The following is a 103015-nucleotide window of genomic DNA, read 5'->3' on the forward strand; positions in this document are numbered from 1 at the left end:
AACGCCACGACCGCATGGATCTGCGGTTCGCCATCGGCGTGCTCATGGGCAACCGCGACCTCCTCCGACGCCTCGCCGCCGAGGCCGGCGTGCCCGCGAACGGCTGAGACGGCGCTTCCGCGGGAACGCCGCACAGGAACCCCGCAGGGGTGGCGAGCCGCACCGTTTGGCGGCGTCGGACCGAGGGCAGCCAGACACGGTGCCAGCACGCCGACCCGCGCCCGACGACGACAACCCCGCCGGCGCGACGGCTTCCGTGCGCACCCGCCGCATCCGGGAGGTCGCCCGCGACGTCCTCGGCTTCGACGCGTTCCGGCCAGGCCAGGAGGCGGCGATGCAGTCCGTCGTCGCGGGCCGCGACACTCTCGCCGTCCTGCCCTCCGGTGCCGGCAAGACGGCGATCTACCAGGTCGCCGGCCAGCTCCTGGACGGTCCGGTCGTCGTCGTCTCCCCGCTGATCGCCCTGCAGCGGGACCAGGTCGAGCGGCTGGCCGAGATCGAGGACCGCGCCGGACGCCCCGTCCAGCTCAACTCCACGCTCTCGGCGGGCGACCAACGCGAGGTCCTCGAGGCACTCCAGGACGGAACGGTCCGCTTCGTCTTCCTCGCCCCCGAGCAGCTGACCAAGCCCGAGGTGGTCGACGCCGTCCGCGACGCGCACCCGGCGCTGTTCGTCGTCGACGAGGCGCACTGCGTCTCCGCCTGGGGCCACGACTTCCGGCCCGACTACCTGCGGCTCGGCAGCATGATCGAGCAGCTCGGCCGCCCGACGGTGCTGGCGCTGACCGCCACGGCGGCTCCCCCGGTCCGCGCCGAGATCGTCGAGCGGCTGGAGATGCGCGACCCGGAGGTCGTCGTCGCCGGCTTCGACCGGCCGGAGATCCGCCTGGAGGTCGACCACTACGCCGACGCCCACGGCAAGGAGCAGGGCGTGCTCGACCGGGTCCTGTCCGAGGTCGGCGAGGGGCGGGGGCCGGGCATCGTCTACAGCGCCACCCGGAAGGGCACGGAGGAGATCGCCGCGGCGCTCGCCGACCGGGGCCTGCGCGCCCGGCACTACCACGCTGGGCTCAACAAGGCCGACCGTGAGGACACCCAGCGGGCCTGGATGGACGACGAGCTGGACGTCGTCGTCGCGACCACGGCATTCGGCATGGGGATCGACAAGCCGGGCACCCGCTTCGTGATCCACGCCGAGCCGGCCGACTCCGTGGACAGCTACTACCAGGAGATCGGCCGGGCCGGCCGGGACGGGCTGCCCGCACTGGCCGTGCTCGTCTACCGACAGGAGGACCTGGGCATCCGGCGCTTCTTCGCGGCCGGGACGCCGGCGGAGGAGGAGCTCCAGCAGGTGGCCGGGCTGGTCGCCGCAGCGGCCGCCGCCGGGATCGAGGACGGCGTCGACGTCAAGGACCTGCGGGAGGAGACCGGCCGGGCCGCCACGCCGCTGACCCGCGACCTGAACCTCCTGGAGGAGGTGTCGGCCGTCGTCCTGGACGACGACGGCGCCGCGCACCCGGCGGCGAACGCGCCGTCCCCCGGCGAGGCGGCCGCGGCCGCGCGGCAACTGGCCGAGCACCGCGAGCGGGTCGACCAGAGCCGGGTGGAGATGATGCGGGGATACGCCGAGACGACCCGCTGCCGGCGCCAGTTCCTGCTCGGCTACTTCGGCGAGCAACTCGACGAACCCTGCGGCAACTGCGACACCTGCTCCGACGGCACGGCCGCCCAGATGGAGGGCGGGGCGGACGACGTCCCGTTCACCGCCGAGACCCCGGTCGAGCACAGCGAGTGGGGCGCGGGCGTGGTGATGCGGGTCGACGAGGACCGCCTCGTCGTGCTGTTCGACGAGGTCGGATACAAGACGCTGGGCATCGCCGCGGTCATGGAGAACGAGCTGCTCCGGCCGCGAACTCCCGCCTGATCGTCCTGCTGGCGGCGGCGCACGCGGCCCTTTTTCCACAGACTGATGCGGTTCACAATGAATCTGCCCGCCCGCGAACCGGGCGGAGGACGCGATCCGAACACCGATGGGAGCACCCGCTCCCCCGGCGGGAGGCCGTCCGATCGGTTTGGTTGTGCGCCACCCGATCGGGCGAAAGCCGGTTCGGCTATACCGGGCCGGGTACCCCTCCAGCCGGACCGCCGCGCCCTGGCGGAAAACGCACGTGTAGGAGGAACACCATGTCCGCAGCTGGACACAGCGCCACCGGCGACCGCACCCTGCCGCAGACGATCGCCCTCGCCTTCGGTGCGATCTACCTGCTGGTCGGCATCGTCGGCTTCTTCATCACCGGATTCGACGACTTCTTCGGGCACGACCCGGACAAGACGTTGATCGTCTTCGACATCAACGGGATGCACAACGTCGTCCACATCCTCATCGGTGTGGCCGGTCTCCTGCTCGCCCGCACGCTCGAGGGCGCCCGCACCTACGGCTGGCTGCTCGCGGCCGGCTACGGCGCGGCCTTCCTCTACGGGCTGTTCGCCGTGGGTCAGGACTGGGACTTCCTCAACCTGAACTGGGCGGACAACATCCTGCACCTGGCCACCGCGATCGTCGGTGTGGTCATCGCCAAGATGCCCGCCCGCAGCGGCACCCGGGTCTGAGCTCGGGCCGGCCGCACGCCGGCCGGTGAGCCCCGGAAGCCCGGGTCCGTCGTCCTCCGTGGACGGCGGGCCCGGGCTTCTTCCGGTTCCGGCGATGACCCCGGTGCGACGGGGGTCACGCCCGCCGCTACGTTGCGGGCATGGACTTCGCCCTCTCCGCCAAAGCCGAGGACGTCTGCGGCCGGATGTGGGACTTCATGCGCGAGCATGTCTTCCCGGCCGAGCCGGTGTACGAGGAGTACCGCGCGTCCCGCGGGTACGACGACCACAGCACTCCGCCTGTGCTCGAGGAGCTGAAGGCCGAGGCGCGCAAGCGGGGCCTCTGGAACCTGTTCCACCACGAGCTCGGCGGGCTGTCCAACCTCGAGTACGCCTCCGTCGCCGAGATCACCGGCTGGTCACCGGTCATCGCACCCGAGGCGATCAACACCGGTGCGCCCGACACCGGCAACATGGAGACTCTGATGCTGTTCGGGACGCCCGAGCAGAAGGAGCGGTGGCTGAACCCCCTCCTGGAGGGCGAGATCCGGTCGGCGTTCGCGATGACCGAGCCGGACGTCGCCAGCTCCGACGCCCGCAACGTCCAGACGTCGATCGTCCGGGACGGCGACGACTACGTGATCAACGGCCGCAAGTGGTGGATCTCCGGGACCGCCGACCCGCGCTGCCAGATCTTCATCGTCATGGGCAAGACGGATCCCGAGGGCGCCCCGCACCGGCAGCAGTCCATGGTCCTCGTGCCGCGGGACACCCCGGGCTTCGAGATCGTCCGGCACCTGCCGGTCTTCGGCTACCAGGACCAGCACGGGCACTCCGAGCTGCGGTTCACCGACGTCCGGGTGCCGGCGTCGAACCTCCTCGCGAGCGAGGGCGACGGCTTCATGATCGCGCAGGCCCGCCTGGGCCCCGGCCGCATCCACCACTGCATGCGCGCCATCGGCATGGCCGAGCGGGCGCTGGCCCTGATGGTCGAGCGGGCCAAGGCGCGGGTCGCCTTCGGCCGCCCGCTGGCCGAGCAGGGGACCGTGCGGGAGTCGATCGCCCTCTCCCGGATCGAGATCGACCAGGCCCGGCTCTACGTGCTGAAGGCGGCCGACCTGATCGACAAGTACGGGGCGAAGGGCGCCCGCACCGAGATCTCCGCGATCAAGGTGGCCGCCCCGAAGGTGGCCCTCGACGTCATCGACCGGGCGATCCAGCTGCACGGCGGCGCGGGCGTCAGCGACGACACCCCGCTGGCCGGCTTCTGGGCGCACGCCCGGACGCTGCGCATCGTCGACGGCCCCGACGCCGTGCACCTCCGCGGAGTGGCCAAGGAGGAGCTGGACCGGGAGCGCCCCTACAGCGCCTGAGCCTCAGGGGCCGGGCCTCAGGGGCCGGGCCTCAGGGGCCGGATCTCAGGGCCGAACCTCAGGGGCTGAGCGTCGTCCCGAACGAGCCACCGGCCAGCTTCGCCATGAGCTGGGTGCGGTCGAGCCCCAGTGCGTCCAGCGCGTCGCCGTCCCGGTCGGTGTCGATCTCGCCGGGCAGAGTGTTCTCCACCTTGTCGGCGGTGTCGTTGTCGCCCTCGGTGCGGAGCAACTTCACGAGTTCCTGCTTGTCGAGCTTCACGGCGTCTCCGTCCTCGTGCGCCCTGGTCGGCGTCGTCCGGAGTGTGCTGCGGGCTCGGGCCGTCCGCAACGGCGGCCGACGGGACCTGCCAGGTCAGGATCCGATTGCGTCCCCGTGCGACCGGTTCACCGACGGGACGCGCGGCGGTACAGGAAGGCGCCGATCCCGGCCATCGCCAGGCCGAGCACCACCTGGCCGACGCCGACACCGGTCTGCCCCGTGCCGAACCAGGTTGCCGACGACAGCAGCAGGACGGCGGCGACGCCCAGCGCGAGGAGCGCGACCAGCCGCTCGCGACGGGCGTTCCGCGAGGGGTGGGTGCCGGGGTCGGGGAGGGCCATGACCGACACCCTGCCAGGAGAGCCCGGATCGCCGGTCAGAGGCGGCACACCAGCAGGATCTCGTCGCGGTCGTCGCCGGGGCCGACCCGGACCGCGCCGGGCAGCCGGCCGACCTCCCGGTAGCCGAGCCGCCGGTAGAAGGCGTCGGCGCCGGTGCCCGCCCGGGCGCCGAGGTGCAGGAACTCGAGGCCTTCGTCGCGGGCGATGGCGTGCACGCCGGCCATCAGCACCCGGCCCAGTCCGGTGCCCTGCCGGGACGGGTGGACCTGGACGCGGAACACGGTCGCCCAGTGCTGGCGCAGGGGGCTGGCCGCACGGGCGAGCACGGCGAAGCCCGTCGTGGCGCCGTCCACCGTCAGGAGGGCCAGCAGCGCCCGGCCCTCGCGCACGCGACGCACCAGCTCGTCGAGGGCGGGCGCGACGTCGTCCTCCGTGACCGGGGGGACGAAGCCGACTGCGCCGCCGGCGTTGCTCACGTCGGTCCAGCAGGTCAGCAGCTCGCGCCGGAGCGCCTCGTCGACGGCGGCGACGGCCTGGACCTCGGCTGCGGACACGGGCACATCGTGCCGCCTGGGCAGAGTGGCGGTGACAGGCCGTCCCGGACCCGACCCCCGGAACCCCTTGTCAGGCAAGTGGATACTTGCCTATTGTGGCGTCGTGGGCGATGTGTTCAAGGCCCTCGCCGATCCGACCAGACGGGCGATCCTCGACGAGCTCCAGGAACGGAGCGGCCAGACGCTGTTCGAGCTGTGCACCCGGCTGATCTCCCGGCACGGGCTCGGCTCCTCCCGTCAGGCCGTCTCGCAGCACCTGGACGTGCTCGAGGAGGCCGGCCTGGTGCGGACCCGGCGGGAGGGCCGCTACAAGTTCCACGATCTGGACACCTCGCCGCTCCGGACCATCGCCGAACGATGGCGCATCGACAGCTAGAGGAGCACGGCATGCGGATCAACATGGCCAGCGTCCTGGTCGACGACCAGGACAAGGCCCTGCGCTTCTACACCGAGGTGCTCGGCTTCGTGAAGAAGACCGAGTTCCCGGCGGGCGAGCACCGGTGGCTCACCGTGGTCTCCCCCGAGGACCCGGACGGCGTCGAGCTCGCGCTCGAACCCGACGAGCACCCGGTGGCCAAGCCGTTCAAGCAGGGACTGGTGGCCGACGGCATCCCCTTCACCTCCTTCGCCGTCGACGACGTGCACAAGGAGTACGAGCGCCTCACCGGGCTCGGGGTCACCTTCACCCAGGAGCCGCTGACCATGGGCCCCATGACGACGGCGATCCTCGACGACACCTGCGGCAACCTCATCATGATCGCCAGCATGTGAGCCGGTCCGCTCAACCGCGGCGGGTCGGGGGCTTCCCGGCGGCGAGTGCCGCCTCGGCCTGCGCGCGGTCGTAGGCGCAGGCGTCCGTGACGTCCGCGGCCGGGTCCTCCGCCGGCGCCGGCTCGGTGGGCGCCGGCGGCGCGCTCGACCCGGCGGCGTCGTCCGGGGGTGGGTCGAGGGCGTCCTCGACGATCTGCCGCATCGCGTCGTAGTCCGGATAGGCGGGGTCGATCAGGTTCTCGTCGAAGACGACGCTGCGCAGCTCCGTGTCCTTGACGAGGAACGCCAGGTCGACGAAGTCGTCGAGGGCGGAGCGGGGGATGTCGGTGCTGACGATGTCCTTCGTTGTCGCCGCGAGCTCCTGGTAGCTGCGGAGCAGGGTCACCGGATCGGCCGCGTCGACGATCGCGTCGATGGTGCACCGCTGACGGGCCATGCGGTCGTAGTCGGTCAGCCCGAACCGTCCCCGGGCGAAGTCGAGCGCCCGTGCGCCGTCGAGGAGCTGGTCGGGGCCGGGCTCGATGTAGTCGTCGGGCAGCGTGCGGCTGTCCGGGATGCCGCCGATCGGCACGTAGTAGTTCACGTTCACCGTGATGCCGCCGAGGGCGTCGACCAGGCGGCTGAACCCGTCGAGGTTGACCAGGACGTAGTAGTCGAGGTCCAGTCCGAGCGCTTCACCGACGCCGAGCTTGAGGAAGTCCGCCCCGGGGTTGTCGGTGCGTCCGAGCACGTCCGGGTACTCCGCCGGGCCGTTGCGGTACACGGCGTTGAGCAGGCTCTCGCTCTCCGAGCCGGCGTCGAAGCCGTCGGGGTAGATCTCGGCCAGCGGACTGTCGGCCGGGAACGGCAGGTCCTCGAGGTTGCGCGGCAGGCTGAAGAGAGTCGCCTCGCCGGTCTCGGTGGCGATGCTGGCGACGATGACGGTGTCGGTCCGGACGCCGTCCCGGCCCTCGCCGCCGTCCCCACCGAGCAGGAGGACGTTCACCCGCTCCTTGTCGCCGAACGGGTCCGGGACCTCCTCCACGGTCGCCGACTCGCCGTCCTCGGCGAAGAGCCCGTCGACGAGGCCCCGCTGCGCCAGGGCGACGCGCCCGACCAGGACGGCGGGCAGCGCCACGGCGGCCACGAGCACGGCGACGACGAGAAAGCCGAGGAGGTGCCGCCAGCGGCCCATGCCCGGAGCGGCCAGCATCCGGTAGCCGGCGACGATCACGAGCACCCACAGCACGGTGACGAGCCCGACCGCCGCGACGATCCACAGCAGGGACCGGGTGTCGATGGCGAGCCCGACGGCGGTGCGCCGTCCCGCCGTCGCCAGCCAGACGACGGCCACCGCCAGGAGCGCGAACAGGAGGAGGGTGAACGCCCCGAGCCTGCGGCGACCGGCCGCGAGGAACGCCGTCCCCGGGAGGACGGCGCCCAGCAGCGTCCAGCCCAGCGTGGCGCCGAATCCGCGGGGGGCCCGGCGCCGCCTCCGGACGGCACCCGCCTGGACGAACGGCTCGCTGGCGTCCTGACCTGCGGTCACGCGCCGTCCGTCGCTCGGGGATGCCGGGTCACGGAGGCCATGATCGCACTGATCGGGGGGCGGGCGCCGGTCACGCCACGCGCAGGCACCGGTCGGGTGAACGACCGGCGGAACGAGGGGTAAGCAGCCCGCCGCCGGGGAACCACCCGTCGTACGCCGACCGAAGGTTTCGGGAGCGTAGGTTCGGCCACGCATAGCTCGAGGCGACCCGGAGGTCCCGATGCCCCAGACATCCCCCCATGCAGCGATCCTGACCGAGCTCGAGCCGGTGGTCGCGCAGAACCTCGACCGGCACGACCGCCTCGCCAAGGAATGGCACCCGCACGACTACGTCCCGTGGGACGAGGGTCGCAACTTCGCCTTCCTGGGCGGCGAGGACTGGTCCCCGGAGCAGTCGCGGCTGGACGACACGGCGAAGGCCGCCATGTTCGTCAACCTGCTGACCGAGGACAACCTGCCGAGCTACCACCGGGAGATCGCCACCCGGTTCGGGCGCGACGGGGCCTGGGGCACCTGGGTCGGCCGCTGGACGGCGGAGGAGAACCGGCACGGCGTCGCGCTGCGGGACTACCTCGTCGTCACCCGCGGCGTCGACCCGGTCGAGCTCGAGCGGGCCCGCATGGCCTACATGACCCTCGGCTACGACTCGGGCGACAAGACGCCGCTCGAGGCGGTCGCCTACGTCTCCTTCCAGGAGCTCGCGACGCGGGTGTCCCACCGCAACACCGGCCGGGCCTGCATGGACCCGATCGCCGACCAGCTGCTCGCCCGCATCGCGACGGACGAGAACCTGCACATGGTCTTCTACCGCAACCTCGTCCAGGCGGCCTTCGACATCAACCCCGACGAGATGATGCGCGCCGTCGCCAACGAGGTGATCAACTTCGAGATGCCCGGCGCCAACATGGCCAACTTCCGGAAGAACTCGACGATCATCGCCAAGGCCGGCATCTACGACCTGCGGCTGCACCACGACGAGGTCGTCTCCCCGATCCTGCGCTTCTGGAAGGTGTTCGACCGCACCGACTTCGGCCCCGTCGGCGAGCAGGCCCGCGAGGAGCTGGCGCAGTTCCTGGTCGGCCTCGACGCGCAGGCGACGAAGTTCGTGGAGAGCCGCGAGCGCATGCGCGCCCGGGTCGCCGCCCGCGGCCAGGTGCCGATCCAGGTCTGAGAGAGGTACTGGCTCGGTCGCGCCGAGTGGGGGCCACAACACTGCGGTCCTCCGGACCGCACCGCGGCTCACTGCCGTCCCCCTGATGCGGTGAGCCGCTTCGTCGCGCCTGCCCGGAGACCCTCCGGGCCCCCACTCGGCACGACAAGACACCATGGCCTCATGCGGTTAGCCACCTGGAACGTCAACTCCATCCGCAGCCGTGCCGACCGGGTGGCGGCCTTCCTGCAGCGCAGTGACGTCGACGTGCTGGCCTTGCAGGAGACCAAGTGCCGGGACGACCAGTTCCCGGAGATGATGTTCAACGCGCTCGGCTACGAGGTCGCCCACGTCGGCTACTCGCAGTGGAACGGCGTCGCGATCCTGTCCCGGGTCGGTATCGAGGACGTCGAGATCGGCTTCCCCGGGCAGCCGTGCTGGTCGGCTGGGGGTGGCGGGGCGGGCGAGGTCGCCGACACGGAGACCGAGGCCCGGGCGCTGGGCGCGACCTGCGGCGGCCTGCGGGTGTGGAGCCTGTACGTGCCCAACGGCCGCACGCTCGCCGACCCGCACTACCTCTACAAGCTCGACTGGCTGGCGGCGCTGCGGAACGCCGGCGCCGACTGGCTGGCGAAGGACCCCGACGCGCAGGTGGCCCTGGTCGGCGACTGGAACATCGCCCCCCAGGACGACGACGTCTGGGACATGACGGTGTTCACGCACTCCACCCACGTCTCCGAACCGGAGCGGGCCGCGTTCGGCGCGATCGTCGAGGCCGGGTACGCCGACGTCGTCCGGCCGTACGCGCCGGGGCCGGGCGTCTACACGTACTGGGACTACGTGCGGCTGCGCTTCCCCCGGCGCGAGGGCATGCGGATCGACTTCGTCCTCGGCTCACCCGCGCTCGCGGCCCGCACGACGGGCGCACTGATCGACCGCGAGGAGCGCAAGGGCAAGGGCGCCAGCGACCACGCCCCGGTGATCGTCGACCTGGCCGACTGACCGCTCCGCACCGTCGCGCGTCCTGTTCCACCATTGCGGACGCTGCAGCACCGGCAACGGTGGAACGACACCCGCAATGCGGGTCGACCGTCGATCGGGCGACGGCACGTAACCTGGCCTCCCGTGCTCGTCCTGCTGCCCCCGTCGGAGACCAAGCACCCCGGCGGGGACGGCGCGCCGCTCGACCTGACCGCGCTCTCCGCGCCCGAGCTGACCCCGGTCCGCACCGAACTGGCCGAGACCCTGGTGAAGCTGGCCGCCGATGCGCCCGCCTCACGCACCGCCCTCGGGCTCTCCGCGACGCAGGACGACGAGATCGCGCGCAACGCCGCGTTGTGGACCAGCCCCACGATGCCGGCGCTGGCCCGGTACACCGGCGTCCTCTATGACGCCCTCGACCTGCCGTCGCTGACGCGCGCTCAGCGTGCCCGGGCCGGCCGCCGGCTGGCGGTCGGGTCGGCGCTCTTCGGGCTGGTGGGCGCAGAGGACCGCATCCCGGCCTACCGGCTGTCCGCCGGCTCGTCCCTCCCGGGCCTGCCGACCCTGCGGTCGCTCTGGCGGCCGGCCCTCTCCCCCGTGCTCGCCGGGCTCGACGGGCTCGTCGTCGACCTGCGCAGCGGCTCCTACGCAGCGCTCGCCCCGGTGCCCGGCGCGATCACGGTGCAGGTGCTCAGCGAGCGACCCGACGGCACCCGCGCGGTGGTCAGCCACTTCAACAAGGCGCACAAGGGCCGGCTGGCCCGGCTGCTGGCCACGACCACGGCCGAACCGGACGGCGTCGTGCGGCTGCGGAGCCTGCTCCGGCGCGCGGGGTTGCACGTGGAACACGACGGCGGCACCGCGCTCACGCTCGTCGTCCCGGCGCCGTGAGATCCGCGGACTGTGAAACTGCCCCCGCTTGGTTGCGCCCAACCGACATGCCGTGACATAACTGCCTGCGAGGTCGCGACGCGAGCAGCGTGGTCGCGCGCCCGTGCATCCCTGGCGGCATGCCGGGCAGAAGGGCATTCGTGAACGACTCCGCAGACGGCACGACCGTCGGCGACCCCTCGGTCGGCCATGGCTCGGCCGAGTTGCTGCGCCGCGACGCAGAGCGGACGGACGACGCCCGGCGGATGACGCCCCGCGAGAGCGGCCCCCAGGGCCTGGAGCGGCTGGCCGAGTTCGCCGCCCGCCTGCTCGGTACGGCGGCGAGCCAGATCTCGCTGCTCGCCGACCAGCAGGTCATCGCCGCAGGGTTCGGTCTGGCCCCCGGGTCGGTCGGCGCGGTGACCCCGCTCGAGGAGTCGCTCTGCACGGTGACGGCCGCGGCGGACGGGCCCCTGGTCGTGCCCGACGCCCCGCACGACGGGCGCGTCCAGGATCTCCCGCCCGTCACGTCCGGCCAGGTGGGCTCCTACCTGGGCGCGCACCTGACCGACAAGAACGACCGGGTGATCGGCACCTTGTGCGTGTTCGGTCCCGACACGCGCCAGTGGTCGGACAGCGACGTCGCCACGCTGCGCCGGCTGGCCGACTCCGTCGTCACCGAACTCGAGCTCTCGGCGCTGGTGCGCGAGTACGAGAGCGACCGGCTGCGCTGGGGCCTCGCGGTGGACGCCGCCGGCATCGGCACCTTCGACTGGGACCTCACCACCGGGCAGCTGACGTGGGACGACCAGCTGATCGCCATGTTCGGCTACGACGCCGACGGCTTCGACGAGAGCATCGAGGCGTTCAACGCCCGGCTGCACCCCGACGACCTGGCGCGCGTCACCGAGGCGCTGCAGGGATGCATCGACAGCTGTGGCGAGTACGAGTCGGAGTACCGCGTCGTCCTGCCGGACGGCGAGACCCGCTGGGTGCACGCCCGCGGCCGCGCGCTCTGCGGCACGGACGGCACCGCCGAACGGCTCCTGGGTGCCGCCTTCGACACGACCGGCGAGCGAGCGGGCGCCGCCCGCGTGACCCGGGTGCTGGAGGCGATGCCGGCCGGCTTCTACAGCCTGGACCGGGAGTGGCGCTTCACCCACGTCAACGCCGAGGCCGAGCGGCTGCTCGGCCGCACCCGCGAGGATCTGCTCGGCCAGGTGCTCTGGGAAGCCTTCCCGGCTGCGCTGAACAGCATCTTCGACGAGAGCTACCGCAGCGCCGTCCGCACCGGGCAGCCCGTCTCCTTCGACGCCTACTACCCCGCACCGCTCGACGGCTGGTACGAGCTGCGCGCGTGGCCCAGTCCCGACGGGTTGTCGGTCTACTTCCTCGAGGTGACCGAGCGCCGGCGCGTGCAGGACCGGGCGGAGCGCTCGGCCCACCGCCTGGCGATCCTGGCCCAGGTCAGCGCCGAGCTCGCCGGCACCCTGGACGCCCAGTCGGCCGTCGCCCACCTGCCCCGACTGGTCGTCCCGGCGCTGGCCGACTTCTGCATCGTCACCGTGGTCGACCCGGACGGCCGTCCCCGGGACGTCGGGTCATGGCACTCGGACCCCGCGGGCCGCTCGCTGCTGGCGCGCTACGCCGCCGTCCGGCTGGGATCGATGTCCGCGGTCTCCCCCCTGGCTCGTGCCCTGGTCAGCGGCGAGATGATCCGTGAACCGATCTCCGCCGTCCTCGACGTGCTCTGGTCCGACGAGGCACGTGAGCTCCTCCAGGTGCTCGCGCCCGAGACCGCCACCGTGTTCCCCCTACGGGGCCGCGGGCGCACCATGGGCGTCCTGACCATGTACCACCGGCGCGGTTCAGAGGTCACCGACGAGGACCTCTCCACCGCGCAGGACGTCGCCGACCGGGCCGGGCTGGCCATGGACAACGCCCGGCTCTACGGCGCGCAGCAGCAGCTCGCCGAGGGGCTGCAGCGCAGCCTGCTCACCGAACCCCCGGAGCCGGACCACGCCGAGATCGCGGTGCGGTACCTGCCCGCGGCCGAGGCCGCCCGGGTCGGCGGGGACTGGTACGACGCGTTCCTGCAGCCCGGCGGCACCACGATGCTGGTGATCGGTGACGTCGTCGGCCACGACACCGAGGCGGCGGCCGCCATGGGCCAGCTGCGCGGACTCCTGCGTGGCATCGCGACCTATAGCGACGCCGGCCCGGTCGAGGTCCTCCGCGGCCTCGACGCGTCGATGACGACGCTGCAGACGAGGACCCTGGCCACCGCCGCCGTCGCCCGGTTCGAGCAGACCCCCGACGAGCTGGCCCGGGGCGTGACCCGCATGCGGTGGGCCAACGCCGGGCACCTGCCGCCGCTGATCATCAACCCCGACGGGAGCCTCGCCGAGCTGGCCACCTGGAAGGGCGACCTGCTGCTCGGCGTCGACCCGGACACCTGCCGCCGCGAGTCGGTGGTCACCCTCGATCGCGGCTCGACCGTCCTGCTCTACACCGACGGGCTCATCGAGCGCCGGGACGCCGACCTCGACGCGGGGCTGGTGCGGCTGCGCGACACCCTCCTCGAGCTGGCGGACCGCCCGCTGGAGGAGATGCTCGACGAGGTGATCGAGCGGCTCGTGCACGGCCGCCCGGAGGACGACGTCGCCATCGTCGCCGTCCGGCTGCACCGCCAGGACCTCCCCCGGCCGGCCGAGGCGGGGCCCAACTCGGTGCCCCCGGACGTTCCTCCGCCGCTCGCCCTCGCCTGAGCTCAGGTGCGGTCGCGCCGCACCGTGGCCTTCCGGCCCTTGATCATCGTGGCCTTGAGCGCCCGGACGACCTCGTCCGCGGCCGACTCGGGCACCTCGACCAGGGCGAACCGCTGGTGGATCTCGATGGATCCGACGTCCTTGCCGGTGAGGCCGGTCTCGCCGGTGATGGCGCCGACCAGGTCGCCGGGGCGGATCCCGGCCTCGCGGCCGGCGCCGATGAACAGCCGCGCCCCCGGCCCCGAGGGCCGCGGTCCCCGGGGACCTGAGCGGTCGGCTCGGCCGGAGTCGGGCCGCCGTCCGGAGTCCTTGTCGGGCCGGAAGGAGACGACGGGGATCTCCTCGTCGTCGTCGGCCCCGCCCCCGGCCGCCTCGTGGGCCAGCTTGACCGCCGCCAGGGCGACCTCGATGACGTCGAACTCGTCCGTGAGGGCCTCGACGACCGCCCGGAAGCGCTCCAGGTCGTCGGTGAGCAGGCTCTCGCGGAGCGCGGCGCGGGTCAGCTCCAGGCGGCGGTTGCGCAGGTCGGCGACCGTCGGCACCTTCTCGACGACGATGGCCGCGCCGACGACCCGCTCGATGGTCTTGAGCTGCCGGTGCTCGCGCGGCTCGGCCAGCGTGATGGCCACGCCCTCGCGTCCGGCCCGGCCCACCCGGCCGATGCGGTGGACGTAGGACTCCGGCGCCGACGGGACGTCGTAGTTCACGACGTGGGTCAGGGTGTCGATGTCCAGGCCGCGGGCGGCGACGTCGGTGGCCACGAGCAGGTCCGCCGTCCCCCCGCGGAGCCGCCCCATCACCCGGTCCCGCTGTTCCTGGCTCATGCCGCCGTGCAGCGCCTCGGCGCGGTACCCGCGGCCGTTGAGCGTCTCGGTGAGCGAGTCGACCTCCTCGCGGGTGCGGCAGAAGACGATCGCGGCGGCCGGCGCCTCGACGTCCAGGATGCGGCCGAGGGCGGCCGGCTTGGCGGCCCGCGGGACGACGTAGGCGGTCTGCCGGACCCGCGGCGCCTCCCCCGGCGCGGCCTTCTCGCGGCCGAGGGTGATCCGGACGGGCTCGCGCAGGTGCCGGCGGGCCAGGGAGTCCAGCCGGCGCGGCATGGTCGCGGAGAACAGCACCGTCTGCCGCTCCGCCGGGGTCTCGCCGAGGATCGCCTCGAGATCCTCGGCGAAGCCCATGTCGAGCATCTCGTCGGCCTCGTCCAGGACGACGGTGAGCACCTCCCCCAGGTGCAGGCTCCCCCGCTGGAGCAGGTCGAGGGCCCGCCCCGGCGTCGCGACGACGACGTCGACGCCGGACTCCAGGGCCCGGAGCTGGCGGACGATCGGGGCGCCGCCGTAGACGGGCAGCACGCGGGCGCCGAGGTCCTTGCCGTAGCGGTGCAGCGCCTCCGACACCTGGACTGCCAGCTCACGCGTGGGCACCAGGACCAGCCCGACGGGCGCCCGGCCGGAGCGGTGCGCCGGGAGCAGTTGGAGGATGGGGAGGGCGAACGCGGCGGTCTTGCCGGTCCCGGTGGCGGCCTGGCCGAGCAGGTCGCGGCCTGCCACCAACGGCGGGATGGCCTCCTGCTGGATCGGCGTCGGCTCCTCGTAGCCGAGGGCGGCCAGCGCGCCCAGCAGCTCCGGCCGCAGCCCCAGGTCCTCGAAGGTTCCGCCGTCGTCGGCGGTGTCCGTGCTCGTCGCTCGTTCCTCGTCCATCGGGGCTCATGGTCCCCCGGCGCTCCGCCGGACTGCATGCCGGTGCCCCGTACGTGACAGGCTCGGGCCGTGACCGCCGCGAACGACGACCTCTGCACCCGGCCGGCGACCGAGCTCGCCGCGCTGCTGCGCGCCCGGGACATCTCCGCCCGTGAGCTGCTCGAGGCGCACCTGGACCGGATCGAGAAGCTGAATCCGGACACCAACGCCATCGTCACGCTGGACGCCGAGGGCGCGCGGACCGCTGCCGACGCCGCCGACGCCGCCCTGGCCTCCGGGCGTCCGGTCGGCCCGCTGCACGGGCTGCCGGTCGCGCACAAGGACACCCACGCCACGGGCGGCATGCGGACGACGTGGGGCTCACCGCTGCACGCGAACACGGTGCCGGCCCACGACGAGCTGGTGGTCGCCCGGCTGAAGGACGCCGGCGCCATCCGGATCGGCAAGACGAACGTCCCGGAGTTCGCGGCGGGCTCGCACACCTTCAACCCGGTCTTCGGGGTGACGCACAACCCCTACCGGCACGGGCTGTCGGCGGGCGGGTCCTCCGGCGGTGCGGCGGCGGCACTGGCCGCCGGATTCGTGCCGCTGGCCGAGGGCAGCGACATGGGCGGCTCGCTGCGCAACCCGGCCGCGTTCTGCAACGTGGTCGGCCTGCGCCCGACACCGGGCCGGGTGCCCACCTGGCCGGCCGCGATGGGCTGGTCGCAGATCTCGGTCCAGGGCCCGATGGGGCGGACCGTCGCCGACGTGGCGCTGCAGCTGTCGGTGCTGGCCGGGCCCGATCCGCGGGTGCCCATCTCGCTGGACGACGACCCGGCGTCGTTCACCGCTCCCCTGCCGACCTCGCTGGACGGGCTCCGCGTCGCGTGGGCGCCCGACCTCGGTGGCCGGGTGCCGGTCGCGCCGGCGATCACCGCGGTGCTGTCGGCGTCCATCGGGGTGTTCGAGCGGCTGGGCGCCAGCGTGTCGAAGGACTGCCCCGACCTGTCCGGCGCGGACGAGGTGTTCGGCACCTTGCGGGCCTGGCTGTTCGACGCCTCCTTCGGCGAGCTCGTGCGGAAGAACCCGGACAAGGTGAAGGAGACGATCCGCTGGAACGCCGAGGCGGGCGCCAAGCTGACCGGCTCCGACGTCGGCCGGGCGGAGATCGCGCACACGAAGCTGTTCGAGGAGGTGGTCGCGTTCTTCGAGCGCTACGACGTCCTCCTGGCGCCGACCACCCAGGTGCTGCCGTTCCCGGTCGAGGTCGAGTACCCGACCGAGGTCGCCGGGGTGGCCCTGGGCACCTACCTCGAGTGGATGCGCTCCTGCACGCTGATCTCGGCCACCGGCTGCCCGGCGCTGTCGGTGCCGGGCGGCTTCACGCCGGACGGGCTGCCGGTGGGCCTGCAGATCATCGGTGCACCCCGGGCCGACCGTCGCGTGCTGGAGGTCGGTCACGCATTCGAGCAGGCCACGAAGTTCGGCGAGCGCCGCCCCGCTCTCTGACGCACTCTGCCGCTCTCTAGCATCTCTGACTAGAGAACCCGAGATTCGCCGAGATCCGCTCCCGGCCGGTATCCGAGGCCCCGGGCACCGGCCTGAGCCGGATCTCGACGTCACCGCAGCCGCGTGATCCGGTCGGCCGTCATGCCCGCATGATCACCCGCGCCGCCACCTCGCCGCACGCAGATTCCGCCGTCGAGAGCTGCGAAGTGGTGGCCATCAGCGGCTGATGACCACCACTTCGTGCGGCTCGATGACCGGGCCGGGGTCAGGCCGTAGGGGCCGGGCGGGGCTGGCGGCGGGCGGTGCGGCGGCGGCGCAGCCCGCGCAGCGTGCGGACGGCGACCAGCAGCTCGGCCAGCTCGTGGCGGTCACCTGTGGCGATGTCGGCCAGCTGCGCGGCGGCGCGCGCCTGCGTGCCGTCCCAGCCCGTCACCCACGCCTCGACCAGCTTCCCGGGCGCCTCGTCGTCGGACGTCCGCATGCTGAGCACGTCCTCGGTCAGCGACGCCTGCTCCATCGAGAGGTCGTCGCGCAGCGAGGCGCGGGCCATCGACGGCCAGCGGCGGTCCCGCGGCAGCGCGAGCACCATCTCCCGGAGCGGCACCAGCCCCAGCCGCTCGGCCAGGCTCTGCATCACCTGGCCGGCCATGGCCACCGGCGCTCCGGTGCGCTCGGCGACCACGGCGAGGTCGAGGGCGGCGGGGAGAAGCGGGGCGGCGGCGACCTCGGCGGCCAGCTCCGCGGGAACCCCGGCCTGCTGCAGCCGTGCCGCGCGCTCCGCGAAGCCCTTCGCCTCGCTGCCGAGCAGCCAGCCGGGCAGCCCCGCCCGGACCTCGCGCACCGGTGCGACGAACCGATCCTCCACCTCGGCCAGCAGCGGCGCGGTCTCCGCGGCCAGCTCCGGCTGGCGCAGCAGCCAGCGCGCGGCCCGCTCGGCGAGCCGGGTCGCCTCCGTGCGGAGCTCGACCTGCGTGGTGGCGGCGACCTGGTTGTCCAGCGGCCGGACGGCGTCCCACAGCCGGTCGACGTCGAAGACCGCCCGCGCGACCGCGTGCGCCAGCACCACCCGGGCCAGCGGCACCCCGGTCTCCTGGACCAGCCGGAACAGCCCGGTGACCCCGGCGACGTTGACGGCGCGGTTGGTCAGCGCGGTCGCCACGATCTCCCGCCGCAGCGCGTGCGTGGCGATCGCCTGGGGGAAGCGCTCGCGGATCTGCGCGGGGAAGTAGCCGGTCAGCAGGTCCTCGAGCGCCGGGTCGTCGGGCAGCCCCGACCTCAGGACGACGTCCCCGGTCTCGAGCTTGGCGTAGGCGAGCAGCACCGACAGCTCGGGGCTGGTGAGCGCCTGCCCGTCGCGGCGGCGCTCGACCAGCGCACGCTCGTCGGGCAGCGCCTCGACGCTGCGCACCAGGCGTCCCGACCGCTCCAGGGAGCGGAGCAGCCGCTCGTGCGCGTCGAGCAGGCTGCGGGCGGACGTGACCTCCACGGCCAGGGTCGCGTTCTGCGCGTGGTTGTCGCTCAGCACCTGGACCGCGACCTCGTCGGTCATCTCGCCCAGCAGGCGGGCGCGCCCCGCGGCGTCGAGCTGCCCGTCGTCCACCACGCGGTTCAGCGCGATCTTGATGTTGACCTCGTGGTCGGAGGTGTCGACACCGGCGGAGTTGTCGATGGCGTCGGTGTTCACCCGCCCGCCGGCGAGCGCGTACTCGATCCGGCCCCGCTGGGTGAGCCCGAGGTTCCCGCCCTCGCCGACCACCCGGGCCCGCAGGTCCCGGCCGTCCACGCGGACGGCGTCGTTCGCCTTGTCCCCCGCGTCCAGGGTGCTCTCCGTCGACGCCTTGACGTAGGTGCCGATCCCGCCGTTGAACAGCAGGTCGACCGGTGCGAGCAGCGCGGCCCGGATCAGCTCCACCGGCGGCAGGCTCTCCACACCGTCGGGCAGGCCCAGCGCCGCGCGCATCGGCGCCGAGACCGGGATCGACTTCGCCGTCCTCGGCCACACCCCGCCGCCGGCACTGATCCGGGAGCGGTTGTAGTCGGCCCACGAGGATCGCTGGAGGCCGAAGAGCCGCTTCCGCTCGGCGAAGGAGGCGGCCGCGTCCGGGGTGGGGTCGACGAACACGTGCCGGTGGTCGAACGCGGCGACCAGCCGGATGTGCTCGGACAGCAGCATCCCGTTGCCGAAGACGTCGCCGGACATGTCGCCGATGCCGACGACGGTGAAGTCCTGCTTCGCGACGTCGAGATCGAGCTCGCGGAAGTGACGGGTCACCGACTCCCAGGCGCCGCGGGCGGTGATGCCCATGGCCTTGTGGTCGTAGCCCACCGACCCGCCCGAGGCGAAGGCGTCGCCGAGCCAGAAGCCCCGCTCGATCGCGACCGAGTTGGCGAGGTCGGAGAAGGTCGCCGTCCCCTTGTCGGCGGCGACGACGAGGTACGGGTCGTCGCCGTCGTGGCGCACGACCTTCTCGGGATGGACGACCTTGCCGTCGACCAGGTTGTCGGTGAGGGCGAGCAGGGCGCCGATGAACAGCCGGTAGCAGGCCTGCCCCTCGGCCAGGACGGCGTCGCGCGAGGCCGGGTGCGCCGGGTCGGACACGGCCGGCGGGTTCTTGACGACGAAGCCGCCCTTCGCCCCGGTCGGCACGATGACGGTGTTCTTCACCATCTGGGCCTTGACCAGGCCGAGCACCTCGGTGCGGAGGTCCTCGCGGCGGTCGGACCATCGCAGCCCACCGCGGGCCACCTTGCCGAAGCGCAGGTGGATGCCCATGACGCGCGGGGAACTGACCCACACCTCGTGCGCCGGACGGGGCTCGGGCAGGTCGGGGACAGCGGCGGGGTCGAGCTTGAGCGCCAGGGGGCCGCCCGCGTAGTAGGTGGTGCGCTGGGTGGCGACGACGGCCGCCAGCAGCGAGGTGAGCACGCGGTCCGCGTCGAGGGAGGCGACCTCGCCGATCGCGCGGCGCAGCGACTCGGTCAGGTCGGCCTGCCGCTCGGTCCTGCTGCCGTTGCGTCCCGGGGAGAAGCGGGTCTCGAACAGCGCCACCAGCCGGGCGACGACGTCGGGATGGGCCGCCAGCGTCGACTCCACGTACCGCTGGCCGAAGGGCAGGCCGGCCTGCCGCAGCCACTGGACGTAGGCCCGCACGACCGTGACCTGTCGCCAGTTGAGACCGGCCAGCATGACCAGGGCGCCCAGTCCGTCGTCCTCGGCCTCGCCGCGCCAGACCGCGCCGACCGCCTCGGTGAACCGCTCGGGCAGGGAGCGCAGCAGGGGCAGTTCGACCGCGGGGACGGTGACGCCGAAGTCGTAGATCCAGGCCGGGGGTGCGCCGATGCGGTCTATCTCGTAGGGCCGCTCGTCGACGACGTCGACCCCCATGTGCTGCAGCACCGGCAGCACCTCCGACAGCAGCAGCCGCTCCCCCACCCGGTAGACGGTCAGCCGCCGCTCGCCGGGCGCCGCCCGCCGCGGGGTCCAGAGCCGCAGGGCCAGCTGCCCCTCGGACAGGCCGTCGAGGCGGGCGAGGTCGTCGACGGCCTGCTCGGCGGAGAAGTCCTCCTGGTAGACGGCCGGGAAGGCGTCGGCCACCCGCGACAGCAGCCGCTCGGCCTCGTCGCCGTGCCGGGCGCCGAGCGCGTCGGCGAGGTCGTCGGTCCAGCTCCGCGCCGCGGCCGCGAGCGCGGCCTGCAACGCCTCGACGTCGACCTTCATCGGCTTGGGCGTGCCGCGCGTGCCCACCGGCACGCGCACCACGAAGTGCAGCCGGGTCAGCACCGACTCGGTGGACCGCGCCGTGTACTCGACGCTCGTGCCGCCCAGGCGCTCGAGCAGCAGCTGCTGCATCGCCAGCCGCACCTCGGTCGTGTACCGGTCCCGGGGGAGATAGACCAGCGCCGACCAGAACCGGCCGGTGGGGTCCTGCCGCAGGAACAGCCGGGTCTGCCGGCGTTCCTGCAGGTGCAGCACGGCCAGTGCCACCGGCAGCAGCTCGTCGGCGCCCACCTGCAGGAGCTCGTCGCGCGGATAGGTCTCGAGGACGTCGAGCAGTTCCTTGCCCGTGTGGCTGTCCACCGGCACGCCGGACCGGGCGATCACCTCGGTCACCCGCCGCCGCACCAGGGGCACGTCGAGCACGCCGCTCGTGTACGCGGCCGACGGGAACAGGCCGACGAAGCGGAACTGGCGGGCTGCTCCGGAGCCGTCGGGGAGGCTGACCGCGATCAGGTCCAGCCAGGCCCGGCGATGCACCGGCGAGCGGGCGTCGGCCTTGGTGACGGCGATCAGGTGCTGGAGCGGGGCATGGGCGGCCTCGGGCAGCACCACCGCGCTCATGTCGGTGTCGCTGCGCAGCACCCCCAGGCCGGTCCCGGGGACGGCGCGGGCGCTGGGCTTCCCCCGGGCGGTGACGAGGTCGACGTCCCGCGCCCCGAGGAAGACGAAATTGCCGTCGGCCAGCCAGCGGAGCAGGGCCGCAGCCTCCGCCGGGTCGTCGGCCGGGTCCGCCTCGGGCGCGGGGGCGGCGCTGCGGCCGGCCAGCTCGTCCAGGCGCCCGGCCAGCTCCAGCACCCGGGCGCGCAGCCGTTCGGCGTCCTCGTCGACGGCGCGCACGTCGTCGAGGACGGTGCGCAGGCCGGCCACCAGGTCGGCGGCCGCCTCGTCGTCCACCGGCCCGTCGAGGACGACGGCCATCCACGACTCGGCCAGCGCGTCGGAGCCGCAACCCTCCGGGGAGGAGCTGTCGCAGAAGGCCTTCAGCCGGCCGGTCAGGTCGCGCCGGACGACGACGACCGGATGGACGACGTGGGCCAGCTCGACGCCCTGCCGCACGACCTCCGCGGTGACCGAGTCGACGAGGAAGGGCATGTCGTCGGTGACCAGCCGGACCACGGCTCTGGTGCCACCCACCCCGCCGCCCTCGGCCGCGGCCGGCCGGTGGACGTCGACCGTCGCCGAGCCGGGGGGCCGGACCTCCGCGAGCCGCAGGTGCCCGAGCGCCAGTCCGGCCAGCTCGGCGGGGTCGTGCCCGAGGACCTCCGCGGCGGGCTCGCTCCAGTAGTAGCGCTGCAGGAGGGCGGGCAGGTCGTCGGCCGTGCAACCGGCCGGGAAGCTCGCCTTCGTGCCCAGCCGCGTGGCGGCTGTCTCCGCGGCCTGCGCGAGCAGCTGCCGCTTCTCGTCGCGGGCGGCCTCGAGTGCGGCGAGCTCGGTCAGGGAGCCGCCGGACGTGCCGCTTTCCTGTCCGCGCGCCGGGGTCGCCGGCGCAACGGTGGTGCTGGCCATGTCAGGCCACGCTACTGCGAACGGCAGGAGCCGTCACGACGACTCGGCGGCCGTTACCGGCCCGTGGCCGAGGGGGCTCAGCGGTCCAGGATCTGGTCGGCGACCCACCCGGCGACGGCGAGGATGAGCCCGCCGAGAACGGCGGTCCCGATGCCGTCGATCGCCAGGCGGTCGGTCAGCCCGGCGGTGAGGGCGAGCAGGACGGCGTTGATCACCAGCAGGAACAGACCGAGGGTGAGGACGACGAAGGGCAGCGCCAGCAGCCGCAGGATCGGGCCCACGATCGCGTTGACCAGGCCGAAGATCAGCCCGATCCACAGGTAGGTGCCCGTCGCCCCCAGCGGCCCTTCGGGGTCCGGCAGCACGTCGAGGCCGGGCAGCACGTCGAACCGGGTGAGGCCGTAGAAGACCAGCGCCAGGAGCACGACCTTGAGCGCGAACTTGATCACGCGGGGGACGGTAGTGGCGGCGGTCCCCCGAATGGGGGACATCGGCCGGTATGGCCCTGTCCAGCGTCCCCGCCAGAGGGCGACAGATCGCCCTCGACGACCGCAGAATCCCCCGGTGACCAGCACCGACGCGCAGCTCGAGCTCCGCCCGCCGCGATGGTCGCGGGTCTGGGTCGTGGTGTTCCCGGTCGTCTTCGTGAGCACCATCGTGTCCGGCGTCGTCCCCCTGCGCGGCGACCCGGGCAGGGCGGCGAGTCTGCTCATCTGCGTCTTCGCCGCCGCTCTGGGCTGGCGGCTGTTCCGGCTGGCGGCGCTCGGCACCGCCGACGGGCGGCTGGTCCTGCGCAACCACTGGCGCGACCGGACGCTGCACCGCGACGACGTCACCGAGGTGACCGTCGAGCGGGTCGGGCGCGGGGGCAACCGGTCGGTGCACCTCCGGCTGCGCGACGGATCGACGGTCGGGTTGGACGTCACCGAGGTGCCGTTCCTCGGGCGCTCGCGGCTGGAGAGGCAGGCCGACGAGGTCCGGGCCTGGTTGTCGGCGCGGCCGGGGCCGTTCCTCTGAACCGCGACACGCGCTAGGCCGTTCTATCGATCTCTACGGTCGGCGCTAGAGAACGCCATACGGTGCTCGACATGGATCCCGTGCGGAACCCCTACGCCCCGGGGGCAGGCCAGCGCCCGCCCGAGCTGGCCGGCCGCGACACCGAGCTCTCGGCCTTCGACGTCGTCCTCGAGCGCATCGCGCACGGCCGCCCGGAACGCTCCCTCGTGCTCACCGGCCTGCGCGGGGTGGGCAAGACGGTGCTGCTCAACCAGCTGCGCTCGGCCGCGATCACGCGCGGCTGGGGAACGGGCAAGATCGAAGCAAGGCCGGAGCAGTCGCTGCGCCGGCCGGTCTCCTCCGCGCTGCACATGGCGCTGCGCGAGCTGGGACCCCGGCACCGCGACCAGGAGTCGATGGAGGAGGTCCTCGGCGTCGTCAAGGCCTTCGCCCAGCGCGTGACGCCGGCCGATGCCAAGGTCCGCGATCGCTGGCAGCCGGGCATCGACGTCCCTGCGGCGACCGGCCGGGCCGACTCCGGCGACATGGAGATCGACCTGGTCGAGCTGCTCAGCGACGCCGCGGGGGTGGCCGCGGACATCGGCAGCGGCATCGCGCTGTTCATCGACGAGATGCAGGACGTGCAGCCCGACGACGTCTCGGCCATCTGCGCCGCCTGCCACGAGCTCTCCCAGCAGGGTGCGCCGCTGATCGTCGTCGGCGCGGGCCTCCCCCACCTGCCCGCGGTGCTCAGCGCGTCCAAGAGCTACTCGGAGCGGCTGTTCCGCTACCTGCGCATCGACCGGCTCGACCGCGAGGCCGCCGACCGCGCGCTGCTCGCCCCGGCGGCGCGGGAGGACGTCGAGTTCGACCCCGCCGCCCTCGACGCGCTGTACGAGGCGGCCGACGGCTACCCCTACTTCGTGCAGGCCTACGGCAAGGTCACGTGGGACCTCGCGGCCTCCTCCCCCATCACCGCGGACGACGTCGCGATGGCGGCGCCCGTCGCCGAGGCCGAGCTGGCCGTGGGCTTCTTCGGCTCCCGCTACGACCGGGCCACCCCGGCCGAGCGGGAGTACATGCACGCGATGGCCGAGCTCGGCGGGGAGGCCGGGGCGGCGGTGTCCACCTCGGAGGTCGCCGTCTCCCTGGGCCGCAAGCCCGCGTCGCTCTCCCCTGCCCGCGACAGCCTCATCAAGAAGGGCCTCGTCTACTCGGCCGAGCGGGGGCAGATCGCCTTCACGGTGCCGCACTTCGGCCGCTACCTGCTCCGCCATCCCGACTGAGCTCGCCAGTCCGGCCACGATGGCCATTTCGGCCGCTGGAAGGGCCGAGGTCAGGCCGGGTGGGGAAGGGCGGCCGGCAGGAGCTCCGGTCCCGCCTCCGCCGGCCGTTCGGCGTCCACCGGGTGGGCCCGGACGGCGAGGACCGCCACGTCGTCCTCCACGCCGTCCCCGAGCAGCTCCTCGAGCAGCCGGTCGCACAGCACCGGGAGCGGCAGGTCGGCACAGCGCCGCACGATCTCCCGCACCTGCGCCCGCCCCTCGTCCAGCGGCACACCCCGGCGCTCGAACAGCCCGTCGGTGAACAGCAGCAGCGTGCTGCCTTCCGGCATGGGGACCAGCCCGTCCACGCGTGGGCCGAGCCAGCCGATGCCCAGCGGGGGACCGACCGGGACGGCGAGGTCGACGACCGTGCCGTCGGCGCCGAGGAGCATCGGGTCCGGATGGCCGGCCGAGGACCAGCGCAGCCGGCGCAACCCGGCCGCCCGGTCCTCCCGATTCTGCTCGATGCGGCAGACGAGCGCGGTCGCCAGGGTGGGGATGGCGAGCCCGACGAGCGCGAGGTCGACGCGCCGCAGCACCCCTGCGGGCTCTTCCAGCCGGTCGTAGGCGATCCCCCGCACGAGGGTCTTCACCTGTCCCATGGCGGCGGCTGCCTCGATGTCGTGACCCATCACGTCGCCGATGACCAGCACCGTGTCCCCGTCGGGCTGGAGGAAGGCGTCGTACCAGTCCCCGCCGATCGACACGCCCTGGGTCGCCGGCCGGTAGCGGACGGCGAGCTCCAGGTGGTCGGGCTGCACGGGAGGCGAGAGCAGGCTCAACTGGAGGCGCTCGGCCACCTGGTTGTTCGCGGCGGCGAGCCGGGCGTTGTCCAGTGCGAGAGCCGCGCGGCGGGAGGCGATCTCCGCCGTCCGCAGCTCCACCTCGGTGTGCGGTCCACGCTCGGGCTCGTTGATCAGGGTGAAGCCGCCGATGACCTCGCCGCGGGCCAGGAGCGGGAAGCCCGCGGCTGCGGCCGGCCGCAGCGGGGCCAGCGCCTGCCGGGCCTGCTCGTCGGGGACCATGGACAGGACGATCTCCTCCGTCAGCACCGGGAAGACCACCGGCCGGGGGTCGCGGAGCATGCGGGGAACGGGCGCGGTCACGTTGTTGGTCTGCACGCGCAGGTCGGCGTAGCGGTTCATCGCGTCGACCAGTGCGGGGTCCTTGTGCGCTCGCCCGACGTCCCGGCGCCTCCCGTCGGGGTCGATGACGCTCACCACGCACCAGTCGGCGAGCAGCGGCACGACCAGCTCCGCGAAGCGCTGGACCGCCTCGTCGGTGTCCAGTGTCGAGGTCATGGCCAGGTTGATGTCCCCGAGCAGCATCAGGTGCCGTCCGGACAACTCGGCCTCGGCAGCAGCCCGTTCCGCGGCCTCGACCGCCACCTCGCGCGCGGCGATGGCTGCGGCGCGCTCCTCGTCGGCGCGGCGCCGAGCCGTGACGTCGTCGTAAGTGACGACGAGCCCGCCGTCGGTGTGGAAGGCGTCGACCTGGAACCAGCTCTGCAGCGGCTCGTACCAGGCCTCGAAGCTGGCCGGCTGCCCCGTGGCCGCGACCCGGCGGTAGTGCTCCTCGAAGGGGCTGTCCACCGTCCCGGGGTACTTCTCCCAGATGACGCGGCCGACGATCCCGTCGACCCGCTCGCCCAGCAGCGTCGCGCCGGCGGGGTTCATGTAGCTGAACCGCCAGTCGTCGTCCAGGACGAACAGCGGACGCTCCATGCCCTCGACGGCCTGGAGCAGCAGGTCGCCGGGTGGCGGCACCGCCTCGTCCCGCGTCATGGCGACCACTCTGCCTCATCCGGCGCCCGCTGCCGGTGTTCGGCCGGAAGCCAGGGACGGCGTCCACCCGATCGGGACGGCCGGCGGCGTTCAGGACCTCCTTGGCAGCGGGAGGTGCGGGCGGCCAGAATCACGTGCCTGGCTCCAGCAGGGGCCCTGCAGAGCCGCAGGCTGGGGGAGGCCGTGGACGTCATCCGGGCCGACGCCTGCACCCGGCTGCCGGCCGATACCGGCGGGGCGTGGGCGGGCGGCACGGGCCCGGACGGCGTGGACCTGGTCCGCATGCTGGACGCGATGCCTGCCGGCTTCTGCCTCCTGGACCCCGAGTGGCGGTTCCGCTACGTCAACGGCGAGGCGGAGCGGCTGATGCGGCACCGCAGCGAGGAGGTCGTCGGCCGGACGGTGGCCGACATGTATCCGGAGACCGTCGGCAGCGTCTTCGAGGCGGCGTTCCGCACCGCGATGTGCTCCGGGGAGCCGGTGAGCTTCGAGGCGCCCTACCCGGGTCCGACGGCCGAGGGGTGGCTGGAGGTGCGCGCCTGGCCGGAGCCGGGCGGTCTCGCCGTCTACTTCCTCGACGTCACCGACCGCGTGCGGGCCGAGGAGGCCGCCCGCCGGGCGACCGGGCGGGCGGCGCTGCTCGCCTCGGTCACGGCGGAGCTGTCCGGCGCCCTGGACGGCGAGTCCGCGCTCGGGCGGCTGGCGCAGCTCGTCGTCCCCACGCTCGCCGATGGCTGCATCGTGACCGTCGTCGACCGCGAGGGGCGCGCCCGGGACGTCGGGTCCTGGCACGCGGATCCGCGCCGCCGGGCCATGCTGGAGCGGTACACCGAGATCCGCCTGGACACGCTCCCGATGACCTCCCCCGTGGCCCTGGCGCTGCACGCGGGCACCGCCGTGACGGAGTCGGTCACGTCCGTGCTCGACCTCATGCCGCCGGGGCCGGCGCGCGGGCTCCTGCAGGCGCTCGGCCCGGAGTCCGCTGTGGTCCTCCCCCTGCCCGCGGAGGAGCGGACGGTCGGCGTCCTCACGCTCTACCAGGATCCGGGACGCGATCTGGGGGACGACGACCTCGAGACCCTCGGGCAGGTGGCCGTCCAGGCGGGCCGGGCGATCGAGCGCGTGCACCGGCAGAGCCAGCAGGCCCAGCTGGCCGAGGCCCTCCAGCGCAGCCTGCTCACCGACCCGCCCGAGATCGACGACGCCGCGGTCGTCGTCCGGTACGTGCCGGCCGCCGAAGCCGCCCGCGTGGGCGGCGACTGGTACGACGCCTTCCTCCAGCGGGACGGCGCGGCCGTGGTCGTGATCGGCGACGTCGTCGGGCACGACACCGCGGCGGCAGCCGCGATGGGGCAGCTCCGCGGGCTGCTGCGGGGCATCGCCCACTACAGCGGGGCCGGCCCGGCCGAGGTGCTCCGCGGCCTGGACGAGGCCATCTGGGACATGCACACCGACACGCTCGCCACGGCGGCCGTCGCCCGCCTCGAGCGCGCCGACGGGAACGGCTGGACCCGTCTCCGGTGGGCCAACGCCGGGCATCCGCCGCCGTTGCTGCTGAGCCCCGACGGGGACGTGACCGTGCTCGGCGAGCCCGTCGGCGACCTCATGCTGGGCGTCGACCCCGCCGCCGAACGCGTCGAGACGGTCGTCCCACTGCAGCCCGGGACCGTCGTGCTCCTGTACAGCGACGGGCTGGTCGAGCGTCGCGGCAGCACCATCGACGCGGGCAGCGACCGACTGGTCGAGCACCTCCGCGAGCTGGCCGGCCGGCCGCTGGACGACCTCTGCGACGCCCTGCTGCGACGGATGCTGCTCGGCACTCCGGAGGACGACGTCGCCCTCCTCGCGGTGCGCATCGACCCCCGGGGCGCGGCCTCCTCCTGAGGGATCTCACCCCTCGGGGCCCAGAACTCCGCACCTCGGGGGTTGGGTGGTCGCCCGTCTGGGCATCCCGACCGTGTCCCACACACCGTGATCCTGAGGGGGGGAGGGCATGGGTCGACACACCTGGCCGCTACGACCGCTGCCGGACGGCCGCGGGGACGTCTGGCGGTGGAACCTGGCCGAGCTCGCCGAGCTGCCGGCGGCGCGAGCCGGTCTGCGCGGCAGACTCGGCGACGTCGGCTTCCCTGCGGACCACGACTCCGAGGATCCGGCGGCGGAACGACTGGTCCTCGCCTTCGACGAGCTGGCGTCCAACGCGCTGCGTCACGGGCAGGTGCCGGTCGTCGCGACGGTCGTCGCCGGCAGCGGCGGCTGGCTGATCGACGTCAGCGACCGCGCACCCGAGTCGATGCCCGCCCCCGCGGTCGACCGCGACCCGGCGCTCGGCGGGATGGGCCTGCACCTCGTGGCCCGGCTGTCGGTGGCGCACGGCTGGTACGTGGACGGCGGCGCCAAGCACGTCTGGGCCTGCCTGCCGTCGATCATCCGGGACCGCGAGCCCGCCCTGGCCTGAGGTGCTGACACTGCGGTCCTCCGGACCGCACCGCGGCCACGTGCCGTCCCCGTGTCCGTTGAGCCGTTTCGTCGCCCTGCGCGGAGCCCTCCGGCCCCACTCGGCGCGACACTGCACACCGCTCGGCACGGCTGTTCCACGTGCAACAACTGCCCCGGACATGCGTCGACCCCCGCGGCCGTCGGCAGCGGGGGTCGACGCGGTGCGGTCCGGAGGACCGCAATGTCACAGGCGTCACGGCACGACGAGGGAGAGCCCGCCCTTGCCGTACCCCTGGACCTCGACCACGAGGTCGATGCGGTTGAAGGCGGCCAGCATGCCCGCGATGTCGCCCGGGAGGTCGTCCCCCGGCGCGTACAGCTTGTGCAGCTTCGAGTGCGGCGCGCCCGGGGTGTTGAACAGCGCCGAGACGATGTTCACGACCTCGTGCAGGGCCTCGACCATCATGCCGCTGAGCTCGCCGTCCTCCTCGACCGCGTCCTGGCAGCCGCCGGCAGGCAGCAGGGCAAGGCCACCGGCGGTGTAGGCCGACGCCGCGAGGTCCATCAGGCAGAGCGCGTTGACCGACATGTCGGGCGCGACGTAGACCGCGACGGAGACCGGGCGGTCCGGCGCCGGGGTGACGGGTGCGCCGGGCGAGACCACCACGGTGCGGCCGACCAGGCCCTCGAGCATCTCGCGGACGTCCTTGGGGGCGGGAAGCGTCACGGTGCTCACGCGATCACGCCGTCCAGGTGCTCGTTGAAGGTGTCGGCGGTGAACGGCTTGGCGATGAGGAAGAGGGCGCCGGCGTTGGCCGCCTTCTCCCGCATCTCCGGGGAGCCCTCCGAGGTGACGAAGCCGAACGGCACGGCCGAACCGGAGGCACGCATGGCCTGGAGGCACTCGATGCCGGTCATGTTCGGCATGTTCCAGTCGGAGAGGACGAGGTCCGGCTTCTCCGAGGTGACCTTGGCCAGCGCGTCGGCGCCGTCCTCGGCCTCGACGATGTCGTGGTCGTCGTAGCCGGCCTGCCGCAGGGTGCGGATGACGATCTGCCGCATGACGCGGCTGTCGTCGGCGACAAGGATCTTCACAGTGACACTCCGTTCTCGGTGCTGCGCGGTTCTGGGGAATGGGTCAGTTCTGGGGGGCGCCGGGGAGCGCGGGAAGCGCGCCCTGGACGGAGATCGACAGCGGCTCGCCGCGCCACAGGACGTCGAGGCGGCACACGTCGGCCGGGTTGCGGACCGCCGGGGCGTCGCCGACGTCGGGGAGGCTCAGCGCGGACGGGCCGGGCAGGGCCGCCTTGACGTTGCCGCCGACCACGTTGGCGATCTCGCCGAAGGCATCGGCGATGTCCTCGTCCTCGAGTTCGTCGGGCGCGTGGTCCCCGAGCAGCGCCCGGGTCAGCCCGGCAGCCGTCTCGCGTCCCGTGGTGAGGACGACGGTGCCGGTCCACGGGCCGACGACGTCGACCCAGCTGGACACGATGTCGCCGGTGAGCTCGCCCGGGATCGGCAGGAGGATCTCGTCCTCGCCGACCAGAGCGGTCCAGGCGTCCTCGGCGATCGACTGGACGGTGGCCTCGTCGATCAGCTCGGTGATGACCGGGCGGGTCTCGCCGCTCCGGCGGCGCTCGCCGGTGTCCACGTCGTTCACAGCGCGACCTCCTGGGGGAGCAGGCCGAGCAGCGCGAGCTTGTCGCGGAAGGCGTCGGCGGTGAAGGGCTTGATCATGTACTCGTGGGCGCCGGCCGCCAGGGCCCGCACGATCTGGGTGTGCTCGCTCTCCGACGTGACCATCATGATGGTCAGCTGCCGATAGGCGGGGTTGGCGCGGACGGCCGAGACGAACTGCAGTCCGTCCATGACCGGCATGTTCCAGTCCACGCAGACCAGCTCGGGCAGCCAGCCACCGTCGAGGACGTCGAGGCCCTCGCGGCCGTGACCGGCCTGCTGGGTTTCGTAGCCGAGACCCTCGAGGATCCCGGAGACGATCCGGCGCATCGCGCGGGAGTCGTCGATCACAAGTGCACGCACGTCAGTTCCCCTTCAGCGGGCGGTAGGCGGAGCTGCGGCCGACGACGACCCGCTCCCAGGAGTCGTCCACCCCGAGCGTCGTCTCCGCCGCACCGAGGAACAGCCATCCGTCGGGGCGCATGAGTTCGCGCACGCGGCGGAGGATCGCCTGCTTGGTGGGCAGGTCGAAGTAGATGAGCACGTTGCGCAGGTAGACCACGTCGAACGGGCCCATCCGCGGCAGCGGCGCTGCGAGGTTGCACTCGCTGGCGGTGACCATGCGCCGCAGCTGCGGCGCGACCTCCCACTCGCTGCCGGCCCGCGTGAAGTGGCGGACGAGCATCGGGGCCGGCAGGCCACGGTTGACCTCGAGCTGGCTGAACCGGCCGGCCTTCGTCCGCTCGACCATCTCCCGTGACAGGTCCGTCGCGGTGATCGAGACCCGGCTGGCCGCGTTCGGGATCGCATCCTCGAGGAGCATGGCGATCGTGTACGGCTCCTGGCCGCTGGAGCAGGCCGCGGACCAGATCTGCAGCCGCTCGTTCGGGCCGCGGGCCGCGAGGAGGGCGGGCATCACGGTCGAGGTCAGCGCGGTGAACGGATCGCCGTCGCGGAACCACGACGTCTCGTTCGTGGTCAGCGCCTCGACGATCTGCCGGGTGCTGTCGGGGCTGGGCCGGCTGCGGACGGACTCGACGTAGGTCGAGACGTCGGGAATCCCCATCTGCCGGGCGATGGGCAGCAGCCGCGCCTCGACGAGGTACTCCTTGCCCGGCTGGAGGACGATCGCGCTCTCCTTGTGGACGAGCGCGCGCACCCAGTCGAAGCTGGTGGCGGTCAGGGTCATCGGGGTCCCCCGGTCAGCGTGGCGGCGGTACGAGCGGTGCCCACCCCGGCGAGATGCCGGGCGATGGCCTCGGGCATGCGTTCCAGCGGCAGGACCTCGTCCGCGAGGCCGGCCTGGCTGATGGCGCCGGGCATGCCCCACACGACGGAGGTGGCCTGGTCCTGGACCACGACCGTGCCGCCGGCGGCGCGGACCTCGGCGGCGCCGTTGCGCCCGTCGGAGCCCATCCCGGTCAGCACGACCGCCAGGACGGCACCCTCGTAGACGGCGACGACCGAGCGGAACAGCGGGTCCACCGCCGGGCGGCAGAAGTTCTCCGGCGGGCCCTGGTTGAGCGAGGTGTGCGGGCCGCGTGCGCCCCCGCGGACCACCAGGTGGTGGTCGCCGGGCGCGAGGTGGACGGTGCCGGGCAGCAGCGGCGTGCCGTCGACCGCCTCGACGACGCGGAGCGGGCTGAGGCGGTCGAGCCGCTGCGCGAACTGGCGGGTGAAGACCGGGGGCATGTGCTGGACGATGAGCACCGGCACGGTCAGGGCCGCCGGCAGCTGAGGCAGCACCCGGGCCAGGGCCTCGGGGCCGCCGGTCGAGGACCCGATGACGAGGACCGCGGGCTTCTTGCTCGGGCCGGTCCGAGGCGCCGCGGGACGGGGCGGGGCCACGGCTGCGGCGGCGCGGGCCGGGCCGCCGGTCACCGGGCGTCCGGTGAGCGCCTTGATCTTCGGGATGAGCTGCTCGCGCACGCTCTCCATCGACTGGCCGACGCTGCCCACGTTCGCGGGCTTGGTCACGTACTCGTTCGCGCCCGCCGACAGTGCGTCGAGGGTCGCGGAGGCGCCGCGCTCGGTCAGCGTGCTGAACATGATGATCGGGACGCGGCTGCGCGTGGCGCGGATCGCGCGTACCGCGTCGATGCCGTTCATCTCCGGCATCTCGATGTCCATCGTGATGAGGTCGGGCTTCAGGGCCTCGAGCTTGGCGAGGGCCACCTTGCCGTTGACGGCAGTACCCACGACCTCGATGTCGGGATCCGCGGACAGCACGTCGGTCACGATCTTCCGGACGACGACCGAGTCGTCGACGACCATCACCCTGATCGGGTTCACGCGTGATCCTCCTGCTTCCCTGCTGGGGTTCAGCCCCGCAGGCTGCCGTTCTCTTTATCGGCAGCCGGCCGGAAGGCTTGAGCGCATCGCAGCGGCAAAAGCCGGGAACGGCGCGGGTCCGGGGGGCCGGACCGCCTCCACGACGATTTCGGCCGTGCGCAACCGAACTTCACGCGAACGGACCGATCCGGTCCGGAAGGGGCACGAGCGACGGATCGACCGGCCGGTCGCCGTGCGCCACGCGTGCCGGTCCTCAGCGGGCCACGCGGGCGCGTCTGTGCGGAAACCGGGGACTGGATCGCCGTTCGGCCCCGATTTCTGCACAGTCGCGCGCACGGAGCGGCCCGAGCGCCGACCGGGCCGGGGGAACTACCCCAGGTTCGGGGCGAGCGGGTCCGCCGAGGCGGACGGATCGGGCCGGGAGGTGCGGTCAGCGGCCGCCGGTCACCCGGGCCCACGGAGCACGGAGCACCGCGAGGGAGACCTCGTCGAGCAGGTCGCCCATGTACAGGCCCTGCACGCACCCGGCGACGGCGTTCCAGGCTCCGGACGCGCCGTCCCGGCCGTCGAAGCCGCCGTCCAGGAACGCCTGCACGGCGTGCAGTTGGACGGCGGCGAGATCCCGCGTCCGGCCGGAGACATGCGCGGCCCACGAGGCCTCGTGCATCGCGCCGGCCCACGGGCGGTGCTCGGCCCGCCCCTCGTCGACGGCGGCGCGCCACCGGTCGCGACCGGCGTCGTCGAGGTCCCGGACGGCCGCGAGGAAGGTCTGCAGCTCGTCCCCGAGGTCGACGGCGAACCCGGCGGAGAACGGTCCCCCGTCGGTCACGCGGTCGAGGGCGGAGGTGAGCTCGCGGCGCACCAGCGGCGGCAGCACGCCGGCCGCCCAGAAGCCGACGGCGGCGTCGGCCAGCACCTCGGCGGCCTCGTCCCGCAGCTCGGGGTCCAGGCCGGCCACGGCCGGGTGCTCGGAGCCCAGGACGTCGTCCCGGAGCAGTCGCTCGAGGGTGGGGGCGTCGCCGATCGTGCCCTGTTCCAGCTGCGCGACGAGGACGGCGGCGCGGTCGCGTGCGTCGCCGGCGGCGGCGTCGCGCACGTGCGGGACGGAGGCGGCCATCTCGCGGGCACGGCGGGAGCGGACGGCACGGACGCCGCGCTGCTCGCGCTCGAGCCCCCGGGCGGGATGGGCGGCGGCGACGCGGGTGAGATCGGTGGCGTCGGCGGCGAGACCGATCAGGAGGACTTCGGCGACCGCCCGGCCGGCGGGCAGCCGCACCAGGTCGAAGCCGAGCGTCGCGGCACTGACCAGGGAGTAGGGCATGGCTCGCCTCCAGGGGTGGGTCTGACCATGCTGGTCGACCCACCCGGTCGGGCGCCATCCGACGACACCCGGTCATCACCCCATGGCAGGAGAGCGAGGGGTGACGGCCGCGTGTTCTCTCCGCCTCTGTTACTGAAGATGACTCTCAGTAGCCGATCGGGAGGCCGTCGTCCGCAGCTCGCCAGAGCCTCCTCCGGGCCGACCGGCCGCATCCACCCCTACAGGCGAACCCACCTTCACGTCGTGCTGGACGGGGACGCACGACAGACCGGCCCGGGCCTGCGGGCGCAGGTCCGGGCCGGTGTCGGGCGTCGGGAGAGCGGCTCAGGCGCCGACGGCCTTGTGGACGTCGAGCGCCAGCAGCAGCTTGCCGTCCAGCTTGTAGGCACCGCGGATGAGGTCGCGGGCCGAGCCCTCGAGCGTGTCCGGCGGAGCCTCGAAGTCACTGGCGTCCACGTCCACGACGTCGGCGATCGAGTCGACGAGCAGGCTGACCGCCTCCCCGCGCAGACGCACGACGATGACGACGGCGTCGGTGCCCTCGGGGCGGGGGGGCCGGCCGAGACGCTCACGCAGCTCGATCGCGGTGACCACCTGACCGCGCAGGTTGATCAGCCCGGCCACCGCGGACGGCGCCAGGGGAACGCGCGTCAGCTGCTGGCTGCGCAGCACCTCCTGCACGTGCTCCACCTCCACGCCGTAGAGGTCGCCGTCCAGCCGGAAGGTGGCCAGCTGCCCGCTGGCGGCGGGCGCCTTGTTCTCGATCGCGGCAGTCACGTCAGACCTCCAGCAGAGAGGTGGTGGTGCCCTCGGGCACCGTGGGAAGGGGGGTGAGGGCGGTGGGGTGGGTGGAATAGAACGCCGGGTCGGCCGCCAGGATCGCCGCGCGCACGTCCAGGAGCTCGGTCACCCGGTCGCCGAGGACGGCGGAACCGAGCAGGCCCAGGTCGTCGATGTCGCTGCGCACGGCCGCCTCGCCGTCGACGATGTCGAGGATCTCCTCGACGACGATCGCGACGCTGCGCCCGTGGTCGGCGTACACGATGACCTCGAGGACCTCGCGCTCGCTGTCGTTGTAAGCGCCCAGGTGCCGGTCGAGGCGGACGATCGGCAGGATCGCGCCGCGGTACTGCACGACCTCCCGGTTGCCGACCTTCTCCACCGCGTCGGTGCGCACCAGCTCGAGGCGGGTGACCGTGTCGAGCGGGATGGCGACGCGGCGTCCGCCGCCGATCGCGGCCAGCAGCATCCGCTGCCGCTCGGTCTCGACGGTCGCCGCAGCGGCGGCCGCGCGGGACTCCTGGCGGTCCACGGTCTCGGTGCGCAGCGCGCGCCGGGCGAGGGCCTGCACGTCGAGGATCAGCGCGACGGTGCCGTCGCCGAGCACCGTGGCGCCCGAGTACAGGCCGATCGCCTTGAGCTGGCCACCGACCGCCTTGACGACGATCTCCTCGGTGTTGATGACGCGGTCGACGACGAGGCCGAAGCGGCGTCCCTCCGACCGGAGGACGGCGATGACGACGTGGCCGTCGTGCCGCTCGGAGGTGAGTCCGAGGACGTCGGTGAGGCGGACCAGGGGAAGCAGCTCGCCGCGCAGCCGGTACACCTGCGCGCCGCCCACCTCCTCGACGGCGTTCGCGGCCTTCTCGGCGTCGAGGGAGACGAGCTCCTGCAGGCTGATCTGCGGGATGGCGTAGCGGTCGGAGGCGCACTCGACGGTGAGCGCGGGCACGATCGCCAGCGTCAGCGGGATGCGCAGCCGGCAGACGGTCCCCACACCGGCCTCGGACTCGACCTCGATCGTGCCGCCGATGGCCTCGATGTTGGTCTTGACCACGTCCATGCCGACGCCGCGGCCGGAGACGTTGGTGACCGCCGCGGCCGTGGAGAAGCCGGGCAGGAAGATCAGCTGGAGGATGTCGGCCGGGCTCATCCGGTTGAGCGCGTCGACGGTGATCAGGCCGCGCTCCACCGCCTTCGCGCCGAGCTTGGCCGGGTCGATGCCCGCGCCGTCGTCGGCGACCTCGACCACGACCTGGCCGCTCTCGTGCTTGGCGCGCAGCGTCAGGACGCCCTCGGCGGGCTTGCCCGCGGCCTTGCGGGCGTCGGGCTTCTCGACGCCGTGGTCGACGGAGTTGCGGACCAGGTGGGTCAACGGGTCCTTGACGGCCTCGAGCAGCGTCTTGTCGAGCTCGGTGTCCTTGCCCTCCATCTCCAGGCGCACCGACTTGCCGCACTGGATGCCGAGGTCGCGGACGACGCGGGGCAGCTTGGACCAGATGTGGTCGATCGGCTGCATGCGCGTCTTCATGACGCCCTCCTGCAGCTCGCTGGCGATGAGGTTCAGCCGCTGCGAGGAGCGGATGAGGTCCGTGTCGGTCTGCTTCGCGACGTTCTGGACGATCTGGTTGCGGGTCAGCACCAGCTCACCCACGAGCAGCATGAGCTCGTCGAGCAGGTCGACGTCGACGCGGATGGTGCTGTCGGCGACCGCCCGGCGTCCCTGGCCGCCCGCGCCGTCGGTGTCGGGGTGGTCGACGGACTCCGGCGCGACCGGCTCCTCGACGATGCGCTCGGCCATGACTACGGGGGCTCCCTGGAGCAGGTCGTCGACGAGAACGGCCGGCAGCTCCGGAGCTGCGGGCACGGGGGCCGGCTTCTTCGCCGCGGGGGCGGCCTTCGCGCGCGGGGCCGCCGCCTTGCGGGCGGGGGCCTTCCTCGCGGCCGGTGCCTTCCTCGCGGCGGGGGCCTTCGCGGGCGCCTTGGCGGGGGCCTTGGCGACCGGCGCAGGTGCGGGGGCCGGGGCCGGCTCGGCGGGGGCGTCCTCCATCGCGGCGCTGATCGCGGCGACGACGGCGGAGACGTCGACCGCACCCTCGCCGCCGGTCGCCTCGATCGAGGCCAGGAGCGCGCGGACGGTGTCGACCATCTGCAGCAGCACGCTGGTCCGGGTGGGGGTCAGCTCGAGCGCGCCGTCGCGCAGCCGGGACAGCATGTTCTCGCCGCCGTGCGTGACCTCCTCCAGCCGGTTGAAGGCCAGGAAGCCGCTCGTGCCCTTGATCGTGTGGATCGTCCGGAAGATGCTGGACAGCCGGTCGCGGGAGTTGGGCTCCTGCTCGAGGGCGACCAGGTCAGAGTCCAGCTGGTCGAGGTTCTCGTGGCTCTCCACCAGGAACTCTTCGACGATGTCGTCCAGACCGTCCACGGTTACTGCCTTCTCTCTCACGTCGCGGACGGGCTCGTGGGCCGCGTCCGGTTGGGTCATCGGCCTGCCGCCGGCGGAGTCAAGGTGAATCCGTCCGGCGACAGCCGTCTCTCTCGTTATCGGCAGCCGCGCCCGCCCCCCGCACGCACCGGCGGGCGGGGGGGCGGCTGCGCCTCAGTAGGTGAAGCGGCTGACGTTGGTGCGCAGGTCCGCGGCCATCCGGGACAGCTCGTCCACCGCGGTGCGGGTCTGGGTGAGCGCCTGGGTGGTGGACTCGGCGGCAGCCGAGACGCCGGTGATGTTGCCGGCGATCTCGGTGGAGCCCGTGGCGGCCTCCTGGACCGAGCGGCTCATCTCGTTGGTCGTGGCGGTCTGCTCCTCGACGGCGCTGGCGATGGTGGTCTGCCGGTCGGAGATCTGCGCGACGATGCTCGAGATCTCCTCGATCGCGTTCACCGCCGCGGTGGTGTCGCCCTGGATGGCCAGGACCCGGCGGGCGATGTCCTCGGTCGCCTTCGCCGTCTCCTGCGCCAGCTCCTTCACCTCGTTGGCGACGACGGCGAAGCCCTTGCCGGCCTCCCCCGCCCGGGCGGCCTCGATCGTGGCGTTCAGTGCCAGCAGGTTCGTCTGCTCGGCGATGCTCGTGATGACCTTGACGACGTTGCCGATCTCCGCGGAGCTCTCACCGAGCTTCGCGACCGTGGCGGTCGTGGTGGCGGCGGCGGTGACGGCCTTGGCCGCGACCTCGCTGGCCTCCGCGGCGTTGGTGGCGATCTCCCGGATCGACGCGCCCATCTCCTCGGCGCCCGCGGCGACCGTGGCCACGTTGCGGGAGACCTCCTCCGCGGCGCTGGACACGACACCCGACTGGGCCGAGGTCTCCTCCGCCGAGGCCGAGATCTGAGCCGAGGACGCCGACAGCTCCTCCGACGACGCCGCCACCGCATCGGCCGAACCGACGACGGACGCCATCAGGTCACGCAGGCCGGCGACTGCCGTGTCCAGTGCTGCGCCCATGCGGCCCAGCTCGTCCTTCGTGGTCAGGCCGCTGCTCTTGGTCAGGTCGCCGGCGGCCAGGGCCTCGGCGACCTCCTGGACCCTGCCGACGCCGCGGGCCATGCCGCGAGCGACGACGAGACCGATGCCCAGCGCCAGGGAGATCCCGACCAGCAGGACGACGATGGACAGCGTCCGCTGCGTCTCGTAGTCGGCCTGCGCATTCTTGGCGGCCTGGGCTGCGGCGTCGGCCTCGCTCGCACTCAGCTCGCGTACCGCCGTCTCGGTCGCGGAACCGAACTCGGAGACCCGCTCCTTGTTGGTCGAGTACCAACCGGCGTAGTCGTTCGCCATGGCCAGGGGAATCAGCTCGGTCCGGACGGCGGTCGCGTACGTGTCGAAGCTGGTGGTGGCCTCCTCGAGGACGGCACGCTGCTCGTCGTCGGGATCGGCGGCGAGATAGTCCTCGGCAGCGGCCTGGAAGGCCGCCTCCACCTCGGCGAGCTCCGCGACGACCTCCTCGGTCAGCTCCGGGGTCGGGGCGAGGATGGCGTTCCGCGAGGCAAGCCGCGCGGCGGCAACCCCGTCCACCATCGACTCAGCGGCCTGGATCCCCTTGATGTTGCCCTCGTACAGCGCCGTGGTCGCATCGGCGGTGGTGCCGAGCGCGGAGATGCCCATGACACCGACACCGAGGGCGACGGCGGCGGTGACGCCGACGGCGGCGAGGGTCTTGGTCCGGACGCCGCGGTCACCCCACCAGGCGGTGGATGCGGCCGGTACGGCCGGGGCCTCGGCCGAGCCGGCGGACGTGGAGTGGGACATGACGGTGCTCCTCGATTGTGCCGCGACGCGCGACTGGGAATGGCTGCTCCTGCCACGGGTCCTCGATGACCGGCGGCGCATCCGGGGATGCGCCTCGACGGTTCGAGGGGCGCTGCCGGACATGCAGAAGATTAGGGGCCGAAACCTTGCGCCGGGCGATTTCCACGAGCCCCCGAGCACCTTTTTGCGCCGGCCGGCAAGACCGGTCGATGACCTTTCTCGAATGTCGATCTGGCGACTCGACACGGTCATTGCGTCGACGACGAGCTGAGAGCGAATGACCTGCTGACGACGTTGCGGGACTGCGCGGCCGCACCGGAACGGCTGGCCGGACGCCAATGCTGGGGTGATTCCATCGAGGCCGCCGGCCCGGCTGTCGACACGACGTGCGGCGTGTCCGGCGTGTCGTGGATCGCCCGCGCAGCCCGCGACTCGGTCATCGCTCCGGCCACCGGATCGGGGGCTGCCTCGTCCGGACCGTCGGGGACGGCACGATGATCCTGACGACCGAAGCACGGAGGGGGTGGCGAACCGGGTCTCCGGCTCGCCACCCCCTCCGGGTGTCCTTCGTGGACGTCAGTAGGTGAACCTCCCGACGGTGGTGCGCAGGTCGGACGCCATCCGGGACAGCTCGTCCACCGCGGTCCGCGTCTGGCCGAGCGCCTGCGTCGTGGCGTCCGCCGCCGTCGACACACCGGTGATGTTCGTGGCGATCTCCGTCGTGCCCGAGGCGGCCTCCTGCACCGACCGGGACATCTCGTTGGTGGTCGCCGTCTGCTCCTCGACGGCGCTGGCGATGGTGGTCTGCCGGTCGGAGATCTGCGCCACGATGCTCGAGATCTCCTCGATCGCGGTGACCGCCGCGGTGGTGTCGCCCTGGATGGCCAGCACCCGGCGGGCGATGTCCTCGGTCGCCTTCGCCGTCTCCTGCGCCAGCTCCTTGACCTCGTTGGCGACGACGGCGAAGCCCTTGCCGGCCTCACCGGCCCGCGCGGCCTCGATGGTGGCGTTCAGGGCCAGCAGGTTCGTCTGCTCCGCGATGGAAGTGATCACCTTCACGACGTTGCCGATCTCCGCCGAGGACTCCCCCAGCTTGGCGACCGTGGCCGTCGTGGTGGCGGCCGCGGTGACGGCCTTGGCTGCGACCTCGCTCGCCTCCGCCGCGTTCGAGGCGATCTCCCGGATCGACGCACCCATCTGCTCCGCACCGGCGGCGACGGTCTGCACGTTGCGCGAGACCTCCTCCGCGGCACCGGCCACGACGCCGGACTGCGCCGAGGTCTCCCCCGCCGACGCCGAGATCTGCGCCGACGACGCCGACAGCTCCTCCGACGACGCCGCCACCGCGTCCGCCGAGGCGGCGATCTCGCCGACCGTCGTCGCCATCGTGCCTGCGGCGCTGTTCAGCGCAGCCGCCATCTGGCCGAGCTCGTCCCGGCCCCGCACGGGGAGGCGCACGGACAGGTCGCCGTCGGCCACCCGCTCGAGTCCGCCCTTGACCTCCTTGACCCCGCGGACGATGCCGCGGGAGACGACCAGGGCGACGGCGAGACCCAGTGCCAGGCTCAGCGCGGTGACCAGGCCGGCGATCAGCGCGGTGGTGTCGTCGGCGTCCTGCGCCTGCCCGCGCAACGAGGCCGCCCGGGCGTCCACGGACGTCACGAGCTCGGTCATCGCCTGGTCCAGCACGTAGAAGACGTCCCACTTCTCGCCGGTGGACATGGCGTCGCCCTCGTCGAGGCGGCCCGCGGCCCACAGGGCGAAGATCTGGTCGTTGAAGTCGCTCATGGCGCGCCAGTTGGTCTCGATCGCGGCCAGGCTCTCGCGGCCCTGCTCGTCGAGAAGGGTCTGGTCGATCGCGAAGAGCCGCTCGAAGCCCTCGGCGCCGTCGGTGTAGAACGCGACGTTGTCGCCGTCGGCCGCCGCCGCGGTGGCACCGCCGTCGACGCGGGAGCGCCAGGCGGTGATGTTCTGCCAGTTCGCCGCCCAGAGCAGGTCGTAACGGGCCGTCTCGACCTGCTGCTGCACGCGCACCGCGGCATCCGCCTGGGCCTGCAGGTCGCTGGCCCGGTTGCCGTTGACCACGCCGGAGACCAGCGAGGCGATCAGCCCGAGCAGGAGGACGCCGGTCAGCCCGAGGATCCGGGTGCGGATGGACAGGTCCCGATACCAGTGGGATCGGTTTTCGGTGGGGTTGGTGGACTTCACGGTGGTGCTTCTCCTCGGGATCTTCGTTCCTGCGCGACCGGGGCTTCGGTGGCAGTGGTGCCGTGCGGTGTGGTCGCCTGCGCAATGGCGTCGGCCCCTCGGGGCTCTGGAGTCACAGACGTCGCAGGAAGAAGTTAAGCGCTGAGGGATCGCAGTACCGCGCCATTCTGCGCGTGTTCCAACAGCGCCCAGGAATAGCTCGGGCACCGCTTTCCGGGTGTCGACAAAGCGCCCGGGCACCCTTGTCCGGCACAGCCGGGAATGCGACGAGGGTGGCAACCGGAATTCCGGTCGCCACCCTCGTCGGGAGGAGCTGGGGAGGTCAGTAGGTGAACCTCCCGACGGTGGTGCGCAGGTCGGACGCCATCCGGGACAGCTCGTCCACGGCGGTGCGGGTCTGCCCGAGCGCCTGCGTGGTGGAGTCCGCGGCCGCGGAGACCCCGGTGATGTTCGTGGCGATCTCGGTGGTGCCCGAGGCCGCCTCCTGGACCGAGCGGGACATCTCGTTCGTCGTGGCGGTCTGCTCCTCCACCGCGGAGGCGATGGTGGTCTGCCGGTCGGAGATCTGCGCGACGATCGTGGAGATCTCCTCGATCGCGTTCACCGCGGCGGTGGTGTCGCCCTGGATGGCCAGGACCCGGCGGGCGATGTCCTCGGTCGCCTTCGCCGTCTCCTGCGCCAGCTCCTTCACCTCGTTGGCGACGACGGCGAAGCCCTTGCCGGCCTCGCCGGCCCGGGCGGCCTCGATGGTGGCGTTCAGCGCGAGCAGGTTGGTCTGCTCGGCGATGCTCGTGATCACCTTGACGACGTTGCCGATCTCGGCCGAGGACGCCCCCAGCTTGGCGACCGTGGCCGTCGTGGTCTCCGCGGCGACGACGGCCTTGGCCGCCACCTCGCTGGCCTCCGCGGCGTTCGACGCGATCTCGCGGATGGACGCGCCCATCTGCTCCGCACCGGCGGCGACGGTCTGCACGTTGCGGCTGACCTCCTCCGCGGCGGAGGCGACGACACCGGACTGCGCCGAGGTCTCACCGGCCGACGCCGAGATCTGCTGGGACGAGGCCGACAGCTCCTCGGACGACGCGGCGACCGCGTCGGCCGAGCCGACGACCGACGAGAGGACGTCGCGCAGGTTCTGCTGCGCCGACTCGAGGGCGGCTGCCATCTGACCGAGCTCGTCCTTCGACGTGACGCCGCTGCTGACGGTGAGGTCGCCGGCCGCCATGGCCTCCGCGGAGCGCTGCACCGAGCGCACCGTGCGAGTGATGCGCCGGACGACGACGACGGTCAGGGCGACGGCCACGGCGACCGCACCCGTGGAGGTGGCCAGGAGCAGCGTGACGGCCGAATCGGCCTCGTCGGAAGCGGCTGCGTTGCGCGCGGCGGCCTGCGCGGACTGCGCGACACCCTCGGCCTCCATGTCGTCGGCGATGATCTGCAGCAGCGGCTGGAGCTGCTCCGACTGGATCTGGGCGAAGGCCTCGAAGTCGCCGCGGTCGGCCGCCGGGAACAGCTCGGTGGCCACCAGCTCGAGGTACTGCTCCCGGGTCTCCATCATCCGGGTCATCTCCTCCGGCGCCACGATGAACGGCTCGTAGGCGTCGTAGCCGGCCTGGAGGTCGGCGGCCTTCTCCTCCATCTGCCCGACCAGCTCGAGGCGGCGCTCGGGGGAGGACACCGCGTACTCGAGGGTGCGGACGCGGTACGCGGCGTGCGCCCGCTGCACCTCGGCCAGAGCGTTCAACGGCAGGAGGTTCTCGTCGTAGATGGCCTCCTGGCCGGCGCGCATCTCCTGGATGCGGTCGACGGCCAGCCAGTTCGTGCCGAGGACGACGACGGCGAGCAGCGCGACGACGGCGCCGATCCGGACGCCGACCGGCTTGTCTGCGAACCAGCCACCGGGGCCCCTCTTCGGAACGGAGCGAGCAGGGACGGACATGTCGGTACTCCTGGAGGTGAGGGCAGCTGCGTGCGCGCGGTTCGGGTGCTGAATGTGTGAGCGGCGGCGACTCCCAGCCGCTCGGGTGACTCGGAGCAATGATGGGACATTTCGATCGATGGAGTGCCGCAAATGAGTGAGAAATCGGACGTGTCCCGAGAAAGTGCGGCGACCGTCGTTCGCCCGGTGATTTGTCGACAGGCGCCGTCCGCACGGTCGGGAACAGAAAGGAGCGCATGGCCGGAATGGCCATGCGCTCCTTCTGCCGGCGTCAACGCCGGGCGTCGTTTCGCGATCAGTAGGTGAACCTCCCGACCGTCGTGCGCAGGTCGCTAGCCATGCGGGACAGCTCATCGACGGCGGTACGGGTCTGGGTCAGCGCCTGCGTGGTCGAGTCGGCGGCGCCCGAGACACCCGTGATGTTGGTGGCGATCTGGCCGGCGCCGTCGGCGGCTTCCTGCACCGAGCGGGACATCTCGTTCGTGGTCGCGGTCTGCTCCTCCACCGCCGAGGCGATGGTGGTCTGCCGGTCGGAGATCTGGGCGACGATGCTCGAGATCTCCTCGATCGCCGCGACGGCGGCGGTGGTGTCGCCCTGGATGGCCAGCACGCGCTTGGCGATGTCCTCGGTCGCCTTCGCGGTCTCCTGCGCCAGCTCCTTGACCTCGTTGGCCACGACGGCGAAGCCCTTGCCCGCCTCGCCGGCCCGCGCCGCCTCGATGGTGGCGTTCAGCGCCAGCAGGTTGGTCTGCTCGGCGATCGAGGTGATGACCTTGACGACGTTGCCGATCTCGGCCGAGCTCGCACCGAGCTTGGCCACCGTCGCGGTGGTGGTCTCCGCGGCGACGACGGCCTTGGCAGCGACCTCGCTGGCCTCGGCCGCGTTGGACGCGATCTCCCGGATCGACGCACCCATCTCCTCGGCACCCGCGGCGACCGTGGCCACGTTGCGCGAGACCTCCTCCGCGGCACCCGCCACGACACCGGACTGGACGCTGGTCTCCTGAGCCGAGGCCGAGATCTGCTGGGAGGACGCGGACAGCTCCTCCGACGACGCCGCGACCGCATCGGCCGAGCCGGCCATCGCCGACAGGACCTCTCGCAGAGCCGCCTGCGCGGTGTCCAGAGAGGCAGCCATCTGGCCGAGCTCGTCGTTCGAGTTGACGCCGGTCGCGACCGTCAGATCACCGGTGGCCAGTGCATCGAGGGACGCCTTCACGGCGCGGACCGGCCGAGTGATGGACCGGACCGTCACGACACTGAGCCCGGCGACCACGGCGAGGCCGATCGCCAACGCGATGAGCGTGTTCGTCTGCGCGTCACCGATCGCGTCGTTCAGCACGGTCTGCGCCTCGGCGTTGGCCGCCGCGAGGGCGTCCTTCGCCGCGCCGACGGCGCCGTCGGTCAGGTCGTTGGCGGCCTGGATCTCCTCCCACCGGACCTGCATCGCCTCCTGATCGGCGACCGCGCCGTCCACGAAGGCGGTGATGGCATCGGTGTAGGCACCGTAGCTCTCCTGCAGGTCAGCGACCGCGGCGGCCGACGGCGGGCTGTCCGCCAGGTGGATGGTGTCGAGCTCGGCGAGCAGCTCCTGCGGGGTGGCGATGTCGTCGGCCAGTTCGGCGAGCTGGTCGCTCGGGTTCTCGCGGACGAGCGCCTTGAAGCCGTCGACCTTCAGCTCACTGGCCCGGGTGTCGAGCTGGAGGACCACCTTCTCCGCGTGGTTCAGGTGGGCGAGCTCCTCGTCGGCCACGAGCACGGCCGCGTTGCCGGTGAGGACCGAGACGAGCACGCCACCGAAGGCGAAGATGACGACGCCGACGAGGATGCCGAACTTCACGGCGAGGGAGCGATTGGCGAACCAGCCGGCACGCTTCGGGCCGGCCTGGGGGAGGGGAGGGGTACTCACGAGAAACCGTCCAGAAGGGGAGTGAATGGTGCCGGCACCGGGGCTGGGTGACACGGTGATTGTTGTGATTCCAACACTTCCCGACGGCCTTGAGACCCTATGGTCAGAGCAATCGTTATGCATGGCCGTGGTCGCCGGTCCGGCACTGAGATTTGTCGACAGCCCCGTCCGGGTCACCGATTCCGAATGCGTGGATGCGTGAGCGAATACGCTGGTCGCCGTCCAGGCCGGGCGGATTGTCGACATTCCGCGGACGCTCGCCGGAGGGCGGACGTGCGGTCATTCCGGCGGCGGCGCCGACACGCCGGATGCGGCGGGTCGTCAGGCCAGCAGATCGGCCAGCCGGTTCAGCACGGCAACTGCCGCGACAGTATCCGATACCCGGTGCCGGGCCTCGGTGGGCCCCTCCCCGATCTTGACGGTGACGTCGTGGTCCCCGGCGAGGGCACGGAAGCCGTCCTCGTCGGTGACGTCGTCCCCGAGGTAGACCGAAGCGGCGACGCCGAGCTCGTCGGCCAGCCGCCGGAGGGCGCCCCCCTTGTCGGCGTCGGTGACCGCGATCTCGAGGACGTCCTTGCCCGGCTTCAACGTCAGTGACGAATCCACCGTCGCACGTGCTTCGTCCAGCAGGAGAGCGGCCGCGGCGCGGTCCTCGACCGGGCGGACGTGCACGGCGACGCTCGCCGGCTTGACCTCGAGCCAGGCACCGTCGACGGTCGCCACGAGGGGCTCCAGTTGCTCGGCCAGCCGGTCGCGCCGGTCGGCGAGCTCGCCCGTCAGCGGGCCGTCGAACTCGGCCCCGTGACTGCCCACCCACCGGAAGTCGCCGGACCAGCCGCTCGTCGCCTGGAGGTCCGCCACGCCCCGCCCGCTGACGAGGGTGACGATGACGCCGTCCACCCGGGACAGCCGTGCGAGCGCCTCGCCGGCACCCGCCTCGGGGACGGCCGCCGCCGGGTCGTCGCGCAGCGGGGCGAGCACCCCGTCGTAGTCGCTGGCCACGAGCAGCGGCCGCCGCTCCGCGAGGTCCACCAGCGCCGCGTCCAGGGCCGGTGGCAGCGCGACCGGTCCGGTGCTCATCCCTGCGCTCCCGGCTGTCCCCGTCGCGCGCTCCGTTCCGCGTCGCGGTCGGCCTTCCGGTCCGCACCCCCGCCGTGCGCGCCACTGCGCAGCGCGTCGATGAACGAGGTGGCCCAGTGGTCCAGGTCGTTGCGGAAGAGGTGCCGGCGCATCGCCCGCATCCGCTTCGCCGCCTCCGCGGGCTCCACCCGAAGGGCACGGACCAGCTGGCTCTTCACCCCCGCGACGTCGTGCGGATTGACCATGAACGCCTGCTTGAGCTCGGCGGCCGCCCCGGCGAACTCCGACAGGACGAGGGCTCCGCCCAGGTCACCGCGCGCGGCCACGTACTCCTTGGCCACCAGGTTCATGCCGTCCCGGTACGGCGTCACCAGCATCACGTCGGCGGCCCGGTACAGCGCGGCCAGCTCCTCGCGCGGCATCGACTGGTTGAAGTAGTGCACCGCCGGGCCGGCCATCGACCCGAAGACCCCGTTGATGTGGCCGACCTTCTGCTCGATGGTCTCCCGCATGTGCACGTAGTGCTCGACCCGCTCGCGGCTCGGCGTCGCGACCTGCACCAGGACCGTGTCCGGGGCCTCCACCACGCCGTCCTCGAGCAGCTCCTCGAACGCGGCCAGCCGCACCCCGATGCCCTTGGTGTAGTCCAGCCGGTCGACGCCGAGGATGATCTTCTTCGGGTTGCCCAGCTCCTTGCGGATCTGCTCGGCCCGGGCCAGCACCTCCGGCGAGCGCGCCAGCTCGTCGAACGAGGCGACGTCGATGGAGATGGGGAAGGCCCGGGCGACGACCGTCCGCCCGTCGTACTCGACCGTCGGCCCGCGGGCCGGCAGGTCGTGCAGCCTCCGGGCGAGCTGGACGAAGTTCGACGCCGCGGCCGGCCGCTGGAAGCCGACCAGGTCGGCGCCGAGCAGACCCTCGACGATCGCCGAGCGCCAGGGGAGCTGGGTGAACAGCTCGTACGGCGGGAACGGGATGTGCAGGAAGAACCCGATCGTCAGGTCGGGGCGGCTCTGGCGGAGCAGCGCGGGGACCAGTTGCAGCTGGTAGTCGTGCACCCACACGATGGCGTTCTCGGCGGCGACGGCCGCGGCCCGCTCGGCGAACCGCTTGTTGACCTGGACGTAGGTGTCCCACCAGGTCCGGTGGTACTCCGGCTTCTCGACGACGTCGTGGTAGAGCGGCCACAGCGAGGCGTTCGACATGCCCTCGTAGTAGCGGTCCACCTCCTCCTCGGAGAGCGGGACCGGGACCAGCGACATCCCCCCGGACTCGAACGGCTCCGGGCCGTCGCCGGCGGAGCCCGACCAGCCGACCCACGCGCCACCCTGACCGGCGACGAACGGCTCCAGCGCGGTCACCAGGCCGCCCGGGCTGCGCTGCCAGCGCGTTCCGCCGTCGGGGTCGGTCACCTGGTCGACCGGGAGGCGGTTGGCCACGACGACCACGGGGCTGTCCGCCCCGGTCTGCGTGCTCGATGTCTCCCCCATACCGCCCCCGACCCTACTGAGGTGCCGGGGCCGATGCTCACGGAAGGGCCCGTCCGATGCTCCGGACGGGCCCTCCCATGCGCGTCTGCCCAGGTCAGACGCGGAACTGCCTCGTCACGTCCTGGAGCCGGCTGGACACGTCCGCCAGCTGGACGGCGGCCTGCTGCGACTCCGCCACGGACTCGCTCGTCGAGCGGGCGGCGGCGGCCACCCCGGCGATGGTGGTGGCGATGTTCCCGGACCCGGTGGACGCCTCGGTCACGTTGCGGTCCATCTCCGCCGTCGTCGCCGTCTGCTCCTCCACCGCGGAGGCGATGGTCGTCTGGTAGTCGTTGATCCGGCCGATGACGCTCGAGACCTCCTCGATGGCGCTGACGGCGTTCGCGGTGTCGGCCTGGATGGCCTCGACCCGCCGCGCGATGTCCTCGGTCGCCCGCGCGGTCTCCTGCGCCAGCTCCTTGACCTCGTTGGCCACGACCGCGAAGCCCTTGCCGACCTCGCCCGCCCGGGCCGCCTCGATCGTGGCGTTCAGAGCCAGCAGGTTCGTCTGCTCGGCGATGCTGGAGATCACCTTCACCACGTCGCCGATCTCCCGGGACGAGGCGCCGAGCCGGCTCACGGTGACGTTCGTCGTCTCCGCCGCCGCGACCGCGCGGTTGGCCACCTGAGCGGCCTCGCTGGCGCTCTGCGCGATCTCGCGGATGGAGACCCCCATCTCCTCCGAGCCGGCGGCGACCGTCTGCACGCTGCGCGAGACCTCCTCGGCAGCGGCGGCGACGACGTTGGCCTGCGCCGAGGACTCCTGCGCGTTCCCCGCGATGCGGTACGAGGCCTCTCCGACGCGGTCACTGGTGGCGGCGAGCTCGGCGGCGCTGCGGGACACCGCGGCCATCGCCTCACCCATGCGCGCCAGCGCCTTGTTGGCGTACTGCCCCATCTCGCCGAGGCCGTCCTTCGCGGCGACGTCGAGCCGCTGGCTGAGGTCGCCGTCGGCGACGGCCGCGAAGACCGTGACGGCGTCGGCCATGGGGGCGGTGATGCTGCGGGCGATGCGCCATGCCACGACCAGGGCGATCGCGGCGGCCAGGCCGCACAGGACGACCATGACCACCAGGAAGCCGTCGGCGATCTCCCGGGCCTCGGCGCCCTCGGCCTGGTTCTTGGCCTCCTCGAGGTCGATGAGCACGTTGATCGAGGCGAGCCAGTCGGAGAACAGCGGCGCCACCTCCGTCATCAGCAGGTTGATCGCGGCGGCGTCCTGCCCGGCCTCGCGCAGGGCGATCACGTCGTCGACGAGCGGAAGCGTCTGCGCCTCGATGCTCTGGATGGCCTCGTAGGCCGCCACCTCGTCCTGGCTGACCAGGCTGTCGTCGGCGAAGAACGTGTCCAGCTGCTCCGCGGACGCGGCATAGTCCCCGGCCAGCCGCTCGATGTCCGCGACGTGCTTCTCGACGTCGGCCGGGCCCCACGCCAGGACGACGTCCCGGAGGCTGATGGCGCGGTCGTGGACGCTGCCGCGGAAGTTGATCGCGTAGCGCTGCTTCACGCTGTTGAGCTCGTTGATGACGCTGAGCCGGTCACTGACCTGGGCTACCCTGCTCACCCCCAGGGCGGTGACGACCACCATGCCCAGCACGACGAGGAGGAAGCCGGCAACCAGGCGGTGGCCGACGCTGAGGCGGTGCAGTCCCACGGGGGAGCTCCTGACACGGACGATGGCCCCCGGGCCACGTCGGCCGGGGGTCTCCCCTCTACATCGGCCGTCGCCATCGGATCGGGAACGCCCGGTGGTGCACAACTAAAGGGCCCCGGCCCCCAGGTAGGCCGCCGCCGCGGCGGCCAGGCCGAGCACCAGCGTCGCCGCGAGGTAACCCACGGCCCGGCCGAGCGCCCGCTCCTCGACGAGACGGACGACGTCGGCCCCGAGGGTCGAGAACGTGGTGAGCGTGCCGCAGAAGCCGGTGCCGACGAGCGCCACGACCCACCCCGGTGCTCCGCTCACACCCAGGACCGCGCCGAGCAGTGCAGCGCCCACGACGTTGACGACGAGGGTGCCCACTGCGGGGTCCCGCCCGCTCCGCGCCGCCGTCCGGATCACCAGCAGCCGGAGCGGGGCGCCGGCCAGCGCGCCGGCCACCACGAGCAGCGGCGTCACGCGCGTCGGCCCAGGGCACCGTGGGCGGCGAGTGTTCCCGCTGCCACAGCCGCCACGCCACCGACGACCGAGACGACGACGTAGGCACCGGCGGCGACCACCGCTCCCGTCTCGGCCAGACGGACGACCTCCACGGCGAACGCCGAGTACGTCGTGTACCCGCCGAGCACACCGACGGCGAGGAACGGCCGCGGCCACGACGCCTCGGGGGCGCGAGCCGCGAGGACGGCGAGGAGGACGCCCAGCAGCAGGCAGCCGGTGAGGTTGACCAGCAGGGTCGCCCACGGCCAGCCGGCGGGGGAGGAGGGCAGGGCTCCGGCGACCGCCCAGCGGGCCAGCGCTCCCAGCGCGCCGCCGAGCGCCGCCAGCACGTAGGCCATCTCCTGCTCGACCCTCCGGTCTCTGTGCGGCCCGCGTCCGGCAGCATGCCCGGGGAAGGGTCGCACGCGGGCGGTCCAGGGCAGGGGAGGAGCCGCCATGGGACCGCTGGAGGGCGTGCGCGTCGTCGAATTCGCCGGGCTGGGACCGGGACCGTTCTGCGGCATGCTGCTCGCCGACCTCGGCGCCGACGTCGTCCGCATCGACCGGCGGGGAGACCGTGGCGGGCTCATGGGCACACTGGGCGCGACGTCGCTGCTGGACCGGGGCAAGCGCTCGATCGCCCTCGATCTCAAGGACCCGGCCGACCTCGACGTCGTCCGGGCGCTGGTCGCGCGGGCCGACGTCCTCCTCGAGGGCTTCCGGCCCGGGGTGATGGAACGGCTGGGCCTGGGGCCCGACGAGGCGCTGGCAGGCAACCCGGCGCTCGTCTACGGGCGGATGACCGGCTGGGGGCAGACCGGTCCGCTGTCGGCCAGCGCCGGCCACGACATCGGCTACATCGCCCTCACCGGTGCGCTCGGCGCCACCGGCCGCCCGGACGAGCGGCCCGCGCCACCGATGAACCTGCTGGGCGACTTCGGCGGTGGGGGAGTGTTCCTCGCGCTGGGTGCCCTGGCCGCGCTGATCTCGGCCCGCGGCACCGGTCGGGGCCAGGTGGTGGACGCCGCGATCGTCGACGGCACCGCCGTCCTGACGACGATGATCCACGGCATGCTGGACGGCGGTTCCTGGGTGGACCACCGCGGGGTGAACCTGCTGGACACCGGGGCGCCGTTCTACGACGTCTACCGCTGCGCCGACGGGCGGTTCGTCGCCGTCGGCGCGCTCGAGGAGCAGTTCTACGCGGCGCTGGTCCGCGGTCTGGGCCTGGACGGCGAGGCGTTGCCGCCCCGGGAGGACCCGCGGCAGTGGCCGGCGCTGCGGGACCGATTCACGCAAGCGTTCGCCTCGCGGACCCGTGCCGAGTGGTGGGCGGTCTTCGCGGGAACCGACGCCTGCGTCGCGCCGGTGCTGTCCCTGGTGGAGGCGACCGCCGACCCGCACAACGTCGATCGCGGGGTGTTCGTGGAGGTGGACGGCGTCGTGCAGCCCGCCGTCGCCCCCCGGTTCTCGGCCACGCCGGGCTCGGTGGGCCGGGTGCCCGCGGTGGGGGAGCACGACCAGGAGATCCGCGCCGAGCTCGGCCTCTGACCCGCTTTCGGTACCGAAAGCGGGGCTGCGCCCGGCGGCTTTCGGTACCGAAAGCGGGAACTAGCGGCGGCGGGTCTCGGGGAAGAGCAGGTCGACGAACCGCTCGGCGACCGGCTGCGGCTCGTGGTTGGCCAGGCCCGGCCGCTCGTTGGCCTCGATGAAGACGTAGTCGGGGCCGCCGACGTCCGGCACCAGGAAGTCCAGCCCCGTGACGGGGATGCCGAGCTCGGTCGCGGCGCGGACCGACGCCTGGGCGATCTCCGGGTGCAACCGCTCGGTGACGTCCTCGATGGTGCCGCCGGTGTGCAGGTTCGCCGTCCGCCGGACCTGGATCCGCTCGCCGTTCGGCGGGACGTCGTCCATGGTCCAGCCCGCCTCGGCGACCACTTCGGCCGTGATGTCGTCCAGCGGGATGCGGGACTCACCGTCGGTGGCCCGCTCCCGGCGCCGGCTGGTCGCGCGGACCAGCTGCGCCACCGGGCTGCGCCCGTCCCCGACCACCTCGGCGGGACGGCGGACGGCGGCGGCGACCACCTGCCGGTCGATCACGATGACCCGCAGGTCGTCCCCCTCCACGAGCTCCTCGACGAGCACGTCCGGGCAGAACTGCAGGGCATGGTCGACGGCGCGGGCGAGGCCGGCGTCGTCCGTCACGCCGACGGTGATGCCGCGCCCCTGTTCACCGCGGGCCGGCTTGACCACGACCGCGCCGACCTCCCGCATCAGCGCGGCCGCGGCGGCCAGGTCGCCCTCGGCGGCGACCGCCCCGCGGGCCACCCGCACCCCGGCGCGCTCCATGATCCGGCGGGTCACCCGCTTGTCGTCGCACCGGCTCAGCGCCACGGCGGAGGTGAACTCCGACAGCGACTCGAGCGTGAGCACGGACCGGCCGCCGACCGACAGCCGCATCTCGCCCCACTCGGGATCGGTCACCTCGACCCGGATCCCGCGCCGGAGCGCCTCGTCGGCGATGATCCGCGCGTACGGGTTCAGCTGCTCGAGCCCCGGCGGGCGGGCGGCGAACAGCGGGGTGTTGATCGGGTTCTTCCGCTTGACGCAGACGGCGGCGACCCGCGTGAAGCCGAGCTTGCGGTACAGCAGGATCGCGCCGGCGTTGTCGTGCATGACCGAGAGATCCAGGTACGCCCGGCCGCGGCCGACGTAGCGCTCGGCGAGGACGCGGACCAGGGCCTCCCCGGTGCCGGGCGGGGCGTCCTGGGCGTGGACGGCGAGGCACCACAGGCTGGTGCCGCCCTCCGGGTCGCCGAAGGCGAGCTGGTGGTCGACGCCGGTGACGGTGCCGACGATCGTCCCGGTCCGCCGGTCCTCCGCGACCAGGTAGGTGAAGGGCCGGGTCCGATGGTTGGCCCACATGACGCCGGCATCGCCGGTCACCATGCCGTTGACGGCGTAGATCGCGTTGATCCGGTCCATGTCCGCCTGGGACGTCACCGTCCGCACGAACACGCCACGGATGAGTTCGGAGCGTGGCCGGTAGCGGTGCAGGTCGAGGCGGTAGGTGTAGGAGGGGTCGATGAACAGCTCGTCCGGTGCGAGCCCCACCAGCACGTGGGGGTCGCGCGGGTAGATGCAGATGTCCCGCTCGCCGGTCTCCTCCGCGCGCAGCGCGTCGACCAGGTCCCGCAGGTCGGGGAACGTCTGGCCGAAGATCAGCCGCCCCCAGCCCAGGTCCAGGACGACGTCGGTCTGCATCCCCTGGAGCTGATGCTCGGAGGGCTGCTTCCAGGAGCGGCTGGTGATCGCCGGCGCGGAGGCCACCGGCGTGCGCCGGCGATGGCCGGCGACCCGTGGGGTTCCGGACACCGGATCAGACCTCGTGGGTCTGCAGCCAGAGCTCGAGCAGGCCCAGCTGCCAGAGCTTGTTCCCCTTGAGCGGGGTGAGCTCCCCGTTGGGGTCGGCGAGGAGCTCACGCACGTACTCGGGCCGGAACAGCCCCCGCTCGCGGGCGGGCTCGCTCGCCAGCGCGTCCCGGACGAGGTCGAGCACCTTGCCCTCGAGGTGGGTGATCGCCGGCACCGGGAAGTAGCCCTTCGGACGGTCGATCACCTCCGGCGGGATGATCCGCCGGCCGATCGCCTTGAGGACGCCCTTGCCGCCGTCCGCGAGCTTCAGCTCGGGTGGGCACATCGCGGCCAGCTCGACCAGGTCGTGGTCGAGGAACGGCACACGGGCCTCCAGACCCCACGCCATGGACATGTTGTCGACCCGCTTGACCGGGTCGTCGACCAGCATGATCTCGCTGTCCAGGCGCAGCCCGGCGTCCACGGAGGTCTCGGCCCCCGGGCGGGTCATGTGCGCCCGGACGAACGCCAGGCTGGGGTCCTCGTCGAGGGCGTACCGGTCGGCGACGATCCGGCTCATCTGTGCGTGGTCGCGGTCGTGGAACCGCTTCGCGTACTCCGCGATCGCCGCCTCTCGGTCCAGCCCGGCCAGCGGCGGGTACCAGTGGTAGCCCGCGAACACCTCGTCGGCGCCCTGGCCCGACTGCACGACGCGGATGGACTGCGAGACGCGCTCGCTGAGCAGGTCGAAGGCGACGACGTCGTGGCTGACCATCGGCTCGGCCATGGCACCGATCGCGTGCCCGAGGGCACCGGCGAGCTCGTCGGAGCTGACCCGGATGCGGTGGTGGTCGGTGGAGAAGTGCTCGGCGATCACGTCGGAGTAGGCGAACTCGTCGCCCTCCTGCCCGCCGACGGTCTCGAACCCGATCGAGTACGTCGCCAGCCCCGTCTGCCCCTCCTGGGCCAGCAGCCCGACGATCAGGCTCGAGTCCAGGCCGCCGGAGAGCAGGACGCCCACCGGGATGTCGGCGACGAGGCGGCGGCGGACGGCGACCCGCAGGGCCTCCTCGACGGCGTCCTCCCAGTCGCGGGCGGTCCACTTCGCGTGCTCGGGACGGCGCTCGTAGCGCGGCTCCCAGTAGCGGTGCTCGCGGCTCGTGCCGTCGGGCTCGATCACCCGCACCGTCGCCGGGGGCAGCTTGCGGACGCCGCTCAGCAGCGTCCGCGGAGCCGGGACGACGGCGTGCCAGGACATGTAGTGGTGCAGCGCGACCGGGTCGACGGAGGTGTCCACGTCACCCGCCCGCAGCAGCGCGGGCAGCGTCGAGGCGAACCGCAGCCGCCTGGACGTCTCGGACAGGTACAGCGGCTTGATCCCCAGCCGGTCGCGGGCCATGACCACGCGGCCGGTGTCGCGCTCGTGGATCACGAAGGCGAACATCCCGTGCAGGTGGTCCACGACGTCGGTGCCCCAGCGGTGATACCCCTTGAGGATCACTTCGGTGTCGCTGTGCGAGAAGAAGCGGTAGCCGTGGCCCTCCAGCTCGGCCCGCAGCTCCTGGTAGTCGTAGATGCAGCCGTTGAAGACGGCGGTGAGGCCCAGCTCGTTGTCGACCATCGGCTGCGCGCCGCAGGGGGACAGGTCGATGACCGACAGCCGGCGGTGCCCGAAGGCCACCCGGCCCGCGCTCCACGAGCCCTGGCCGTCCGGCCCGCGGGGCACGAGCGCCTCGACCACCCGGGCGACGGCTGTCGTGTCGGCCGTCGTCCCGTCGAATGTGATCTCGCCGCAGAGGCCGCACATGCAGACCGATCTAACCCGCGGGGCGGGGGCCCCGCGATGCGGGGACGGCGCGGCGTGAGCGAGTTCACGCGGTCCTTACACCGCCGTTCCACGTGGAACACGAACCCGCCCAGGTCCAGCGTGTGGGGGTCGCCGGGAAAGGGCAGGGCTGGGAGGTGGACACCCGGACTCTCGGCACGTTGACCGTCTCGGCCCAGGGACTGGGCTGCATGGGGATGAGCGAGTTCTACGGAACCGGCGACCAGGCGGAGGCGGAACGGACCATCCATCGAGCACTGGACCTGGGCGTCACCTTCCTCGACACCGCGGACATGTACGGCCCCTTCACCAACGAGCAGCTGGTCGGCTCGGCGATCGCCGGTCGACGCGACGAGGTCGTCGTCGCGACCAAATTCGGCAACGAGCGCGGCGAGGACGGCTCCTTCCGTGGCATCAACGGCCGGCCCGAGTACGTCCGGACGGCGTGCGACACCTCGCTCCAGCGGCTCGGCGTCGAGGTGATCGACCTCTACTACCAGCATCGGGTGGACACGACGGTGCCGATCGAGGAGACGTGGGGCGCTCTCCGCGAGCTGGTCGAGGCCGGCAAGATCCGCCACGCCGGCATATCCGAGGCCGCGCCGGAGACCATCCGCCGGGCCCACGCGGTCCAGCCGGTGACGGCCGTCCAGACCGAGTACTCGCTGTGGACCCGCGATCCGGAGGACGACGGCGTGCTGGCCACGTGCGCCGAGCTCGGCATCGGCTTCGTCGCCTACTCCCCGATCGGGCGGGGCTTCCTGTCGGGCCGGATCCGCAGCGTCGACGACCTCGCGCCCGACGACTTCCGACGCCGCAGCCCGCGGTTCCAGGGCGAGGCGTTCGAGCGGAACCTTGCGCTGGTCGACCGGGTACGCGAGATCGCCGATCAGAAGGGCGTCACCCCCACGCAGCTCGCGCTGGCCTGGGTGATGGCGCAGAGCGAGCGGGCCGGGAGCCCGGCCGGGGTGGATAGGCCCGCCGTCGTGCCCATCCCCGGCACCAAGCGGGTCTCCTACCTGGAGGAGAACGCGGCGGCGGCCGACGTCGCGCTCGACGACGAGGACCTGCGCCGGCTGGACGAGGCGGCGCCGGCGGGGGCCGCGATGGGAGACCGCTACCCGGACATGTCCTCGGTGCACCGCTGACCCTCCCGTCACGCCCGGCCTGTGCTGCCGGGCAGGATGACGGCGTGCGGGTCCCGGTCGTTCGAGCTGTGTTCCGCGGCGCGAGGCTCCCCGGGTGACGACGATCCTCGTCGCCGCGATCACCGTCGTCGCGCTGCTGCTCGCCCTGCTGGGCGCCGCCACCACCGTGGCCGGACGCCGCATCGGCCTGGTCCACCTGGCCGGCGCCGGCCTGCTCGAGGGCCTGCTGCTGCTCCAGGCCGGGATCGCCGTCGCCGCCCTGGCCGGCGGCACCCGCCCGGCCGACCCGCCGACGTTCCTCAGCTATCTCATCGGCGTGCTGCTCGTCCCGGTCGCCGGCGTCCTGTGGTCCCGCACCGAGCGGACCCGCTGGGCCGGCACCGTGATCGCGGTGGCGGCCCTGGTCGTCGCGGTCATGGTCTGGCGGCTGCTGCAGCTGTGGGAGGCCACCGGTGTCTGAGCACCCAGCGGCGGACCGTGGTGCCCTGCCCGACGGCACGGTCACCGGGCCCGGGCGCGTGCTCGTCGCGCTCTACGGGATCTTCGCGCTGGCGGCCGGTGCGCGCGCCGCGGTGCAGGTGAGCACCCGGTTCGGCGAGGCGCCGCTGGCGTACCTGCTCTCGGCGCTCGCCGCCGTCGTCTACGTGGTCGCCACGGCCGGTCTCGTGCGCGGCGGCCGGTCCGGACGGCGGACGGCGCTGGTCGCGATCACGGTCGAGCTCGTCGGCGTCCTCGTCGTGGGGACACTGTCGCTGGCCGACCCGGGCGCCTTCCCGGACGAGACGGTGTGGTCGGGCTACGGCCGCGGCTACTTCTTCGTCCCGCTCGTGCTGCCCGTCCTGGGGCTCTGGCTGCTCCGCTCCCGCGCCGGCGGGCCCGCGGCCCGGGAGCGGTAGCGGGGAGCGAGCGTGCGGGTCTAGAAGTCCCCGCCCCCGAAATCGCCACCCCCGAAGTCGCCGCCGCCGGAGTCCCAGCCGTTGTCGGCGCCGCCGGCGAAGTCGGCGTTCGGGTCGCCGCCGTAGTCGCCGCCCTGGTCGCCGTAGTCGCCGCCCGACGCCTCCTGGGACATCCCTTCCTCGTCCCCGCCGCCGAACAGCCCGCCGTCACCCGCGCCCGTGTCGAACAGGGCGTCCGCGACCGCGGTGCCGATGACGAGGCCGCCGATGGTGCCCAGCAGGCTGCCGCCGATCATGCTGCCCATCCCGGGCCCGCCGTAGCCGCCCCCGTAGCCGCCGCCGTATCCGCCGCGGCCGTACCCGCCCTGCCCGTACCCGCCCGGTCCATGGCCGCCCGGTCCGTAGCCCGGCCCACCGCCCAGGGCGCGCTCGAGGGTGCCCGGCTGCCGGACCTCCGCCCGCGTCGCGACCCGGGCGAGGGTGGCGGGGTCGTCGGTGCGCGGGCGCTCACCGGCCGGGACGGCGGCGGCCAGCTGCGCGAGGACCTGCTGCCGCTGGTCGGCGTCCAGCTTCGCGAAGGCCTCGGCGTGCGCCTGCTCGATCTGCTCGGGCGGTGCGGTGCGCAGCAGGTACCGGTAGCGCTCGATGGCCTGCTCGTCGGACACCCCGCCCTGGCCGTGCCCCCCGTGACCGCCGCCGTAGCCACCACCGCCGTAGCCGCCGTGGTCGCCCTGCTGTGCCGGCGGCGGGTACTGGTGATGCTGGCGTCGGCCGAAGAGTCGGTCGAGCAGTCCCATGGCGGTTCCTCCACTTGCGACGGCGCGGGCCCCTGACGAGGACGGACACCTCCGGGCCTTCCCCGTACCAACGCGGTCCACACCCGGTCGGTGCCCGACCTGCAGCAGGTCTCGTGCATGGAACCGGTGGCACGCGGTTAAATTGCCTGTGTGCCGCCCGTGAGCGACCGTGCCAGCACCTCCTCCGTCCCTGCCCGGGCGGTGGAGGCCGCCGTCGAACTCGCCGCCCGGCCCGCCGCCTCGACGCTGGTGGACGCCGAGCGCGAGCTCGGGCAGCAGGCGGGCATCGTCACGGCCGCCAGCGCCGCCGTCTCCGGCTCCACGAGCCCCGCCGGTGCGCACGCGGTCCTGCCCGGGGTGCTCGCCGACGTCCCGGTTGCCGTCCTGGTCATCGACCAGGAGGCCGGCGCGGTGATGTACGCCAACGTTGCCGCCGTCGAGCTCGCGGGCAACATCACGCTCCCCGTGGACATCGACACCTGGGGCGCGGCGGCCGGGCTCACCGATCTCTCCGGTGCCCCGCTGGCCAGCACGACCGGCCCGCTCTCGCTCGTCGCCCAGGGCCGTCCGCTCACCGGTGAGGCCGTGCGGCTGGCCCCCGGCCGGAGCACCGAGCGGGAGCGGGCCGACGCCGACGACGGGCAGGACGACCAGCTGCTGTGGGTCACCGGCTTCCCCCTGACGCAGGTGGGCAGCGGCCAGCAGCTGGCGCTCGTGGTGTTCATGCAGCTCGATCCCGCGGACGAGACCAGCGACCCGGCGGCCTACCTCCAGGCGCTCCGCGAGCGGGCCGTCATCGCCACCGACATCACCTTCACGATCACCGACCCCCGCGAGCCCGACCATCCGCTGGTCTGGGTCAACCCCTCCTTCACCCGCGTCACCGGGTACGAGGCCGACGAGGCCATCGGCCGGAACTGCCGCTTCCTCCAGGGCCCGGCCACGGATCCCGCCGTGGTCGCCGGCATCCGCGCGGCGATCGAGGAACGGCGTCCCCACACGGCAACGCTGCTGAACTACCGCAAGGACGGCACGGCGTTCTGGAACCAGCTGTCGATCAGCCCGGTCTTCGACGGCAACAGCGACCTCGTCAGCTTCGTCGGGGTGCAGATCGACGTCACCGAGCGCGTCCGGGTGGAGCACGACCGCGAGTCCGCCTTCGCCGCCGAGCAGGCGGCTCGCCAGGACGCGGAACTGGCCCGCGCGGTCGCGGAGCGGGCGCGGGCCGACGCCGAGCGGGCACAGAGCCGGCTGGCGCTGATGGCCGAGGCCACCAGCGCGCTGATCGCCACCCTCGACATGACCGAGCTGCTCGACCGCCTCGCCGGGTTGTGCGTGCCCCGGCTGGCCGACTGGGTCTTCCTGACCCTGGTCGACCAGTACGGCCAGGTGCGGGAGACCGCCGCCCGCCATCGCGACGGGCGGGAGAGCGACCTGGAGGTCATCGCCCGGCACAGCCGGCACCTGCCGCCCCGGTCCCCGAGCCGGCGGACCATCGCCAGCGCGCGGCCGGTGCTCCTCGAGGACATCACACCCGACGTCCTGCGGGACGTGATCGGCGACCCCGAGGTGGTGGCGGCGTTCCAGCGGCTGGGCGGCACGACGACGCTGACCGTGCCGATGGTGGCCCGGCGGCGCACCCTGGGCGCCCTCGCCCTGGTCCGGGCCGACGCCGGGACGTTCACCCGGGAAGAGATCGACCTGGCCGAGGACCTCGCCGCGCGGGCGGCGCTGGCGATGGACAACGTGCGGCTCTACCAGCAGGAGCACACGGTGGCCGACACCCTGCAGCGGTCGCTGCTGCCGGTGCTGCCGGAGATCCCCGGCATCGAGTCCGCCGCCCACTACGTCAGCGCCTCGACGGCGGCGGAGGTCGGTGGGGACTTCTACGACCTGCTGCAGCTCCCCGACGGGTCGGTGGGCATGGCCATCGGGGACGTCGTCGGCCACGACGTCGCCGCGGCGGCGGCGATGGGTCACCTGCGGGGCGTCCTGCGCGCGGTCGTCTGGGAGGCCGTGGACGGCGATCCCGGCTCGGTGCTGGCCCGCGTGGACCGGCTCGTGCAGGGGCTGCAGGTGGCGTCGCTGGCGACGATGGTCTACGCGCGGGCCGAGCGGCCCGCCCGCGCGGGCGCCCCGTGGCGGGTGCACGTCGCCAACGCCGGGCACCCGCCGCTCCTGCTGCGTGCGCCGTCGGGCGCCGTCCGCCTCGTCGACGGCGTGACCGGCCTGCTCGTGGGCGTGGACGTCACGGCCCACCGCGAGACGCTCACCGTCGAGGTGCCCAGCGGCTCCACGCTGATCGCCTACACCGACGGGCTGATCGAGCGCCCCGGCCTGGACCTGGATCAGGGCATCGTCGAGCTCTGCGCGCGGATCGCCGCCACGGCGCCGGACACCGGTCCCCGGGCGTTGTGCGACGCCGCCGTCAGCGGGGCGCTGGACCACCGGGACGACGTGGCGCTGCTCGCCGTCCGCTTCGGCTGACCAGCAGCATGGGGCCGCCCCCTCGTCAGGCCTCGGTGCGGAGCAGTCCGTAGGCGCCGCGGTGGAACAGCAGCGGACGGCGTTCGGGATGCGCGCCGAGGTCCAGGACGCGCGCGACGGCGAGCGTGTGGTCGCCGCCGTCGTACTCGGCCCACAGCTCCCCGTCGATCCAGGCGACGATGTCGGAGAGGACCGGTGAGCCGTGGGCGCTCGGCGTCCAGGGCATCCCGGCGAACTTGTCCGGCGCGGAGCGGGCGAAGTTCTGCGAGACGGCGTCCTGCCCCTCCGCCAGCACGTTCACGCAGAACCGGCCGATCTCGCGCAGCCGCGGCCACGTGCGGGAGGTGCGCGCGGGAGCGAAGGCGACCAGCGGCGGATCGAGGGACAGCGAGCTGAACGCCTGGCAGGTGAAGCCGATCGGCCCCTCCGCGGTGACCGCGGTGACGACGGTGACCCCCGAGGCGAAGTGCCCGAGCACGTCGCGCAGCAACGATGGGTCGACGATCCGCTGCGGTCCTCCCTCGGAATCGCTCATCCGGCGGCGAGGGCACGGGGCACCGAGCGGCCCCCGGCGCGGTAGAGCGAGCTGGGCAGGGCGTGCCCGACGGCCTGCTCGGTGACGCGGGCGGCAGTCAGGAGCGCGTCCAGGTCGAGGCCGGTCCGCACGCCCGACTCCTCCAGCATGTAGACCAGTTCCTCGGTGGCGATGTTGCCGCTCGCGCCCGGTGCGAACGGGCAGCCGCCGAGGCCGCCGATGGAGGAGTCCAGCTGGGCGGCGCCGGCCTGCACGGCCGCCAGCGCGTTGGCCTGCCCGGTGCCGCGGGTGTCGTGGAAGTGGACGCCCACGGGCACGCCGGGACAGGCCCGGCGGACGGCGTCGAGCAGCTGGACCACGCGCAGCGGCGTCGTCGTCCCGATCGTGTCGCCGAGGCACAGCTGGTCGGCCCCGGCGGTCACGGCCGCTCGGGCGACGTCCACCGTGCGGCCGACGGGTGTGCGCCCGTCGAACGGGCAGTCCCACGCCGTGGCGATGACGACCTCGAGCGACCCGCCGGCCGCGTGGGCCAGGCCGGTGATCTCGGGGACGGCGCCGACGGCCTCCGCCGTGGAGCGCCCGGCGTTCGCCCGGCTGTGGCTGTCGGCCGCGGACACCACGTATTCCAGGTGGGCGACGCCCGCGTCGATCGCCCGGACCGCGCCGCGGGCGTTGGCCACGAGCGCCGACCAGTGCACGTCGGGCCACCGGGAGAGCTCGGCCGCGACCTGGTCGGCGTCGGCGAGGGCGGGCACGGCCCTGGGCGACACGAAGGACGTCGCCTCGATCCGCCGCACGCCGGTGGCGACCAGCGCCTCCAGCATCTCCAGCTTGGCGTCGAGGGGCACGGGCGTCTCGATCTGCAGGCCGTCCCGCATCCCGACCTCACGGACGTCGACCGCGCTCGGCAGCACCAGATCGAACTCGTTCACGCTCGCCTCCTCGGCCTCGGCGCCGGGGCCGTTTCGTCAGACCCATCCAGCATCCTGCACCTGCGCGAATTACCCCTTTAAGGCGACCCGGAACGGTTCCGGGGCGTCCGCAGCGCCGATACAGGGGACTGTCACGCAAGATGGTTGAAGTCGATGGAGGTAGGAAGTGATCGAGGTGGTGGAGGCGCTGCCGCCTGCGGACCGCCGCAGTGCGTTCTCCAACGCACCGATGGGCATCGGACTGACCACCCCGGCCGGGATCCTGGTCGATGCCAACCCGGCGCTGTGCGCTCTGGTGGGGCGATCGGCCGCCGAGCTGCACGGCCGCTCCGTGCTCGGGCTCGTCCACCCCGACAGCCGGGCGGTCGCCGAGGAGGCACACGCGACGCTCAACTCCCACCGCTCCCGGCCGCTGCGGCTGGAGACGCGGCTGGTCCGGTCCGACCACAGCGAGGTGCCGGTCCAGGTGACCGCCTCCTGGGTGCCGGAGTCGGAGGACGGCCAGGCGGCGCACCTCGTCATGATCGTCGAGGACATCACCGACCGGAAGGCCATGGAGGCCCAGCTGGTCCACCGGTCGCTGCACGACGCGCTGACCGGCCTGCCGAACCGGCTGCTCTTCCAGGACCGGCTGTGGCACGCGCTCGAGCGGGGCCACCGCGAGCGCACGCCCACCTGCGTGCTGATCATGGACCTCGACGGGTTCAAGGCGATCAACGACGAGCTGGGCCACCCGATGGGCGACCTCGTGCTGATCTCCTTCGCCGAGCGGCTGCGCTCGGTGCTCCGCGCCAGCGACACCGCCGCCCGCCTGGGCGGGGACGAGTTCAGCATCGTCTGCGAGAACACCGAGCCGGCCGACGCCGAGGTGCTGGCCGACCGGCTCCGCACCGCGGTGACCGAGCCGCTGTCCCTGAGCGGGACGAGCGTCTCGGTCGGCATCAGCATCGGGATCGGCTCCGCGCCGGGAGGCGAGGAGCCGGGCGACGTCTACGAGCGGGTCGTCCGGGAGGCCGACGACGCCATGTACGCGAACAAGGCCAGCCGCCGCCGCTGATCAGCGGGCCGCGGCCCCTACGACCTCGCGCTCGCCGGCCGGCGCCGCGGCACCCAGCCGCGCGCCCTCGACGTCCAGGTCGGGCAGCAGCCGGTCCAGCCAGCGGGGCAGCCACCAGGCCGACCGGCCCAGGAGCGCCAGGACGGCCGGGACGAGCGTCATCCGCACCAGGAAGGCGTCGACGAGGATGCCGACGGCCAGGCCGAAGGCGATCGCCTTGACGATGACGTCCTCGATGGTCACGAAGCTCGCGAAGACCGCGAACATGATCAGCGCCGCGGCGACGACGACCCGTGCCGCGTGCCGGGCCCCGGTGACGACGGCGTCCCGGGGAGCGGCACCGTGCACGAACTCCTCGCGCATCCGGGAGACGAGGAAGACCTCGTAGTCCATGGCCAGGCCGAACAGCACCGCCATGAGGATGACCGGCAGGAAGCTGATCACCGGGCCGGTCGCCGGGACACCGAGCAGGTCGCTGAACCAGCCCCACTGGAACACCGCGACGACCGCGCCGAACGAGGCGCCCACGGACAGCAGGAACCCGACGGCGGCCTTCAGCGGGACGAGGATCGAGCGGAACACCAGCAGGAGCAGCACGAGGGCGAGGCCGACCACCACGAGGGCGAAGGGCAGCAGCGCGTCGCCGAGCCGGTCGGAGACGTCGATGGCGACCGCCGTCTGCCCGGTCACGGCGATCTCGCCGCCGGACTCCCGCTCCAGGCCGGGGGCGAGATCGCGCAGATCGGCGACGAGGGCGTTGGTCGCCTCCTCCTGCGGGCCGCTCTCCGGGATCACCGTGACGATCGCCGTGCTGCCTCCGGGCAGCAGCGTCGGCTGGGCGAACGCGACGTCGTCCAGTCCGCCGGTGAACTCCCCGGGGGTCCCCGTGGGGGTCCCGCCGACAGCGGCCGCGATCCGGCCGACCGACTGCTCGGCCGTGGCGGGGTCGAGGCCCTCCACGAGCATCACCAGGGGACCGTTGAGGCCGGGACCGAAGTTCTCACTGATCAGGTCGTAGGCCTGGCGCTGGGGGGCCTCGGGCGCGGCCGTGGAGTTGTCGGGCAGCGCCAGCTGCAGCTGGGGCGCCGGGATCGCCAGGACGACCAGGCCGGCGAGGACGGCCAGCACGGTGACCAGCGGACGACGGGTGATCAGCCGGGTCCAGCGGGCGCCCATCGAGCCGCCGGCTCCGGTGGTCTCCCGCGCGTCGGCCAGCTCGCGGCGGGCCGCGCGGGAGCCGGGCTTCGGGGCCAGGCGCCCGCCCGCGAAGCCGAGCAGGGCCGGCAGCAGGGTGAGGGCGACGAGGACGGCGACGAGAACCGTGCCGGCCGCGCCGACGCCCATGACGGTCAGGAACGGGATCCCGACGACGGCGAGGCCCGACAGGGCGATGACGACGGTGAGGCCGGCGAAGACGACCGCGGACCCGGCGGTGCCGACCGCACGCGCCGCGGACTCCTCCGGGTGCATGCCCGCGGCCAGCTGGGTGCGGTGCCGGGACAGGATGAACAGCGTGTAGTCGATCCCCACGGCCAGCCCGATCATCAGCGCCAGGGTGGGCGCCGTCGAGGACAGGGTGATCAGGTTCGACGTGAGCAGCAGGCCACCCATGCCGACCGCGATGCCGACGATCGCCGTCAGCAGGTTCATCCCGGCCGCGAGCAGCGAGCCGAACGTCAGTACCAGCACGAGGACGGCGACCGCCACGCCGATGAACTCGGTGGCGCTGATCGCGACGCCGGTGGTGCCGAAGGCGTTGCCGCCGACGGCCACCTCGAACCCGGCGTCGGCGGCGGCCGCGGTCGTCTCCTGGAGAGCGTCGAGGGTCCCGGGCTCGATCTCGCCCTGCGCGACGTCGTACTGGACGGTGGCCAGGGCCGCCCGGCCGTCGGGGCTGATCGCGGAGCTCTCGAACGGGCTGACCACGGAGCCGACCTCCGGGGCCTGCCGGGCCGCGGCGACGACCTGCTCGATGACGGCGGCGTTCGCCGGGTCGACCACGGTGGAGCCGTCGGGGGCGACGAAGACGATCTGCGCGCCGACGCCGGCGGCGCCCGGGGAGGCGGCGTCGAGCGAGTCGAGCGCCTCCTGGGACTCCGACCCCGGGATCGTGAACTCGTCGTCGAAGGAGCTGCCGAGGGTGAGCAGCAGGGCGACGACGGCACCGAGGATCGCCAGCCACGCCACCGAGACGGTGCCGCGGTGGCGGTAGGAGGCGCGGCCGAGCCGGGCGAGCAGCGAGCTCATGGGGAAGAGGACTCCAGATCAGGGGTCGTGGCGGCGCGGAGCAGCAGCAGCAGCGCCGTGCGTTCGAGGTCGGAGGCGGCGCGCCGGCCGGACGGGGAGACCCCGCCGACCACCTCGCGGATGACGACGCCGTCGTGCAGCGCCAGGACGATGCGGGCCAGGCGGTGGGCCGGGACGGTCAGCCGGATGCCCACCCGCGAGGCCGAGGTCTCGATCAGCGCGGTGAGGCGCCCGTGCAGGGCTTCCGCGTGGCGGCGCAGCGCCGCGGCCGCCTCCGGACGCCGGGCCGCGAGCAGCGCGTACTCGGTGTGCACGAGCACCCAGGTGCGGTCGGCGCGGAAGGTCGACAGGCAGCGCTCGACGGCGGCGCCCACCGGGTCGGCCTCGTCCTCGATGCCGGTCAGCTGCTCCTCGGCGAGGGCGAGGTTGCGGGCGGTCTCCCGGGCGTAGAGCGCGGCGAAGAGCTCGTCCTTGGTGCGGAAGCTGGAGTAGAAGGCGCCGCGGGTGAAGCCGCCCCGGGAGCAGATGTCCTCGACGCTGGCGGCGGCGAACCCGATCTCGGCGAAGGTCTCCAGTGCCGCGTCGAGCAGCCGTTCCACCGTCTCCGCCCGACGGCGGCGGGGGCGATCGACCTCGGACACGATGCAGGACTGTATCGGATACGCCCGTGTATCGACGCCAGCCCCGCCGGCGAGACTTTCCGCGCGGAAAGTCCCGGGCCGTTGCCGGACTTGCCGCGCGGAAAGTCCGGCGGGTCAGCCGGGCCAGCGGCCGACGACGTCCCCGAACGCCGCGGCGGCCTGCTCGAGCTCGGCCAGCTCCACGTACTCGTCGCGGGCGTGCATGACCGCCGGCGTGCCCGGGCCCCACACCACGATCGGCGCGCCCTGCACCACCTCGACCAGCACGGAGGCATCGGTGAAGTAGGTGGCCGGCTTCGACAGCACCGGGCCGGGGAGGGTGGCGACCCACGGGTCGTCGGCCGGCGTCCCCACCGGCGGCAGGTCGACCCGCACCTCGACGTCGGCCACCTCCGGCTGGCCCTGCCACCAGCGCAGCAGCGCGCCCCCGTCGGCGACCGTGCGCATGTCGATGACGGCCTCCGCGCGGTCGGGGACCACGTTGGCGGCGGCGCCCCCGGCCACCATCCCCGGGTTCCACGTCTCGTTGCCCAGGAACTCGTCGCTGCGCAGCGGGATCTCTCCCCCGGCGCGGGTGAGCAGCGCCGCCAGGTCGAGGACGGCGTTGTGCCCGCGCTCCGGCGTGCTGCCGTGCGCCGCGCGTCCCGCCGTCCGGACGGCGAGCCAGAGCGCGCCCTTGTGGCCGAGCACGACCTCGTTGCCGGTCGCCTCGGGGACGATCACGGCGCCGATGCGCTGCTCGCCGACGGCGGAGGCGGCCGCGGCGGCGCCCTTGGAGCCGATCTCCTCGTCGCTCGTGAGCAGCAGTGCGACCGGCGTCTCCGGATCGGCGCCCGCCAGCGCCGCCACGGACGCGACCAGGCCGGCCTTCATGTCGCTGCCCCCGCGGCCCCACACGCGACCGCCGTCCAGGTCGGCGCCGAACGGATCGCGCTGCCACTCGCCCGCGTCCGGCACCGGGACGGTGTCGATGTGGCAGGCGAGGAGCAGCTGTGGCCGGCCGGGATCGGTCGGCGTCCGGAGGAGCGTCCACGGGTGGTCGGGGTCGGAGCCCTCGGTGACCTGCAGATGCGGCGCATGTCCACGCAGGACCTCGACGACGGCGCCCATGGCGTCCCGTTGCGATCCGGGGTCGCCGGAGACGGTGACGCGGCCCACGAGCTCGCGGAGCAGCCCGACGACGTCCATGGTCAGCCTCCCAGCGCAGCGGTCACGACGGCCCGGGCCTCCTCCTGCACCTGCGCCAGGTGCGCGGGGCCGCGGAAGGACTCGGCGTAGACCTTGTAGACGTCCTCGGTGCCCGAGGGGCGCGCGGCGAACCACGCGTTCTCGGTGGTGACCTTGAGCCCGCCGATGGGGGCGCCGTTGCCGGGGGCGGTGGTGAGCTTGGCGACGATCGGCTCACCGGCCAGCTCGGTCGCGGTGACCGCCTCGGGGGAGAGCTTGCCCAGCGCCGCCTTCTCCTCGCGGGTGGCCGGCGCGTCGATCCGTGCGTACGCCGACTCCCCGAAGTGGTCGGTCAGCTGCCGGTGCAGCTTCGAGGGGGACCGGCCCGTCACGGCCTGGATCTCGCTGGCCAGCAGCGCGAGCAGGATGCCGTCCTTGTCCGTCGTCCACACGCCGCCGTCACGCCGCAGGAACGACGCCCCCGCGGACTCCTCGCCGCCGAACCCGACCGAGCCGTCGAGCAGGCCCGGCACGAACCACTTGAACCCGACCGGCACCTCCACCAGCGGGCGGCCCAGGTCGGCGACCACGCGGTCGATCAGGGAGCTGGACACCAGGGTCTTGCCGACGGCGGTGGTCGGCGACCAGTCCGGCCGGTGGCTGAGCAGGTAGGCGATCGCGACGGCGAGGAAGTGGTTCGGGTTCATCAGGCCGCCGTCGGGCGTGACGATCCCGTGCCGGTCGGCATCGGCGTCGTTGCCGGTCGCGATCTGGAACTCGTCCTTGCGGCCGACCAGGGACGCCATGGCCGCCGGGGACGAGCAGTCCATCCGGATCTTGCCGTCCCAGTCCAGGGTCATGAACCGCCACGTGGGGTCCACCAGCGGATTGACGACGGTGAGGTCGAGGCGGTGGCGCTCGGCGATGGCCGCCCAGTAGTCGACGCTCGCGCCACCCAGCGGGTCCGCGCCGATCCGCACGCCGGCGTTCCGGATGGCATCGATGTCGACGACGGCGGGCAGGTCGTCGACGTAGGCGCCGAGGAAGTCGTAGGACTCGGCGTCGGCGCGGGCCTGCTCGAGGGGCACCCGGCGGACGCCGCTCAGCCCGGCGCGCAGCAGCTCGTTGGCGCGGCCCGCGATCCAGCCGGTGGCGTCGGTGTCGGCCGGGCCGCCGTCCGGAGGGTTGTACTTGAAGCCGCCGTCCCGCGGTGGGTTGTGCGACGGCGTGACGACGATGCCGTCCGCGAGACCCGTCGTCTTCCCCCGGTTGGCGGCCAGGATCGCGTGGCTGACCGCCGGGGTCGGCGTGTAGCGGCCGGCCGCGTCGACCAGCACGGTCACGTCGTTGGCGGCCAGCACCTCCAGCGCGCTGGCCCAGGCGGGCTCGGAGAGGGCATGGGTGTCCCGGCCGATGAACAGCGGCCCGTCGTAGCCCTGGGCGGCGCGGTACTCGCAGATGGCCTGGGTGGTGGCCAGGATGTGCGGCTCGTTGAAGGCCGCGTCGAAGGCCGACCCGCGGTGCCCGGAGGTGCCGAAGGCCACCTGCTGGGCGGGTTCCGCGGGGTCCGGCTCGACCGTGTAGTACGCGGTGACCAGCGCGGCGATGTCGATCAGGTCGGAAGGGGCGGCGGGCTGACCGGCACGGACATCGCTCATGCCGCTGATCTTGGCCCGCGGGCGGCTGTCCGCGCGACCGGGCGCGTCGGGACCGGGAGGACGAAAAAGCCCTTGCGGTTCTGTCAGTAGGGGGGCGCATCCTGGCCCCATGACGTCGGACAGAACCCCAGCACCGTCCGCGGGGGGCGCGGCATGACCGCGGCCCCGGCGGTCGAAGCCGTCGAACTGGTCAAGCACTTCGGGGACACCCGCGCCGTCGACGACGTGAGCTTCGTGGTCCCCGCGGGTTCGGTCCTCGGCCTGCTCGGTCCCAACGGCGCGGGCAAGACCACCCTCGTCCGGATGCTGACGACGCTGAGCGTGCCCACGAGCGGCACCGGCCGCGTGGCCGGCTTCGACATCATCGAGCAGCCCAACGAGGTCCGCCGCAGCATGGGCCTGACCGGTCAGGCGGCCACGGTCGACGAGATCCTGACCGGCCGGGAGAACCTCAAGCTGATCGGCGCCCTCTACGGGCTGCCCAGGAAGTACGTCGCGGAGGCCACCGAGCGGCTCTTCGCGCGCTTCGACCTCACCCACGCCGCCGACCGGATGGCCAAGACCTACTCCGGTGGCATGCGGCGCCGGCTGGACCTGGCGGTGAGCCTGCTGGCGGCCCCGCCCATCCTCTTCCTCGACGAGCCGACCACCGGTCTGGACCCGATGAGCCGGTCGGGTCTGTGGGACGTCCTCCGGGAGCTGGTCACCGAGGGCACCACGCTCGTGCTGACGACGCAGTACCTGGAGGAGGCCGACAACCTGGCCGACGAGATCGTCGTCGTCGACAAGGGCAAGGTCATCGCCGCGGGCACCCCCACGCAGCTCAAGGACCGGGCGGGCAAGGCCAGCGTCGTGGTGACGCTGACCAACGCCGCCGACCTCGACGCGGCGGCCGACCTGATGCGCGCGCACTCGCCGGAGGTCCACGTGGAGCGGGGGAGCCGCCGCGTGACCGCACAGGCCGGCGGGCTGGGCGACATGACACGCATCGCCGCCGTCTTCGAGACCAGCGGCATCGAACTGGACGACCTCGGGCTGGCCCGCCCCAGCCTGGACGACGTCTTCCTGCACCTCACCGGCCACCGCGCCGAGACCGAGCCCGACGCCGGGGCCTCCTCCTCCGACGCGACCACCGAGGGAGTTCCATCGTGACCGCCGTCCAGACCGCCCGCACGTCGGTCACCCGGCCGCCGATCCATCCGCCGTCCCTGCTCCGGGCGTCGGCGACCATCGTCTGGCGCAACCTGCTGCACATCCGCCGGATGCCCGAGATGCTGCTCGACGTCACGGTGCAGTCGGTGATGTTCGTGCTGCTGTTCGCCTACGTGTTCGGCGGCGCGATCGCCGTGATCGGCAGCAACTACCGGGAGTTCCTGCTGCCGGGAATCATGGTGCAGACCATGGTCTTCTCCTCCGCCATCGTGGCGATGGGGCTGACCAGCGACCTGCAGAAGGGGATCGTCGACCGGTTCAAGTCGCTGCCCATCCCCCGCTCGTCGGTGCTGGTCGGCCGGAGCATCTCGAGCCTGATCCACTCGAGCATCGGCGTCCTCGTGATGGGGCTGACCGGCCTGCTCATCGGCTGGCGCATCCGGAACGGCGTCGTCGACGGGATACTCGCGTTCCTGCTCCTGCTGCTGTTCGGGTTCGCCCTGATCTGGCTGGGCATCTGGGTCGGCTCCCTGATGCGGACGGTCGAGGCCGTGCAGGGCTTCATGTTCACGGTCATGTTCCCGCTGACGTTCGTGGCCAACACGTTCGCTCCCACGGAGACCATGACGCCGTGGCTGCGGACGATCGCCGAGTGGAATCCCGTCTCCGCGCTCACCCAGGCGTGCCGGGAGCTGTGGGGCAACGGCCCGCCGGCACCGGCGGACGCCGCCTGGCCCCTGCAGAACCCGGTGATGGTGTCCGTGGCGTGGTCGTTCATCTTCATCGCGATCTTCGCGCCGCTCGCGGTCTCCGCCTTCCGCCGTCGTTCCCGCGACTGATCCCGACGGCACGGCGGCCGCCTGGCCACCGCTCGACGGCGTCGAGCCCTACCCCCGCTCGACGGCGTCGAGCCCTACCCTCCCTCGACGACGTCGAGGAATCTGCGGATGGTCTCGAGGAAGACCTCGGGCTGCTCGCTGTGCACCCAGTGCCCGGCGTTCTTGATCTTGACGAGGCGGGTCGCCGGGAAGAGCTCGTCCATGCGGACCCGGTCCTCCGGGAGGATGTACGTCGAGTTCGCCCCGGCGATCCACAGGACCGGGCCGTCGTAGGTGGCACCCGCGGGAGGTGCGGGGAAGCCGCGCAGGTGCCCGAGGTCGCGGGCAAGGGCCGCGAGGTTCAGCCGCCACCGCCAGCCGCCGCTCGCCCCCACGTCGCGGACCAGGCTCTGCAGCAGGAACGAGCGCACCATCCGGCTGGGGACGGCGGGCCGCAGCGCCTCGTCGGCCTCGTCCCTCGTCCGCAGGCTGTCCAGGTCGAGGGCCCGCATGGCGGCGATGTAGCCCGCGAAGGGGGTGGCCTCCTCGTCGGGGTCGTCGGTCCGGGCGCCGGCTTCCGGGTAGTCGGACGGCGCGACGTCGACGACGACCAGCGCACGCAGCAGCTCCGGGTGCCGCAGGGCCAGCTGCATCGCGACCTTGCCGCCCATGGAGTGCCCGACGAGGGTGACCGGCTCGCCCAGCCTCCGCAGCTCGGCCGCCAGCAGCTCCGCCATGCCGAGGTAGTCGACCCGGTCGGTCCATGGGGAGTGCCCGTGGTTGGGCAGGTCGAGCAGGGTCACCCGGTGCCGGTCGGCCAGCCCCTTGGCGATCGTCGTCCAGTTCTTGCCCTGCCCGAACAGCCCGTGCACGAAGACGACGTGCGGGCCTGCCTCGCCCACGGTGCGCGACGCCAGCCGCTGGTTCCTGTCCTCGTCGTCTGCCACCCGGGGATTCCACCAGACACACCGTCCGCCTGCGGAGACGGCGCGTTCCCCGGATTTCGTCGGTGCCGGCACGCACACTGCTTGCCTGGTCGCAGGCGGGCAGCCGCCGTGCGCAACGAGGGGGACAGCACATGCCGGGACGGCGCCGCCGTGCCACGAGCACCACGAGCCGGACGAGCGCCGCGGCCCGGACGAGCGCCGCGAGCCGCACGAGCGCCGCGAGCCGGGCGAGCGCCGCGACCGGCACCGCGCGGAAGCGGGCGGCTGCCTCGCCGCGCCGCGCCGCGAAGCCGAAGCCGGACAACCCGGTCGCCGGTCCGGGGGAGCGGGTATGGGTGCTCGCCGTCCCGTTCCGGGCGCCGGCCCCCGGCGCGGTCTGGCACGCGGGGCTGCAGGCGCACGTCTGGGTCGGGGCGGACCTGCCTCCCGAGCTCCAGCCCTACGACCCGCCGCCGTACACGTTCGAGCGGTTCCTCGAGGACGAGCTCAACGAGAAGCCCCGGCCCCTGCCCATGGCCCGGCCGCTGACCCCGCGCGACCAGCAGTGCGACGGCGCCGACGTGGTCGCGGCTCACGCGGCAGCGGGCGGCCGGGTCTTCCTGCTGGGCGACGATCCCGGCGTGGGCAAGACCGGGACGGCGATCCTGGCCGTCAAGGCCATCGCCGAGCAGCGGGACGTCCGGACCGTGCTCGTCGTGGCCGACCGTCCGGCGGCAATCACCATCCCGCACTGGGCACGCTCGATCGCCGGCTTCGGCGACGGCGGGCTGCGCTGGTGCGTCACCACCTGGGACCGCCTGGCCAAGGTGAGCAAGCTGACCTTCGACGTCGTCGTCGCCGACGAGGCGCACATGGTGCGGCACACCACGACGCAGCGGTGGAAGCACTGGAAGGCCGTCTCCGGTGCCGGGCGGGCGAACGGTGCGCCCTACGTCCTCGCCGCCACCGCGACGCCGGCGCACACCCCGCTCGAGCTGCCGTACCTCGCGCCGCAGTTCGCCGTCCACCACGGCGAAGGCATCCGGGAGTGGGCCGACCTGCCCACCCGCCTCGCCGCCCACGGGTTCCACGTGGAACGTGGCCGCTACGGCTGGGTCTGGACCGAGGACGCCGACGAGCGCCGGGCGGACCTCGCCCGCCTCCAGGACTGGCTCGCCGACGCCGATCCGCCGGCCCTGCTGCACCGCCCGGCCCCGTGGGGTCCCGTCTCGGTCACCGGGACGCCGGTTGCCCTGACCCCCGCCGAGCGGGCCGCCTACGACACCGAGTGGTCGGAGTTCCGCGCCGAGATGCAGCTCGCCCGGCGTGCCCGGCAGAGCGCGAAGGGCCGCGCCGCGCTGATGCGGTTCCGGCAGAAGGCCGGCCTGATCCGCGTGCAGGCGACCGTGGACTGGGTGAAGGCGCAGGTGGAGGCCGAGCGCCAGGTCGCGGTGTCGGTGGAGTTCGTCGAGACGGCGGCCGACCCGATCCGCGAGGCGCTGCTGGACGCCGGTGTGCCGGTGGCGGGCATCTACGGGCGAGACCGGTTCGACGTCGAGGCCGATCGGCTGCGGTTCCAGCGCGGCGAGGCGCCGGTCTGCGTCCTGACCGTGACGGCGTCCATCAGCCTGCACGCCGGCGAGCTGCTGCCGGCCGGCACGCACGCCTCGGAGACCCCACGGGTCGGGCTCTTCCACCAGCCGCGGTTCTCCGGCATCCAGGCGCGTCAGGTCACCGGCCGCACCCACCGCGACGGGAGGACGTCGCCGTGGCGGATCGCCTTCGCCGAGGACACGGTCGAGGAGCAGGTGGCCCGCGTGATGGTGGAGCGGCTGGCGGTGAGCGGCTCGGCCGCGGGGGCGGACACGTCGTCCCTGCGGGAGATCGCCGAGCTGCTCGACGCCGACTGGCTCCCCGCCACCGCCCTCACCGAGGGCTGAGTCTCAGGGATGCGACGGTGCCGGCGGCGCGCCGTCGACCTCGAAGAAGAGCTCCTCGGGATAGCACCACCACCAGTCCTCCCCGGGCTCGTAGGAGCGGATCAGCGGGTGGGTCGGATGGGCCCGCGCATGTGCGGTCGCGTGCCGGTTGGGTGAGCTGTCGCAGCAGCCGACGTGACCGCACCGCATGCACAGGCGGAGATGGACCCACCGGCCATCCGTGCGCAGGCAGTCCTCACACCCCTCGCTCGACGGCGTCACCGGCTCGACCGTGTCCAGGTGCGTGCACCGCTCAGCCATCGCCGTCCCTCCGCAGGTCGCTCCAGCGCTCGGTGCCACTGTCCAACGCGGAGTCGCCGCCGCGTAAGGGCTCTGCGGGAACGGGGATCATCAGGGGGTGGGCATGCGGCGGGAGGCGAGCATCCTGCACCTGGACCTCGACGCCTTCTTCGCCGCCGTCGAGCAGCGCGACAAGCCCTCCCTGCGCGGGCGGCCGGTCGTCGTCGGGGGTGTGGGCGGGCGGGGCGTCGTCGCGACGGCGTCCTACGAGGCGCGGGCCTACGGGGCCCGCTCGGCCATGTCCACCGCGGAGGCCCGCCGCCGGTGCCCGGCCGGGACGGCGTTCCTCGGCGGCCGGTTCCCGGCCTACCGGCGCACCTCCGAGGTGGTGATGGCGCTCCTCCGTGAGCTGTCGCCGCTCGTGGAGCCGGTGTCGATCGACGAGGCCTACGTGGATCTCGCTGCCACCTCCCCCACCCACCCGGGGCACGACCTGTCCGTCGAGGGCGTGACCGCCGTGGCCGCCGAGCTGAAGGCGCGCATCGCCGTCGCCACGGGCGGTGTGACGGGCTCGGTGGGCATCGGGACCTCGAAGATCATGGCCAAGCTCGCCTCCGACATGGACAAGCCCGACGGCCTCGTCGTCGTCGCGCCGGGCACCGAGCTCGAGGTCCTCCACCCGCTGCCGGTGACCCGGCTCGGCGGGGTGGGGCCGGCGACGGCGGAGCGGCTGCACCAGATCGGGGTGAAGACGGTGGCCGACCTGGCGGCGAAGTCGCTGCCGGACCTGGTGGCGCTGGCCGGCCGCGCGCACGGCGCCGGCCTGTACTCCCTTGCGAGGGCGGAGGACGACCGGGCGGTCGTGCCCGACCGGGAGGCCAAGTCGGTGTCGGCGGAGGAGACGTTCGAGCGCGACCTCACCGATCTCGCCGTCCTCGGGCGGGAGATCGACTCGATGGCGGCCCGGGTGGGCGGCCGGCTGCGGGCCTCGGCGTACTCGGGCCGCACCGTCACGCTCAAGCTGCGGCGCTACGACTTCACCACCATCACCCGGTCGCAGACGCTGCCCCAGCCGACGGACGACGTCCGGCAGATCGCCGCCACCGCCCGGCGCCTGCTCGCCGACGCCGGCACCGCCGGCGGGCTGCGGCTGCTGGGCGTCGGGGTCTCGGGGCTGTCGGTCTACGCGCAGGGGGACCTGTTCGCCGACGACGACGAGCCACTCCCGGACGCGGTGACCGCCGAGGACGCCCCGGAGCCGGTTCCCGACGTCTCCGTGCCCGTGGAGAACCGCTGGTGGCCGGGACAGGACGTGGCGCACGAGGAGCTCGGGCACGGCTGGGTGTGGGGCCGCGGCCTGGGGCGGGTGACGGTGCGCTTCGAGGGGCCACTGACCGCACCCGGTCCGGTGCGGACGCTGGCCGCCGACGATCCCGCTCTCAGCCCCGCCGACCCGCCCGACTGGCGACCAGCCGGCGACCGGGCAGGCAGGATCGACCCATGACCGAACCGAGCATGTGGACGCGGATGACGACGGAGAACCCCGAGCACTCCGCCGCCTACGTCCAGCGCTTCCGGGACCTCGCCGCCGCGGGACAGGACCTGGTGGGGGAGGCACGCCTCGTCGACGCGATGCTCCCGCGCAGCGCGCGGGTGCTGGACGCCGGATCGGGCACCGGCCGGGTCGGGGCCCACCTCGCCGCCGTGGGGCACGACGTGGTCGGGGTGGACGGCGACCCGGTGCTCGTCGCCGAGGCCCGGAAGGAGCACCCCACGGCGACGTGGCTGGTCGGGGACCTGGCCGAGCTGGATCTCCCCGCGGCCGGGATCGCGGAGCCGTTCCACGCCATCGTCTGCGCCGGCAACGTCATGACGTTCCTGGCCGAGTCGACGCGGGTCGAGGTGCTGCGGCGCATGCGGGCACACGTGCGGGACGACGGGCGGGCGGCGATCGGCTTCGGTGCCGGCCGGGGGTACGAGTTCACCGACTTCCTCGCCGACGCGGCGACCGCCGGCTGGGCGCCCGACCTGCTGCTGTCCACCTGGGACCTGCGGCCCTACACGGAGGACGCGCAGTTCCTGGTCGCCCTCCTCCGCCCCGCCTGACCAGCGAAACTGTCGTAGGTACGCCCTAGATTCGGCCATGTGTTCGAGGGCGGTGCGTACGGCGTCGGGGTGACGGTCAACACCCTCGAGCCCATGCCCTGGGACGACGTGTCCTGGGCCGACGTGCCACTGCCGCCGGGCGTCGAGGTGCACCCCACGCGACTGGGCGAGCTGATGCCCGTCGGCGCGCGGACGCAGGCGGAGCGAGCCGCGGAACTCCAGCGCGTGTCCGTCGTGGAGGGCCAGCTCGCCGCCTACAGGGCGGAGATCGTCGCCGCGATGGCCCGGGCGAGTGCGGACACGGACGACCGGCAGCCCGGTTCGGCAGGGGCCGCCTCCCCGGACTGGGCCCCCGATCAGGGCGACGAACCGTTGCCGGGGGTCAGTGAGTTCTTCCCGGACGAGCTGGCGCTGACGCTGAACTGCTCCCGGGCGGCGGCCACCACGCTGGCGGAGGTCTCACTGACGCTGGTGGAGCGCCTGCCCTCCGCATGGGCGGCCCTGGCCGACGGGAAGCTGGACTGGCCTCGCGCGCGGGCGCTGGCCACCGAGCTGGGATGGCCGGCCCGCAACACCGAACCAGTCGTGATCGCCGAGGTCGAGGCAGCAGTCCTGCCCGGTGCCATGGAGCTGTCGGTGAAGCGGCTCCGCGCCCTGGTCGCTCGCGAGCTCATCAGCCGCGATGCCGCGGCGGCCGAGCGCCGGAGGAAGCGGGCGGAGCGGGCTGCCGACGTCATCGTGCACGGCCTGGGCGACGGCATGGCCGAGCTCCGCGCGGTCATGCCGGCTCCGCTCGCCGCCGCGACCCGCGACGCCGTCGATTCCTACGCCCGGATGGCGAAGGCCGACGGTGCGCGAGGGACGCTCGGCCAGGTGCGCGTCGGGGTGCTGGCCGATCTCGTCCTGCGGCCGTGGGACACCAGCCGACCGTCCGTCACCGCAGAACTGACCGTCATCGCGCCGCTCGACGCCCTCCGACCGCCCGACCTCGCCCGTTTCATGCCGCCGGCGGACTCCTCGACGTTCGACCTGCCCGGGTCGGCCGCCCGCTCGGTGGTCGCCGATCACGCCCCGCACGGCGGCGGCGCCGCGCCCGTGGGTGAGGTCAACGGGCAGCCGATCACGGCCGGCCACCTCCGCGAGCTGCTCCGCCAACTCGACGCCCTGTGCCCAGGTGGGTTGCAGGCGCCGGCGGGCGGACGGCTGACGATCGCCGTGGTCGAGCCGGGTTCGGGTGAGCTGCGGGCGACCGTCACGCGTGCTGAGCTGGAACGACTGGTCCGCCGAGGGTGTCCAGACCATCCACGAAGTGTCTGCGAATGCCCGCTGCTCGACCGGCCGGAGGCGGTGGACCGCTACCGTCCCACCCCGGCGCAGTACCGCTTCGCCCGCACGCGCGACCGGACGTGCCGCCATCCCGGCTGCGACAACCGAGCCGCATGGGCCGACCTCGACCACGTGATCCCGCACAGTCGCGGGGGGCCGACCGACTGCGCCAATCTCTGCTGCCTGTGCCGCCGGCATCACCGGCTCAAGACGCACGCCGACGGCTGGCGGTTCGTGCTGCTGCCCGACGGGATGCTGTCGGTGACCACGCCCACCGGCGTCACCCGCACCACCCGGCCACCCGGCATGTCGGCGCCGAACGATCCCGACCCACCCGCGCCGCCGCGGGCGAACGATGATCCGCCTCCGTTCTAGTGGCCCGGCCCCGATGCGCCGCGTCGGCTATGACTGAAGCCGCACGCGCTGGGTGCCGGTCGGTTGGGCGGTCGTCCTCCCGCTCGGCGCGGTCGTGGGCTCGGCGCGGTCGCTGGGCTCGGCTCGTCCTCCCGCTCGGCGCGGTCGTGCTGCGGATCAGTTGCCGTGCGACTCGGTGCCGGTGATCTGGAAGTCCTCGCCGACCAGCACGGTGAGCCGCTCGTCGTCGGTGGTGACGATGTGCGCCTCGTAGACGCCACCGGAGTCCGTCTCGACGCGCTCGATGGTGGCGTCGGGGTACTCGGCGAGCACAGCCTCGGTCACCTGGGTCGCGGTGTCGCCGGTGAGCAGCTCTTCGTCGCCGCGCTGCGGCTGGGACGGGTCGCCGCCCCGCGGGCCGTGGTGCCCGCGACCGTCGCGCTGACTGGTGGAGGACTCCGGGCGCGTGTTGCCGTCGTCGGCGGCGTTCGCCGTGACCGTCCCGGCGATGATCCCGCCGACGACGAGTCCGCTGCCCACCAGCGCCGCCGACCGCACCCACGCCCGCTGGCCGATGCGCTCGCGCAGCGTCGGCTTCGGCCGCGCCGCCTCGTTCTGGGTCTCGCTGTCCATGTCGGACTCCCTGCACTCCGAGGCCCCCGACGGGGCCGTCCGGAGAAGAGAGTCGGTCGCGGACCTGTGGTGAAGCTGTACGCCGGGTGCGGGATGGCCGTGAATGCACGGCGACTACAGGACGCCGTTCTCCCGCAGCACGCACAGCGCGTGGACCGTCGCGTGCCCGCGCCACTCCAGCGTCGCTGCGGGGGAGTAGCTGTCGAAGTCCACCGTCCAGCCGCCGTCGGCCTGCTGTCCGTCGGCCAGCCGCTCGAGTTCGGCGTCGACCACCGCTGCGCCGAACAGCGACCGCGCCGGACCGCCGGGCAGCGGCGCGAAGTCCAGCGGGCGCATGAACTCGTCCGCGGCCCCGCCGTCGACGTGCAACAGCCCGTTCTCCGGCACGCGAGGCCGGAGGCCCTCCACCGCTTCGGCAGCCGCCGGCGTGGACCGCGACGCCGCGTCGAGGAACTGCACGGCGAACGCCAGCTCCATCGCGTGCGCGGGGCCAGGCCCGTTGATGGCGGCCAGGCAGAACTCCGTCGCGCGGGAGAGCCACGGGTGTCCGGCCACCGCCGGGTCGGCGGCAGCCACCCGGTGGGCCGCCGCGGCGACCACGCCCGTGATCTGCAGGGACGACGTCGTCGAGTCGGCTCCGGCCCAGAAGGGAGCGGAAGCGGCCGGGTCGGGAACCGGCAGCGCGAAGGGCAACCCCCCGTCCGGCAGCGCGACCGACGCCAGCCAGTCGCACAGCTCGGCCGCGCGCGGTGAGCTGGCCGGCGCGATGTCGGCGAACACCTCGAAGGCGTGCAGCGCGCCGCCCGGCTGACTGGTGCGCGACCGCAGATCTGGCTCGAGACCCCAGCCGTAGCCGCCGTCGGGATTGCGGTAACCGTCGACGGCCACCAGCACGGACGCGACGTCGCCGTTCCCGAACAGCAGGTCGTGCCGGCGGCGGTCCAGCACGCGGGCCGAACCGGCGAGGAAGTCGGCCGCAGCGGCCAGATCGACGCTCACGACGTCACCATGCCGCACGTCACCGATCTTTCGCCCGGGACCGCGCGGATCGGGCGACCGAGCCGCGATGGCGGGATGGCGCGACCATGAGGCATGGACGAGATCGGCCTGGACGTGGCCACCATGAACCTCGACGAGTTCCTGCTGGCCCGGATCGCGGAGGACAAGCGCGTGGCCACGGACGCCGCCGGAGCCGACAGGAAGGGGGAGTGGGGTCCCGACCTCGTCGGCGACGGACCCGGAGGGCCCCGTTCGACGGCGCACGTCGTCCGGCACGACCCGGCGCGCGTGCTCGCCGAGTGCTCGGCCAAGCGGCGGATCGTCCTGGCCTGCCGGGACGCCCGCCCGGAGACGGCGTTCGTCGGCATCCACCCGCGGGGCATGGCCGATTTCCCGGTCACGGCGCAGGATCAGCACCAGCTCGCCGCGCTCACGCTGGCGCTCCTCGCCCTGCCCTACGCCGATCACCCGCACTACCGGCCGGAATGGCGGCCGTGAACCGGCCGGGCGTGCCCGCCGGCACGCGTCAGGGGTGGATGCCGAGGGCGAGCGTCAGCTCCAGCACGGTCCGGGGATCCTCCAGCCGCGTCCCGTAGAGCTCCCGGAGCTGCGTCATCCGGTACCGCACGGTCTGCGGGTGCACGAACAGCTCGGCCGCCACCGCATCCCGCCGGCCGTGGTGGAGCAGCCACGACCGCAGCGTCTCCACCAGCTTCTCGCGAGCACCTGGGCTGAGGTCCTGCAGCGGTGCGAGGACAGCGGCGCGCAGGTCGGCCAGCGCCTCGGCATCGGCCCGCAGCACGAGGTCGGCCAGCCGCCGCTCGGTGTCCAGCGGCTCGGCCCCCTCCGCCGCCAGTCCCAGCTGGAGCGCGCGGCAGACCCGCGCGTACGAGGCCGACGCCTCGGCCCACGGGCGGGGCGGCCCGACGACGGCCTCGCGCCCGCCCAGCGAGCGGAGCAACGCCGGCCGCGACCGGCCTGCCGCGTCCGGCACGAGCAGGACGACGAGATCGGACGCCGAGCCCAGCCCGGGCACCTCCTCGCCGGCGCGCAGCGTGCGGCCGTCCAGGGAGACCAGCGCCCCGCGGACCTGGCTCTCGGGCAGGACCACCGCGGTCAGCGTGCGCGGCGGCGCCCAGTCGGCGCGCTCCGCAGCCGCCTCCAGGTCCGCCACGGCCCCGCCGGCGAGCAGCTGGTTGGCCAGCCGCTCCAGGTAGCGCTGCCGGACCCGCCCACTGGTCGCCAGCTCGTCGCTGTGCCCCGCGACGCTGGAGGCCGAGAGCTGGTCGATGTAGGCGAACACCAGCTCCGCGAACCGGGCCAGCTGCGGCGCGGTCAGGCCGGCCGCGACGGCGCCGGCGCTCATGTGCCGCCACGCGACCCGAGCCCCCACGCGGTACGCGGCCAGCAAGGCGTCCATCGAGCGGCCACTGCGGGCCTCCCCGCGGCCCAGCTGGTACGCGCCCTCCAGGGCCGGCCGGATCGGGATGCTGGCGTCCGCGCCGCTGCTCGCCGTCGCCAGTTCCAGGAAGCCGCCGAGCGCCAGCTCGACGGCGTTGACGATGACCCTGCCCATGTCGCCGGAGAACGCGTCGGCGTAGCTCGGGACCTCGACGATGATCTCCGCGACGGTCCGCTCGGCGACCGACGGCAGCTCGGCGCGCATGCCGTCGGCCACAGCGGTCGGGATCGCGGTCGGCTCCGGCCTCATCGTTCTCCTGCTCTGGCGGGCGTTTTGTTCGCAGGGAACAGAACCTACGCCCCGATTCACGTCAGCGGCACAGGTACTTATGCCTTGGGCTGGACAAGCTCTAGACATGACGACAACCGTTCCGCGCCCGACCACGGCCCGGCCTCGGATTGCGCTGCGCGACCGGGTGCTCAAGCTGGCCGAGCTGGTCACGACACCCCTGCTCCCCACCGACTACCTCGACCTGATCGATCCCCTCCGGTCCGGCGCCGACCTGCGCGGCCGGATCGAGGCGGTCCTCCCCGAGACGCGGGACGCGGCGACGGTCGTGATCCGTCCCGGCCGCGGCTGGCAGGGCCACACCCCCGGCCAGTACATCCGGATCGGCATCGACGTCGACGGCGTCCGCCAGTGGCGCGCCTACTCGCTCACCTCGGACCGGACCCGGACCGACGGCTGCATCGCCATCACGGTGAAGGCGATCCCGGGCGGCAAGGTCAGCAACCACCTCGTGCACCGCACGACGCCGGGGACGATCGTGCAGCTCGACCAGGCCGCGGGAGAGTTCGTCCTCCCAGCCCAGCTCCCCGCCAAGGCGCTGTTCCTCACCGCCGGCTCCGGGATCACCCCCGTCATGGGCATGCTGCGCAACCACCCGGAGCTGACCGACGTCGTCCTGGTGCACTCCGCCCCCACGGCCGAGGACGTCGTCTTCGGCGCCGAACTGCGGGCGATGGCCGCCGACGGCCGGATCCGGCTGGTCGAGCAGCACACGGACACCGCCGGGATGCTCGACGCCCCGGCGATCGCCGCGCTCGTCCCCGACCTGCACGAGCGCGCCACCTGGGCGTGCGGGCCCGTCGGGATGCTGGAGGCGCTGGAGGAGCACTGGGAGTCCGCCGGCCTCGACAGCCGGCTCTACACCGAGCGCTTCCGCCCCACCGTCCTCGTGACCGGCGAGGGCGGCACCGTCTCCTTCACCAGGAACGGCACCACGCTCGAGGCCGACGGGGCCACCCCGATCCTCGACGCCGCCGAGGACGCAGGCGTCCTCATGCCGAGCGGTTGCCGGATGGGCATCTGTTACGGCTGCGTGCTGCCGCTGCGCGAGGGCGCCGTCCGCGACCTGCGCAACGGCGAGATCACCACCGCGGCGCCCGGGGACGGCGTCCTGATCCAGACCTGCGTGAGCGCCGCGGCCGGCGCCTGCGACATCGACCACTGACCTTTGATCGGAGCCCACTCATGACCGTGATCCAGAAGAAGTCCGAGAACCCGATCGCCCACCTGTCCGCCGAGGACATCGAGATCCTCGGCAAGGAGCTCGACACCATCCGCCAGGAGATCCGCGACAGCCTGGGGGAGGACGACGCCAAGTACATCCGCCGTGTCATCGACGTCCAGCGCAAGCTCGAGCTGGGCAGCCGCGCCGCCCTGCTGGTCTCCATGTTCCCGCCGGCCTGGTTCGTCGGGACCGTCGGCCTCTCGGTCGCCAAGATCCTGGAGAACATGGAGATCGGGCACAACATCCTGCACGGCCAGTGGGACTGGATGCGTGACCCGAAGATCCACTCCACGACGTGGGAGTGGGACATGGCCAGCCCGGCCGAGCAGTGGAAGCACTCGCACAACGAGCTGCACCACACGTACACGAACGTGATCGGTAAGGACAACGACCTCGGCTACGGCATCATGCGCGTCGACGAGGACCAGAAGTGGCACCCGATGTACCTGGCGCAGCCGCTGTGGAACTTTCTCAACGCCTGCTTCTTCGAGTACGGGATCGCCGCCTACGACCTGGAGCTGGGCAAGAACCTGGCGACGAAGAAGCGCCGCGCGAACCCGGAGTTCCGGGCCGACGCCAGGAACGTGCTGAAGAAGATCCGCAAGCAGGCGACCAAGGACTACCTCGTCCACCCGGTGCTGTCCGGGCCCTCGTTCCTGCCGACCCTGGCGGCCAACTTCACCGCCAACGTGGTGCGCAACCTGTGGTCGCACTCGGTGATCATGTGCGGCCACTTCCCCGAGGGCGTGGAGACGTTCGAGAAGACGTCGATCGAGGGCGAGACCCGCGGCGAGTGGTACCTGCGCCAGATGCTGGGCTCGGCCAACATCTCCGGCAGTAAGGCCATGCACATCATGACCGGCAACCTGAGCCACCAGGTGGAGCACCACCTGTTCCCCGACCTGCCCAGCAACCGGTACGCCGAGATCGCCCCGAAGGTGAAGGACATCTTCGACCGCTACGGGCTCACCTATCACTCGGCCCCGCTGTACAAGCAGGTCGCCAGCGCCTGGCACAAGGTCATCCGGCTCTCGCTGCCCAACGGCTGGCTCGCCGAGACGACGCCGAAGAACGCCCCGGCCCAGGTGATCAAGCTGGTGCGCATGACGACCGGCGGCAAGAAGGTCCGCCGCGAGCTCAGCCGGGCCGCCGCCTGACCCAGCTCGAGCGCTGAACCGGAGAGGTCCAGAACCCGCGTGGTTCTGGGCCTCTCCGGTTCGAGGCTCCCGGTACTCAGAGGTCGCGGACGCTGAAGGGTCGGGGACCGTAGCCCTCGGGCAGCCCACGCAGCTGGACGTGGTCGAGCTTCCTGCCCACCACTGCGCCCGCCGGCCAGAACCGAGCGAAGTGCACGGTGTCCTCGATCGTCTCCTCCAGCAGTTCGGCGAACTCCGCCGTGCCGAGCAGGTCCGGTCCCATTCCTGCCGCGACGAGATATCCGTCCACCGCCACCCGCAGGTCGTCGTAGGTGATGTCGAGCTCGCGCACCAGCGCCGTCGTGGTGGCCCGCATCGAGCTCATCCCGGAGAAGGCCCGCCCGCAGCCGCAGCCACCGTCCGGATCCGCCTCGTCCGTCGCGCAGACGAAGCCGAGCAGGACCAGCTCGCCTTCGACGGCGAAGCAGAAGTCGCCGTCCTGTTCACCCTGGCGCTCGCGCGTCGCCGTCAGCAGCTTCATGCACGGCACCGTGCCACGGGGGTCTGACAAGTCGTTTGCCCTGCTGAGGATCGAGATGTTCCGATGCGGCGGTGGATCTTCCCGCCGTGCTCGCGGCTCTCGACGAGCAGCTGCGCCGCCACCCGGTGGCGGGTCCGGGGGTGCGGGTCGAGAACGAGGATCGAGTGACCCGGATGGTCGGCACCGACGGGTCGTGGTCGTCCGTGGTCTGGAGCGGGCTGTCCGAGGCCGACGCGGACGATGTGATCGCCCGCGAGATCGCGCGCGCCACAGAGGCGTCCTTCGAGTGGAAGCTGTACTCGCACGACCGGCCCGCCGACCTGCCCGACCGGCTGCGGGCCGCCGGCTTCACACCGGAGCCGGTGGAGACGGTCATGGTGGCCGACCTCGCCGACCTCGACCTGCCGGTCCCGGCGCCCGACGGCATCCGTCTGGCGACCGTGGAGGACGACGCCGGCGTGGAGGCGATGCTCCGGGTCCACGACGAGGTCTTCGGTCCGGGCACCACCTACCCGTCGGTGGTCGAGGCGGTGCGGACGGCGTTGGGCATCCACCCTCGGCCGATCGAGGCGGTTCTCGCCCGGGCCGGCGACACGGCCGTCTCGGCGGGCCGGGTCGAGTTCCACGAGGGCACCGACTTCGCCAGCCTGTGGGGCGGCGGGACGCTGCCGGAGTGGCGGGGCCGCGGGGTGTTCCGCGCCCTGGTGGGCCACCGCGCCGTCCTCGCCCGGGACCGCGGCTTCCGCTACCTGCAGGTGGACGCCCTGCCCACGAGTCGCCCGATCCTGGAGCGGATGGGCTTCCACCCGCTCACCGGGACGACCCCGTGGACGTACGGCAGCAAATCCGAGGAGGCGACGCCTGCCGGTCCGCTGTCTCCGTCAGGCGCGCAGGACAGCTCCTAGCCCGTCGGAGTCGCGCTCCGTGCGATCCGTAGGACGTCCCCATCGGTGCGCGGCCTCGGCACCGTGATCCTGGGACGCCGGGGCAGCAGGGGGATGACGACACCCGCGACCTGGTACTCCGCCCGGCGCCTGCTGGTGGGCGTGGCCCGCTCCGCGTCGGCGATCATCGCGGCCACCCGGCCCAGCCGTGCCCGGCTGGGGGAGGCGTCGTCCGATGAGAAGGCAACCCGACCGATCGGCTCGGGACCGCCCGGCGCGGGCATCATGCGGCCACGCTCGGGGTGCCCTGGTGGAACAGCAGCAGCCATCGGGCCTCGGGGTCGCGCAGCCACACCGAGCTGCGCAGCGCCTCCCGGCCGGGCTCGCGCGACCGGTAGGTGACCAGCACGGCGTCCGCGCCGAGGTAGCGGGTCCGCAGGTCGGCGGCCTGGACCGGGGCGTCCGCGCCGCTCGTGACCGCGGTGATCGACTCGGGGTCCCGCACCCGCCCGGACGCGCCGCGCTCCAGGAAGCCCGGGTGTAGCAATGCCCGGACGCGCTCGGCGTCCCGCCGGACGTCGGGCTCCAGCAGGGTCAGCTCGCGCTCGACGACGTCCCGGAGATCGGCCTCGGTGGGCCGCGCGGGCGGACTGGTCAGCTGGACGGCGGCCATCAGTTGGCCATGTCCACGAAGCGGCTGTAGTGACCCTGGAAGGCGACCGTGACGTTGGCGGTGGGCCCGTTACGGTGCTTGACCAGCATGATGTCGGCCTCGCCCGCCCGTGGGGACTCCTTCTCGTACATGTCCTCGCGGTGGATCATCATGACCATGTCGGCGTCCTGCTCGATCGAGCCGGACTCACGGAGGTCGGACAGCATCGGCTTCTTGTCCTGACGCTGCTCCGACCCACGGTTCAGCTGCGACATCGCGATGACCGGGACCTCGAGCTCCTTGGCCAGCAGCTTGAGCGCACGGGAGAACTCGGAGACCTCCTGCTGGCGGCTCTCGACCCGCTTGCCCGACGTCATCAGCTGCAGGTAGTCGATGACCACGAGCTTGAGGTCGTTGCGCTGCTTAAGCCGCCGCGCCTTGGCCCGGATCTCCATCATCGTCATGTTCGGTGAGTCGTCGATGTAGAGCGGTGCGTCGGCGATCTCGCCCATCCGGCGGGCCAGCTTCGACCAGTCCTCGTCCGACAGCGACCCGGCGCGCATGTGGTGCAGCGGCACCTTCGCCTCGGCCGACAGCAGACGCATGGTGATCTCGTGCTTGCTCATCTCCAGGCTGAAGATGGCCGCCGGCAGATGATGCTTCACGGAACAGGACCGTGCGATATCCAGACCTAGGGTCGATTTGCCCACGCCGGGACGAGCCGCGATGACGATCATCTGGCCGGCCTGCAGACCGTTGGTCAGCTCGTCGAGGTCGCGGATGCCCGTCGGGACACCGCGGCTGACCCCGCCCCGGGACGCGATGGCGTCCAGCTCGTCCATCGTCGGCTGCAGGATGTCCTCGAGACGCGAGTAGTCCTCGCTCATCCGCTTCTCGGTGACGTCGTAGATCTCCTGCTGCGCCCGGTCGACGATGTCGTCGACATCGCCCTTGCCGCCGGCCGCGCCGTAGCCGAGCTGGACGACGCGGGTGCCGGCCTCGACCAGGCGGCGCAGCACGGCCTGCTCGGCCACGATCGCCGCGTAGTAGCCGGCGTTGGCCGCCGTCGGCGTGGAGGCGATGAGCGTGTGCAGGTAGACCGCGCCGCCCATCTTGGACAGCTGGTCGGTGCGGTTGAGCTCGGCGGCGACGGTGATCGCGTCCGCCGGCTCGCCCCGGCCGTAGAGGTCGAGGATGCAGTCGAAGATGACCTGGTGGGCGGGCCGGTAGAAGTCGGGCCCGTGCAGCGCCTCCACGACGTCGGCGATCGCGTCCTTGCTCAGCAGCATGCCGCCGAGCACCGACTGCTCCGCGGCGACGTCCTGCGGCGGCTGCCGGTCGTAGGCCGGCGCCGTCACGGACGGCCGGCTGAAGTCGTCGGCCAGCGCCACGGATTCCTCCATCTCCTTGCCGGCGCGCCCGCACCACCACTCCGTGGGGAAGCCGGGAGTTCGGCGGGCGCCGCCGGACCGAACGTGTGTTCGGTCATTGCTACCGCCGGGCACCGACAAGTTCGGCGGACCCACGATCGGGAGTGCCGGGGTTCGGCACCCGGCGGGAGCTGGGGAGGACGTTAGGAACCAGGAGGGCCGCCGTCCAACACCGGTGTGGGCGTCGATCTGCACAACTTGTGGACAAGTCGGTGGACGGACGCCTGTCGACATGTGGAGACGGCGGGGGACACGTCCCGGCCATCCGGGGGATGCCCGCCGCTCACCTGCACGAAGGGTTCCCCGCGGCTGTGGACGGAAGAAACTTCTCAACAATTTTTCGCGACGCGCCCCACGAGCCACAGGGGGCGTCGTGGGCGGCCGGGCGGCCCGGGGCGGGCTCCGGATCCACATCGGGAACGCGCCCGGACCGGTCAGCGCCCCGCAGAGCCCGTCGCCCGCCGGTGACCATGCCCGGGGGACCGCTGGGGTCAGGGGCACCGGCCACGGCGCGCTCAGGGCGCTTGGCGGTCCCGTGGAGAACGCGCGAGGGGCGCCGGACCGGAGTCCGACGCCCCTCGCGGGCAGTGCTCGTGCGAACGGCCAGGCCGTACCGGCCGCCTGGCCGCGGCTGTCAGGCGGCGACGACCTCGATGGTCAGCTGGGTGCTGACCTCGGCGTGCACCCGCACGGTGACGGTGTGCTGGCCGGTCGTCTTGATGCTGCTGGGCAGCTCGATCCGGCGACGGTCCAGCTCCGGGCCGCCGGCGGCGGTGACCGCCGCGGCGACGTCGGCCGTGGTGACCCGCCCGAACAGGCGGCCGCCCTCACCGGCCCGTGCCGGCACGCGGACGGTCAGGCCGGACAGCTGCCCGGCGACGGCCTGCGCCTCCTCGTTCGAGCGCACGTCGCGGGCGGCACGCGCCCGGCGGAGCGACTCGATCTGCTTCTCGGCTCCGCGGGTGGCCAGGATGGCCAGGCCGCGGGGCAGGAGGTAGTTGCGGCCGTAGCCGCCCTTGACCTCGACGGTGTCACCGGAGGAACCGAGACCGGTGACCTCCTGCGTGAGGATCAGCTTCATCTGGCTCATGGTCAGCGCGCCGTCGAGGTGTAGGGCAGCAGTGCCATCTCGCGGCTGTTCTTCACGGCCACGGCGACGTCACGCTGGTGCTGGCTGCAGTTGCCGCTGACGCGGCGGGCACGGATCTTGCCGCGGTCGGAGATGAACTTCCGCAGCAGCGTCGTGTCCTTGTAGTCGACGTAGGTCGCCTTGTCCTTGCAGAACTGGCAGACCTTCTTCTTGACCTTGCGGATGGGGGGCTTGGGCACAGGGTTCTCCAGATACAGAGACGTTCGGGGGAGGTTCTAGGGAGGAAGGATCAGAAGGGAGGCTCGTCGGACGGACCGGCGGGCGTCGACCAGGGGTCGCTGCTCCCGCCGCCGCCACCGGCGCCACCGGAGGAGCCGAAGCCGCCTCCGCCGCCGCCACCACCGAAGCCGCCGCCACCCTCACCGCGGGAGGCCTTGGTGACCTTCGCGGTGGCGTAGCGCAGCGAGGGGCCGATCTCGTCGACCTCCAGCTCGATGACGGTGCGCTTCTCGCCTTCCTTGGTGTCGAACGAGCGCTGCTTGAGGCGCCCGCTGACGATGACCCGCGAGCCACGGGTGAGGGACTCGGCGACGTTCTCGGCCGCCTGCCGCCACACGTTGCAGCGCAGGAAGAGCGCCTCGCCGTCCTTCCACTCCTGGGACTGACGGTCGAAGGTGCGCGGCGTCGAGGCGACGGTGAAGTTGGCCACCGCGGCACCCGACGGCGTGAACCGCAGCTCCGGGTCGGACGTCAGGTTGCCGATGACGGTGATGACGGTCTCGCCGGCCATGGTCAGTGGGCCTCGGGACGCATCAGCTTCGTGCGGAGCACCGACTCGTTCAGGTTGAGCTGCCGGTCGAGCTCGGCGACCGCAGCGGGCTCGGCCTCGATGTTGACGATGGCGTAGATGCCCTCGACCTGCTTGTTGATCTCGTAGGCCATACGGCGACGGCCCCAGATCTCGGTCTTGACGGTGCCACCGGACTTGGTGACGACGGTCAGGAACCGGTCGAGCGAGGGAGCGATGGTGCGCTCCTCGAGATCGGGGTCGAGGATGACCATCAGTTCGTAGTGACGCACGGAGAACCCCACCTCCTCTGGTCTTGGCGGCTGCAGGACATCTGCAGCAGGAGGGTCGTGCATGCGTTGCGCGCCCCGGCAGCTGCCGAGAGCGCGCAGCAGAAGGCTACCAGCGCCCGGGAATCCGCTCCGCCGCGCTGTCCACAGGCCGTCCGGCGGACCCCGGCAGGGGAGCTACCGGGAGGAGCGCGCGGCCTGGTGGGTGCGGACCAGGGCGGCGGTCACCGCGGCGAGCGCGACCACCGCGGCCAGTGCCGCTGCGGGCAGCGCCTGCGCGGCCGGCGACGACGCGGCGGTCTCCTCGGCGGCGGTCTCGTCCAGGCACGCGCCGTCGAGGCCGGCGAGCCGGCCGAACACCGGCACCGAGGCGCCGTCGTAGCTGCCCGCCAGTCCACCGGAGCCCCCGGCGCCCCCGGCGCCGCCGCTGCCCGCGCCGGAGGAGCTCCGGCCCGGAGCGAAGAACTGTGCGGGGTCGAACGCCGCGGCGGCCGCGACGTCGGACGGTGACATCTGCGGGGCCCCGGTGCCCGTGCCGTACGTGTAGCCCGGGCCCGTGGCGCCCCCGACCACACCGGGAGTGCCGTCGGGCTGCGGGGCCGGCGGGGTCTCGCCCTGCGGCGTCGGGACGGGGACCGGCACGGGAGCGGGCGCGGGCCCGGGCGCCGGGGGCGCCGGCACGCTGACCGCCGGCAGCTGCGGCAGGTTGACCGACGGCAGGGTGGGGACGTTCGGCGCGATGGTCTGCACGACGTACGGCGTCGGGGCGGGCAGCGCCGGCAGCCCCGCGGCGACGGTGCTCACCACCTGGTCGACGACGGCGGCCGGGGTTCCGGCGGCCGGGACCACCCGGTAGGTGTAGGTGATCGAGCCGGTGGTCGCGGGGGCGCTGAAGTTCCACGCCGCCGACTGACCGGCTTGCAGGTCGCGGCGCTGGCCGAAGAACGTGACGGCGACATCGGTGTTCACCGTCGCGGAGAGGCTGCCGAGGACGCCGAGGTCCGCCCCGGTGCTGTAGCTGTCCACCTCGTTCACGAACGTGACCCTGCCGCCGGGGTCGACGCTGGCGGCGGGGGGCGTGACGGTGCGGATCTCGACCGTGGCCGCGGGCGCCGCGCCGGCGCCGGGCGCGAGCAGTACCGCGGCCCCGGCCATGCCCAGCCATCCGAGCATCGCCGCGGCGATCCCACGCTGGGCACTCCGACGAATCCGACCGGTTGCCATCTTCTCCGCTACCTCCACGTCGATCCGAGGACGCGTTTCCCCTGGTGAGGGGGGACCCCGTCCCCGTGCCCCAACGATGATGTGACGCAGGAGATACGGGTAAACCTGATCCCGCGGCCGAACTAGGCTCGTCGAGCGTGACCCGTCACCCGTCCGTGCACCCTCGGCTCCCATGACGAAGCACCCGATCGGCGTACACGTCGGCCCCGGGCTGACCGGCGACAACGAGCTCGACGACGGCGGCCCGCTCGCGAGAGCCGCGGAGATGGCTGCCGACGGCGTGCAGGTCTTCCTGACCGACCCGCAGAGCTACAAGAGCCCCCGGCCCCGGCCGGACGCCGACGCGCTGCTCCGGAGCGACGTCATGGTGATCGTCCACGCGCCCTACATGCTGAACGTGGCGTCGACCAACAACCGCATCCGCATCCCCGGGCGGAAGCTGCTGGCCGAGCACGCGCAGGCGGCCGCGGCGATCGGGGCGCGCGGGATGGTCGTTCACGGCGGCCACGTGCTCGCCGAGGACGACCCCGCCGTCGGCGTCGAGAACTGGCGGAAGACCTTCACCTACCAGGCGAAGAACGGCGGCTTCGCCCTCCCCCTGCTCATCGAGAACACGGCCGGCGGCGGCAATGCGATGGCCAGGGACCTCGACGCGATCGCCCGGCTGTGGGACGGCGTGGGCGAGTTCGGCGCCGGCTGCGTCCTCGACACCTGCCACGCCTGGGCGGCCGGCTGGGACCTCACCAGCGCCGTCGACGACCTGCGCGCGATCACCGGCCGCGTGGACCTGGTGCATCTCAACAACAGCCGCGACCCGCACGGTTCCAGCCGCGACCGGCACGCCCCGCTCGCGGCGGGCGAGATCCCCCTGGAGCTACTGGTCGAGGTCGCGCGGTCCGCCGACTGCCCGATCGTCCTGGAGACCCCCGGAGACGCCCCCGGCCACGCCGAGGAGATCGCCCTGCTGCGCGCCGCCCTATGACTCCGCGACCCTCCGGGTCGCAACGCGGCCAGGAGCTGTCCCCCGCTCGGCATGAGCCGCTGCGTCGCGCCTGCGCGGAACCCTCCGGGCCCCACTCGGCACGACAACCACATCCCGCGCTCCGTCGAGGACGCCTCCGGCCGGGTCGTCGACACCGGGCCAGCTGGTGCGGACGACGTCCCCGTCGGGGCGCAGGACGTCCCGCACGACGAGGGCCATGAGCACCAGGAGGGCGGCGTCGCGCAGCAGCACGCCGCGGAAGAAGTCCTCGACCTCGATCCCGCGGTTGGCCGTCCCGAGGTAGTGCAGCATCGTCACCACCCAGACCAGCACCTCGGTGGCCTGCCACAGCAGGAGCGACCGCCATCGCGGGCGGGCCAGCACCGCCAGCGGCAGCAGCCACAGCGCGTACTGCGGGCTGTAGACCTTGTTCAGCAGCAGGAAGCCGGCGACGAGCAGGAACGCCACCTGCGCCACCCGGGGCCGCACCGGGGCGGCCAGCACGAGCCACAGGACGCCGGCGCCGAAGACGAGCAGGGCGACGGTCACCGCGGCGTTGAGCAGGGTGGGGACCTCACCCTCGGCCAGGGGCCCGTCGAGCAGCCGGTTGTCGCTCAGGTGCAGGGCGATGTTCCACAGCGACTCCGGGTTGGCCCCCCGCGCGCGGCTGAAGACGAAGAACCACGCCCAGTTGTCCGGCGCGAGGACGGCGACCGGCAGGTTGACCGCCGTCCAGGCCGCGACCGCCGCCCCCGCCATCACCCCCCACTCGCGCAGGCGCCCGGCCCGGACGCAGAGCAGGAACAGGGCGCCCAGGATCAGGAGGGGATAGAACTTCGCCGCGACGGCGGCACCGAGCAGCAGGCCGGCCGGCACCGGCCGGCGGCGGGCCCACGCGACCATGCCGAAGCAGGCCAGGGCGACCGCGAACAGGTCCCAGTTGGTGAAGGCGTGCACAGCGAGCACCGGCGAGAGGCCGATCATCGCGGCGTCCCACGGCCGGCGCCCCGCGAGTGCCAGGCAGGCCCGTGTGACGAGCAGCGCGCAGACCGACAGCAGCAGGCAGGTCACCAGGGTGTAGCTGTGGACGGGCGCCAGGTCGGGCAGCATGCCCACGGCTTCGGCCGCCCGGTCGTACCCGCGGGCCAGGGCCGCCGCCAGCGCGATGAACGCCCCGGTCAGCACCGGGTACTCGACGCGGCTGTCCAGGTAGGGGAGGTCGCCGGAGTCGAGCCCGTACCCGCCGAACAGCGGCACCGCGTCGGAGTAGCAGAGATGGGTGTACTGCTTGGACCCGCTCCACTCGCCGGCGGCGCACGGGGCCTGCTTGATCCAGGCCAGCGCCAGCACGAACGTGGCGAACAGCAGGCACACGCGCAGCGGCGTCCAGAAGAGCGCTCCGCCGGTGACGGCGTGGCGTCCCCAGGGTCCCCCGACCGCCTCGCTCGCCTGGGCGACCACCGGGTCGCTCCAGCTGGGGATGACCCGGTCCGGCCGGCCGGAGCGCGGCGTCGCCGGCGCCACGGACCCCACCGGCGCGACGTCGCCGGTGGGGTCCGTGGGAGGGCCGTCGGGGGGCGGCTGCGTCACGGCCTCAGTCTGCCGTGCCGCGGCCGCCGGTCCCGTCAGGGCCGCGGCTGACCGCCCGCGCCACCTCCGCCGCCACCGCCGCCCGCGCCGCCCCCGCCGGCGGTCGCCGGCCCGGGGGAGCCCTGCGCGGGGGAGCCCGTGGTGGGCGTCGTCGGCGTGGTCGGGGCCGAGACGGACGTCTCGGTGGACGTGTCCTCCGTGGGGGCGGTCGTCTCCGTCGTCGGGGCGGGCGCCGCGGACGTCGGGGGCGGGGCCGCCGTCGTGGGCTCCGGGACCCCCTCGCCGCTGTCGCCCTGGAAGCTGGCCTTGTCGGGCAGGTCCTCCTCGGGCGTGCCCGCGAGCACCGTGCTCATGAACCGCTGCCAGATGGCGCCCGGCAGGCCGGAGCCGTAGATGATCCGGCCCCGGACGTCGACGATCGGGTCGGAGGGGGTGTCGTTCCCCATCCACACCGCCGTGGACAGCGACGGGGTGTACCCGACCATCCAGGCGTCGGAGTTGTCGGTGTCGGAGGAGCCGACGGTGCCGGTCTTGCTGGCCACCTCCCGGCCGTCCTCGAGCGGCCGCTTGGAGTAGTCGGCGACGTCCTTGATCCCGTAGGTCACGTCGTTGGCGACGTCGGCGGTCATCACCTGCTCACCGGGGTCCGGCACGGTCTCCAGCAGCAGCGTGCCCGCACTGTCGTTGACCTTGGCGACGAAGTAGGGGTCCCGCTGGGTGCCGCCGCTGGCGAAGGTCGCGAACCCGACGGCCTGGTCGATGGGGCGCATCTCGTACTCGCCGATGCCGATCGACGAGCCGACGTTGCCGCTGTTGGGGTTGGCGAGCGTCGTCTTGCCCTTCAGCCCCCCGCCCTCCCAGACGTCGGGCAGCCCGGTGGCCCGTCGCGTGAACTCGGCGACGTTCGGCGGCCCCACCTCGAAGGCCAGGCCGTAGAAGGTGGTGTTCAGCGAGCGGGTGATCGCCTCCTTCAGCGTGCAGGCGGGGCACGAGACCCCACCGGAGTTGCGCACCGGCGCCTCGCGGTCCTGGAACGTCTGGGGCGAGCTGCCGTCGCGCCGGGCGGTCACGCTGATGCCCTGCTCGAGCGCCGCACCCAGCACGTAGGGCTTGATCGACGAACCCGGCTGCCGCTGGGCGTCGGCGTAGTCGTTGCCCGTGCCCGACTCGCCGCCGTAGTAGGCGCGCACCGCCCCGCTCCGCGGGTCGACGGCGACCAGCGCCTCCTTCAGCGGCTCGGGCTCGCCCTGCATCACCTCGTTCCGCGCGGCGACCGCGGCGTCCTGGTAGCCCTTGTCGACGGTGGTCACGATCCGGAGCCCACCGGCGCGGATCTGCTGCTCGTCGTAGCCGTGCTTGCCCTCGAGCTCCTCGATCGCCTTCTGGACGATGAGGCCCTCGGGGCCCGCCGGGATGCCCAGCGAGCCGGCGGCCTTGGGCTCCACCGGCGGGTACACCGACGCGGTGCGCTCCTCCTGGGTCAGCCAGCCCTCCTCCACCATGGCGTCGAGCACCTTGCCCCAGCGGTCCTGGGCATCCTCCGGGCTGACCTCGGGGTCGTACCGGGAGGGGCTGCGGATGAGGACGGCGAGCACCGCGCCCTGCTGCGCCGTGAGCTGGGACGCGGGCACCTTGAAGTAGGTGTTGGCCGCGGACTCGATCCCGTAGGCGCCGCGGCCGTAGTAGATGGTGTTGAGGTAGTTCTCGAGGATCTGGTCCTTCGAGTAGTTGTTGTCCAGCTTGATCGCCAGGAAGAGCTCCTGGAACTTCCGGCCGAAGGTCTGGTCGGAGTTCTGCAGGATCGCGTTCTTCACGTACTGCTGGGTGATCGTCGACCCGCCCTGCGTCGAACCGCCGGTCACGTTGTTCCACGCCGCCCGGACGATGCCGGTGAAGGAGATGCCCGGGTCGGTGTAGAACTCGCGGTTCTCGGCGGCGAGCACGGCCTCCTGGGCCGGCTTGGCGATCTGGTCCAGCGCGACGTTGGTGCGGTTCTCGTCGCCCAGCCGGGCCATCTCGCTGGTGCCGTCGGAGTAGTAGACGACGGTGGTCTGGGCGGTGGTGATGGAGTCGGGGCTGGGCACCTCGGTGCTGGCGTAGACGACGCCCACGAACACCCCGAGCAGCACCAGCATCCCGGCCATCAGGGCGCCGAGGATCTTCAGCCGGCGGTTGCGGACCTGCTTCTTGGACCGCGGTGCCTTGCCGCGCGGCTTGGCCGAGCGGCTGCCGGTGCCCTTCCCCCCGTTCGCCCGGCTGCCGGCCGGCCGGCCCGCGGCGGGACGACCGGCAGCGGTCCGGGACGCGGTCGTCCGGGCCCGGCCGCCGCCGCCCCCGGTGCTCCGGGTACGGGCGGGCGGCGGGCGGCGGACGGATCCGGCGCGCGGCGCGACCGGTGAGGTCTCGTCGTGGCTCGGCACGCGGGAACCCCTCTCTGACATGTCTGTGCGGCGACGGGGGGCCGTCGCAGCGTGGCGTCTTCAACTGTGGAAACGGTGGAGGCCCGTCGGCGCGCCTCGACCCCGGCAGCACCGCATGTGACGGACGGGTCCCCAGGGGCAACCGTGGTGACGACCGGATTACTCCGTGGCCACCCGGCGCCGGTTCCTCCGGGGCTGGCGTCCCGGAGCCGGCTCGGCCCCGAGGACGTAGGAGTAGTCCAGGTGGTTCCAGCCGCAGGTGCGGCACACCTCGACGGCGTACACCGTGAACTCCTCCTGTGCGGCGTCCATCCGGGCGAGCTCGGCCTCGGTCTTGGCCTGACCGGCGGTGGGACCGAGGTGGTCCCCGTAGACGTAGTTCACGCGGGTCAGGCGTTCCTTGCGGCAGACGGGGCAGACGGCGTCGGTCACCTCGCCGTGGTACTTCGCCGCCCGCGAGAGGTAGGGACTGGCGTCACACACCTCGAACGATCCGGTGCGCCCCGCGTAGACGTCGGCAAGGAGCGCTCGCCTCTGCAGCGAGTAATCCACGACGGATCGACGTCCGGGCACGGGCGCCAATGTACGCAAGAACATGGCGATCCTCCGGATCGCACCGCGGCCAATCGCCGTCCCCCCCGACACGTGGAGCCGCTTCGTCGCGCCTCCGCGGACCCTCCGGGCCCACTCGGCGCGACCCGGACCTCCCGATGACCGGCGAGCGCCCCGTTCTTCCTTCGATGTATCGTCTCGATACATCGACAGCACCGAGCCAAGGGAGGCGACATGCTCGAGTTCGCCATCCTCGGCCTGCTGCACCAGTCGCCGATGCACGGGTACGAGCTGCGGAAGCAGCTCGCGCAGATCCTCGGCGGGCTGCGGAGCATCTCCTACGGCTCGCTCTACCCCGCGCTCAAGCGCATGCACGCGGCCGGTCTCATCAGCACCGAGGAGCCCGATCCGCACGCGCTGCTGCCCGCCGACGCCCCGCCCCTGACCGGCCGGCGCGGCAAGGTCGTCTACACGATCACCGCGGAGGGCAAGGAGCGGTTCCACGAGCTGGTCTGCGACAGCGGCCCGGAGGCCTACGACGACGGCGGCCTCTTCGGCGTCCGCCTGGCGTTCTTCCGCCACACGGCGTCGGACGTGCGGCTGCGGATCCTCGAGGGGCGCCGCCGCACCGTCGAGCGGCAGCGCGAGGGCCTGCGGTCCTCGCTGGCCCGCACCCGGGAGCGGCTCGACCACTACACGCTCGAGCTCCAGCGCCACGGGCTGGAGTCGGTGGACCGGGAGGTCCGCTGGCTCTCCGAGCTGATCGACACCGAGCGCCGTGGAGCAGCGGGCGGCGCTCCCCCCGAGACCCCCGGCGGATCCCCGCCGAGCACCAAGTGACCAGAGGACGGCGTGCCGGTCACGCCGTCGACACCGGACCGCCCGCGGTCCGCGTCCACGGGACCCCCGCGGTCCAGGAGAAGGAGAAGTTCATGGGAACCGTCAAGGTCGCCATCGTCGGCGTGGGCAACTGCGCCGCCTCGCTGGTGCAGGGCGTGCACTACTACCGCGATGCCGACGAGTCCGTGTCGGTGCCCGGGCTGATGCACGTGCGCTTCGGTGACTACCACGTCTCCGACATCGAGTTCGTCGCCGCCTTCGACGTCGACGCCAAGAAGGTCGGGCGTGACCTCTCCGAGGCGATCGTCGCCAGCGAGAACAACACCATCAAGATCTGCGACGTGCCGCCTCTCGGGGTGACCGTGCAGCGGGGGACGACCCTCGACGGTCTCGGCAAGTACTACCGCGAGACGATCGACGAGTCCGACGAGCAGCCCGTCGACATGGTCACGGCCCTGCGCGAGTCCGGCGCCGACGTCCTGGTCTGCTACCTGCCGGTCGGCTCGCAGCACGCGGCGGAGTTCTACGCCCAGGCCGCGATCGACGCGAAGGTCGCCTTCGTCAACGCCCTGCCCGTCTTCATCGCCGGCACCCCCGCCTGGGCGGAGAAGTTCACCGCCGCCGGCGTGCCGATCGTCGGCGACGACATCAAGAGCCAGGTCGGCGCCACCATCACCCACCGCGTCCTCGCCAAGCTCTTCGAGGACCGCGGCGTCCAGCTCGACCGCACCATGCAGCTCAACGTCGGCGGCAACATGGACTTCAAGAACATGCTCGAGCGCGAGCGCCTGGAGTCCAAGAAGATCTCCAAGACCCAGTCCGTCACCTCCCAGGTCGACCGCGACATGGGCGCCGGCAACGTGCACATCGGCCCCTCGGACCACGTGCCGTGGCTCTCGGACCGCAAGTGGGCCTACGTCCGCCTCGAGGGCCGCGCGTTCGGCGACGTGCCGCTGAGCCTGGAGTACAAGCTCGAGGTCTGGGACTCCCCCAACTCGGCCGGCATCATCATCGACGCCGTCCGCGCCGCCAAGATCGCCCTCGACCGGGGCATCGGCGGCCCCATCCTGTCCGCGTCGTCCTACTTCATGAAGAGCCCGCCCGTGCAGTACGACGACAGCCAGGCCCGCGACGCCGTCGAGGCCTTCATCCGGGGCGACATCGAACGCTGACGCCCGTCCCGGGACACACCTCACCCCCGTCCCCTCCCGGTGCGTCAGCACCGGGGGAGGCGGGGGTGACGCGCTTCAGGCGGCGACCATCTCCCGGATCATCGTCGCCCGGTCCAGCTCGCTCCACGCGGTCAGGATGTCGTCGGTGATGACGGCGTCCACGCCGAGCTCGGCCACCCACTGCAGGTCCGACCGGTCGTTGACCGTCCAGAGCGCGACCGACAGGCCGAGCCGGTGTGCCGTCTCGACGGCCTCCGGCGTCTGCCGCACACCGGCCAGCGAGAGGTGCACCTCGTCGTGCCCGTCCTCGGAGGCCCGCTGCACGACCTCGGCGGCCGGGTCCTCGGTGTGGCCGAGCAGCGCGGTGCGGACCGGCAGGTCGGCGCACGTCGCGCGGATCATGGCGAGCAGTGCGGGGTCGAAGGACGAGACGGTGATGGCGGCGTTCCCGGCGGAGGTGCGGAGGACGTCGGCCAGGACCGACGCGGTCCGCGCGGCGACGGCGGCGTCGGCCACCGGCTTGGCCTCGACGACGACCTGAGCCCCGGAGAAGGACTGCACGGCGGCGAGCAGCTCCGGCAGCGTCGCGAGGGCGGCCTGCTCGGCGGCGCTGGGCAGGTCGTGCGTGCAGACCAGCGTGCCGCCCTCGGTGAGCCAGACGTCGACCTCGACGCCGTCGGCACCCTGGAGCAGGGCCTCGGTGACCGCCGCCACGGAGTTGTCCGGCCGGCCCGCTCCCGGGGCCCCGCGGTGTCCGAGGACCTGGACCCGGTCGGTCTCCGCCGGCAGGAAGGGGTCCGCCGGGAAGGAAACCATCTGGCGGCCGGTGCTCTCGTTCATCGTCAACCTCGTCTGCGTGTCCCCGTGATCCGTTACCGCAAGGGTTCGCCGCGGCGAGGTGCCCCGGTAGCAACCGCAGGGGTGACCGGGAGCCGCACGAGGTGTCGACCTCACCCACCTTGGTGTCCGCCGCGCGGAAGCCACCCGCCCCACCCAGGTGGTGGAAGCCGACACCCCGAGGGGTGCCGTCCCACCCCTGGGATGCCTGGGGAGGGCCCGCTGCCGCCCCGAGAGTTCCGGTCAGGCCGGACGCCGGCCGGACACGAGGTGGCGGACCGGATGACCAGCACCGGACACGGAGTGGCGCACACCGGCGTCCCCTCGGCCCACCGGAGGGCCGACGGTTCCCACCCCGAACGACCGGACTCCAGCGCCGGGGCCCTGTCCAGCCGGGCTCGCCGGGTCCAGAGTGGTCCCGGGCCGAGAGCCGGCCGGGGGACAGGAGGGACGGCACACCAGATGACGAGCTCGAGCAGCTCCAGCGAGACCCGCTCCAGCGGGACCCAGCAGATCGACGTCTCGGCGATCCGCGAGTTCGGCGAGGTCCTGCTGACGTCCCCGGCGCGGCTGTGCTTCATCGTCGAGGAGCGGTACGAGAACGAGGTCATGCCCGGTGCGGTCGTGGACGTGCTGCGCTCCTGCGGACACAGCGTCGACGTCCTGCGGCCGAACGGCACCGTGACCGACCTGTGGGAGCTGCTGCCCACCGATGTCGCGCGGTACGACGCCTTCGTGCTCAAGACCGTCTCCGAGGGCCCCGGCCTGAGCCTGCTGGACGCCGCCGCGGCCGCCGGCGTCACCACGGTCAACGACTACCGGGCGATCCGCCTGGCCCGGGACAAGGCCGTCGCCGCCGTCCGGGCCCGGGCCGCCGGCATCCCCTTCCCGAAGACCTGGTTCGCGTCCAAGTCGACCCTGCTCGAGCAGATCCCGGCGGACGCCTATCCGCTGGTGGTGAAACCGAACAGCGGCAGCGCGATGCGGGACGTGTACCGGGTGGACACCCCCGACGAGCTGGCGCGGCTCGCCATCGGCGGCAGCCTGCTGGTCCAGCCCTACCTGCCCAACCCGGGCCACGACGTCAAGCTCTACAACACCGGCGACGAGGTGTTCGCCACCGTGAAGCGCTCGCCGCTGCACCCGGGCGCCGACGTCGTCGAGGAGCAGATCCCCGTCACCCCCGAGCTGCGGAACCTGGCCCGCGCCGTCGGCCGGGTGTTCGGGCTCGACATCTACGGGATCGACGTCGTCGAGACCGCCGAGGGCTGGGTCGTCCTGGACGTCAACGACTTCCCCAGCTTCGGCAAGGTCCCGCAGGCCGCCTGGCGGCTGGCCCGGACCGTGTTGCGGGTGACCCGGCGCCAGGCCGCCGCCAAGGCCGCCGCCCAGGCCTCGTCCCCCACCGTCTACCGCCCCGTCGTCACGACCGTCGCGGAGGCCCGGCCATGAAGATCCACCTGCTCGCCGAGGCCGCGCCCAACCCGGTCCTCACCGCCGTCATGGCGGAGCTGGGCCGCCGGCACGAGGTCGCGGTCTACGACGCCGAGACCCTGCCGGCGGGATACGGCGGCGAGCCCGGTCAGCAGGCGCCGCCGGACGTCGTCCTGCTCAAGTCCCGCCGGCCCGAGGCGAGGCGGGTGGCACAGACCGCGGAGCGGGCCGGCAGCGTGGTCGTGAACAGTCCGGCCGCGACCACCCTGGCGCTGGACCGCGCCGCCACGGCCGAGGCCCTGGACCGGGCCGGCGTCGCGGCCCCCCGCAGTTGGTCCGTCGCCGCCCTGCGCGACCTGGCCGCGGACGGAGCCGCGCTGCCGTGGCCCCTCGTCGTCAAGAGCCGCACCAGCTCCCGCCGCGATCTCGTGCGCCTGGTGAGCAGCCCGGCGGAGCTTGCCGGGCTGCTGCCCGAGTGGGGCGGGGAACCGGTCGTCGCCCAGGAGTTCGCTGCCAACGACGGCTTCGACATCAAGGTGTGGGTGATCGGCGCGCACCTCTCCGTGGCCCGCCGGCGCAGCGCCCTGGAGGCCATCGACAAGAGCGCCGACGAGCACCTGGACCCGGCCGATCTGCCGGAGGACTGGATCCGGACCGCGCGCGACGCCGGCGCGGCGATGGACCTGCAGCTGTACGGCGTCGACCTGCTGATCACCGGGGGCCGGCCGGTGGTGGTGGACGTCAACCCGTTCCCCGGTTTCCGCGGCGCACGTGAGCCTGCCGAGGCACTGCTCCGCTTCCTCTCGACGATCGCATCCACGAGGACGGTGCCGGCATGAGCATCTCGACCGGACCGGCGAGGCCGATGGTGACCGGCGCGACCGACGCGCTCGACCGGTACCTCGCCGACGAGGGCACCGACCGGACCAGGCCCCCGCTGCGGTACCTGCGGCGCAAGCCCGGACGTGGCCTCGTGGCTGTCTTCGGCCCGAGCGACCGCGGGGACATCTACACGGTCAGCGTCGACGAGCGGTCCCTGCTCGAGGGTCTCGACGCTGCCGGGGTGTCGGGCTCCACGGTCCAGGCGTTCCCCGTCGACCCGAAGCTCCCGCACCTGGACGCCGTGATGGCGCCCTCCGCGCACGCCGACCTCGCGGCCGCCCTCGAATCGACCGCCCGCGAGGTCCACGACGTGCCGTCCGACCGGGACCTCCTGGACGTCGTCGCCGAGCCCGTCCGGTACAAGCCGGGGGACCGGTGCGTCCTCCGCTACCGGCTCCGCTTCGGCGCACCGGGGGCCGCCGGGGGACCGGGCACGGCTCCCCGGATCTGCACCCTCGTCGCGAAGCTCTACCGGGATCCCCACGAGGCGCAGGCCGCCGACGACCTCCTGGCCCGCCTCCGCGAGCGAGCGGCGGTCGAGTGGACCGCCCGGCCCCTGGGCGTGGTGCCGGGGCTGCCGCTGGCGCTGACCGAGGACCTCGGGAGCAGCCGCGACCCCGTGCCCGCGCACTCCGGTCTGCACGTCGTGCATCCCGGGTCCGACGCCGCGGCCGAGGTCGTCCGCCGGGCCGCCCGGGCCCTCGCCGAGCTGCACACGAGCGGCGTCGACACCGCCGGCCTGAGCCGGCGCACCGGAGCCGACGAGGCGGGGAAGGCGGCGAAGCGCGCCGGACTGCTCGAGGGGTACGTCCCGGAGCTCGCCCCGGTGGTCCGGCAGGTCGGCGACGCGCTGTGCGCCGCCCTGACCGACCTGCCCACGGACACCCTTCGTCCCGGGCACGGGAGCTACAAGCCGAGCCAGCTGATGGTCCGGGGCAGCGCCGTCTTCCTCGTGGACTTCGACCAGTTCTGCCTGGCCGACCCGGCGCTCGACGTCGGGTACTTCCTCGCCTACCTGCGGCCGGCCGGGCTCTTCTACCGCCGGGCCGGTCGCCGGGCGTGGTTCGAGGAGTCCGCGGAGACCTTCCTCTCCACCTACCTCCACCGCCTCACCGAGCGCGGGGAATCCGCGGCCACCTGCGCGGGCATCGCGCGCCGTGCCCCCCTGTTCGAGGCCGCGCTGCTCCTCAAGATCGCGGCGCGACGGGCCAACCGGCTGCACAGCCCACGTCCCGGAGAGGTGGCGGCGGTGCTCGACGAGGTCTCCCGCTGCCTCGCCGTCACCCGGACGCCCCGGTCGCTGGTCGGAGAGGCCTAACCCGCCAGGTTCAGGACGGTCAGCGTGCCGTCGCGGAGGTTGGTGACGTAACCCCGGCTGCCGTCGGGCAGGACCGCGAACGAGGTGGGGGACTCGCCGGTCGGGATGGTGGCCGTGACCGCGTACGTCTCCCCGTCGATGACCGAGATGCTGTTGTCCTCGTTGTTGGTGATGTAGGCGTACCGGCCGTCCGCCGACCACGCGGCATGCTGCGGGAACGCGCCGACGGGGATCGTCGCGAGCACGGTGTTGGTGTCGGTGTCGATGACCGACGCCGAGTCGGCGTCGTAGGTGGCCACGATGAGGATCGGCTTGGTCGGGTGCATGGCGATGCTGTGCGGGCTCGTGGGCACCGGGATGGTCGTGATGACCGTGTTGGTGGCGGTGTCGATCGCCGACACGACGTTGGAGTCGTGGTTGGCGGTGTAGACCCGGGATCCGTCGACCGTGAAGGCGACCCAGTGCGGGTTGGGCGCCACCTCGATGTTCGTGACCAGGTCGTCGGTGGACGTGTCGATCACGGACACGCTGTCGTTGTCGTGATTGGGCACGTAGACCCACTTCCCGTCGGGGGACACCGCGGAGAGGAACGGCCGGGTGTCCACCGGGATGGTGTCGACGACCGAGTTCGACGTCGTGTCGAGGACGCTGACCGCCGCGATGGTCCGGGCCTCGTCCCACACGCTCACGTACGCCCTCCGGCCGTCCGGGCTGAAGGCGATGAACTGCGGGGGACCGACGTCGATCGGGATCGTCGCCGTCACGGCGTCGACAGCCGTGTCGACGACGGTGACCACGCCGACATCGCGGTTGGCGATGTAGAGCTGCCGCCCGTTCGGTGCCGCGGCGACGTATCCCGGCGTCTCACCGACCGGGATGGTGGCGCCGATGGACGGGATCGGGACCGCCGTCGACGGCGGGGCCGGGGCTTCCGATGCCGAGGGCGACGCCGAGGCGGTCGGCGCCTGGGCGCCGCCGGTCTGGCCGTCCGGCCGCGTGCTCAGGTAGACGGCCACGCCGGACACGACCACGAGCAGCGCCAGCCCCACGAGAAGCGCGAGGTACCGGCTCCACCACGGTGCGGACGCGGCCGGTGGGGGAACCGTCGCTGCGGGACCGCCCGGTCCAGGTCCCTCCGGTGGGGGAGCGGCCGGCGGGGCACTCCCGGGGGGCTCGCCGGTGCGGGGCTCGGGCACCTGGCCCGACGGCTGCGCGGCGACGGGCACCTGGCCCGACGGCTGCGCGGCGACGGTCGCCTGGCCCGAGGGCTGGGCGGCGACGGTTGCCTGGCCCGAGGGCTGGGCGGCGACGGTTGCCTGGCCCGAGGGCTGGGCGGCGACGGTCGCGGCCCCGCCGCCGTGGTCGGTGAGGGCGACAGATC

The 103015-nt window shown here is 73.1% G+C and carries 90 protein-coding genes; 37 read left to right on the top strand and 53 right to left on the bottom strand.

The window, feature by feature from the left end; translation table 11 throughout:
• The first annotated feature begins 199 nt into the window (after window positions 1-199).
• From E4P39_RS18370 to E4P39_RS18380, 3 genes are all read left to right on the top strand, one after another.
• Window positions 200-1924, top strand: coding sequence for an ATP-dependent DNA helicase RecQ (locus tag E4P39_RS18370; protein ID WP_245159940.1), 1725 nt, complete (start codon window positions 200-202; stop codon window positions 1922-1924).
• 260 nt (window positions 1925-2184) lie between these two features.
• The gene (locus tag E4P39_RS18375) at window positions 2185-2610 is read left to right on the top strand and encodes a DUF4383 domain-containing protein (protein WP_135138038.1); all 426 of its coding nucleotides are present in this window, start codon (window positions 2185-2187) and stop codon (window positions 2608-2610) included.
• Window positions 2611-2750: 140 nt separating this feature from the next.
• The gene (locus tag E4P39_RS18380) at window positions 2751-3962 is read left to right on the top strand and encodes an acyl-CoA dehydrogenase family protein (protein WP_135138039.1); all 1212 of its coding nucleotides are present in this window, start codon (window positions 2751-2753) and stop codon (window positions 3960-3962) included.
• A 58-nt stretch (window positions 3963-4020) separates the two neighbouring features.
• On the opposite strand, the gene E4P39_RS18385 is transcribed toward E4P39_RS18380, so the two are convergent.
• The 3 genes from E4P39_RS18385 to E4P39_RS18395 all read right to left on the bottom strand — a co-directional run bounded on the left by E4P39_RS18385 (window position 4021) and on the right by E4P39_RS18395 (window position 5116).
• Window positions 4021-4221, bottom strand: a complete 201-nt coding sequence (locus E4P39_RS18385) for a hypothetical protein (protein ID WP_135138040.1) — start codon at window positions 4219-4221, stop codon at window positions 4021-4023.
• 125 nt (window positions 4222-4346) lie between these two features.
• Window positions 4347-4562 (bottom strand): hypothetical protein, encoded by a 216-nt coding sequence (locus E4P39_RS18390; RefSeq protein WP_135138041.1) that lies wholly within the window; start codon window positions 4560-4562, stop codon window positions 4347-4349.
• Window positions 4563-4597: 35 nt separating this feature from the next.
• Window positions 4598-5116, bottom strand: a complete 519-nt coding sequence (locus tag E4P39_RS18395; RefSeq protein WP_135138042.1) for a GNAT family N-acetyltransferase — start codon at window positions 5114-5116, stop codon at window positions 4598-4600.
• A gap of 103 nt (window positions 5117-5219) precedes the next feature.
• Between E4P39_RS18395 and E4P39_RS18400 the strand changes: the two genes are divergently transcribed.
• Together E4P39_RS18400 and E4P39_RS18405 are read left to right on the top strand one after the other, a co-directional pair.
• A complete protein-coding gene (locus E4P39_RS18400) occupies window positions 5220-5492 on the top strand; it encodes a metalloregulator ArsR/SmtB family transcription factor (RefSeq protein WP_135138043.1) in 273 nt (90 codons plus the stop codon).
• Between the two features lie 11 nt (window positions 5493-5503).
• The gene (locus E4P39_RS18405) at window positions 5504-5887 is read left to right on the top strand and encodes a VOC family protein (protein WP_135138044.1); all 384 of its coding nucleotides are present in this window, start codon (window positions 5504-5506) and stop codon (window positions 5885-5887) included.
• 10 nt (window positions 5888-5897) lie between these two features.
• Here the strand turns inward: E4P39_RS18405 and E4P39_RS18410 are convergent, their stop codons facing one another.
• Entirely contained in the window at window positions 5898-7415 is a 1518-nt protein-coding gene (locus E4P39_RS18410) for an LCP family protein (RefSeq protein WP_245159941.1), read from the bottom strand.
• A gap of 220 nt (window positions 7416-7635) precedes the next feature.
• Here E4P39_RS18410 and E4P39_RS18415 point away from each other — a divergent pair, with 220 nt between their 5' ends.
• The 4 genes from E4P39_RS18415 to E4P39_RS23290 all read left to right on the top strand — a co-directional run bounded on the left by E4P39_RS18415 (window position 7636) and on the right by E4P39_RS23290 (window position 13184).
• The gene (locus E4P39_RS18415; protein WP_135138046.1) at window positions 7636-8586 is read left to right on the top strand and encodes an acyl-ACP desaturase; all 951 of its coding nucleotides are present in this window, start codon (window positions 7636-7638) and stop codon (window positions 8584-8586) included.
• Between the two features lie 162 nt (window positions 8587-8748).
• Window positions 8749-9567: an exodeoxyribonuclease III gene (locus E4P39_RS18420; RefSeq protein WP_135138047.1), complete on the top strand. Its 819-nt coding sequence runs from the start codon at window positions 8749-8751 to the stop codon at window positions 9565-9567.
• Window positions 9568-9690: 123 nt separating this feature from the next.
• The gene (gene yaaA, locus E4P39_RS18425) at window positions 9691-10437 is read left to right on the top strand and encodes a peroxide stress protein YaaA (RefSeq protein ID WP_135138048.1); all 747 of its coding nucleotides are present in this window, start codon (window positions 9691-9693) and stop codon (window positions 10435-10437) included.
• Window positions 10438-10577: 140 nt separating this feature from the next.
• On the top strand, window positions 10578-13184 hold the full coding sequence (locus E4P39_RS23290; protein WP_280790875.1) for a SpoIIE family protein phosphatase: 2607 nt from the start codon (window positions 10578-10580) through the stop codon (window positions 13182-13184).
• Between the two features lie 2 nt (window positions 13185-13186).
• On the opposite strand, the gene E4P39_RS18435 is transcribed toward E4P39_RS23290, so the two are convergent.
• The gene (locus E4P39_RS18435; protein ID WP_135138050.1) at window positions 13187-14884 is read right to left on the bottom strand and encodes a DEAD/DEAH box helicase; all 1698 of its coding nucleotides are present in this window, start codon (window positions 14882-14884) and stop codon (window positions 13187-13189) included.
• A gap of 69 nt (window positions 14885-14953) precedes the next feature.
• Between E4P39_RS18435 and E4P39_RS18440 the strand changes: the two genes are divergently transcribed.
• On the top strand, window positions 14954-16375 hold the full coding sequence (locus E4P39_RS18440) for an amidase (RefSeq protein WP_135138051.1): 1422 nt from the start codon (window positions 14954-14956) through the stop codon (window positions 16373-16375).
• Window positions 16376-16640: 265 nt separating this feature from the next.
• Here E4P39_RS18440 and E4P39_RS18445 read toward each other — a convergent pair whose 3' ends face one another.
• Window positions 16641-21659, bottom strand: coding sequence for an NAD-glutamate dehydrogenase (locus E4P39_RS18445; RefSeq protein WP_135138052.1), 5019 nt, complete (start codon window positions 21657-21659; stop codon window positions 16641-16643).
• Between the two features lie 77 nt (window positions 21660-21736).
• Entirely contained in the window at window positions 21737-22108 is a 372-nt protein-coding gene (locus E4P39_RS18450) for a phage holin family protein (protein WP_209306611.1), read from the bottom strand.
• Between the two features lie 115 nt (window positions 22109-22223).
• Here E4P39_RS18450 and E4P39_RS18455 point away from each other — a divergent pair, with 115 nt between their 5' ends.
• On the top strand, window positions 22224-22676 hold the full coding sequence (locus E4P39_RS18455) for a hypothetical protein (protein ID WP_135138054.1): 453 nt from the start codon (window positions 22224-22226) through the stop codon (window positions 22674-22676).
• Between the two features lie 71 nt (window positions 22677-22747).
• Entirely contained in the window at window positions 22748-23941 is a 1194-nt protein-coding gene (locus tag E4P39_RS18460; RefSeq protein WP_135138055.1) for an ATP-binding protein, read from the top strand.
• Between the two features lie 50 nt (window positions 23942-23991).
• On the opposite strand, the gene E4P39_RS18465 is transcribed toward E4P39_RS18460, so the two are convergent.
• On the bottom strand, window positions 23992-25764 hold the full coding sequence (locus tag E4P39_RS18465) for a SpoIIE family protein phosphatase (protein WP_135138056.1): 1773 nt from the start codon (window positions 25762-25764) through the stop codon (window positions 23992-23994).
• Window positions 25765-25947: 183 nt separating this feature from the next.
• Here E4P39_RS18465 and E4P39_RS18470 point away from each other — a divergent pair, with 183 nt between their 5' ends.
• A complete protein-coding gene (locus tag E4P39_RS18470; protein ID WP_245159942.1) occupies window positions 25948-27648 on the top strand; it encodes a SpoIIE family protein phosphatase in 1701 nt (566 codons plus the stop codon).
• Window positions 27649-27757: 109 nt separating this feature from the next.
• Window positions 27758-28222: an ATP-binding protein gene (locus E4P39_RS18475; RefSeq protein ID WP_135138057.1), complete on the top strand. Its 465-nt coding sequence runs from the start codon at window positions 27758-27760 to the stop codon at window positions 28220-28222.
• A 234-nt stretch (window positions 28223-28456) separates the two neighbouring features.
• Here E4P39_RS18475 and E4P39_RS18480 read toward each other — a convergent pair whose 3' ends face one another.
• The 10 genes from E4P39_RS18480 to E4P39_RS18525 form a co-directional block, all read right to left on the bottom strand.
• A complete protein-coding gene (locus E4P39_RS18480; RefSeq protein WP_245159943.1) occupies window positions 28457-28939 on the bottom strand; it encodes a hypothetical protein in 483 nt (160 codons plus the stop codon).
• Window positions 28936-29298, bottom strand: a complete 363-nt coding sequence (locus E4P39_RS18485) for a response regulator (RefSeq protein ID WP_135138058.1) — start codon at window positions 29296-29298, stop codon at window positions 28936-28938. The genes E4P39_RS18480 and E4P39_RS18485 overlap by 4 nt, the downstream gene beginning before the upstream one ends.
• A 43-nt stretch (window positions 29299-29341) precedes the next feature.
• Complete coding sequence (locus E4P39_RS18490) at window positions 29342-29863, bottom strand: chemotaxis protein CheX (protein ID WP_135138059.1); 522 nt, start codon at window positions 29861-29863, stop codon at window positions 29342-29344.
• Window positions 29860-30243, bottom strand: coding sequence for a response regulator (locus E4P39_RS18495; RefSeq protein WP_135138060.1), 384 nt, complete (start codon window positions 30241-30243; stop codon window positions 29860-29862). Before E4P39_RS18495 ends, E4P39_RS18490 begins: the two co-directional genes overlap by 4 nt.
• Before the next feature lies 1 nt (window position 30244).
• A complete protein-coding gene (locus E4P39_RS18500) occupies window positions 30245-31069 on the bottom strand; it encodes a protein-glutamate O-methyltransferase CheR (protein WP_135138061.1) in 825 nt (274 codons plus the stop codon).
• Window positions 31066-32172, bottom strand: coding sequence for a chemotaxis response regulator protein-glutamate methylesterase (locus tag E4P39_RS18505; RefSeq protein ID WP_135138062.1), 1107 nt, complete (start codon window positions 32170-32172; stop codon window positions 31066-31068). Before E4P39_RS18505 ends, E4P39_RS18500 begins: the two co-directional genes overlap by 4 nt.
• A gap of 430 nt (window positions 32173-32602) precedes the next feature.
• The gene (locus E4P39_RS18510; protein ID WP_135138063.1) at window positions 32603-33493 is read right to left on the bottom strand and encodes a hypothetical protein; all 891 of its coding nucleotides are present in this window, start codon (window positions 33491-33493) and stop codon (window positions 32603-32605) included.
• A gap of 324 nt (window positions 33494-33817) precedes the next feature.
• Window positions 33818-34270 (bottom strand): chemotaxis protein CheW, encoded by a 453-nt coding sequence (locus E4P39_RS18515; RefSeq protein WP_209306612.1) that lies wholly within the window; start codon window positions 34268-34270, stop codon window positions 33818-33820.
• 1 nt (window position 34271) lies between these two features.
• The gene (locus E4P39_RS18520) at window positions 34272-36698 is read right to left on the bottom strand and encodes a chemotaxis protein CheA (RefSeq protein WP_135138064.1); all 2427 of its coding nucleotides are present in this window, start codon (window positions 36696-36698) and stop codon (window positions 34272-34274) included.
• A gap of 174 nt (window positions 36699-36872) precedes the next feature.
• The gene (locus tag E4P39_RS18525) at window positions 36873-38519 is read right to left on the bottom strand and encodes a methyl-accepting chemotaxis protein (RefSeq protein ID WP_167761962.1); all 1647 of its coding nucleotides are present in this window, start codon (window positions 38517-38519) and stop codon (window positions 36873-36875) included.
• Between E4P39_RS18525 and E4P39_RS22435 the strand changes: the two genes are divergently transcribed.
• The gene (locus tag E4P39_RS22435; RefSeq protein ID WP_167761963.1) at window positions 38518-38790 is read left to right on the top strand and encodes a hypothetical protein; all 273 of its coding nucleotides are present in this window, start codon (window positions 38518-38520) and stop codon (window positions 38788-38790) included. The genes E4P39_RS18525 and E4P39_RS22435 overlap by 2 nt on opposite strands.
• A gap of 305 nt (window positions 38791-39095) precedes the next feature.
• Here E4P39_RS22435 and E4P39_RS18530 read toward each other — a convergent pair whose 3' ends face one another.
• The 8 genes from E4P39_RS18530 to crcB form a co-directional block, all read right to left on the bottom strand.
• On the bottom strand, window positions 39096-40727 hold the full coding sequence (locus E4P39_RS18530) for a methyl-accepting chemotaxis protein (protein ID WP_135138065.1): 1632 nt from the start codon (window positions 40725-40727) through the stop codon (window positions 39096-39098).
• Window positions 40728-41049: 322 nt separating this feature from the next.
• Window positions 41050-42666, bottom strand: a complete 1617-nt coding sequence (locus E4P39_RS18535; RefSeq protein ID WP_135138066.1) for a methyl-accepting chemotaxis protein — start codon at window positions 42664-42666, stop codon at window positions 41050-41052.
• Window positions 42667-42961: 295 nt separating this feature from the next.
• Window positions 42962-44575 (bottom strand): methyl-accepting chemotaxis protein, encoded by a 1614-nt coding sequence (locus tag E4P39_RS18540; protein WP_245159944.1) that lies wholly within the window; start codon window positions 44573-44575, stop codon window positions 42962-42964.
• A 321-nt stretch (window positions 44576-44896) separates the two neighbouring features.
• Window positions 44897-45655, bottom strand: coding sequence for a trehalose-phosphatase (gene otsB / locus E4P39_RS18545; protein ID WP_135138068.1), 759 nt, complete (start codon window positions 45653-45655; stop codon window positions 44897-44899).
• Window positions 45652-47145, bottom strand: a complete 1494-nt coding sequence (locus E4P39_RS18550; protein ID WP_135138069.1) for a trehalose-6-phosphate synthase — start codon at window positions 47143-47145, stop codon at window positions 45652-45654. Before E4P39_RS18550 ends, otsB begins: the two co-directional genes overlap by 4 nt.
• 94 nt (window positions 47146-47239) lie before the next feature.
• Window positions 47240-48838, bottom strand: coding sequence for a methyl-accepting chemotaxis protein (locus E4P39_RS18555; protein ID WP_245159945.1), 1599 nt, complete (start codon window positions 48836-48838; stop codon window positions 47240-47242).
• Between the two features lie 105 nt (window positions 48839-48943).
• Window positions 48944-49300 (bottom strand): CrcB family protein, encoded by a 357-nt coding sequence (locus tag E4P39_RS18560; RefSeq protein WP_135138070.1) that lies wholly within the window; start codon window positions 49298-49300, stop codon window positions 48944-48946.
• Window positions 49297-49680, bottom strand: coding sequence for a fluoride efflux transporter CrcB (gene crcB, locus E4P39_RS18565; RefSeq protein WP_135138071.1), 384 nt, complete (start codon window positions 49678-49680; stop codon window positions 49297-49299). Before crcB ends, E4P39_RS18560 begins: the two co-directional genes overlap by 4 nt.
• A gap of 97 nt (window positions 49681-49777) precedes the next feature.
• Here crcB and E4P39_RS18570 point away from each other — a divergent pair, with 97 nt between their 5' ends.
• The gene (locus E4P39_RS18570; protein WP_135138072.1) at window positions 49778-50872 is read left to right on the top strand and encodes a CaiB/BaiF CoA-transferase family protein; all 1095 of its coding nucleotides are present in this window, start codon (window positions 49778-49780) and stop codon (window positions 50870-50872) included.
• 60 nt (window positions 50873-50932) lie between these two features.
• Here the strand turns inward: E4P39_RS18570 and ngg are convergent, their stop codons facing one another.
• A complete protein-coding gene (gene ngg / locus E4P39_RS18575; protein ID WP_209306613.1) occupies window positions 50933-52696 on the bottom strand; it encodes an N-acetylglutaminylglutamine synthetase in 1764 nt (587 codons plus the stop codon).
• Between the two features lie 4 nt (window positions 52697-52700).
• Entirely contained in the window at window positions 52701-54482 is a 1782-nt protein-coding gene (locus E4P39_RS18580) for an N-acetylglutaminylglutamine amidotransferase (RefSeq protein ID WP_135138073.1), read from the bottom strand.
• Between the two features lie 92 nt (window positions 54483-54574).
• Here E4P39_RS18580 and E4P39_RS18585 point away from each other — a divergent pair, with 92 nt between their 5' ends.
• From E4P39_RS18585 to E4P39_RS18595, 3 genes are all read left to right on the top strand, one after another.
• Entirely contained in the window at window positions 54575-55648 is a 1074-nt protein-coding gene (locus tag E4P39_RS18585; RefSeq protein WP_245159946.1) for an aldo/keto reductase, read from the top strand.
• 94 nt (window positions 55649-55742) lie between these two features.
• Complete coding sequence (locus E4P39_RS18590; protein WP_135138074.1) at window positions 55743-56108, top strand: hypothetical protein; 366 nt, start codon at window positions 55743-55745, stop codon at window positions 56106-56108.
• Window positions 56101-56544 carry a hypothetical protein gene (locus tag E4P39_RS18595; RefSeq protein ID WP_245159947.1) on the top strand — a complete coding sequence of 148 codons (444 nt, stop codon included), beginning with the start codon at window positions 56101-56103 and terminating at the stop codon, window positions 56542-56544. Before E4P39_RS18590 ends, E4P39_RS18595 begins: the two co-directional genes overlap by 8 nt.
• A gap of 20 nt (window positions 56545-56564) precedes the next feature.
• Here the strand turns inward: E4P39_RS18595 and E4P39_RS18600 are convergent, their stop codons facing one another.
• Window positions 56565-57341 carry a hypothetical protein gene (locus tag E4P39_RS18600; RefSeq protein ID WP_135138075.1) on the bottom strand — a complete coding sequence of 259 codons (777 nt, stop codon included), beginning with the start codon at window positions 57339-57341 and terminating at the stop codon, window positions 56565-56567.
• Window positions 57342-57500: 159 nt separating this feature from the next.
• On the opposite strand from E4P39_RS18600, the gene E4P39_RS18605 reads away from it, so the two are divergent.
• Window positions 57501-59828 carry a GAF domain-containing SpoIIE family protein phosphatase gene (locus E4P39_RS18605; protein ID WP_245159948.1) on the top strand — a complete coding sequence of 776 codons (2328 nt, stop codon included), beginning with the start codon at window positions 57501-57503 and terminating at the stop codon, window positions 59826-59828.
• 25 nt (window positions 59829-59853) lie between these two features.
• On the opposite strand, the gene E4P39_RS18610 is transcribed toward E4P39_RS18605, so the two are convergent.
• Together E4P39_RS18610 and E4P39_RS18615 are read right to left on the bottom strand one after the other, a co-directional pair.
• Window positions 59854-60363: a flavin reductase family protein gene (locus E4P39_RS18610; protein WP_135138076.1), complete on the bottom strand. Its 510-nt coding sequence runs from the start codon at window positions 60361-60363 to the stop codon at window positions 59854-59856.
• Entirely contained in the window at window positions 60360-61295 is a 936-nt protein-coding gene (locus E4P39_RS18615; RefSeq protein ID WP_135138077.1) for a hydroxymethylglutaryl-CoA lyase, read from the bottom strand. Before E4P39_RS18615 ends, E4P39_RS18610 begins: the two co-directional genes overlap by 4 nt.
• 166 nt (window positions 61296-61461) lie before the next feature.
• On the opposite strand from E4P39_RS18615, the gene E4P39_RS18620 reads away from it, so the two are divergent.
• A complete protein-coding gene (locus tag E4P39_RS18620) occupies window positions 61462-62352 on the top strand; it encodes a sensor domain-containing diguanylate cyclase (RefSeq protein WP_135138078.1) in 891 nt (296 codons plus the stop codon).
• Here E4P39_RS18620 and E4P39_RS18625 read toward each other — a convergent pair whose 3' ends face one another.
• The 4 genes from E4P39_RS18625 to pgm form a co-directional block, all read right to left on the bottom strand.
• Window positions 62353-64599, bottom strand: coding sequence for an MMPL family transporter (locus tag E4P39_RS18625; RefSeq protein ID WP_135138079.1), 2247 nt, complete (start codon window positions 64597-64599; stop codon window positions 62353-62355).
• Complete coding sequence (locus E4P39_RS18630) at window positions 64596-65240, bottom strand: TetR/AcrR family transcriptional regulator (protein WP_135138080.1); 645 nt, start codon at window positions 65238-65240, stop codon at window positions 64596-64598. The genes E4P39_RS18625 and E4P39_RS18630 overlap by 4 nt, the downstream gene beginning before the upstream one ends.
• Before the next feature lie 114 nt (window positions 65241-65354).
• On the bottom strand, window positions 65355-66428 hold the full coding sequence (locus E4P39_RS18635; RefSeq protein ID WP_135138081.1) for a M20/M25/M40 family metallo-hydrolase: 1074 nt from the start codon (window positions 66426-66428) through the stop codon (window positions 65355-65357).
• Window positions 66429-66430: 2 nt separating this feature from the next.
• A complete protein-coding gene (pgm, locus tag E4P39_RS18640; RefSeq protein WP_135138082.1) occupies window positions 66431-68065 on the bottom strand; it encodes a phosphoglucomutase (alpha-D-glucose-1,6-bisphosphate-dependent) in 1635 nt (544 codons plus the stop codon).
• A gap of 153 nt (window positions 68066-68218) precedes the next feature.
• On the opposite strand from pgm, the gene E4P39_RS18645 reads away from it, so the two are divergent.
• Entirely contained in the window at window positions 68219-69217 is a 999-nt protein-coding gene (locus E4P39_RS18645; RefSeq protein WP_135138083.1) for an ATP-binding cassette domain-containing protein, read from the top strand.
• Window positions 69214-70056, top strand: a complete 843-nt coding sequence (locus E4P39_RS18650; protein WP_135138084.1) for an ABC transporter permease — start codon at window positions 69214-69216, stop codon at window positions 70054-70056. Before E4P39_RS18645 ends, E4P39_RS18650 begins: the two co-directional genes overlap by 4 nt.
• Before the next feature lie 74 nt (window positions 70057-70130).
• On the opposite strand, the gene E4P39_RS18655 is transcribed toward E4P39_RS18650, so the two are convergent.
• Window positions 70131-70982, bottom strand: a complete 852-nt coding sequence (locus tag E4P39_RS18655; protein WP_135138085.1) for an alpha/beta fold hydrolase — start codon at window positions 70980-70982, stop codon at window positions 70131-70133.
• Between the two features lie 131 nt (window positions 70983-71113).
• On the opposite strand from E4P39_RS18655, the gene E4P39_RS18660 reads away from it, so the two are divergent.
• Window positions 71114-72901: a helicase gene (locus E4P39_RS18660; RefSeq protein WP_209306614.1), complete on the top strand. Its 1788-nt coding sequence runs from the start codon at window positions 71114-71116 to the stop codon at window positions 72899-72901.
• 3 nt (window positions 72902-72904) lie between these two features.
• Here the strand turns inward: E4P39_RS18660 and E4P39_RS18665 are convergent, their stop codons facing one another.
• A complete protein-coding gene (locus E4P39_RS18665; RefSeq protein ID WP_135138086.1) occupies window positions 72905-73201 on the bottom strand; it encodes a UBP-type zinc finger domain-containing protein in 297 nt (98 codons plus the stop codon).
• Between the two features lie 103 nt (window positions 73202-73304).
• On the opposite strand from E4P39_RS18665, the gene E4P39_RS18670 reads away from it, so the two are divergent.
• Genes E4P39_RS18670 through E4P39_RS18680 form a run of 3 tightly spaced genes read left to right on the top strand, consistent with a single transcriptional unit; the run spans window position 73305 to window position 76987 of the window.
• Window positions 73305-74684, top strand: a complete 1380-nt coding sequence (locus E4P39_RS18670) for a DNA polymerase IV (RefSeq protein WP_135138121.1) — start codon at window positions 73305-73307, stop codon at window positions 74682-74684.
• Entirely contained in the window at window positions 74681-75286 is a 606-nt protein-coding gene (locus E4P39_RS18675; protein WP_135138087.1) for a class I SAM-dependent methyltransferase, read from the top strand. Before E4P39_RS18670 ends, E4P39_RS18675 begins: the two co-directional genes overlap by 4 nt.
• Before the next feature lie 39 nt (window positions 75287-75325).
• Window positions 75326-76987 carry an HNH endonuclease signature motif containing protein gene (locus E4P39_RS18680; RefSeq protein WP_135138088.1) on the top strand — a complete coding sequence of 554 codons (1662 nt, stop codon included), beginning with the start codon at window positions 75326-75328 and terminating at the stop codon, window positions 76985-76987.
• Window positions 76988-77143: 156 nt separating this feature from the next.
• Here E4P39_RS18680 and E4P39_RS18685 read toward each other — a convergent pair whose 3' ends face one another.
• The gene (locus E4P39_RS18685; RefSeq protein ID WP_135138089.1) at window positions 77144-77599 is read right to left on the bottom strand and encodes a hypothetical protein; all 456 of its coding nucleotides are present in this window, start codon (window positions 77597-77599) and stop codon (window positions 77144-77146) included.
• 114 nt (window positions 77600-77713) lie between these two features.
• Window positions 77714-78598, bottom strand: a complete 885-nt coding sequence (locus tag E4P39_RS18690; protein ID WP_135138090.1) for a hypothetical protein — start codon at window positions 78596-78598, stop codon at window positions 77714-77716.
• Between the two features lie 93 nt (window positions 78599-78691).
• Here E4P39_RS18690 and E4P39_RS18695 point away from each other — a divergent pair, with 93 nt between their 5' ends.
• Entirely contained in the window at window positions 78692-79096 is a 405-nt protein-coding gene (locus E4P39_RS18695; RefSeq protein WP_135138091.1) for a DUF6221 family protein, read from the top strand.
• A gap of 28 nt (window positions 79097-79124) precedes the next feature.
• Here E4P39_RS18695 and E4P39_RS18700 read toward each other — a convergent pair whose 3' ends face one another.
• Window positions 79125-80309, bottom strand: a complete 1185-nt coding sequence (locus tag E4P39_RS18700) for a helix-turn-helix domain-containing protein (RefSeq protein WP_135138092.1) — start codon at window positions 80307-80309, stop codon at window positions 79125-79127.
• Window positions 80310-80415: 106 nt separating this feature from the next.
• Between E4P39_RS18700 and E4P39_RS18705 the strand changes: the two genes are divergently transcribed.
• Window positions 80416-81513 carry a ferredoxin reductase gene (locus E4P39_RS18705; RefSeq protein ID WP_135138093.1) on the top strand — a complete coding sequence of 366 codons (1098 nt, stop codon included), beginning with the start codon at window positions 80416-80418 and terminating at the stop codon, window positions 81511-81513.
• Between the two features lie 20 nt (window positions 81514-81533).
• Window positions 81534-82730, top strand: a complete 1197-nt coding sequence (locus E4P39_RS18710) for an acyl-CoA desaturase (RefSeq protein WP_135138094.1) — start codon at window positions 81534-81536, stop codon at window positions 82728-82730.
• A 76-nt stretch (window positions 82731-82806) separates the two neighbouring features.
• On the opposite strand, the gene E4P39_RS18715 is transcribed toward E4P39_RS18710, so the two are convergent.
• Complete coding sequence (locus tag E4P39_RS18715; protein WP_135138095.1) at window positions 82807-83250, bottom strand: hypothetical protein; 444 nt, start codon at window positions 83248-83250, stop codon at window positions 82807-82809.
• Between the two features lie 71 nt (window positions 83251-83321).
• Between E4P39_RS18715 and E4P39_RS18720 the strand changes: the two genes are divergently transcribed.
• Window positions 83322-84155 carry a GNAT family N-acetyltransferase gene (locus E4P39_RS18720; protein WP_209306615.1) on the top strand — a complete coding sequence of 278 codons (834 nt, stop codon included), beginning with the start codon at window positions 83322-83324 and terminating at the stop codon, window positions 84153-84155.
• Between the two features lie 262 nt (window positions 84156-84417).
• Here the strand turns inward: E4P39_RS18720 and E4P39_RS18725 are convergent, their stop codons facing one another.
• The 7 genes from E4P39_RS18725 to E4P39_RS18755 form a co-directional block, all read right to left on the bottom strand.
• On the bottom strand, window positions 84418-84807 hold the full coding sequence (locus tag E4P39_RS18725; RefSeq protein ID WP_135138096.1) for a DUF4440 domain-containing protein: 390 nt from the start codon (window positions 84805-84807) through the stop codon (window positions 84418-84420).
• A complete protein-coding gene (dnaB, locus tag E4P39_RS18730; protein ID WP_135138097.1) occupies window positions 84807-86189 on the bottom strand; it encodes a replicative DNA helicase in 1383 nt (460 codons plus the stop codon). The genes E4P39_RS18725 and dnaB overlap by 1 nt, the downstream gene beginning before the upstream one ends.
• A gap of 661 nt (window positions 86190-86850) precedes the next feature.
• Complete coding sequence (rplI, locus tag E4P39_RS18735) at window positions 86851-87297, bottom strand: 50S ribosomal protein L9 (protein ID WP_135138098.1); 447 nt, start codon at window positions 87295-87297, stop codon at window positions 86851-86853.
• An 11-nt stretch (window positions 87298-87308) separates the two neighbouring features.
• Window positions 87309-87545, bottom strand: coding sequence for a 30S ribosomal protein S18 (gene rpsR, locus E4P39_RS18740; RefSeq protein ID WP_026856604.1), 237 nt, complete (start codon window positions 87543-87545; stop codon window positions 87309-87311).
• Window positions 87546-87595: 50 nt separating this feature from the next.
• Window positions 87596-88096, bottom strand: a complete 501-nt coding sequence (locus E4P39_RS18745; protein ID WP_135138099.1) for a single-stranded DNA-binding protein — start codon at window positions 88094-88096, stop codon at window positions 87596-87598.
• A 2-nt stretch (window positions 88097-88098) separates the two neighbouring features.
• Window positions 88099-88386 carry a 30S ribosomal protein S6 gene (rpsF, locus tag E4P39_RS18750; protein WP_135138100.1) on the bottom strand — a complete coding sequence of 96 codons (288 nt, stop codon included), beginning with the start codon at window positions 88384-88386 and terminating at the stop codon, window positions 88099-88101.
• 174 nt (window positions 88387-88560) lie between these two features.
• Entirely contained in the window at window positions 88561-89556 is a 996-nt protein-coding gene (locus tag E4P39_RS18755) for a hypothetical protein (protein WP_135138101.1), read from the bottom strand.
• A gap of 223 nt (window positions 89557-89779) precedes the next feature.
• Between E4P39_RS18755 and E4P39_RS18760 the strand changes: the two genes are divergently transcribed.
• The gene (locus E4P39_RS18760) at window positions 89780-90589 is read left to right on the top strand and encodes a deoxyribonuclease IV (protein ID WP_135138102.1); all 810 of its coding nucleotides are present in this window, start codon (window positions 89780-89782) and stop codon (window positions 90587-90589) included.
• Here the strand turns inward: E4P39_RS18760 and E4P39_RS18765 are convergent.
• The 3 genes from E4P39_RS18765 to E4P39_RS18775 form a co-directional block, all read right to left on the bottom strand.
• The gene (locus tag E4P39_RS18765) at window positions 90584-92179 is read right to left on the bottom strand and encodes a glycosyltransferase 87 family protein (RefSeq protein ID WP_245159949.1); all 1596 of its coding nucleotides are present in this window, start codon (window positions 92177-92179) and stop codon (window positions 90584-90586) included. The genes E4P39_RS18760 and E4P39_RS18765 overlap by 6 nt on opposite strands.
• Before the next feature lie 35 nt (window positions 92180-92214).
• Window positions 92215-94599, bottom strand: coding sequence for a transglycosylase domain-containing protein (locus E4P39_RS18770; protein WP_245159950.1), 2385 nt, complete (start codon window positions 94597-94599; stop codon window positions 92215-92217).
• A 159-nt stretch (window positions 94600-94758) separates the two neighbouring features.
• The gene (locus E4P39_RS18775; protein WP_245159951.1) at window positions 94759-95172 is read right to left on the bottom strand and encodes a DUF5318 family protein; all 414 of its coding nucleotides are present in this window, start codon (window positions 95170-95172) and stop codon (window positions 94759-94761) included.
• Window positions 95173-95385: 213 nt separating this feature from the next.
• On the opposite strand from E4P39_RS18775, the gene E4P39_RS18780 reads away from it, so the two are divergent.
• Complete coding sequence (locus E4P39_RS18780; protein WP_135138105.1) at window positions 95386-95991, top strand: PadR family transcriptional regulator; 606 nt, start codon at window positions 95386-95388, stop codon at window positions 95989-95991.
• Between the two features lie 92 nt (window positions 95992-96083).
• The gene (locus tag E4P39_RS18785) at window positions 96084-97163 is read left to right on the top strand and encodes an inositol-3-phosphate synthase (protein WP_135138106.1); all 1080 of its coding nucleotides are present in this window, start codon (window positions 96084-96086) and stop codon (window positions 97161-97163) included.
• Window positions 97164-97238: 75 nt separating this feature from the next.
• On the opposite strand, the gene E4P39_RS18790 is transcribed toward E4P39_RS18785, so the two are convergent.
• The gene (locus E4P39_RS18790; protein ID WP_135138107.1) at window positions 97239-98003 is read right to left on the bottom strand and encodes a glycerophosphodiester phosphodiesterase; all 765 of its coding nucleotides are present in this window, start codon (window positions 98001-98003) and stop codon (window positions 97239-97241) included.
• Between the two features lie 459 nt (window positions 98004-98462).
• Between E4P39_RS18790 and E4P39_RS18795 the strand changes: the two genes are divergently transcribed.
• The 3 genes from E4P39_RS18795 to E4P39_RS18805 are packed head-to-tail and all read left to right on the top strand — an operon-like array spanning window position 98463 to window position 101634.
• Window positions 98463-99452, top strand: a complete 990-nt coding sequence (locus tag E4P39_RS18795) for a hypothetical protein (RefSeq protein ID WP_135138108.1) — start codon at window positions 98463-98465, stop codon at window positions 99450-99452.
• Window positions 99449-100273 carry an alpha-L-glutamate ligase gene (locus E4P39_RS18800; RefSeq protein ID WP_135138123.1) on the top strand — a complete coding sequence of 275 codons (825 nt, stop codon included), beginning with the start codon at window positions 99449-99451 and terminating at the stop codon, window positions 100271-100273. The genes E4P39_RS18795 and E4P39_RS18800 overlap by 4 nt, the downstream gene beginning before the upstream one ends.
• Window positions 100270-101634, top strand: a complete 1365-nt coding sequence (locus E4P39_RS18805) for a phosphotransferase (RefSeq protein WP_135138109.1) — start codon at window positions 100270-100272, stop codon at window positions 101632-101634. The genes E4P39_RS18800 and E4P39_RS18805 overlap by 4 nt, the downstream gene beginning before the upstream one ends.
• On the opposite strand, the gene E4P39_RS18810 is transcribed toward E4P39_RS18805, so the two are convergent.
• Window positions 101631-103015 (bottom strand): beta-propeller fold lactonase family protein (locus E4P39_RS18810; protein WP_167761965.1); only part of this gene is annotated, 1385 nt, incomplete at its 5' end. The genes E4P39_RS18805 and E4P39_RS18810 overlap by 4 nt on opposite strands.

Origin of the sequence: Blastococcus sp. CT_GayMR19, assembly GCF_004570385.1 — a bacterium.
GTDB lineage: Bacteria > Actinomycetota > Actinomycetes > Mycobacteriales > Geodermatophilaceae > Blastococcus_B.

Coding starts and splice junctions, on each gene's coding strand:
- E4P39_RS18415 (WP_135138046.1), top strand. CDS start 7,636: ATGCCCCAGACATCCCCCCATGCAGCGATCCTGACCGAGCTCGAGCCG.
- E4P39_RS18800 (WP_135138123.1), top strand. CDS start 99,449: ATGAAGATCCACCTGCTCGCCGAGGCCGCGCCCAACCCGGTCCTCACC.
- E4P39_RS18610 (WP_135138076.1), bottom strand. CDS start 60,363: ATGAGCGATTCCGAGGGAGGACCGCAGCGGATCGTCGACCCATCGTTG.
- E4P39_RS18580 (WP_135138073.1), bottom strand. CDS start 54,482: ATGTGCGGCCTCTGCGGCGAGATCACATTCGACGGGACGACGGCCGAC.
- E4P39_RS18460 (WP_135138055.1), top strand. CDS start 22,748: ATGGATCCCGTGCGGAACCCCTACGCCCCGGGGGCAGGCCAGCGCCCG.
- E4P39_RS18525 (WP_167761962.1), bottom strand. CDS start 38,519: ATGTCCCACTCCACGTCCGCCGGCTCGGCCGAGGCCCCGGCCGTACCG.
- E4P39_RS18745 (WP_135138099.1), bottom strand. CDS start 88,096: ATGGCCGGCGAGACCGTCATCACCGTCATCGGCAACCTGACGTCCGAC.
- E4P39_RS18710 (WP_135138094.1), top strand. CDS start 81,534: ATGACCGTGATCCAGAAGAAGTCCGAGAACCCGATCGCCCACCTGTCC.
- E4P39_RS18805 (WP_135138109.1), top strand. CDS start 100,270: ATGAGCATCTCGACCGGACCGGCGAGGCCGATGGTGACCGGCGCGACC.
- E4P39_RS18685 (WP_135138089.1), bottom strand. CDS start 77,599: ATGGACAGCGAGACCCAGAACGAGGCGGCGCGGCCGAAGCCGACGCTG.
- E4P39_RS18550 (WP_135138069.1), bottom strand. CDS start 47,145: ATGGGGGAGACATCGAGCACGCAGACCGGGGCGGACAGCCCCGTGGTC.
- E4P39_RS18755 (WP_135138101.1), bottom strand. CDS start 89,556: ATGCTCGGATGGCTGGGCATGGCCGGGGCCGCGGTACTGCTCGCGCCC.
- E4P39_RS18600 (WP_135138075.1), bottom strand. CDS start 57,341: ATGGGACTGCTCGACCGACTCTTCGGCCGACGCCAGCATCACCAGTAC.
- E4P39_RS18475 (WP_135138057.1), top strand. CDS start 27,758: ATGGGTCGACACACCTGGCCGCTACGACCGCTGCCGGACGGCCGCGGG.
- E4P39_RS18695 (WP_135138091.1), top strand. CDS start 78,692: ATGGACGAGATCGGCCTGGACGTGGCCACCATGAACCTCGACGAGTTC.
- E4P39_RS18665 (WP_135138086.1), bottom strand. CDS start 73,201: ATGGCTGAGCGGTGCACGCACCTGGACACGGTCGAGCCGGTGACGCCG.
- E4P39_RS18380 (WP_135138039.1), top strand. CDS start 2,751: ATGGACTTCGCCCTCTCCGCCAAAGCCGAGGACGTCTGCGGCCGGATG.
- E4P39_RS18500 (WP_135138061.1), bottom strand. CDS start 31,069: ATGACCCTGACCGCCACCAGCTTCGACTGGGTGCGCGCGCTCGTCCAC.
- E4P39_RS18405 (WP_135138044.1), top strand. CDS start 5,504: ATGCGGATCAACATGGCCAGCGTCCTGGTCGACGACCAGGACAAGGCC.
- E4P39_RS18785 (WP_135138106.1), top strand. CDS start 96,084: ATGGGAACCGTCAAGGTCGCCATCGTCGGCGTGGGCAACTGCGCCGCC.
- E4P39_RS18795 (WP_135138108.1), top strand. CDS start 98,463: ATGACGAGCTCGAGCAGCTCCAGCGAGACCCGCTCCAGCGGGACCCAG.
- E4P39_RS22435 (WP_167761963.1), top strand. CDS start 38,518: ATGACGGTGCTCCTCGATTGTGCCGCGACGCGCGACTGGGAATGGCTG.
- E4P39_RS18780 (WP_135138105.1), top strand. CDS start 95,386: ATGCTCGAGTTCGCCATCCTCGGCCTGCTGCACCAGTCGCCGATGCAC.
- dnaB (WP_135138097.1), bottom strand. CDS start 86,189: ATGGAGGAATCCGTGGCGCTGGCCGACGACTTCAGCCGGCCGTCCGTG.
- E4P39_RS18635 (WP_135138081.1), bottom strand. CDS start 66,428: ATGGACGTCGTCGGGCTGCTCCGCGAGCTCGTGGGCCGCGTCACCGTC.
- E4P39_RS18725 (WP_135138096.1), bottom strand. CDS start 84,807: ATGGCCGCCGTCCAGCTGACCAGTCCGCCCGCGCGGCCCACCGAGGCC.
- E4P39_RS18390 (WP_135138041.1), bottom strand. CDS start 4,562: ATGGCCCTCCCCGACCCCGGCACCCACCCCTCGCGGAACGCCCGTCGC.
- E4P39_RS18625 (WP_135138079.1), bottom strand. CDS start 64,599: ATGAGCTCGCTGCTCGCCCGGCTCGGCCGCGCCTCCTACCGCCACCGC.
- E4P39_RS18435 (WP_135138050.1), bottom strand. CDS start 14,884: ATGGACGAGGAACGAGCGACGAGCACGGACACCGCCGACGACGGCGGA.
- E4P39_RS18645 (WP_135138083.1), top strand. CDS start 68,219: ATGACCGCGGCCCCGGCGGTCGAAGCCGTCGAACTGGTCAAGCACTTC.
- E4P39_RS18465 (WP_135138056.1), bottom strand. CDS start 25,764: ATGACGCGGGACGAGGCGGTGCCGCCACCCGGCGACCTGCTGCTCCAG.
- rplI (WP_135138098.1), bottom strand. CDS start 87,297: ATGAAGCTGATCCTCACGCAGGAGGTCACCGGTCTCGGTTCCTCCGGT.
- E4P39_RS18570 (WP_135138072.1), top strand. CDS start 49,778: ATGGGACCGCTGGAGGGCGTGCGCGTCGTCGAATTCGCCGGGCTGGGA.
- E4P39_RS18705 (WP_135138093.1), top strand. CDS start 80,416: ATGACGACAACCGTTCCGCGCCCGACCACGGCCCGGCCTCGGATTGCG.
- E4P39_RS18510 (WP_135138063.1), bottom strand. CDS start 33,493: ATGCCCTACTCCCTGGTCAGTGCCGCGACGCTCGGCTTCGACCTGGTG.
- E4P39_RS18535 (WP_135138066.1), bottom strand. CDS start 42,666: ATGTCCGTCCCTGCTCGCTCCGTTCCGAAGAGGGGCCCCGGTGGCTGG.
- E4P39_RS18715 (WP_135138095.1), bottom strand. CDS start 83,250: ATGAAGCTGCTGACGGCGACGCGCGAGCGCCAGGGTGAACAGGACGGC.
- E4P39_RS18420 (WP_135138047.1), top strand. CDS start 8,749: ATGCGGTTAGCCACCTGGAACGTCAACTCCATCCGCAGCCGTGCCGAC.
- crcB (WP_135138071.1), bottom strand. CDS start 49,680: ATGGCCTACGTGCTGGCGGCGCTCGGCGGCGCGCTGGGAGCGCTGGCC.
- E4P39_RS18375 (WP_135138038.1), top strand. CDS start 2,185: ATGTCCGCAGCTGGACACAGCGCCACCGGCGACCGCACCCTGCCGCAG.
- E4P39_RS18660 (WP_209306614.1), top strand. CDS start 71,114: ATGCCGGGACGGCGCCGCCGTGCCACGAGCACCACGAGCCGGACGAGC.
- E4P39_RS18675 (WP_135138087.1), top strand. CDS start 74,681: ATGACCGAACCGAGCATGTGGACGCGGATGACGACGGAGAACCCCGAG.
- otsB (WP_135138068.1), bottom strand. CDS start 45,655: ATGAGCACCGGACCGGTCGCGCTGCCACCGGCCCTGGACGCGGCGCTG.
- E4P39_RS18790 (WP_135138107.1), bottom strand. CDS start 98,003: ATGAACGAGAGCACCGGCCGCCAGATGGTTTCCTTCCCGGCGGACCCC.
- pgm (WP_135138082.1), bottom strand. CDS start 68,065: ATGAGCGATGTCCGTGCCGGTCAGCCCGCCGCCCCTTCCGACCTGATC.
- E4P39_RS18760 (WP_135138102.1), top strand. CDS start 89,780: ATGACGAAGCACCCGATCGGCGTACACGTCGGCCCCGGGCTGACCGGC.
- E4P39_RS18670 (WP_135138121.1), top strand. CDS start 73,305: ATGCGGCGGGAGGCGAGCATCCTGCACCTGGACCTCGACGCCTTCTTC.
- E4P39_RS18700 (WP_135138092.1), bottom strand. CDS start 80,309: ATGAGGCCGGAGCCGACCGCGATCCCGACCGCTGTGGCCGACGGCATG.
- E4P39_RS18445 (WP_135138052.1), bottom strand. CDS start 21,659: ATGGCCAGCACCACCGTTGCGCCGGCGACCCCGGCGCGCGGACAGGAA.